The sequence below is a fragment of the Bradyrhizobium sp. ISRA442 genome, assembly GCF_038085055.1.
GTDB lineage: Bacteria > Pseudomonadota > Alphaproteobacteria > Rhizobiales > Xanthobacteraceae > Bradyrhizobium.
The window spans coordinates 1-81,970 of sequence record NZ_JALGCN010000032.1 but is presented as its reverse complement, the minus strand read 5'-3'; the positions used below and the strand labels follow the sequence as shown (position 1 = coordinate 81,970).

Below are 81,970 nucleotides of genomic sequence, written 5' to 3'. Positions count from 1 at the left end.
AGCATGGCTTGGGTTCTGCCGTGCCGGTCGGTCGGGGCGCGTGCCGCGCCTTGCATTCTTACGAATGCAATCAAAGGCGTTTTCGGCACCGTGCGTGCTTTTGATCGTTGGGAGGCGCTGCCGTGAGCGTGGGCGACAGCGACCTGCGTATTCGGCCTGGGCGCATTCGCAGCACCCGCGCGCCGAAGCAAAAGAGCTTCATCAACCAGGTGCTGCGGGCGGCGAAGAAGGCAGGACACACCTCGGGTCAGACCGCAGCAGTCAGGCGTTCTGCGGCCTATGGACGTTCGACGTTTGGCCGCGGCCGGCTCGCCTTTAGCCGCGCCAGGTTGTTCAGCCCGACGCGGCGCGTTGTGGTGAAGGCGCGCGTGGTTCGTCACAAAGGGCGAGCCTTTCGTTCCGCGCCGCTGACCGCCCACCTCTCATATCTGAAGCGCGACGGCGTGACCCGGAGCGGCGAGCGCGCCGAGATGTTCGATGCCGGCGACGACCGCGCCGATGGCGCGGCTTTTGCAAAGCGGTGCAAGGACGATCGGCATCATTTCAGGTTCATCGTCTCGCCCGAGGATGCCGGCGACATGACAGACCTGAAGGCCTTCACCCGCGATCTCGCCAGGCAGGTGGAGACTGATCTCGGCACGCGGCTCGATTGGGTGGCTGTCGATCATTGGAATACAGACAACCCACACGTCCATCTCCTCGTTCGGGGAGTAGATGAGGAGGGGGCGGATCTCGTGATCTCCCGCGACTACATCAGCCAAGGCCTTCGCTCCCGCGCCGAGGAACTGGTCGCCATCGAACTGGGTCCTAAGCCGGAGCACGCGATCCGCAATTCGCTGGAGAAGGAAGTCACCGCGGAACGATGGACGCGGCTCGATCGGGAGATCCGGCTGGCAGCCGATGAGACCGGCGCTATCGATCTTCGCCCGGAGAGTCCCGGCCAGTCCGATCCCGAGATCCGGCGCCTGATGGTCGGTCGCCTTCAACACCTGGAGAAGATGGGCCTTGCCGCATCCGCCGCACCAGGGGAATGGATGGTAGGGCTCGAGGCCGAGCGCAGCTTGCGCGACCTCGGTATGCGTGGCGATATCATCAAGACCATGCACCGCGCCTTTGCCGAGCGTGGGGAAGCGCGCGGCGTTGCCGACTTCGTCATCGAAGGTGGACAGCCGACGTCCCAGATTATCGGGCGAATGATCGACCGTGGATTGCATGACGAACTGACCGGCGAGGCCTACGCCCTGATCGACGGAACAGACGGGCGCGCCCATCATGTACGCTTCCGAGGGCTTGAGGCTTTCGACCACGCGCCGCCGATCGGTGGGATCGTCGAAGTTCGACGCTTTGGTCAAACCGACGATCCGCGCCCGACACTGGTGATTACGACCCGTTCCGATCTCGATCTCGGTGGGCAGGTCACTGCAAGAGGGGCCACCTGGCTCGACCACAGGCTGGTCGAACGCGATCCTATGCCGCTCGCGATGGGCGGATTCGCCCGCGAGACCCGCGATGCCATGGAAGCCCGTGCCGAGCATCTGATCCGGGAGGGCCTGGCGCGGCGGCAGGGCCAACGCATCATCTTGCAGCGCGACCTCCTGAACACGTTGCGCCGACGTGAACTGGACGAGGTGGCCGCAAAGGTTGCGGCCGACACCCGCCTGCCTCATGTGAACGCCGCCTCTGGGGAGCATGTGGCGGGCACGTATCGCCAGCGGCTCACGCTCACCTCCGGGCGTTTTGCAATGATCGAGAACGGTCTTGGCTTCCAGCTCGTGCCCTGGTCGCGCGACCTCGAAAAGAGGCTCGGCCAACACGTCGCCGGCGTCGTGAAGGACGGCGGTGGCATCGAATGGGGCTTTGGTCGGAAGCGCGGCCTCGGTCTCTAGCAATCTTACAAACCAGTTGCGGAAGGGCGTTCGGGATGTCCGGAACCAAAATCCTGTGGGGACAGATAATCGTTGTCGGCCTGATCGTTCTGCTCGCCATCTGGGGGGCAACCGAGTGGACCGCTTGGCGGCTCGCCTGGCAACCGGAGCTTGGGCGGCCCTGGTTCGAGCTGTTGGGCTTCAAGATCTATTACCCGCCGGTCTTCTTCTGGTGGTGGTTCGTCTACGACGCCTATGCGCCTCAGGTCTTCGTTGAGGGGGCGTTCATCGCGGCGTCGGGAACCTTCGTTTCGATCGCGGCGGCGATCGGCATGTCGGTGTGGCGGGCGCGTGAAGCCAAGAATGTCGAGACCTATGGTTCGGCGCGCTGGGCCGATGCGGGGGAGGTTCGAGCAGCCGGACTTCTCGGTCCGGATGGTGTGGTGCTCGGCAAACTCGACCGCGACTACCTCCGCCATGACGGGCCGGAGCACGTGTTGTGTTTTGCACCCACCCGTTCCGGCAAGGGTGTCGGTCTTGTCGTCCCGTCCCTGCTGGCTTGGCCCGGCTCGGCCATCGTCCACGACATCAAGGGCGAGAACTGGCAACTGACCGCGGGCTTCCGTTCGCGCCATGGCCGCGTCCTGTTGTTCGATCCCACCAACCCAAAGTCCTCAGCCTACAATCCGCTGCTCGAAGTCCGGCGCGGAGAATGGGAGGTTCGCGACGTCCAGAACGTCGCCGACGTCCTGGTCGATCCCGAAGGCTCGCTCGACAAGCGCAACCATTGGGAGAAGACCAGTCATTCGCTCCTCGTCGGCGCCATTCTCCACGTCCTCTATGCCGAGGCGGACAAGACCCTGGCCGGTGTCGCCGCCTTCCTGTCCGACCCGAAGCGGCCGATCGAGGCGACGCTGAAGGCGATGATGACCACCGCGCACCTCGGCGAGCAGGGTGCCCATCCGGTGGTCGCCTCGACCGCGCGCGAACTCCTTAACAAATCCGAGAATGAACGTTCTGGCGTCCTGTCCACTGCGATGTCGTTCCTCGGACTCTACCGCGATCCCGTGGTGGCCCAGGTGACCCGCCGCTGCGACTGGTGGATTGCCGATCTGATCGCAGATAGCCGCCCGACGACGCTTTATCTCGTGGTGCCACCGTCGGATATTTCTCGGACCAAGCCGTTGATCCGTCTGGTGCTGAACCAGATTGGTCGTCGCCTGACCGAAGATCTGCATACCCGCCACCGCCGGCATCGCGTTCTGATGATGCTCGACGAGTTTCCGGCGCTGGGTCGGTTGGATTTCTTCGAGTCCGCGCTCGCCTTCATGGCGGGGTACGGCATCAAGAGTTTCCTCATCGCGCAATCGCTCAACCAAATCGAGAAGGCCTATGGGCCTAACAACGCCATTCTCGACAATTGTCACGTCCGGGTCAGCTTTGCGACCAATGACGAGCGGACCGCGAAGCGGGTATCCGACGCGCTGGGAACGGCGACCGAGATGCGCGCGATGAAGAACTATGCCGGGCACAGGTTGAACCCATGGCTTGGACACCTGATGGTCTCGCGCCAGGAGACGGCAAGGCCGCTCTTGACCCCGGGCGAGGTCATGCAGCTTCCGCCGATAGACGAGATCGTCATGGTGGCAGGGACGGCGCCGATCCGGGCGAAGAAGGTTCGCTATTACGAGGATCGGCGGTTCATCGAGCGGGTTCTGCCGCCGCCTGATCCTGCGAGCGCCGGCCGATCATTGCGAACGGACGGATGGTCAGCGCTCGGACCACCGAAGCCGACGGCAGGTCCAACTGACAAAGCTGCGGAGGCCGAGGAGGACACGGCGAACAGCGGACTCCGTCGTGAGCCCGAACTCCCCGATCACGTCGCGATCGCCAAGGAGACGACCGAACCGACACCGGCAGAAGAATTTGCGGCCGTTCTTGACGATGATGAGGATGCGGTCCGTCAGTCCCGGCTCATACGCCAACAGATGCGCGGTGTCGCGCGTCAAGTCGCCATGGACCCGAATGACGGCATGGAGCTGTGAGGCAATATGCGCGACCGGATGAACGTGTATTTCCCGCCAGAGCTTCTGAAACAGATTTCGGAGCTCGCAGATCGCAAGAAGCTTTCCCGGTCTGCGATCGTGGAGGCGGCAGTTGCTTCGTTTCTGTCACCGGACGGCGCGGACAGGCGGGAGGCAGCGTTCGCCCGTCGCCTGGATCGGCTGTCGCGTCAGATGCAGAGGCTGGAGCGCGACATTGGTCTGACGGCTGAGACCTTGGCGCTTTTCATTCGGTTCTGGCTGACGATTACGCCGCCGTTGCCCAACGATGCGCAGGCGGCCGGGCAGGCAAAGGGCAGGGAACGCTTTGAAGGATTTGTCGAGGCGCTTGGGCGCCGTCTGCAAAAGGGGCAAAGCTTTCTGCGCGAAATTCCAGAAGATATTCGCCGGCAGGAACCGGAGGATGAAAAATCTAGCGGAGTCTAGACTTTCGTCGCGTTTCCGACGTCCAAAGGGAAATCGATCATCGCGACCGAGATCGGCGCTCGTGAGCCCAAGCGGCGTCCAAAGCTCGCCGATTCAGTCCAGCGCCGTCGGACCTCACGCTCATGTGTACCGAGGAGCTGTTCCTTTCTATTGAAGTACGATCGTAATTTAATATTATGACCGTCATGGTATCGGCTGATATCGCGGCAGCCGATTGCCGCAAACCGCTCTTGCGAGGTCTTTATGAACGACATCACCGCCATTACGCGCCCCATGGCTCAGGAAGAACTCATGGATCGCTCCTCGCTGGGGCTCGCGGCCGCTGCAGCAGCTATTCGGCGTGGCGAAATCAGTTCGGAAGCATACACTGCTACGCTTCTGTGGCGTGCCCGAACGCTTGCCGGGCTTAATGCCTTCATCACCCTGAACGAGACGGCCGTGTTGGAGGCTGCGCGGGAAGCGGATAAAGCACGTGCCGCCGGATCGGCGGCTCCGCTACTGGGCGTGCCACTCGGAGTAAAAGACAGTTATCTGACGAAAGGGTTGCCGACGAGCCTCGGCCTCGACAGCCTCGCTCACTTCGTGCCACGCGAAGATGCGGACGCTGTCGATGCCATAAAGCGTGCGGGGGCCTTCGTCTTCGGGAAGAACAATCTCGTTGAGATGTCCTACGGCTTGACTGGCCATAACGCAAGTTATGGCCAAGTGAAGAATCCGCATGCACGAGACCGCGTGTCGGGTGGCTCCTCGAGCGGTTCCGCCGCATCTGTGGCCGCTGGCCTCGTTCCCGCGTCGTTGGGCGGTGATACCGTTGGGTCGATCCGAGTCCCGGCATCGTTCTGTGGCGTGGTGGGATTCAAGCCAACCACCGGACGATGGCCGCGCAAGGGCGTTGCTCCAATCTCCCACACACTCGACACGACCGGTGCATTTGCTCGAAGCGTCGAGGATTGCGTCCTGCTGGATCAGGTCGTGACTGGCGAGCGCACTGCCGAAATTTCAGATGGCCATGACCTGAAAGGAGTCCGACTGGCCTTCGCGCCGCGGCAGTTCCTGGATCTGGTGGACTCGGAAGTCGAGGCGCGCTTCCGTGAGGTGGTTCGGCGGCTGCGGGACGCCGGCGCCGAAATCGTCGAGGTGGACTTTGGCGCCGATTTCAACGCCGTCGTCCAAACTGCGACGTGGGGCATCTTCGCCCATGAAACCATGGGCGCGATCTCGGACTTCTTTCGCCGCCACGATGTTCCAACCACATTCGATGCCATTTACGAAGGGCTTAAGCCCCAACTTCGGCAGGCGTGGGCTCACATCGTACTGCCGGACGGTGCAGGGGCAATCTCAGCGGATGCCTATCGGACGGCGCTCAACGTGAGCCGGCCGGAAATCCAGCGCCGTCTCGATAAGGCGTTCGTCACCCAAGGCGCGCAGGCCATTCTGCAGCCTACCACTCCTTGCACGGCACCTTTGATCGAGGAGCAGGCGACAGTGCATATCGCGGGACAGGATGTCAGTTATCTCGCTTTGGCAAACCACACTGTCTCGGCGAGCAGCGTGGGGATGCCGGGAATCAGTCTTCCCGTTGGCTGGTCTAGCACTGGACTGCCGATTGGCCTCGAGCTTGACGCCCCCTTAGGAAGCGACGGGACGCTTTTCGTCCTTGCCCGCAAGATCGAAGGCGTCCTGGGCGACAAGTCAACTGCGATCTGACGCGACCGGGTGCGGAAAATCTCTGGAGTTGAGAGAAGATGCGTTTCGAGAAAGGCCACAAGTCGGCGACACGTCGGCACATAATCGATGTGGCATCGAAGTGTATGCGCCGGGACGGCATCTCCGCCACCGGGATTGCCGGGATTATGGGCGAGGCCGGTCTAACCAAAGGAGCCTTTTCTCCGCACTTCGACTCCAAGGACATCCTTGTTCGCGAGGCGCTGGCGAGAGCGCTGGCTGACCAGCAGTATCGGCTTGAGGAAGATCAGCTCAAAGGCCTCGATCTCGAAGGCTCAATCCGGAGATACTTAAACTACGCTCACCTTGAAGACCCTGGGGACGGGTGTCCCTCCGCAGCGTTGCTTCCGGAAATCGCGCATCAGCCTCAGAACACCAGGGAAGATTACGAGAAAGCGCTGGAAAGCTACGTTGGGACTTTAGCGGCGCTGCTACCCGGCGCAGATTCTGCCGCGAACCACCGTCGGGCGAGGGCCATCTTCGCTCTCATGGTGGGCACTCTACAGTTTGCGCGGGCTATCCCCGACGCTGCCAAAGCGCAGCAAACTTTGGATGGAGGCATTGAAGCCGCGCTGCACTTGGCGCGAGCTCCATGATTCTAAATCAAGACAGCGGAGAGGCTCAGATCGGAGAACCTTGTGAGAGCTGAGCCCCTCGTCCTGCCCAAGCTCTTACGAGCGGACGTGAATAATCGTCTTGCCTTGGCGTCGCTGGGCCGAGTTGAAGTTGGCGACAGCATCGTCGAGAGAGGAGACCTTTCCGATGTTTGTCCGCAGTCTTCCGTCCCGCACCCTCTGGACGATCTCACTCAATTGACCACGATCGGCCTCCACAACGAAGTCGATGGCCAAACCGTCTAGCGGCCGAGCCTGCACCGGGCCGACGACACTCACCAGCGTCCCTCCGGCTCTGACAAGGGCTGCAGACTGCTTCTGGACGTCGCCGCCGATGACGTCGAATGCAAGATCGACGCCGCCGATATCTTTGAGGGCGTCGTTCTCCAGGTCGACGAATTCATTTGCGCCGAAATCGAGCGCTTTCTGCCGGTCGGCTGCACGTCCTGTTCCGATGACATAGGCGCCAGCTTCTCGTGCGAGTTGAACGACCATAGAACCGACCGCGCCGGCCGCACCATGCGCAAGTACGCTCTGGCCTGGGCGAAGACGGCCGTGCTGGAAAAGTCCCTGCCACGCGGTTAGGCCAGAGATCGGCAGGCTTGCGCCCACCTTGAAATCGACATCACCCGGCAATGGCGCCAGATTGCGCGCCTCGATGGCAATATATTCAGCGAGCGTGCCATCGCGATACCAGTCGGCAAGGCCGAATACGCGCTGCCCCGCCGACAGTCCCGTCGTGCCGTAGCCAAGAGCGGTGACTATGCCGGAAAATTCATGCCCAGGGATCGACGGAGTTCTGTCCCGTTCGCGACGATCGGTCCACGTCGAAGGCCATTCCAATTCCGTCGGAACGAATCCCGATGCGTGAACCTCTACGATGACGTCGTTGATCGCTGGTTGAGGGTCGGGCCGTTCCACCAGCTTCATCCCGCCAAATCCTGCAGCCTGGTCCGTCGCAATAATCGCTTTCATCTTCGACTCCTTGTGTGTGGTGTTTTTGTGTGTGGTGTTTTTCAGATTCCGAGCTTCCCGATCTGCGAGCTGGGAGGACCGTGCTCAGATCGAGCCGGCCGGTGCCACCGCGGGGAAGTCCTTGTCGGGGTTGAACACGTTGTTGAAGAAGTTCGTCAGCGAGTACATGGCCACGAGCGCGACGATCTCCATGATGCTTGCATCCGCGTAGCCCGCATCGCGGACGGCTTGCAGATCGGCGTCTGTGACATGGCCTCGGTTCTCGATGATCTTGCGTGCAAACTGGACGGCGGCATCCCGCTTCGGGTCGCTGGCGTGACCCTTTCGGGCGAGAATGATGTCCTCGGCCGGCAGCTTGGCCATGTGCTCCGCGGTGAAGCTGTGCACCGTCAGGCAGTAGTTGCAACCGTTCACCTCCGAGACCGCAAGGCCGATGCTGTCGCGCGTCTTGACGTCGAGCGCCTTCCTCAACGAGCCGAGCAGAGCGGCCCATGCGTTGAACGCGATCGGGCTTTGCGCGAAGGTCGCCATCATGTTTGGAGTGAACCCGATGCTCTTGGTGAACATATCGAGGGTCGGTTTCGAAGCAGCCGGCACGTGTTCCGGCTTCAGAGCGGCAGCTCTGGCCATGGTATTTCTCCTTGAATGATTGAGTTCAGGGGTGGTTAGGCGAAGTGCAGCACGTTGGCCACGGGCAGGCGCGGCTTCTGCGGCCAGTTGCCGGGCCGCTCCGGCCCGACGGTCAGCAGCATCACCGGGATTTCGTCTTCCGTCAGGCCGAACTCTCTGTGCACGGCCTCTGCATCGAAACCGATCATCGGTGTCGACCCCAGGCCTAGCGAGCGAGCCGCATAGATAATAGCTGCGGCGCCGAAGGTCGCGGAGCGTACGGCTTCGTCGCGCTGGCGCTGCGGATGATCGTCGTACAGGCCGTGCGCAGGCCCCTCCCATTCCGGCACCACATGTGCCGGCATGATTCCGGCTTCCACGACGGGCGCCAGGCGGCCAGGGACGGTGCTGGCATCAGCCAATTGGCCGATGATGACGAAGGTAACGGCTGCTTCGGTGATTGCGGGCTGATTCCAGGCGATCGGCCGCAGCCGTGCCTTTGCTTCGGGTGAGCGCACGGCGATGAAGCGCCAGTTCTGCAGATGGAAGGATGTCGGCGCTGATGTGCCGATCCGCACGAGGTCGCGGATCTGATCGTCGCTGAGGACGGCCGTCGGGTCGTAGTACTTCGCAGCACTGCGGCTCAGAATGGTTTCGATCACGGCGTTTGTCGGCAGCGGCCGCCCAAGTGAACGGGAGGTTTCCGGATCGGCAGCGGCAGCGGTTGTAGCGGTCTGGTTCATTGGGTTGCTCCGTTATCAAGTGATGACGGAGCCCAATTTACTGCTGGGAATGATCGTTTCGAGCCTCTATTGGCTCAATTTGGTGCTCAAAAGGATCATTCTGACGGCGACCGAGACTCATCGCCGTTGTGCGCCAGTCGGCGCCATTCCCCCGGCGTCATCCCCATCCTCTCCGCAAACACTCGCCGGAATGCCGAAACGGATTGATACCCGACCGTCTCAGCCACAGCTTCCGTACTGATCCTTGGGTTCTTGAGCTCGTTGGCGGCCATGCTCATGCGAAGATCGGTCAACAGGTCGAGGGCGGAGCGGCCCAACTTGTCCTGAAAGTGGCGCATGAATGTCGCGCGTGACATGCCGCATAGATCGGCCAGATCGGGAAGTTTCCAAGGTCGCGCCGGATCCGCGAACATCGCCGCAATGGCCGCTGCCAATCTCGGATTGCCGGCAAGGGCCAACAAGCCTTCAGTGGATTTGCCGGCTTCGCTCGCGGCGCGTAGAACCAGAGTGAACAAGACCGAAGAAAGCGCGTTGAGAATGGCGCGTCCTCCCGCTCTGTCACTTGCGGACTCCATTCGCATCAGCCTGACCAGTCCGGAAAGTTGACTCGATGCCGACGGGATGTCCTCTTCTCCATGGCTTTCCATGGCCCGCACCACCAGATTTGCCGGCAGGTAGTTGCGGACCAGTCGATCGTGAGGTGGCGCGACGAAAAAACGTCCGCACAGCAGATCGAGTTGCTCCCCCCATCCATCATTCTCGCTCAACATCCATCCTGCGGAGCCCTTGCTTTGGTGCGTGCTGATTGGCGTTTGGCCGCTGCCGTCGTGCAGCACATGCGCCGAACCGTGCGGGAGCAGCACGACATCCCCGCTTCCAAGCTCCTGCATCGTTCTAGAATCAGGGTCCTCGAAAATGGCCCGGCCCTTGACGATGACATGGTAGGGGATCTCGTTGGCCGCGGCCTGCGGCCAGATAAGACGCCATGGTGCGCCGTAGGCGCAGCGGACCTCGAGTTGGCCGGTCACGGTGATGATTTGCAGGAGATGACTTAACCAATCGACTTGAGACATAAGACCTCGAACGTGAATCGCCGACGCAGCATATCAATTTAGCGACGCGTTCGTCGAAAGGCTTGGCGTTCCGTCCTCATTGATTGCGTCGACGACGCCAGAACGCTCATTGCTGATTGCCGCCATACGGCGGTGAGTTCAGTCATCATCAATACCCACTTTGAACATGGGTGCTCAGGACGCCGCACGAGGTCCGCCAGCGCGAGCTGCAACTTTGAGCGGCCTCTATCTAGTCGAGTGCGGCGCCCCGTTTTTACCGGATGGGCGATGCGGGTCATGGATCTTTACTGGCGCAGCACCAGCAACGGCAACGCGGTAGCCATCATCGAAATCCTGATAGGAGCGAAGGCGAGTCGGCTTGTGCCCCCGAGCCCGCATGCATCAGTGTCCAGTTGATTATCACCTTGTGCGGGTAGAGCGGAGCTGATGAATTTATCGATTCGCGCTTGAGCAAAAATCACATCGGTCTTCCTTTTTCTACGCCAGCCTACCATGGCAACAATTTAGCCAAGCGCACAAAAGGCTGGTCGCGCTATCGGCTCGCACGAGCTGACAGCAAGAGGGTCCGCATGCAAATTTCTGGGAAATGGATTCTCACAGCGCGCGTATTTCTCCCGTTTGCTGCCGGATACTATCTTTCGTATCTGTTTCGAACGATCAACGCTTTGATCGCCAGTCATCTCAGCTCGGATGCCGGCCTTGGGACTGCCGACCTCGGGTTGCTTACGTCAGTCTATTTCCTTGTTTTCGCGGCGGCTCAGATTCCCGTCGGCATATTGTTGGACCGATTTGGTCCGCGTCGCGTCCAAAGTGTGCTGCTATTGCTCGCAGCAGCGGGCGCCGGGCTGTTCGCGGTATCGACCAGCTTCCTGTCACTTTTGATCGCGCGTGCAATGATCGGGCTTGGTGTGGCGGCGGCGCTCACGGCAGGACTGAAGGCCATTATCCTTTGGTTCCCCAGGGAGCGAGTTGCATTGCTGAACGGCTACATGATTATGCTGGGATCGCTGGGAGCCGTAACCGCTACGGATCCCCTCGAACATCTGCTCACTTGGATGAGCTGGCGTCAGCTCTTTGAGATCCTGGCGGCCGCGACCGGTGGCACGGCCATTTTGATCTATGTCGTGGTGCCCGAACGAGGCATTGTCCCATTGATCGCGTCAACTCCCGCGACCCTAAGCTCTTTTTTTAGAGATCGACGCTTTTGGCGAATGGCCCCGTTGTCGGCGACTTGCGTTGGGATCAGCCTGGTCTCTGCAGGGACTGTGGGCATCACCGTGGCTGACCGACGTGGAGGGGCTTGATCGCTCGAGTCTCGTTAGACAGCTTTTCATGATGTCGATTGTGCTCAGCGCCGGTGCCTGGTTGTTTGGTATGACGGTCCATCACATCAAGGGGAATCGGGGCAGAGACGATATTAGCCTTGGTTGCAGTGCTGTTTATCGCAGCCGAATTAGCCTTGATCCTGCGAGGACCTCCACTGTCCATCTTGCCCTGGTCCGTTGTCGCAATTGTCGGAGCGGCAACCGTAGTCAGCTTCGCGGTGATTTCGGATTACTTTCCTCCGGAACTTGCCGGTCGTGCCAATGGTGCCCTCAACGTCCTGCACTTTGGTTGGGCATTTCTGGTACAATCAGCGACAGGCCTCATCCTGGAGCAATGGCCTGCGAATGATGGCCGTAGGCCCGTCCAGGCCTATCAAGTCGCGTTCGGCCTCAGCGTAGCACTGCAGATCGCGGCGCTGGTCTGGTTCGTGCTGCCTTCGCGCCGATCCTTCTCCTCATGGATGAGTTCCATCCTCTTCTTCAAGCCGGCTGATGCTTCCTACGCTGTCGAGTCGGTCGGGGTGTATGAGGATTCGGTCATACTCGTGTCCGCGGATGACGATGCGGAGTGGTGAGCGGTAGCTCGCCGAGTACGATACTACTGAGTAGCCCTAAAACATCAGTTCTCACTCTTTCTTTTTCTACGCCAGCCTACGATCACTGAAGCCGCTTGTTGCGCCAAGTCCATCGGTGCCTTTTCTAATCATCCCCATCTGAGGCGCTCTTTGGGCGTCCTCATCCGGTGGGGGCGAACGGTGGCAATCCATTCCATTCAATCGGAAGCGAGTTCGCGCGGTGCGCGAATGCTGCGCAGCGCGCTTGGTTCTGCGATTGCCGGCTACCTCGAAGACGAAGCGATCATCGAGGTGATGCTCAACCCAGATGGGCGGCTGTGGATCGACCGGTTGTCGAATGGTCTGATCGACACAGGGGAAACTCTGTCGGCTGCGGATGGCGAGCGCATCGTTCGCCTGGTTGCGCATCACGTAGGCGCCGAGGTGCATGCCGGCGCGCCACGGGTTTCGGCAGAGCTGCCCGGGACCGGCGAGCGCTTCGAAGGTCTGTTGCCCCCAGTCGTTGCCGCCCCAGTCTTTGCTATCCGCAAGCCTGCAGTCGCGGTGTTTACGCTCGACGACTACGTCGCCAAAGAGATCATGACCTCGGAGCAGGCCAAGGTCCTGAAGAGCGCTGTTGCTGCACGGAAGAACATCCTCGTCGCCGGCGGGACGTCGACCGGCAAGACAACATTGACGAATGCGCTCCTGGCCGAGGTGGCGAAGACTGCTGATCGGGTCGTGCTGATCGAAGATACGCGTGAACTTCAGTGCAAAGCGCCCAATCTGGTAGCGCTCCGGACCAAAGACGGCGTGGCCACGCTATCGGATCTTGTTCGGTCCTCGCTGCGCCTACGACCTGATCGCATTCCGATTGGTGAAGTTCGCGGTGCCGAGGCGCTCGATCTGGTCAAGGCCTGGGCTACGGGCCATCCCGGCGGCATCGGCACTATTCACGCGGGCACCGCGCTCGGTGCGCTGCGGCGGCTTGAGCAGCTCATCCAGGAAGCCGTGATCACGGTGCCGCGCGCTCTAATCGCCGAGACCATCAACCTCGTCGCTGTGCTTGCAGGACGCGGCGCTGACCGTCGCCTCGCTGAGCTCGCCCTCGTCACCGGCCTTGGCGCCGCCGGCGACTACACCCTTTCATCAGCAGGAGACTGACATGCGTCGACAATTTCGCTTTCTTCGAGGTGCATCGTTGGCCGCCTTCGGCGCGGTGCTTGTGGCAGCCCCGTCAGCATGGGCGGCTGGATCGAACATGCCGTGGGAGCAGCCACTCAATCAAATCTTGCAATCGGTTGAAGGGCCAGTCGCCAAGATCATTGCCGTCATCATCATCGTGGTGACCGGGCTCACGCTCGCGTTCGGGGACTCGTCGGGCGGTTTCCGCAGACTGATCCAGATTGTGTTCGGTCTGTCGATCGCGTTTGCCGCCTCGAGCTTTTTCCTGTCGTTCTTCTCCTTCGGTGGCGGCGTGGTGATCTGATGGATGATCAGGTCACAAGCTTTGTCGTGCCCGTTCACCGCGCGCTCACCGAACCGATCCTGATGGGCGGCGCGCCGCGGTCGGTTGCGATCGTCAACGGCACGCTTGCGGCAGCCCTTGGACTCGGAATGCGGCTCTGGATCGCGGGTCTTGTCCTCTGGTTCATCGGCCACATGGCCGCCGTCTGGGCGGCCAAGCGCGATCCCGCCTTCGTCGATGTGGTGCGCCGACATCTGCGCATTCCCAGCCATCTCAACACCTGAGCTCTCTATCATGATGAACCTTGCCGAATACCGCCATTCCAACGCGCGTCTTGCCGACTTCCTGCCTTGGGCAGCCCTCGTCGACGAGGGAATCATCCTGAACAAGGACGGCTCGTTCCAACGGACAGCAAAGTTCCGAGGACCCGATCTCGATAGCGCAGTACCGGCTGAACTCGTCGCCGTCGCGGGTCGCTTGAATAACGCCTTGCGTCGGCTGGGATCAGGCTGGGCCATATTCGTCGAGGCGCAGCGTCATTTTGCCGGCACTTATCCGCCGAACACCTTTCCGGATGTCGCGTCTGCGCTGGTCGACGCCGAGCGCAGAGCTCAGTTCGAGGAGGCAGGTGCCCATTATGAGTCCAGCTACTTCCTGACCTTCCTCTATCTGCCACCGGAGGAGGGGGCCGCCAGGGCAGAGCAACTGCTTTACGAGGGGCGCGACCGTACCGTTGGAGCCGACGCGCGCGAGATTCTCCGCGGGTTCATCGACCAAACAAACCGCGTGCTTCAACTCGTCGAAGGGTTCATGCCGGAATGCATCTGGCTCGATGATCAGGACACGCTGACCTACCTGCACTCGACGATCTCGACCAAGCGTCACCGCGTTCGGGTGCCAGAAATTCCGATGTATGTCGATGCGCTGTTGGCCGACCAGCCGCTGACCGGCGGCCTCGAGCCGATGTTGGGCTCAGCCAACCTCCGGGTTTTGACGATTGTCGGCTTTCCGGGCGCGACGACGCCAGGAGTTCTTGATGACCTCAATCGCCTGGCGTTCTCGTATCGCTGGTCGACCCGAGCAATCATGCTCGACAAGACCGACGCCACGAAGCTGCTGACGAAGATCCGCCGGCAGTGGTTTGCCAAGCGAAAATCCATCGGTGCCATCCTCAAGGAGGTCATGACCAACGAGGCATCGACGCTGCTCGATACCGACGCCCACAACAAGGCGCTTGATGCCGACGCGGCACTGCAGGAACTGGGGTCGGATCAAATCGGACAAGCCTTTGTCACGGCGACCATAACTGTCTGGGACCGCGATCCTAACGCCGCCGATGAAAAGCTCCGTCTCGTCGAGAAGGTTATTCAGGGGCGCGATTTCACCTGCATGATCGAGACGGTGAACGCCGTCGAAGCTTGGCTCGGCAGCCTCCCGGGGCATGTCTATGCGAATGTGCGGCAGCCGCCGGTGTCGACCCTCAACCTCGCCCATATGATTCCGATGTCGGCCGTGTGGGCGGGCGAGGCGAGGGACCTCCACTTCAAAGGCCCGCCTCTGTTGTTCGGCAAGACCGAGGGATCAACGCCGTTCCGATTCTCGCTCCACGTCGGTGACGTCGGCCATACTCTTGTGGTGGGCCCGACTGGCGCCGGCAAATCCGTGTTGCTTGCTCTGATGGCGTTGCAGTTCCGCCGCTATCCAAACTCTCAGGTCTTTGCGTTCGATTTTGGTGGTTCAATTCGTGCGGCCGCGCTCGCCATGGGTGGCGACTGGCATGATCTCGGCGGTGCGTTGTCTGACGGGGACGAAAACCCCGTCGCCCTGCAACCGCTCGCATGGATCGATGATCCTTCCGAGCGAGGGTGGGCGACCGAATGGATCGGCGGGGTCCTGGCGCGGGAAAAGGTCGAGATCACTCCGGAGGTCAAGGATCATCTGTGGTCCGCGCTGACGTCTCTCGCTTCGGCGCCGATGCAGGAGCGTACCCTCACGGGCCTATCAGTCCTGCTCCAATCGAACTCTCTGAAACGTGCCCTGCAACCCTATTGCCTGGGCGGTCCCTCTGGACGCTTGCTTGATGCTGAATTCGAGCGCCTTGGCGAGGCCTCGGTCCAGGCGTTCGAGACGGAGGGTTTGATCGGAACGAGCGCTGCCCCAGCTGTGCTGGCGTACCTGTTCCATCGTATCGGAGACCGTCTCGACGGCCGACCTACACTCCTTATCGTCGATGAAGGTTGGCTTGCCCTCGACGATGAGGATTTCGCCGGCCAGCTCCGCGAATGGTTGAAAACACTTCGGAAGAAGAACGCGTCCGTCATCTTCGCCACCCAGTCGCTTTCGGACATCGATGGGTCTGCGATCGCGCCGGCGATCATCGAAAGCTGTCCAACACGCTTGTTGCTGCCGAACGAACGGGCGATTGAACCGCAAATCACCGCCATCTACCGCCGTTTCGGCCTCAACGACCGCCAAATCGAGCTTTTGAGCCGGGCAACGCCAAAGCGCGACTACTACTGCCAGTCCCGTCGCGGCAATCGGATGTTCGAACTTGGCCTAGGTGAAGTTGCGCTCGCATTCACCGCAGCTTCTTCCAAGACAGACCAGGCAGCCATCACGCAGCTCCTCGCCGAGCACGGGCCTGACGGCTTCGTGCCGGCCTGGCTCCAACGCCGCGGTGTCGCCTGGGCCACAGACCTGATCCCCAACCTCGGCAATCTGGAGCAATCGCTATGAGGCGTCTTGCCCTATTGGCGGCCGCCGGCACCGTCGCGCTCGTACTTGGCGTTACGGTGTCAGCGCGGGCGCAGTGGATCGTCTTCGATCCCAACAATTACGCTCAGAACGTTCTGACTGCTGCGCGGGAGCTGCAGCAAATCAACAATCAGATTACCTCGTTGCAGAACGAGGCGCAGATGCTGGTCAATCAGGCGAAGAATCTGGCGAACCTGCCGTATTCCTCGCTGCAGCAACTGCAATCGTCGATCCAGCGCACCCAGCAATTGCTGGCCCAGGCCCAACGCATCGCCTACGATGTGCAGCAGATCGATCGCGCGTTTTCGACCAGCTACGCGCCGGCTACGAACAGCCAGTCGAACCAGTTACTGATCTCCAACGCTCAATCGCGTTGGCAGAATTCCTATGCCGCGACGCAAGACGCGCTTCGCGTCCAGGCGGGCATCGTAAGCAACCTCGATACCAATCGCACTCAGACGTCTGCGCTCGTAACGTCTAGCCAAGGCGCAAGCGGCGCCCTGCAGGCAACACAAGCAGGAAATCAGATTCTCGCGCTGAACGCGCAGCAACTCGCCGACCTCACCGCTGTTGTGACGGCGCAGGGAAGGATGCAAAGCCTCGAAGCGGCGCAGCGCGCCGCGGCCCAGGATCAGGGGCGAGAGCAGCTCAGGCGATTCCTGACGCCAGGACCGGGCTATCAATCCTCCAATGTGCAGATGTTCCACTGATGACCGACGTAAAGGCATTCAAGGCACTGTCGCTGCTTGCGACAATCGGCCTGGTGGCCGTCGCTGCCTGCACGATTCAGCTGCGTGGCGGAGACGAGTCTCCGCCGGCACCGAAGGCGGAGCAGAGGACCGATGCAGCCAGCTCCGACCTCGCACACTGCCGCGCCGTTAATCCGGAGGACGCGGCAGGCTATCGTCATTGCCAGCAGATTTGGTCCGAAAACCGGCGTCGCTTCCTTGGCAAGAAAGATGGCGCCGCAGCTCCTGGCCACAATGACTCAGCCAGCTCGATAGCTGCCCCGAAGGATCAAAGCCGGATCCCGCAGGGATATTCGAACCTCGTGGCACCTGAGGCGAGCAAGCCATGACGGGTACCGGGATCATTGACCAGTTCCTGGAAACGTTCACACGTTATATCGACAACGGCTTCGGGCTGCTGGGTAGCGACGTCGGATATCTCGCGGCGACCCTTGCGGCGATCGATATCACGCTCGCTGCCTTGTTCTGGAGTTGGGGACCGGACGAGGACATCATCGCGCGCCTGGTCAAAAAGACGCTCTTCGTCGGCGTCTTTGCCTCCCGAAAAGTCAAAGAGACTGATCTGCCCTTATCTCTCGCCCTAGGTCTTCTAGGTATCAACGGGGTCACGGCGTATTTCGGCTTGTTGGATATTGGTCAGCCGCGCCCAGGAGACACGGTAATAGTGTCGACCGCCGCAGGGGCAGTCGGTTCGGCGGTGGGCCAGATTGCCAAGCTCATGGGGTGTAGAACTGTTGGAATAACTGGGGGGCCTGCGAAAAGTCGATTGTGTTTGGAGGAGTTCGGCTACGACGCGATCATAGATTATAAGTCTGATGAAGTATCTGAAGCTCTCATGGCCTCTTGCCCCCAGGGAGGCGACGTCTACTTTGATAACACGGCCGGTAAGATAAGTGATGCCGTGCTGCCAATGATGAATGTGGGCGCTCGAATCGTGATTTGCGGCACCGCATCGGTTGCGAGCTGGGATCCCGTGCCAATTGGCCCTCGCGTCGAGCGCCATCTTCTGGTGAAGCGGGCACGCATGTCAGGCTTCCTCGTGTTTGACTACAAGCATCGCTATGAAGAGGCAATTGATAGGATCGCGGCCTGGGTGAGAGAAGGCCGCATCCTATATCGCGAGGACATCGACGTTGGCATTGAGTGCTGCCCTGACGCGATCGCCAAGCTCTATCGTGGCGAAAATCTTGGCAAGCAACTCATCCGTCTTTCCAGATAGTCATCACAAGCGCGCCAACAGCATTTCGCCATATCCATCCGCTCAGCCTTTAATTGATCTGCTTCGGCGATCGAACGAATGCACTGCTCAAGCTATATGTTTCGAGATGGTCGCGTGTCCGAGTCGTTGTTCAATTCTGACGTTCGCGATGTACAGAATAGGAAATCACGATTTCGGCCAGAAGTGCTAAGGTGCATTGGAGCCGTAGGGTAGCTGGTTAGGTATCTACACTCCATCGGTGTCGATAAGTTCGATTGATTACCAAACGAGTAGGAATTTCCTGTGGCGGTGGCGCGTTGCAGCGAATGCAACCCGACGCAGTGTAATGCTACGAAAGAAGCAATTGGGATGACGCGTTTACTTGGCAGCTTTGTCGTTATGATCGTGTTGGCATTAACTTCGTCGGCCGATGCGCAATCCTTGTCTAAAGACGTTGCCTCACGCATAGAGGCGATTCCCATTCAGACTTTGACTTTGTCGGACGAACAATTTCTAAAAGGAGTACCTGCTGGCGAGCCGGTAACGATTGCGGGCACGCTCAGGGTGGCTCAAGGCGAAGGTCGCCTTCCGCTCGTAGTATTCGTGGCAGGCTCCGGCGGCTTTGCACCCAACACCGATGTTTGGGGCAGGGCGTTCGAGAGAATGGGTATCTCTACTTTCATCATGGATTCGTTCGCGGCGCGCGGAATCGTAAGTACGGTTTATGATCAATCGCTTTTTGGCCGGCTCAACGGGATCCTTGATTTATATCGCAGCCTGAGTGTGCTCGCGGCGCATCCCAGAGTAGATCCAAGCCGCATCGCAGTTATGGGGTTTTCGCGCGGCGGGCACGTCGCACTATATGCGAGTATGAAACGATTTCAAAGGATGTGGAATGTTGGGGGTATTGAGCCTGCAGCTTACATTGCACTCTATCCGTCGTGCTTCATCAATTACGTTTCGGACAGCGACGTAAGTGATCATCCGATCCGTATCTTTCACGGCACTTCCGACGACTACGTTGAGAGTGGTCCTTGTCGCTCGTATGTTGCACGAACGCAGCTGCAGGGAAAGGATATCAAAATCACCGAGTTTACGGATACTTGGCACGCATTTGACTTTCCCAATCTCCCGCGCGTTCCAGTCGTCGTTAAAAACGCGCAGGCAACGCATTGCGTTTTGAAGGAGGTGCCAATCGGAACTATTGTGAATGTAAACACGCAGCAGCCGTTCAAAAGTACCGATGATTGCGTACAACGCAGTCCCCACGTTGCTTATTCATCCTCCTCCACGCAAGCAACGGAGGAAGCCATTAAGACGTTGCTGGCGACCACGTTCAAGCTGAACTGAGAGTGTCGCAATGGCCATTCAAGGGAAATGTAGTACCAGAAGGCGAGGGGGCCTGAGCAGCGCATTGTTTGCGAGCATATGTTTCCTGTCAGTGGTCGTGTTTGCGATCACAGCCTCTACCGCCCAGGCTAGCCCGTGGGATGCATTCGAAAAAGATACACTGAACCCCGGAAAGCGCTCGGAAGCCACTCCGGCCGACGTCGGGCTAACGTACGAGCGGCTCTCGATACCCAGCGGTAATCGACAGTTGGACAGTTTTCTCGTTCGGGCTAAGGATTCCTGTCGGCCTACAGCGGCCTTGCTTATCTTTCACGGTCGGGGCGAAACGATAGCCGACTGGATCCGTGTCCAGCGATATCTTTACGACAGATGCATCTCGTCCATTATATTCGATTACTCCGGGCACGGCAGAAGCAGTGCACCTGGGACTATAGGACATCTGAACGCCGATGGTGCCGCCGCGCTTGCTACGTTTATGAAAGTCTTTTCTACGGCTGAGAAGCGGTGTCTTCTCAGTCACTCGATGGGAGGCGGTCCGCTACTTTATGCAGCAACGCACTCCAACGCCGCTCCGGACTGCATTATTATAGCGAGTCCGTTTTCATCCTTGCGAGCGATGGCCGTGCGAGGAGTCCCGGCGATACGGTTCGGTGTGTACCGGTGCATTCTTCCTTGAGCCGTTCGAGGTACGCTGCGATTTCTCTCCAGTTCTCGCGGGAGGCTGAAGCGGCGAGGTAGCCGTCCGGACGCACGAGCCGGATGCCGGCCCCCGGCGTGATCGGCCGGATCATTGGCTCAACCAGTTGCGGGTGGCGCGAGACGATCTCCTCCGCCTCCTGCGCCTCACCGGGCGCCGCCAGCAGGCTGAAGCGCGGCGAATTGCCTGAGCCGTAGGGCGCCTCGCCATCGACTGGTGGCACCCGGACGCCGGCTGCGAGGCCGTTGTTTGAGCTTGGTCCGTTGAGCGGGCTCTGCGGATAACCGACCGAGACTTCAGTCATGGACTCCGCCATCGCCTGGCGCACCGGTCCAATGCCCATGACGACATGGGCGACGAAGTTGCGAAGATGCCGGGCAGCGTGGTTGTGCAGCGTGGCCGTCTTCGTAAGCCGGCCCGTCGAGTGGATTACAGCGGCGCCTACCGCCTTGCGCTCGACGTTGTAGCTGTCGAGCAGTGCAGGGGCCGTCGAGATACCATGACAAACCAGCGCCAGCTTCCAGGCGAGGTTGAAAGCATCCTGCATCCCGGTGTTCATGCCCTGACCGCCGGCAGGACTGTGGACATGCGCGGAATCTCCCGCCAGGAAAATCCTGCCCGAACGGTAGTTCGCAACCTGCCTTTCATTAATGCGGAAAGCGGTCGTCCAAAGTGAATCTTTCAGTACAAGTCCGCCGGGCCCCCGCCGATCGACCAGCGCCTGGAACTGTTGGAGCGTCGGTGCGGCAGGCGTTTCGCCGGTCGAAGGTCCGAGACTGGCGATGAGCCGATAGCGGCCGGGCCCCATCGGGAAGAATACGAGGACGCCATCTTCATGCCAGTAAGTGACGAGCTCCGACAGCGCGAACGGCCATCCGGACATGTGGAAATCGCCGAGCGTCCAGTCATTGCCCATGGTGTCGCCGCCGAACTCGAAGCCGAGCCGATGTCTGATCGGGCTATGAGCGCCGTCACAGCCTATGAGCCAATCGAAACGCTCGGTCTGCTCTCGTCCATCGGCCGAGCGGATCGTCGCAGAGACTCCATCGCCATCCTGGGAAAAGTCGATCAGTTCGACACCGAGCTCCGACTTTACGCCGAATCGTTCGAGGTGGCGCTCGAAGACAGCTTCCGTATCGCACTGCGGAACCATCAGTGCGAAGGGATAAGGCGACTGAACGTCCCCGAAATCGACGCGCCCGATCAGCCGACCGCCGGCCAATATGGTTGCAGCCGATACCTTGTTGCCGATTGCCAGCAAATCGTCGGTGGTACCTGTACGGTCCAGAAGCTCCAGAGTGCGACTCCAGAGTGCGACCGCCCGGGATTTGTCGCTGCGCACGGGCATCTTGTCGATGATACGGACCGATACACCATATCGCGCAAGCTCGAGAGCCATCGTCTGGCCCACCGGGCCTGCGCCGACGACGAGAACGCTGTCTGTCATTTTCGTATTCCTTGTGAATCCGTGGTAAGGCGGCACGAGCTGCCTTGGGGCGCGGCACAGTTCGACATAGGTCTCTGCCCCTGATGGATCGTATTCCGCGCAAAACGGCACCTGTCGAATTGCGCGTGGCCGTGGCTCGATCAATCGCCGGCCATGAGCGATCCTGCGAAGATGTCTCGATTTATTTCCAGGAGCCGTTTGGCAGTCGACCGTGATACGGCGTGTTGCGACAATGACCCCACGGCCCGCGCCAGTATCCGGGAGGGCAGCCATTATTGGCTTGACGAAACTTCCATTCGCCGTCAGGCAGTCGGCCATAATAGGGAGTGTCGCGGCAGTGGCCCCAGGGCCCGCGCCATGCCCCGGGGCCGCATCCGCCCGCTGCTTCGGCAGGCTGCGTAACCAGTAGCGATGAACCCAGCGCCAGCACAGCAAGCGCGCCGAGCGTGATATGTGACCTCAGCATTGCGATCTCCTCTTCGATCTCTCTTCTGACGTATCGCCATGACATCCTGATCGGCTTCGATCGTTGCATGACGCGGTGTCATTTGGACCGGCAGAAAGCCGATCCGACGGCTCGCGGTATGCATCTCGCGGAGACACAGAACAAATACGAGTTCGCTATGCTGGTATCGGCAACCGATATGACCGCCGAATTTCCGTGAGTCAGCAGCTTGCCGAAGGCATTCATAGAATCGCTACTGCAGCTTCACTGCCGCTTCCGAACCCCTGTAGCCATAGGCTGTTGCGATAGGTGCATAGCGACACGGTATTTGCCGTCGAAGCGCGGATGAGGTTTCTGCGCGTCACACCGCCACGAGCGGATAACTCAGCCAAGGAGGGCAAGATGAAAGTATCCAGACCATCCGCCACGGCCATTGTCGGTAGCGTCTTGACGCTGGCGATGGCGCTCTCGATCGCCGGCCCGGCGCTGGCGCAGGGCACACCGCAGCAGCGATCCGCCTGCATGGGGGATGCTTTCAGGTTCTGCAGCTCGGATATTCCGAACGTTGCCAGGATCGAAGCCTGCCTGATCCATAACCGGAGCCAGCTGCATCCGGCGTGCCAGGCAGAATTCCGGGCTTCCGGCAATACCCACCTGCACCCCGAGCATTTCCGGTAACGATGGCCGAGGGTGGGTCCGTGAACGACCTTGCGAATGCCTTCCTCCTGGTCTTTGCGGGCCTGTTTCCCGTGGTCAATCCGATCGGGGCCGCACCGCTGTTCCTGCGTTTAACCGCGGGCTGCACAGAGCGAGAGCGCGGCCGGCTGGCATTCTGCGTTGCCTTCGGTTCTTTCATCCTGGAGTTCTTTGGCATCACGGCGCCCGTGGTTCGCATAGCCGGCGGGCTACTCGTCGCCGCGATGGGATGGCAGCTGCTTAACGACGACAGCGGTTCGAAGCACGGCGGGGTCACTGAGGCTGGCGACGTCAAAACCATTCGCGACGGTTTCTACCCGTTGACACTGCCGCTGACCGTTGGACCCGGGTCGATCTCGGTCGCGCTGACCATGGGCAGCCATCGACCTCACGAGTTCACCGCGAATGCGATGCTGCTTGCCGGCTCGGCGCTAGTGGGCCTGCTCGCGGTCGCGCTCGCGATCTATTGCTTGTATCGCCTCGCCGCGCCGATGGTCCGGCATCTGGGGCCGTCCGGAGTCAACGTCCTGATGCGCCTGGCTGCATTCATCCGCATCTGCATCGGGATCCAGATCGCCTGGAGCGGGGCGCGTGTGCTGATGAGCGAGCTGCAGCGTGCGCCCGGACTGTTCTGAGAGAAATGGCGGTATCGAGTGGACGTCTTCGACGCAGTCCATTCGCTCGCGCAACCCTTTGTCTGAAGGACCTGAACATGAATACCAGACCTGCCCCAATTTACCTGGACAAGCTTCTCGCGCGGCTCGAACTCGCCGGCCGGTCGACGGTCGTCCGCCATCAGGGCTCCGATCTCTCCGGCGAGGCACTCCGTGCCATGATCTTCCAGTACGCCCGAGTCCTGTATGACGTCGGGATCACGCGCGGTAAGCTGGTGGCGATGTTTGCGCCCAATCGCCCGGAGGCGATCGCCATTCGTTATGCCGCTCACATTCTTGGCGCAGGCGCCGTTTACCTGTCCGTTCCGCCCACGGAGGAGCAGCGCCAAGCGTTGCTCAAGCAGATGGCGCCGGATCTCCTCGTCGTGTTTCCCGAGACCATACATTACTGGCACGCGAATGCCGGTGTGCGGCTGGCGACGGTGGGCGTCGACTGCGCTGCGTCCTGTGGTCGGCTCGATGTATTGGCCTCATCGGCTTCGGACACTCGGCTCGATGTCATGGCTTGGCCGGAGGACCTCGCCGTCATCATTTCCTCCGGCGGCACCACCGGGGTACCAAAAGGCAGTTGCCGCAGCTTTGCGGCCTACACTGCGATGGTAAGCGTGCCAAGCCCCAGCGACCGTCGTCAGCTTGTCAACGGTCATCTCGCATATCTCTCGCAAGTCCTCGTCGATATCACGCTGCTTGGAGGCGGGTGTGTCGTCCTCGAAGGCGCCTTCGAGGCAGCCGATACCCTTGCCACGATCGAGGCGGAGCGGATTACAGATCTCTTCCTGGTCGAGCCGCAGCTCTTCGAGTTGATGGATCATCCCGACGTCTGCTGCCGAAACTTGTCATCGCTCCGAACGCTTACCCACATCGGCGCATCCGCACCGCAAACGCTGCGCTTGAGAGCACGAGAACGACTTGGTCCGGTCATAGCGCACACCTATGGCGCCAGCGAAATGGGTATCGTAAGCATGTTGACGCCCGCCGAGCACGACCTCTCGCGCCCCGATCTTTTCACCTGCGCCGGCCGCATTCTGCCGGGCGTTGAGGTTCGGTTCCGCCTCAAGGATGGCTCGCTCGGCGAGCCCGGGGACATCGGCAGTATCGAGGTCCGATCGCCGGCGATTGCCAGCGGCTACCGTAACAGGCCCGAGCTCGAGGCGGCGAATTTCAAGGCCGGCTGGTATTGCTCGGGGGATCTCGGTCGGCTTGATTCGGACGGCTATCTCCACATCTTGGGTCGTGCGGCTGATGCCTCCGAGGTCAATGGCATCTTGGTGACGCCGACATTGATTCAGGAAGTCTTGTGCGGGCTATCGTCGGTGCGCTGCGCCGTCGTGGTGATCGACAATGAAGCACGAGTCACCATTGCTGCCGTGAGCGCCTGGACGGGACTCTCCATCGGGGCTGAAACATGCCGTCAAGCGGTCGCTGAACATTTCGGTCAGGAGACCGCGGCATCTCTGGTCGTCGTTTCACTCGATCGGATTCCGCTCACCGAGCAGGGTAAGCCCAATCGTGCTGCCATTAAGGCGTTAGCTCGCTCACGATCGCTGGTCGATGCCGCCTGACTGCGGGCCAGCACTCTCGACGGTAGCAAATTCGACCTGCGGAAACAGCTTTCCTGTAGTCGAGCAATGTCGTGCGCAAGTTTCCCGCTGCTAGCGAAGTGCAACAGCCGATGACGAGACGACCCGCGCTACCATGCGATCGTACGCTAAACTGCGCTTTGGTTCGCTTCCGCCGGGCGCGATGGGCAGCGCAGGGTGAGCCGAACGGCCGTTGCTTTGGGAACCGCGCATCGGCCGCGCACCCCGCCGGCATGCCCATATAGCAGATGGTCAAAGCGACGAGGCCTTGGCGAGCGTCGTCGCGTAGATCGGAATGTTGAGGTTCTCGACGGCAGTCTGCTGCTGCGCTCCGAAAACGTCGCGCTCGTCGACTGATGCCGAGATGTTCGGCCGGTCGATCGAGATCTTGATGGCGTTGCAGGTATCGACGAAGAAGGTGCCGACAACGTGCTCGCGCGGCAGTCCTAGAAGCTTCGCAATATTGCAGCTGGAGAAGACATTGGAGTGCAGCGCTGCCTCGTAGTGCTCCGCAGAGGTAAAGATGATATCGAAGGTTAGACGGTTGATGCCTGCGTCCTTGCTGCGGATCACGACGGCCATGTCAAGCAGACGGTTCGATCTGAGCAGCACACCCGTCGGCGGCGCATCGGCGATCAGCGATAGTGTGCGATCGTCGAGATCGCCGGTGTAATTAGTTTCCCCGATGTCCTCATAATGCGGACGAGCGTCACTTTCCCGCGTCCACGACGCGCCGTTCGCTCGGAAATAAGTGATGTCGAACATCACGTTCTTGATGACGTGCTCGTTCTGGAGCAGATGATAGAGCGACCATTCGTACGCGTCGGGCGCATCGAGGTTGAGCCGCGAAGTGGCTTTCGGCTTTGCAAGCTGTGTGATGCGCTCGATTTCGAGGGCATGCCGTGCGGCCAGCCGCTGCGGATTGCGGTCGACGGTCCGCAGCAGGATCGCCGGATTGGCCGCATCTGCGTCGGTGATCTTGAAGTTCGCATTTTCTAGCGCATCCGGGAATTCGTGCTGAATCAGGTTGATGACAGCCTCCTTGATCTTCGGATAGTGCTCGAAGAACACCGGATCGCGCGTTCCGCTCGGCACGATTGCGCCGAACAGCCCGTCGTCGCGCCGGAAGCTCACGAGATTGGGGGACAGCGGATAGGCGATGTTGCCGGCCGTCGCCTTCCGACCCGGATAGCCGTAGTGAATCAGATAGTGCGTCAGCAGGCTGGCCAGCAGCACGGCGGCTTCCTCCGTCTTTGCGGCGGTTTCGATGATGATTCCAAGCTCGCGCTGGCCGTCCTGAACGGGATTTGCCTGCACGCCGTTACGACCATAGACCAGTACGTCGACTGGGACCTTCGTGAGGTCGGCGGGATCGATATAGATCACCGAGACCTTGCGGGCCCCGAGCCGTCGCGATCCTTCCAGCTTGATGCTCCACGGCCAGGGCTTGCCCGCGCGAACAAACTTGCTGTTGCGGATGCCCGCTATACCGGCGCTGCGCGAGAAGAACTCCGTCTTCTCCATCGCCAACACGCCTTCGGGATAGAACTGGAGCTGCGGATGGCTCTCCTCATACAGCGAGTGCGCCGCGATCGAGTAGGCGGTGCAGCGTCGCGCCGGATTCGGAGAAACGAGGAGGGCTGAGCCGTCGTCATAGATCTCGGCGACCAGGCAGTCCGACGGCGAGCCGGGATCACAGGCAAGTGCGCCACATTCCAGAATGTGGCCGACATGGTAGGCGAGGCCTGCATCGATGCCACGGCGGATCATGTCGGAGGCGAAAAGGGCGACATCGCAAGAGCGACCGGCCAGCACGTATTGTGCGCCGTGCTCGAGGGCAGTGATCAGGGGATGGATGCCCATCTGCCCGACGATCGTGCTCTCGCGCAGTGCTTCCTCGCTGAGCTCGGGGCCGGCGCCGGTTGGACGCAGGGCTCCCTTGCGAAACTCCTGGATGACGATTTCCGGATCGAGCTCGGAGCGGATGACGGCGACCTTCGCGTTCGTCACCGCGAGTTCACCGAAGACTTCCTTGGCGACGCCGATCATCCAGTCGAGGTTGCGGTTGCCGCCCGCCATGCCGGAGGATCCCAGGATCACGGGGCAGCCCAGCCTCTTGCCCGCTTCGACCATGTGACGGAAATCCGCCTTCACGGCTTCGTGCTCAAAATACTCCGTCCCAGTGCCGAGATAGTAGGGCCCGGCATCCATCGAGCCGCCATCGCAGATGATGGCGTCTACGCGACCGCGCAACGCGTTTTCCAGGGACTCTTTTGGATAGCCGTAACCAAGAGCGCCGCAGGCGGAAACGACACGGTAGATAAGCTTTGCCATGATGTGCATCTTTCCTGAAAGGGTGAAGCCTTTTCGGTTCACCGCTGGTGCTGGCCGCCACAGTGGTCGAGGAACTCGGCGAAAACAAATACCGCTTCAGTATGCGGGTATTGGTGCCAAGTATGGCCGACGTCTATCCAGCGATTGTCGGAAAGGGCGGCCGCCGCCGCGATCACCGGGGCGGCAAATTCCGCGTAGAGCTTATGATTTGTAGAGGGTTGCCACAGCATCGTGCAGCTTCAGCGCCAGCGGCGATGCTGCGTAGGCATCGGTCACGACCTCGATGTAGGCACCGGTTTTGGACCTGCCGGCCTCTTCCAGCGCCCGGTCGAACTCGTCGCAGGTGGTAACGCGCGCCGTTAGCCAATCATCATTCCCGAATGCTTTCGCTAGATCCGCATAATGCCACGGAGCGATGTCGTTATAGGCGATGCTCGGCTCCTTGCAGAGCAGCCGCTCGATCAAATAGCCGTTGTTGTTGAGCACGAAAATGATCGGCGTCAAGCCGAGGCGACCAAACTGGCTAATCTCCTGCACGGTAAGCTGATGCGCTCCGTCTCCTGTTACCAGAACGACGCGTTTGTCCGGTGCGGCAACTGCGGCGCCGAATGCAGCCGGTGTCGCCCAGCCGATCGAGCCCCAGAGAGTCTGGTTGTAGAAGGTAGCGTCCTGCGGCAGCAACGCAAACCCCAGGCCCATCGAGACGGTACCCGTTTCAACGACGAGGATATCATTCGGCTTCAGGAAGCGTTCCCATCGCGAATAGAGGGCGGGAGCGTCGATTGGGTCGTTATCCTTGCCACTCACTTTGCCGAGGGATTTCGCCTTGATTCTGGCCCAGCCGCGTTTCGGCAGGTGATTCGCGAGAGCAACGAGCAGATCGGTCATTTCCACATCGTTGAATCTCTTGCCGCCGACCTGAACATGGTGGTGATTGATCGCGATGGTCTTTTCCGGCGAAAGCCGTGCAGTGAAGGCGCCGGTGTTGAAATCCGTCAGCGGCGCACCGACCAGCATGACGCAATCGCGCTCTTCGACGAAGGTACGCACCTCGTCATTCATCAGCGCTCCGTTGTAGATGCCGACATAGGACGGATGCTGCTCGTCGAGCGCGGACTTGCCCATGAGCATGGTGCTGAACGGCAGTCCCGATGCATCGATCAGGCGCTGCAGCACCTCGCGCTGGCCGGTCCGGCTGACGAGAATGCCGGCGATCACGCAGGCCGTGCGCGCCTTGTCGACTGTCGCAGCGATTGCCTCGACGGCCGCGGCGAGATTGTCCGGGTTGCTGCGCGGAGGCGAGATCGGCGTCGCCTCGCCAAGCACCGGCTGATTGGCGAGATCAGCCGGAAACGCCATGTACACCGGCCGGCGGTGATAGAGCGCTTCCGCTATCAGTCGCTCGGTCTCGTAAACGGCATTCTGCGGCGTCATCACGGCATGTGCGCAAACGACCGGTTCTGTCATACGGCGGAACAGGTCGTATTCGCCGTTGCCCAGCGTATGGTGCATCGGCGCGCGGGCGGCCTGCGTCGCCATGTTCGGACTGCCCACGAGGTGAAACACAGGCAGGTGCTCGGCATACGCGCCGGCGATGCCGTTGATCGCGCTGAGTTCGCCGACGCCATAGGTCGTGCACAGCGCTGCCGCACCCTTGATGCGTGCATAGCCGTCCGCCGCATAGGCCGCGTTGAGCTCGTTGCAACATCCGACCCAGCGCATGTTCGGATCGTTGCAGATCGCATCGTTGATCGAGAAGGCGTAGTCGCCGGGCACCCCGAATACGTCGGTGACGCCTATGTCGTGAAGACGGGAGAGAACGTATTGGATGACAGTCTTGGTCATGACGAGCTCCGATTGGCTTCGATGGGGAGGAGGTGATTGGAATTGGACTGGAGGACCGACGCACCGCGGCAATGCAGCAGGAACAGGCCCGTATTCCACGAGGCCGAGAACGTCAGCCCGAACGCGAGGGCGGTCCATTTCCCGAGCGGTACCGCAAGCAGGTAGACGGTCACGAACGCCAGAGATATGCCGAGGAAACCTGCAAGGCTGTTGGCGATCACGGCGGCCGCTGCCCGCCCGCCGAGCCGGCGCTGCAGGATGATCATCAGCGAGAGATAGAGGACAGGCGCAGCAGCCAGCACGCCCGTCCACATCGGCTTGGCCACGAGGCCAAGGACCTCGATCGCACCGACCAGCACTGCAACGGCCACACCTCGCACGATCAGATCACTTGCGTGCTGCCCCGGCGCAGACGCCGTCGCGTGACGGTAAGGCCTGACAAGGACGATGCAGAGCGGGAAAACGCATGCGCCGAGTAGGAGCGCAGTGGGCAAGCCCGAGTCTCCCCAGAGCGATAGCGCGAGATAGACGAGCCAGACGCACATTGCCCCGCCGACGCTGATAGTCGTCGACAGGCGTTGTGCAAGCAGCACGTAGGACGTCGCGAAGATGGCGGTCGGAATGTTCTGCGCGAACGTCGACAGAGCTGTCTGTGAAATGAAGGCTGCGTCGTGGTCCTGCGCCAAAAAGAAGAATGCCGGCCCCGACGTGACGGGCAGCGTTGCGAGCAATGCGCCGACTACGGGGCCGGCCTTTTCGGCAAGAACGGTGACGGATACGGCGATCAGCGCCGAAAGCCCCATCTTGAGCAGCAGTGCGAGCACGAATCCTTCATGGATGTGAACAGCAGCGAATGACATGTGGTCGCCTCTGGAATGGTGTGCACTTGCCGCCGTGTGCGAGCGGCGGGACCATCTCTCAAGCGAGCCTCGGTAACAAATACGGTTTGGCTATATGGCTATTGGTGCGCCAGATGGCTGGACACCCGTGCGTCGACGCCGGAGCCAGCAAATTCATTGCAGTAGTTTTGAAGAGCTGGCTTGCCGTGATCTGGCAGACCGTATGGACGATCTTGCCACGAAGCGGATTCACGCGGTCACTTCAGCGGTCGAGCCGCCGATCGGATCTACAAGCGACTCGCGTCGCATGGGCCCGCTCAGCGAAAGAATGACGGACTCAAATCAGAGGTGGAAGATATCGTCCATCCAGCCTGTGGCCTCCTGGGCGAGGCGAAGCCGATTGTTGACCTGTACGTGGCCGTCGGCCCCTGAAGCCGCATCGAGTAGAACGAAGGCTTTTCGGGTCGATTTGATGTCGCGGTGCCAGGCGTGAGCCTGCGCCGCGAAGACGGGCGAGTCGCCCGCGCCGAGGATCGACAGGAATGGAACAGTGACCAAGGCAGGGTCGGCGATCATGTTCGACGTGCGCGCCAGGAAGTCCTGCGGGCTGCTCGCACCGGCTTTCCATAACGTGACTTGCGCGCTGCGCAGTGCAGATGCCGAAGGCGGCTGCGCTGACTTCGCCTTCTCTTTGACCGCCAGCGCGAACATCTCGGCCGGGTTCGGAAACGGCGTGCTGGCGATCACGGTGGCAAAGCGTTCATCATGGCCCGCCGCGCGCGCGGCGAAGTACCCGCCCAGACTGAGCCCGATCAAAGCAATACGGCCGGGCTTCGCGCCGAAACGGCTGACGAGCAGATCGACAATCGCAGCGATCGGCTTCTCCGCTTCAGCTTGCCAATAGAGTCCGTCCGCCTGCGTGATGCCTTGTCCGGGAAGGTCGGCCAGGGCAACGGAGTAACCACGGTCGAGAAGATTGCGGCCGACGGTCAAGAACAGATCTTCAAAGCAAGTGTCGGCACCGCCTATCACGAGCACCACGGGAGCATTCGGATTCGCATTCTGGAAATAGGCGCCCGGCAGTTGCTTGCCGCCGAAAGGTACCTCGAAATGAGACGCGGGGAGCGCAAGCTCCTTCATGGCTGCGACAAAGGCAGTCTTGTGTTTGACCACGAGGGACTTGAACAGATCGCCGGGGCCCGCGAATTGCCAGGCCGAGCGGTAGCTGGCGAACGCCTTGAGCCGGGCCTCACCGGCGGCACGCTTTCGGCCCTGCGCATTCCAGCTGTCCGCCTGGGCGTTCATGGCGTCGCCGTAATTTGAAAAGGCGCGCACCCAGCTGTCCGCATCGCCATCCGTAATCTGCGAAGCGATGTAGAAAGCCTGCCCGATATCAAGGCCGCCCGCGGGACCCCAGCCGAGCGCCGCAACGAAAAAGAAGTCCATGTCCGGATCGGCAAAGCGATAGGTCTGGCCAAGACGCTGATCGGGCCGCTTGTCGGTCGCAGTGGATTGCGCCATTGACCCCTCCGTGGCCAAAGTTGCAGCAGCGAGGCTCGCTCCAGCGACGATTATCGTTCTCCGGTCCATTGCTCAACTCTGTTCTGAGAAAGGTCTCTGAAACTGATGACCGTTGCGATAATATGAGTATTGCTCACATTCTCAACTCGCGTTTGGCGCCACGGGCGATTCCCAGTGAAACCGACATCAAAACAATCAGTTAAACGCAGGACGCCGCAGCAGGCTCGTGCCCAAAACAAGGTCGACCTCATATTGGAAGCTGCCACGCGGCTCATTCAGCGAGGCGGCATGGACGGCCTGACGACGAGTGCAATTGCTGAAGCGGCCGGAGTCAGCATCGGCACGCTGTATCAGTATTTTGACAACAGGGACGCGGTCCTCGAAGCTTTGTCGGGGCGAGAGCTGGAAGGACTGTCAAATCGTGTGATGCAGGCGATGACGACTGCCCGCGCCGGGGCGACAGGAGAACGCATTCGGATCATCGTGCATTCCATACTGACGAGCTATGGCGGGCGGCGTCGGGTCCACCGAGTTCTGCTTGAACATGCGTTGTCGCGCGGACCTGCTACCAGGCTGAACCCGCTCTTCAAGAGCCTGACCGACATGCTGACGACAGCCGGCCCGGACGGCTCGGGTGGCGTGAGAAGACCTATGCGCCCGGCGGACGCATTCGTTCTTGTCTACGCCTTCGCCGGTGTGATGCGCGCGGTGGTGGCGACGGAAAATAAACAGGTGCCGCAGCACGAGCTGGAGCAATCGCTGACCAGGCTCATCGCCGGCTTTGTCGAGGGCAGCTAGAGGAGGCTTGCTCGTGGCTCGGCGCGGGTCTCGCCGTTTCCGTGATGGACGGTCGCGACACCTGTGAGCTTGACAGCTTGGCGCCTTTGTTAGCACTTTGCAACCATCGGTTTACCGCTGCGGGAAGACGGAGGATGCAGTACCGCCATCTCTATTATTTCGTGAAAATCGTCGAAGCCGGCAGTTTCTCTCAGGCTGCCAGGACCATTCACGTGGCGCAGCCGGCCTTGAGCCAGCAGATCGGCGAACTGGAAGCGTCCCTAGGCGTCGCATTGCTGCATAGAAGCGCGCGGGGCATCAAGCCGACGGCTGCCGGGCAGCGGTTCTATGACGAAGCATCCTCGATCCTGCGCCGATACGAGAATCTGCCGGCCCTGGTGCACTCCAAGATCGGTGAAATCGAAGGGCCGGTCAGCCTCGGGATGCCGGCATCTCTTTCCACGACCCTGGTCGGGCCGTTCATTGAACTGTGCCGGGCTACTCATCCGAAAATCGCGCTTAGATTCGTCGATGGCGATAGCGAATTCCTGCGCGAGGAGGTCGAGAAGAGTCGCCTGGACCTGGCTCTCATTTTTGAAGATGAGTTCTTTCCCACGGTACAGCGGCAGCCGCTGTTCCAGCAGGACCATTATCTCGTCCGCAGCAAGCAATCGGCTCCGATCGCCGGCTCAACAATCCCGATCAAGGAACTTGCGGAGATCCCGCTGATCCTTCCGGGTCAATCGAATGCGCGGCGAATCGTTATCGACCGTGCTTTCGCTAAGGCCGACATCTCGGTGCAGCTTGCCGCGGAGGCGGACAACATCTCGAGCGAACTTTCGGCGGTGCGCTCCGGCGCTGCCAGCACCATCCTGAACTTGGGGGACATGTCAGGTTTCTCGCTCGCCGACTTTGCCGAGCCGGTGCTGATTACGCCGACATTCCATCTTACCTGCTGCCTGATTTGGTCCAACCAGTTCACGCTGACGCTGGGTGCCGAAGGCGTGAAGAAACTCCTGATTGAATTTCTGAAGGAGCAGATCGAGCACGCCAGGAAGCCGGGAGCGGTGTGGTTGGATTAAATACCGATAGGCAGGCACCGGAAGGTGCCTGCCGCTCGTCCGACTAGCGGCCGCCGCCGCCATGCTCGTCGGCAAATGCGACGCCCGCCTGGGTCTCTTCGATGGCCTGGCGGACCAGCTCCACTGCGCGTGCGCGGTGACCGCCCTTGTTTGCAGTCGCCTCCTGCAACGACTGCAGCGCTTGATGCAGCGATGCAAGCGCACGTTCCATGTTACCCTGATAGGCCTCGGCCGATTGCGCTGTGGCCGCGAGCAGCCCGATGCTCGCAATGCCAGTTGCGACAGTTGCGGCGAAGCCGCGGCGCGTGAACTGAGAATCGAATTTCATGTGGTGTTCCTTCTCTCGATGCGGAAATGCCAAGCGCCTGACCGTTCCCCTCATGACGAGGCGATCGGCGCCGTGCGGCCACTTCCGTGGTCGATCGATCGCCCCGCGACAAATACCGTTTGAATATGCGGGCATAGCCGTCGCCGATGGCGACGGATCGGCGTGCCGATGTCGTCTTTGGTGATGAACGTCGTAGACTGTAACGCCTTCGTGAAAGCGTGCATCGAAGCGACATCGACGCAACAAATGGCCGTCGTTGCCGAGGCGCGGATACGAAGCGTAACGCTTTGATAGACCGTACCAAAGGCCAGTCGCGTGGGCAGCTTCAGGACGAGCCGGTCGGCATCAAAGAACGAACCTATAGGCCACGCAGATACCTGCATATGGAAGCTGTATTTGTCCGGGATGCCAGCGTGGATCATTAGTCGCGCCCGTTAAGTGGCGGGACGGAGCGGAGCACTCGCTCGTGAATCTTTTTCGGCGAGACTGAGAAAGGGTCAACGAGCTGGGCTCTGGACCGAAAAGTGAATGCCAGCAGATGAGGGGGCTCCCTGAGGAGCCGAGCAATGATCCATGTCAAATCGACTGTCGATAAGAGCAGGAAGCCAAGCGCTCGCGTCCCACATTCTGCCGGTCTCGGCGACGATGATCGGCGTTTGCGCGACGCTGATCGGCCTGGTCAAGCTAGTCGAAGCGAAGCACGGATCGTCGCATGTCGACGAATACGCCGCTCTCGCATCGGTCATGTTCCTGGCGAGTGCGCTGACATCTTACCTCTCAATTCGATATTCGCAGCGCGCCGGCCTGAGCTATCGCATCGAGCAGATCGCAGACCTGATCTTCCTCGGCGGTCTGATCGGGATAACGCTCGTTGCGACGCTGTTTGCCTATGAAGTGATCTGACCAACAAGGCTTCGCCAAGGGACCGCCTGGCAAGCTGGCGCGGTGGTGCGTCCGACGATGCACTCAGAAAGAGAATAGATTCGTTCAATCAACCAAAGGAGAGGGCCAATGTATCGCAAATCAATCAAGCTCGCCGCCGTTGGCGGCATCGTCCTGACGCTCGCCAGCAGCGCGGCGTTCGCGGAAGGCACGGCAGCTCAACGGCAGGCCTGCACGCCGGACGTGTTTCGGCTGTGCAGCCATTTCATCCCGAATGTCGGCGAGATCGTTGCCTGCCTGCGGGGCAATGAAGCCCGGCTGAGCGAGGCGTGTCATGAGGTGATGTTCGGCGGCCAAGTTGAGCCGGAAAGATACTCGCCGGCCCGCTCGCAGGCGGCATGGACCCGATGAACGGCCCGGGCGCTGGCAACCAAGATACAAGTGAGGCTCTCATGAATATGTTGAAGCAGATGAAAGCACCGTCGGTCCTGAGGCGCTGCTTGGGCGTAATCGCTGGCGCGGCCGCGTTGGCGCTTTCTGTCGTCGGCGCAGATGCGCAAACCTCTTTCTATGACGCATCGCGCCAGGAGATTGCCGGACGTCCGGGAACGCTGATCCGCTCAGAGCCGATGAGCTTCGCGCCTGCGGGCGCGCAAGCCTACCGCGTGCTCTATCGCTCGACCGGCATGCACGGTGAGCCGATTGCGGTGTCCGGTGTCATCATCGTGCCGCCGGGCCCGGCGCCCGCAGGCGGGCGGCCCGTCGTTGCCTGGGCGCATCCGACTACGGGCGTGGTGCCACACTGCGCGCCGTCGCTGGCGATTTTTGTGTTCCAGCAAATGGCGGGCCTGCGTCAGTTGATTGAGCAGGGCGTCGTGGTCGCGGCCACAGACTATCCAGGCTTGGGGACGCCAGGCCCTCATCCTTATCTCGTCGGCGACAGTGAGGCGCGAGCGGTTATCGATTCCGTGCGTGCCGCGCGCAACCTGCCAGGCGCGGAGACCGGCAACAGTTTTGCGGTCTGGGGGCATTCGCAGGGCGGACAGGCCTCGCTCTACTCCGGTCTGATTGCCAGGACTTATGCGCCCGAGCTCAACCTGGTCGGTGTTGCCGCTGCGGCGCCCGCAACTTCGCTGGTCACCTTGATGGGTGACGATTTCAAGACGTCCGGTGGCAAGAACCTGACCGCGATGACGTTGTGGTCGTGGTCGCGCGTTTATGGCGCGCCGATCAACAAGGTCGTGTTGCCGGAAGCCATGCCGGCAGTGGACCAATTGGCCAACGAATGTATCGAATCGATCTTCGACATCCTGGCGCGACGCCGGACGGAGAAGCCGCTCGAGGAGCACTTCCTCTCGGTGCCGAACATCGCGACCGTCGAGCCCTGGCGTTCCCTGGCGGCGCGCAACACCCCGGGCGCGCTGCCGTCGAGCATTCCGCTCTTTCTCGCGCAAGGCACGACCGACGATATCGTGCGCCCCGAAGTGACCGCGAGCTACATGCAGCGGCAATGCAAGGCAGGCAGCAAGGTGCGGATGATGTGGGTGCAGGGCGTCGGACACGGCTTTGTCGCACGCGACAGCGCTGACGCCGCCGTCAGCTGGATGATGGATCGCTTCGCCGGCCGGCCGGCGCCGACCGACTGTGGCAAGCCGCTGTCCAGCACCGCTGATGCGCAATCACCGGCGCAGTAGTCGGAGAAGAGCAATGTCTCGTCTTGTGATCGATCTGCTGAGACCCTATCGCGGCCGGCTGACAATCGTATTTCTCGCCATGCTGATCGAGATTGCGATGAGTCTGGCCGCGCCCTGGCCGTTGAAGCTTGTCCTGGACGATGCGCTCGGCAGTCACCGCTTGCCCGAATGGTTGAGCTGGGCCCACGAATATGGCGGCTTCGGCAAGCATACGCTGGGCGTAGCGCTTTTTGCCGGCGCGGCGACTCTGGCGATCGCAGCCGTCGCGGCGGTCGCGAGCTATTTCGACAGCTACTTCACGACCAGCGTGGGGCAGTGGGTCGCCAACGATTTACGGCTGCGCATCTACGAGCACCTGCACCGGCTCTCGCTCCGCTACTACGATCATGCCAAGATCGGCGCGCTGGTATCGACCATTACCAGCGACGTCGCCACCATCCAGGATTTCGCGTCCTCATCCACGCTCGAAATCGTCATCGATCTTCTCACCATCGTGTTCATGGTAGGAGTGATGTTCTGGCTCGACTGGGACTTCACGTTGATCGCCGTTGCGTTCACGCCCATCCTTCTGCTCTTCGCGTTCCATCTCAAGAGAGCCGTCAAGGCCGCCACCCGCGCTCTCCGGCACCGCCAGGCAGAGGTGCTCTCGATCGTGCAGCGCGGACTTGGCTCGATCCGCCTGACAAACGCTTTCGGAGGCCAGGCTCTGGAGATCGCGCACCTGGAAAACGCAAGCCACGCTTCCGTCGCTGCAGCGCTTCGCGCGCGCGGCATCAAATCGCTGATGTCACCCATGGTCAGCATCGTGGTCGCGATCTGCACCGCCGTCGTGCTCTGGAAGGGAACGTCACTGATCATCGCGGGAACGATGACGGCGGGAGCGCTGACGGTCTACCTCGCTTATCTCAAGAAGTTCTTCAAACCGGTGAAGGATCTCGCCAGCATGACCAGCACCATCGCGCAGACGACAGTCGCGCTGGAGCGGATTCAGGCGATCCTCTCGGCTGACGAAATCGTCCGCGAGCGTCCGGGCGCGATCGATCCGGGCCGGGTCCGCGGCGCGATCCGCTTCGACCGTGTCAGCTTTGGCTATGAGGCGGACAGGCCGGTGCTGCACGAGGTATCCTTCAGCATCGAGCCAGGAGAGGTGGTCGGTATTGTCGGCCCGACCGGCTCTGGAAAATCGACCGTGCTGAGCCTGCTTCCACGCTTCTACGAGCCCATGCTGGGCCGTGTGCTGATCGACGGCATCGACATTGCAGACTACAAGATCGCCGCGTTGCGGTCGCAGATCGGGTTCGTCTTGCAGGATACTGTGCTGCTTCACGGTACGATCAGGGAGAATATCGCGTATGGGCGGCCCAATGCGACCGAAGCTGAGATCATCGAAGCCGCCAGGATCGCCAATGCTGATGAGTTCATCAGCCGGATGCCACAGGGCTATGATTCGGTTGTTGGCGAACGGGGCGAAATCCTGTCGGGCGGCCAGCGTCAGCGCATCGCCATCGCACGGGCGGTGATCCGCAACAGCCCGATCCTGATCCTGGACGAGCCGACCGCTGCTCTCGATCCGGAATCCGAGCACCTGGTGATCGAGGCGCTGCGGCGGCTGATGAGAGGTCGCACCGTCATCATGATCGCGCACCGTCTCAGCACGCTCGTCGATGCCGACAAGATCATCGTGCTGAAGGACGGCGTCGTGGTCGAGCAGGGCACCCATGAGGCGCTGATTGCCGGAGGCGGGCTCTTCTCCGAACTGCACCGGATCCAGTTTCAGGCGGCGCGGCACGTTGCCGACGCTGCCTAGAGGAGGACAAGGCAGATGTCACATCGATTGATCGTGCTTCCGGACGACACCGCGAGCGCCATCGTAGATCCGATCATGTCAGCGCAACACGCGCTGAACATCCGCATGTTCCTGTTCACCGATCCGTCCCTGCTCAATGCCGTTATCGCGGCGCGGCGCCGCGGCGTGCATGTGCGGGTGATGCTCAATCCGGCGAGGCGTGATGGAAGGAGCGACAATGACGCGACCAGGGCCATGCTGCTCCAGGCGGGTGTGGATGTTCGCGATAGCAGCGCAGAATTTGCTGTTACCCACCAGAAGTCGATGGTGATCGACAACCGGATCGGCTTCGTCGAATCCCTGAACTGGGAGACGCGCGACCTCACCGAGACGCGTGACTACGCGGTCGTATCCACGGACGCGGCGCAAGTTGCGGAGATGGTGCGATGCTTCGATGCCGATTGGGAGCAGCGGCCGTTCGAGCCGACACCGGGCTCCAGCCTGATCTGGTGCCCAAACAACGGCCGGCAGCGTATCGCGAACTTCATCGACGGCGCCACGGAAACGCTGTGGCTGCAGAACGAGCGCTACCAGGACATGGTGATCATCGAGCGCCTGGTCCGCGCGGTCAAGCGCGGGGTCCAAGTCCGGATCATGTCCCGTGCGCTTCACAAACTCAAACGCAAGAAGCTGTTTGAGGGTGTCAGCGGGCTGCGCATCGTTCACGACGTCGGCGCCAAGGTTCATGCGCTGAAGAAGCTGAAGCTGCACGGCAAGATGATGATTGCTGACAACAGGCGTGCCGTCGTCGGTTCGATCAATCTCAGTCCTGGCAGTTTTGACGACCGTCGCGAGCTTGCCATTGAGACGTCGTCGGCCCACGTGGTGAGACGGCTCGTCGAGACGGTTGAGCACGATTGGAAGCATTCGTGCAAATTGCCATTATCCGACGAAGCCGTGTTCGCTGATTTGACGGGACACGGAGTGAAGGACGTGAGCCGGCTTGCTCTGGCCCAAAAGGACCGATATGAACCGTATCCTTGAAGCGTACTTCAGTCGTTCCCGCCGTTCCGGACGTCACCGTTCCGGTAGGCGCTCCGCTCCCACTATACTGCCCTCGCTGAGCCGGCGTTCAAGGAACTTGGCGAGCGCATCGCGGACCGCTTCGCTGGCGGCAGTGAGTGGAAAATCGGCAGAATAGGCAATGGAGCAGGTAAAATAGATCGGTGGCTCGATCAACGTCGGCTTGGCGAAAGCGTGAGGCCCAAAATTGGAGAGATCACCTACCGGAAGTATGGTGCAACCCACCCCATTTCGCACCGACCACATTTCACTTACCAGCGAATCTGCTTCGAGAACGACGTTTGTCTTTAGCTTCGCTTCGGCGAATACGCGTTCGATCAAGGCACGACGGCCCTTGACGTTCCCCGGCAGCACGAGGGGCAGCTCCGCGATGCGCTCAAGAGAGATCGGGTCTCCGTTGGTTGTTATCGGCTGACGCGAGACAACGAACAGCTTCTGCCTATACAAGGGTTTGCGCATCAAAGCCGTCGTGAATTCGACCTCATGAAGGACGGCGAGATCGACCAATGACGAGGCGATCTTGTCTTCCAGGCCGAGGCTGTCTCCATCCGAGAACCGGATCACGACCTTCGGAAATGCTTCCCGGCACTCATCTAGAAAGCCTACGAGTACCGGCGCGAGGGAGGATATGAAACCAACGTTGACCACCCCTTCTGGCTGGTCACGGTCCGAACGAACGACTGCGGGCAGCTGGTCGAGTTGATGCAAGATCGCGGAAGCTTCCTTGTAGAAGATTTCCCCTGCTGCTGTCGGCCTAACGCCCCGCGCACTGCGCTGAAGCAAGGCCACTCCCAGCCTTTCCTCCAATTCGGCAACCTGCTGGCTCAGCGCAGGTTGGGCAACATGAACGATGGAGGCTGCGCGGGAGAAGCTGCCTGCCTCGACGATCTTGACGAAATATCGAAGTTGACGGAACTGCATTTTGTCCTGCCCATACCGGGGCCGCACATCATCGATGAGATCGCCGCATTGGGCAACCCGATCTGTGACCCATCAGCCTGATGCCAGCGGTCGGAGAAGGTGGCGGGTGCCGGTTGTGGTACACGATCATGTGAGGCGTCCGAGTATACTAGCTGAGGTTGCGCCGTCCAGGGCCTCCGTTTCCCTGGCTTTTTCGCCTGATTTTGGAGTTGCGCGGCCGGCCATATGACGAGGCGATACCTGCATATTGAAGCGGTATTTGTTTTTGTGTCGTCGCCGAGCCATTTCTCCTCGTGTTGAGGACGGGGCAAATCGCAGCCCTTGAGTCCAGCTTCCACCTTCGCATGGCGACCCTCTGCCGGGGCATCGAACGATGTCGCGCGCCGATTTGTCGCGAAAGGAGACTTCCCATGAACACCATCACGACGAACTCCCGCATCTCCGCGCTCGCGCGTTTCAAGCCGAAATATGCGGCCGTCGCAGTGGCGAGTGCCCTCGGCGTCCTTCTCACGGTGTCCGATGCCAGCGCAATGAGCTGCGTCAGGGGCGTGTATCGCGCTGCCTGCACGACCCGGTACGGCAGTTTCGCCGTAGGCCCCAACGGTGCCGTCGGCATTGGACGCTACGGCAACGTTTACGCCTACCGCCGCGGCTCCGGATGCTTCTGGCGCAACGGTCAGCGCATCTGCCTCTGAGCGCCCGCGCCCATCGATGCAGCCGCGCGCAGACGCGCGGCTGCAAACAAGGAGAACAGAGATGTCAAACAAGATTGCAATGACAATGCGCCGTTTCGCGCTGGGCGCCGCGCCGCTCGTGCTCGTTTCGAACCTCGCAACTGCACCCGCCAGCGCGCAGGACGCGACTGTTGCGGCTCCAATGCAGGCCGAGACCCAGGACCAGGCGGCGTTCTCGCAGGCGCAGATCGCGCAGCTCGTCGCGCCGATCGCGCTCTATCCGGATTCGCTGCTCACGCAGATCCTGATGGCTTCGACCTATCCGCTGGAGGTGGTCGAGGCGGCTCGATGGTCGCGGGAGAACCCAACGGTCAAGGGACAGGCGCTTGAGGACGCGATGCAGACCCAACCCTGGGATCCCAGCGTCAAAGCCCTGACGGCAGTGCCGCAGACGCTTCAGATGATGAACGATAAGCTGGACTGGACCCAGCAGCTCGGCGACGCGTTTCTGGCCCAGCAGCAGGACGTGCTCAATGCGGTTCAGAAGTTGCGCGCCGAGGCGCAAGCTGCCGGCAATCTGCAATCGACGCCGCAACAGATCGTCACCCTCGCTCCGCCCCCGGCCGATGGCGCCAGTTCGGGAGTGCGGCCGATCGTGATCGAGCCGGTGAACCCCGACGTCTACTACGTTCCCGTCTACAATCCAGCCCAAGTGTATGGCGGCTGGGATTACCCTGGCTATCAGCCGTTCTACTGGTCGCCGCCTGGCTTCGTCGCCAGCAACATCATTTCGTTCGGTGCGGGGATCGTCGTCGGCGCGGCGATCTGGGGCGGCTGCGACTGGTGGCACAACAACGTCATCATCAACGTCAATCGATATAACCTCTTCAATCACGCCAACATGAACATCGGAAACAATGTGTGGGTCCACAATCCCGCGCATCGCGGCAACGTTCCCTATGCCAACGCTGCGCTGACGCAGCGCTTTGGCCGCGACGGCGACGTGGCAGCCCGGAACGCCTTGCGCAACGATCTCGCACACGACGATCTCCTGCGGGATCGCTCTGCCTTCGAGCAACGTGCCATCCCTAGGGATCGGATCGATGCGCCACGTCCCGATGCGTTCCACCGCCCAGAGGGTGATGTCGCGAGGAGGATCGAACCGGCAAGGCCCGGTGCGCGTGAATCCGAGATTCGACGCGAGGCCGGCGAGACGTTCGAGCGCCATGAGGCACTCCCAGAGCGTGACGTCGATCGGCCGCGAACCGGAGAGGGCGCAGACCTTCTTCGAAGGGGTTTCGCCGGTGAGGACCGGCCGCGGGAAGGCGCGTTCGGCGAATTTCACCGGCCGATGGGACGACCCAGACTCTGACCCAGAGACCTTCAGCATCTTGAATGCAACAAACAATCCGTGAGGTAAATGTCATGAAATTCCACCTGAAGCCGTTAGGTAAACGCCACGGGGTGCGAGCAGGACTCGCCGCGCTCGGCATGTTCGGGCTCTGCTCGTCTGCAATGGCGGCGGAGAGGCCGCCTCTCGCTCCCGATACGGTGGCGCCTTTCAGCACGCAGTCGCGCATCGCCGCGACCATCGAATTCGGTCTGCCAGCCCTTGCAGAGGAGATCGAACGAGACATTCCCCGGCGCCTTGCGACCATCGACGAACGTGTGAGCTGCGTGCATCGCCGGGTGCTGTTCTTCCGGGTCAACGCCAATTGCGACATCTACGGCTACGTCGAGCGGTCGGGTCCGGTGTCGCTCTATGGTCGCGGCGGTCGTCTCTATGGTTCGGTGCCGATCTACGGCGCGTTGGAAGGGCAAGGCGCCAACCGTTTCACGGCCCGCATCCATGGAGAGACCGAGGCCAGTGCCACGATCGAGGCCGAAGCGCGGCCGGAACTCTCGCGTGACTGGTCGCTCGACCTGAACTTCAGCGACGGCTTTCGCTGGAGCGAGCCGCCCGTTCTGCATGTGATGGGCCGCGAGATTCCGCTCGCCAACTATGCGGAGCCGCGGATCAGGACGGAGCTTGCGCAGGTGAGGGGGCGTGCGCTTGCAGCTGCCCGCCGTCTCGATCTGCACGACAAGGCTGCCACGGCCTGGCGCCATGCGTTTGAGCCAGTTCAGCTCTCGGCGGACCCTGAAGTTTGGCTGCAGTTGACGCCCCAAAGTGCCGCGTTTGCCGGCGTACATGCCGAAGGCAAGGTGCTCAGCGGATCGCTCGAGCTGGCGGGCGCCGCCGAAACCGTGATCGGACAGCATCCGGCGGCGGTGACGCCGACCGCACTTCCGGCCCTCGGGCGGGAGGTCACCTCGCCCGGCCAGTTCGATGTGATCCTGCCCGTGCGCATCAGCTACGACGTGCTGAAGGGCAAGATCCAGCAGGCCCTCGGCTCAATTGCGCCGGCCGCTGGCATGTCTGTCCGGGATGTTGAAGTCTATCCTTCGTCCGGCAAGCTCGCGATCGGTCTGCGCGTCGCCAAAGCGTCCGACGCAGATCCGAACGCCGGTGAATGGACCTATCTCACCGCTGGTCTCCAGGTGGATGCCGATGGTCATGCCGTGCGGCTTTCGGATCTCAGCGCCTCGACTGACAATGAGGGCGTGGCCGCGATGATCGATCCGATCGTGAGTGGACTGCGCGACAAGATGAGCGTGGACTATGGCGTCGCCTATGAGAACTTGCTCAACGCCGCGAACGCGAAGTTGAACAGGCCGCTGAAGGACGGCTTCCGCATGGAAGGACATCTTTCCTCGGCCAAGCTCGAGAAGCTGTATCTGCCTGCGGACGGAATCGAGATCGCCCTTCGCGCCAGCGGCGAACTGAAGATCCTGTATGGCATGTGAGTGAATGGCGATCTGCAGTTGCTCGCCTTGGATGCGCCGCAAGTCTTTCCTTGCGGCGCATCGCCAAAGCGCTCGATGCGTACAGCAGATCGCAATGCGGTGATGCCCTCCGCTCGCCCTTTCAAAACCTGAAATCCTATTTCCTGGACCGCTGCCAACCAATAGAGGCCGGCAAATGCTGCGTGCAATCAGACCATTTGGCCCAATAGCAGGAATCATTCTATCCGGGGTGTTGGTGCTGGCCATGATTCCGCCCGCCAACGCCCAGCTTGGCGCGTCCAGACCACCCGCCGTTGGAGTCATGGAGGCCGTCACGCGGCCGATCACCCCGACCAATGAGTTCCTGGGGCGAATCGAAGCCACCAATCGCGTCAACGTAGTGGCTCGCGTCACCGCCTTTTTGGAGAAGCGCAATTTCGTCGAGGGCTCCGAGGTCAAGAAGGGCGACCTGCTCTATCAACTGGAGCGAGGTCCCTTCGAAGCCGACCTGAAATCGAAGCAGGCGCAAGTTGCGCAGTTGCAGGCAACTCTGGCGAATGCAAGGCTGACGACGGAGCGGGCAAAGGCGCTGCTCGGCGGGCCAGCCGGCCAGCAATCGACCTATGATGCGGCGCTCGCCAACCAGCAAAGTCTTGAGGCGCAAGTTCAAGCCGCGCAGGCTCAGGTCGAGCTGTCACAGACCAATCTCGATTACACCGAAATTCGCTCTCCGATCGACGGCAGGATCGGCAACACAACGGTGACCGAGGGTAACGTCGTAACGCCGAGCTCGGGCGTGCTGACCACCATCGTCAGCCAGGATCCCATGTACGTCATCTTTCCTGTTTCGGTCCGTGAGGCATTGAGCCTGCGCGAGCACTACGCGGCGCAAGGCGGCTTCAGCGCGGTCGTCATCAGAGTTCGTCTCCCGGACGGGCGTCTCTATGGAGAGCCCGGACAATTGAACTTCGTCAACAACACGATCGCGCAGAACACCGACACCATCACGCTGCGGGGGACCATTCCAAACCCCGTCCTGAAAAATCTCTCCCTGCGCGAACTCATCGACAACGAATTCGTGACCGTGTTGCTGGAAGGCGTCGAGCCGGTCGAGGTGGTGGCGATCCCGCGCTCGGCCGTGTTGTCGGATCAACAGGGCGAGTATGTCTATGTCGTCGCCGCGGACAATAAGGCCGAGCAGCATCGGATCAAGCTGGGTCAATCGACCTCCACGATCGCCGCCGTGACAAGTGGCCTCGCGCCCGGAGACAAGGTGATCGTCGAGGGGCTGCAGCGTGTGCGGCCAGGTGAGGTCATCGCACCCGGCCCCGCCAGCGCGCTCATCCAATCCAGCATGAATGCTCAGGAAGGGACCGCGAAAAGCGCGCTCCGAACGACCCCGTCGGGAATAACCCAATGATTTCGTCCATTTTCGTTGATCGGCCGCGGCTCGCTATAGTCATCGCGCTCGTCATCACCATTGCCGGCGCTCTCGCGTTGATGCGCATACCTGTCGCGCAATTCCCGGACATCGTGCCGCCGCAGGTGACGGTGACTGCGAACTTTCCTGGAGCCTCCGCCGAGGTCGTGGAGTCGAGCGTCGCCCAGCCGCTCGAAGCGGCGATCGTCGGTGTCGACAAGATGCTGTACATGAAGTCGACGAGCGGTAATGACGGCAGCTATACCCTGACCTTGTCGTTTGCGCTCGGAAGCGATCCCGACATCAATACCGTCAATGTCAATAACCGCGTGCAGAGCGCGCTGGCGCAATTGCCTACCGAGGTCCAGGCGCAGGGCCTCGTGGTGCAGAAGAAGTCGTCGGCTGTGCTGCAGTTCCTCGTGCTCTACAGCAAGACCGGCGCGCAGGACCCGCTGTTCATCACCAATTATGCCATCATCAATGTGCTGGACGCGATCTCCCGCACGCCGGGAGTAGGCCAGGCGACTCTGTTCGCTAAGCTGAACTACTCGATGCGCATCTGGTTTGATACCCAGCGTCTCACCAGCCTCAATCTGGCGCCATCGGACGTGGTCGCAGCGATCCGGTCGCAGAGCGTGCAGGCGCCCGTTGGACGCATCGGCGCCCGGCCGATCAGTGACAATCAGCAATTCCAATTCAACGTGCAGACGCAGGGGCGGCTCACGACGTCAGATCAATTTGGCAACATCGTGTTGCGCGCAAACCCGGACGGCTCTATGCTCCGGATCAAGGATGTCGCCCGCGTCGAGATCGGCGCGCAGAACATGGATAGCGAATCCAGGATCGACGGAAATCCGGGCGTGCCGATCGGCATCTATCTCGCCCCGGGCGCCAACGCGGTCACCACGGCCAACGCGGTGCAGACGACACTTGCCAAGCTCTCCGAGCGGTTTCCGCCGGGTTTGACCTATCTGGTGCACTACGACTCCACCACTTTTGTCGCCGACACGATCAAGGAGGTCCTGAAGACGCTGGCCGAAGCCTTCGTCCTCGTCGTCATCGTCGTGTTCCTGTTCCTTGGCAGTTTGCGCGCCACCATCATTCCCGCGATTGCCGTGCCTGTCAGCCTGATCGGCACTTTCGCGGTGCTGCTCGCGATGGGCTATTCGGCCAACACGGTCTCGCTGCTTGCGATGGTGCTCGCCATCGGAATTGTGGTCGACGATGCAATCGTCGTGGTCGAGAACGTCGAGCGCGTCATGGAGGAGGAGCCGAACCTTTCCCCCGCCGAGGCGACCAAAAAGGCGATGGCGCAGATCACCGCGCCGATCATCGCGATTTCGCTGGTGTTGCTGTCGGTCTTCGTTCCGATCGCTTTCATTCCAGGCATCTCCGGTATGCTGTTCCGCCAGTTCGCCGTTACGATCAGCGCGGCGATGGTGATCTCGGCATTGAATGCACTGACGCTGTCACCAGCCCTCTGCGCCGTGTTCCTGCGCCATCGCGGACCCAGGCGCGGCGTCGTGGGACGCGTGCTCGCCGGCATCGACTGGGTCCGTGACGGCTACGCCAGCCTTGTGCGGCGGCTTCTGCGGCTCGCCGTATTATCCCTGGTCGTAGTGCTGATTTTCGCGGGCGGAATCGTCGGCATCTCGCGGCTCACGCCGACCGGCTTCCTTCCCGAGGAGGATCAAGGCGCCTTCTTCGTTGCCGTGCAATTGCCCGACGGCGCCTCCGTCGCGCGCACCAGCGAGGTGACGAAGCAAGTCGAGGAGCTTTTGAAGAAGGAGCCCGCGGTCGATCACGTGCTCTCGATCATCGGCTTCTCCTTGCTTGATGGTGGCAACGAGCCGAACTCAGCCTTCATGGTCGCGCGCTTGAAGCCGTTCGCGGATCGTCGCGCGGCAACGGATACGGTGCAAGCGGTGATCCGGCGAACGTTCGGCGCGGGTGCCCAGATCCGCCAAGCCAACGTCCTCCCGTTCAACCTGCCGCCGATCATCGGGCTTTCGACCTCCGGCGGGTTCGAGTATCAGCTCGACGCACTGGAAGGGCAGGATCCGGCTGCGCTCGGCAGCGTGATGGGTGGACTGGTCAACGCGGCCAATCGCGATCCGCGCCTCGCGCGCGTGTTCTCGACGTTCACGGCCAGCAATCCCTCCGTCTATCTCGACATCGACCGTGCCAAGGCCCAGGCGCTGGGCCTCAATATGAGTGACGTTTTCACCGCCTTGCAGGCGACGCTTGGTGGCGTCTACGTCAATAACTTCAACCTGTTCGGCCGGACATGGCAGGTCAATGTGGAAGGCGAGGCCGCCAACCGCGGCGACATTTCTGATCTCTGGCAGATCTATGTGCGGAACGCGACCGGCGACATGGTGCCGCTGCGCTCGATCGCAAGCGCGAGGATCGTCACGGGACCGCAGGTCATCACCCGCTACAACAACTACCGCTCGGTGACGATCAATGGCGGCCCGGCGCCCGGCGTCTCCTCGGGAACGGCAATCGCGGCGATGGAGCAGCTCTCCAAGACAACGCTGCCGGCCGGCTATTCCTACGAATGGACCGGCACGGCCTATCAGGAGCAGGCAGCGTCGGGGCAGACCGGAATCATTCTCGGCCTGGCAATCCTGTTTGCCTATCTGTTCCTGGTCGCGCTGTATGAGAGCTGGACCATTCCAATTCCAGTCTTGCTTGCGGTCGCGGTCGGTGTGTGCGGCTCTTACCTTGCCATCAAGATCGCAGGGTTGAATCTCGATCTTTATGCCCAGATCGGCCTCGTGGTGCTGATCGCACTGGCCGCCAAGAACGGCATCCTGATCGTCGAATTCGCCAAGGAGCAACGCGACGCGGGCATGTCGATCACGGATGCCGCGGTGCTGGGGTCGCAGATGCGCTTCCGCGCGGTGATGATGACCTCGGTCGCATTCATCCTCGGACTCGTACCGCTGGTGACGGCAACAGGAGCGGCCGAGATCAGCCGAAGGGCTGTAGGCACGGCGGTCTTCGGAGGCATGCTCGCTGCCAGTTCGATAGGCATTTTCCTGGTGCCGATGCTCTATGTGACCTTTCAGCGCTGGCGGGAGCAAGCCAAGAAGCCTTTCGGCGGCAAGCGTGAAGCGTTGTCCCAATAGACGCGAAATTCGTTCTAGCTGACGGTCGGCACCCCCAAAGCGGACAAATGCCAATTGCCTTAAAGTCGAGGCCTCGTTGAAGTGGGCCGGCAGGCGGTTGCCCTTGCCTGAGCGTTGCCGGCGGACCCTTTCGCGCCGGCCATAGCTCTCGCCGATAGCAGCATATCGAAGCTGTATTTGTGTTTGGCCGCCAGCTGGATCATTTGTCCGGCGCGACGACGACCGCCAGTGCGATCTCCTGCATCTTGGGCGCGACGCGATCGTACCCCGGCAATATGAGAGGGCTTGGTGATGACTGACATGGCGAACTGCACTCCGGCGCAGACTGCACGGATCGACCAAACAGGCCCAACGCGCATTTTCCCGCTCCTGCCGCTCTATCTGCTGATTTTCATCGGCTTTTGCGGCTACTCGCTCATGATCACTTTGTTTGCACCCATGCTGATGGGAAACAATGGATTTCTGCCAGACGGCGCCACTGTCGGGCAGCGGAGCATCGTCCTTGGTCTGCTGCTTGCAATTTACCCGCTCGGTCAGTTCGTGGGATCTCCGATCCTGGGCACCTTGTCCGACCGCTACGGCCGCAGACCTGTCCTGGTCAATTCGCTCGTGGTGACCGTGCTTGGATATGTCGTCATAGCTCTCGGCATCCAATGGCGATCTCTCGTCCTGCTGGGAATGGGGTGCTTGATTGGCGGGCTGGCGGAATCGAACATCGCCATCGCGCAGAGCGCGATTTCCGACATGAGCAGTCCAGATGAGCGCCCGCGTCTGTTTGCCTGGACGTACTCCAGCTCCAGTCTCGGCTATATCGCCGGCCCGATAGTCGGCGGCCAGATGGCCCTGCATCTCGGCTGGAGCGTTCCGTTCTGGTTGATGGTACCGCTCCTTGTCACAACGCTCATTTGGCGCTTCGCCGAGACACACGCGGCTGACCCGCACGCCGATTTCAGCATGATCGCCGCGATCACAAATCTCAGCAGCATCTTTACCGATAAGCCAATCCGGCGGCTCTATCTGCTCAATTTCCTGATCTATCTTGCGCTATTCGGCTACTTCCGGATGGTGCTCGTCTATTTGGTCGATCGCTGGGATACGGGCGTCGATCAAACCACCTTGATCTATTCGGGGCTGGCTCTGATCTCGGCAATCACGAGCTTCTGCATCATGGCCCCATTGACCCGCCAGATTGGTTTGAATCGCCTCGCCATCACCGCCTGCATCGCCGCCGGGGCCGCCATGATTGCGATTACAGTGCCGTCTCAAATAGGCTCGATCTGGATCACCGGCGGTCTGACAACCATGATGGGGACGATCGCGCTTGCCGCATGCCCGACGATCCTGTCCAACGCTGTGTCCTCGGAGCGGCAAGGCCGCGTCATGGGCAACAACCAGGCACTCCAGGTGGGTGCAGAATCCCTGAGCGCCATGATCGGCGGCGCGCTGGCGGCTGTCACGATTCCGCTTCCACTGGTCGCGTTCGGGATATTCCTTATCATCTGCGGAGGCTTGTTGCTCCGGGATTTCGCGGCTTGAACCTGGCTGGTGAATGGGAGACTTTCGGCGAGGGGCGGGCGCTTGGGTATCGCGTTCGCCGACGCCGTCACGAGCGGGTAGTGTGATGACAGAGCGCGCAAATTTGACGTCAGGAGTGAGCAGGTCTTATCGCACGGATCGCATCACACATATCAGTCCTCTGATCAGGGCTTTCATGATCGTCAGCATCGTCGCTGGAGCGGTCCGGGGGCATCTTGCGGATGGTCTCGCTCATTCCGGAGCAGGCGCCCTCCGGGGCGCGTTAACAGGCGCAACTGTCTGCCTCGCCGTGTTGGCGATTGAGTTGTTCGTCTTCGAGAACGATCGTGTCAATCGTTTGCGCAAGCTGCCGTTCTCGGTCGCGATCATGCTTCGCGCCCTCGTCTACATTGCAATCATCCTAATCGCCTTGAGTATCGTGCCCGCACTGATCTCGGGCGCGCCCGTCGCGGTTCCTCGGCCCCGAGATGTGTGGCTGGCGATCGCGCTCAGCATGCTCTTCAACGCGCTGGTCGGCATCAACCAGCTCCTTGGACAAGGCGTTCTCTTCTCGTTCATCGCCGGTCGTTACCATCGGCCGAAGATTGAAGAGCGCATCGTCTTGTTTCTGGATATGGCATCGTCCACCAGCCATGCCGAGCATCTTGGTGAGCTACGCTTCCTCGATTTCCTGAACCGATTCATCGCCGATGTGACGACGCCGATTGTCAGGGAAGGAGGAGAAATTCACAAATACGTCGGCGACGAGGTGATCGCGACGTGGGCGCCCGGAAATGCGACGGCCAATATAAGGTGTGTGACGGCATGCTTTGACGCGCTCAGGACATTGGAGGAGGCGGCTGCCACATATAGCGCGGAATTTGGCGTTGTGCCGCAATTTCGCGCGGGCTTGCACATTGGACCCGTGGTGGTGGGAGAGCTCGGCCTTTTCAGGTTGGAGATTGCGCTGTTGGGGGACACGATGAATACGGCGGCGCGTATTCAAACTGCGTGTCGAGAAACGAAGCATTCCGTTCTTGTTTCACGAGACCTGATGGAGCGGATTGCTCCATTGTCTTCGAGTGTCTCGGCTCTCCCTTTGGGGCGCTTGCAACTGCGGGGGGAAACAGTCCGAATTGGAAGTCGTGGCCTTAACAAATGCACCGCCATAGCCCTGCCGGGGCCGAGAAGGCCTTCAAAACGCAGTGTAGGCACCAGAAGAGGCCGGATGGACCGAGAGCAGTAGCGTTGATTCTAACCTTTGCATCGGTCAATCAACGCGCTTTCATAGAAATGCGCCGGCCGATGCCGGACGGCGGAGTGAGGCGCTGATGAAGCTGGGCAACCGCTTGCAGTCGATCCTTGATTTCGGAAGGGAAAGCAACGACCTTGCGGGTATTGAGGTCAACGTGAAGCGACATGTTTTCCGACGTCGCGGCCAAGCTGCCATCCGAACGATAAAGTTGACGAAATGTATGCAGGCGCTTCTCGTCCGCGCCGATCAGGAATATTGCAGTGCGCACCTGATCCTTCAAGTGAACTTCCCGAAGATAGCGAATGTGGCACTCGGCCGCGAAAGTCGAGCAGCGCGTGGTCTCGATGTATCGTGGACCCAATCCCAGCGACACCCAGAATTCATCAGAAGCGCGGTCGAGAAGCACGTGATAGTAGGCCATGTTGAGATGACCATCATGGTCAATCCAACTGGGCTCCACGTGCATTTCCGAGGAAAGAAAGGGAGCGCCTCGACTAACGTCCATATTCGCAACCTGGAAAGAAATCGGGATCTCAATGGCGGGATCGAATGCTTGCTCCGAGCGAAAGCGCCTTTCCTAAGGCCGCGGCGGTGTCACGCAGGATCTGCAGGCGCTGCGGCATCTTTTTGTCCATCACCCTCTCTTGGGGGCCGCTTATTGCGACCGAATAGAGGACGCTGCCTTCCGGCAGCATGATGGGACATGCGATTGCGGCCGATCCTTCGTATATTTCTCCTACGCAGGTCGCATATCCCTGCTCGCGAACAGTCGCGAATTCTTTCTCGATCCAGCGGCGGCTCGTTTGAGAGAGGTTTGTGGGCTTTGGCAGGTCCTGTGAAAGGGCCTCGGAGATGAGCTCCTTTGACTGGTAAGCCATGATTGCCTTGCCCGAAGCCGCGGCGTTGACAGGCATCTCAAGGCCCTCTGCCACGTGCTGTATCCATTTCATGTCGGGCGCCTCGGAAACAGCTACGAAGACATGTGAGCCCACAAGGCGGGCCAGAAAGCACGCTTCGGATGTTGCCTCGGACAGAGCACGGAGATGTGGCCCCGCAAGCGATGAGAGCCAACCTTCCTCCGCGCTCGCATGAAGAACGCGCGTGACGCGTTCGCCCAATTGGTACGTCCGACCACCATCCCCCTCCTTTGCGAGATTGGATCGGACAAGGCCCTTCAGCAACCTATGAGCCGTCGCTTTGGGAAGCCCAAGGAGCGACGAAACGTCTCCAAGCGTTAGCGCCCCGGGAAACGAGGCGATGAGTTCGAGGACATCGAAGTACCGCGTGAGTGGCCCAGGAGAGGGGTCTTTTTCCGACATTCGTTGGATCGCATCAGGGTGATGAGACGGCTCAGTAGGTCAATTTTCCGCTGCTCGCAACCTCCCCATACGGTCGGAGAGGTCTTCCCGAATGCCCTCGCACTTGATCGGGTTGCAACTCCGGACCAGCCTCATCGCCGATGCGACTTGACTCCGATTCCGGCAGGATCTAGTGTTTCGTTATTCGAGATTTCGTCTCGAAAAACGAGACGATACCTGTCAAAGCGGGAACGGAGCTATGGGAATCACGCGCAAGAGCTTCCTCAAGTCGATGGCTGCGATTATCGCGGCTCCGCTCGCCGGCGTCCCGGCTCGCGCCGAGGAGGCAGATATCCTGGTTGGCGCGACCGTTCCGATGACGGGGCCCTTGTCCCTGACGGGTCTGCAGTATCTCAACTCGCTCAAGATGGCGGAGGAGGACATCAACAAGGCGGGTGGCATCCGGGGCCGCAGGATCAAGATCGTGTTCGAAGATACGCAGGGATCGAACAGCACGGCTGTAAACGCCTACGTTAAGCTGGCCCAGGAAACCAAGCCGTCATTCTTCTTTCTCTCGAGCTATTCGACCCAGAATCTTGCCGTGTCGCCCGAGGTGAAGAAAGTGCAGGTGCCGGCGATGTATGCCGGCGGCGTCGATGCAATTGCGGAGGGTGGCAACGAATGGATGTTCCGTCTTCGGCCTGCAGACAGCTTGGCTGCCTTAGGTATGGTCGATTGCGTGACGAGCGTGTTGAACGCAAAGCGGCCCGGGATTCTGTATATCCAGAATGACTTTGGCCAGGGTGGCGCGCAAGCCGCGGCCAAGGCTCTCGCGGCGCGCGGGGTGGGTATCGTCGGCTCAGAGGCTTATGGTCAGAATGACAAGGACTTCTCGGCGCAGATCGTGAATTTGCGCAACAGGAGCGCGGACGCAGTCTTGCTCTTCGGGTACCCGCAAGACATGGCGCTGGCAGTTCGGCAATACAAATCACTTGGCATGAAGGCTCCGCTCGTCGGTTCGTCCTCTCTGTATGTGACGGCCACGCTGCAATTGTTAACGGCATCTGATATCGAGAACACGTTCGGCGTGCTGGACGCCCTGGTAGATCCGTCGACAAGCCCGAGAATGAAGGACTTCGTCGACCGATATCAGGCCAAGTTCGGGACCGCCCCGGACCCCTACGGTCTCGCTTACTATGATGGCGCTTTCCTCATGGCGGACGCTATGCGCGGGGCTGGACTTGAACCTGTCGCGCTTCGGAACTGGCTCTCGGCGCAGAAGGCCTGGGACGGCATCGGTCACGTCTACAGCTACGATGACAAAGGTAATGGCGTCCACGATGTGGTGATCGTGAAGCCGAAAGCGAACAGCAAGACGCTTGAGCTGGTGAAGAAGGTCTCGATCAACTGAGCTCGGCTGCGACCGGCAGCATCGGAGGACTTGTGGCAGACTTTTTCCAGCTTGCGATCAATGGTTTCGCCATTGGCGGCGTCTATGCGCTGGCTGCCATGGGATTCGTGATCGTGTACGAGACGACCGGGGTTGTGAACTTTGCGGCCGGTCAGTTCGTGATGTTCGGAACGTTTGCAGGCGTCGCGGCTCTGGTGAATGCTCACCTGCCATGGCCCATCGCCTATGGCGTGGCGCTGCTTGCAATGGCGGCCTTCGGAATTGCGTTTTTCGCGCTCGTCTATCGCCCCCTCAGAGCTAGTCCGGCGGTAACGGTCATCATCGGTACGGTGGCTGTCAGCATCATCATGCAGAACGCGGCACTCCTGACGTTCGGCTCGTGGCCGGTGCGACTCGCGTCCCCGATCGAGGGCATGACGGTCGAGCTCGGCGGCGCGGTCATCTCTGTCCATGCCTTGATGACGGTCGGAATGACGGCTCTGCTGGTCGCATGCCTTTGGGTTCTCCTGCACCGCACCAGCTTCGGGATCGGCATGCGAGCCGTGGCGCAGGACGTTCAGGCCGCCAAGCTGATGGGGCTGAAGGTCAACAGGCTCCTCGCCATGTCATGGGTGTTGGGTGCGCTGCTCGCCGGCGCCGCCGGGCTTCTGCTCGGACCAATGTGGTTTGCCGACGTCAACATGGGTGATCCCGTCGCACTGAAGGCGTTCGCCGCGACCATCATCGGGGGCTTCGGCAGCCTGCCTGGTGCCGTGCTCGGCGGCATCTTCGTCGGACTGAGCGAGGTGCTCGGCGCAAGCTATATCTCGTCGGCCTACAAGGACCTGATCTCGTTCGGCATCATGATCGGATTCTTGTTCGTACGCCCGCAAGGGCTGTTCGGCGAAAAGATCCAGGATCGGGGCTGAGGGATGTCCATCTTTCGATCATCGGTCCTGGTCATCTGCATTCTCGCAATTGGTGGATCGCTCTCGCTGGTTCTTCCCGAATATCACCTTCGGCTCCTCAACCTCGCCGTGATCTCTGCGGTCTCTGTGGTCGGGCTTAATATCGCCTTTGGTTATACAGGCCTGATCTCGCTGGGACATGCTGCATTCGTGGGGCTCGGCGCCTACGTGCTGGCGATCCTGACCACGCGGAGCGGGGTATCGCCTTGGTTGGCGATGCCTGCGGCCATTGCCGTCGCCGTGGTGTTTGCAATGGTCATTGGGCTGCCGCTGCTGCGCTTGAAAGGACACTATCTCGCGCTCGCGACGTTAGGGCTCAACGTATCGTTCGTGATCATCACCTCGAACTGGCTCGACCTGACTGGTGGGACCAATGGTATTTCCCGCATTCCTCCCTTCGAGGTCCTGTCCTATCCGCTAACGAGTGAGCGCGGCTTCCTGTGGCTGGCCCTCCTCAGTCTTGCGATCGTGGTCCTGCTCGCATCTTTCTTGCATCATTCGCGCTACGGCCGTGCCTTGATTGCCGTGCGCGATGATGAGCTCGCCTCCGAGATGACCGGACTCGATACCCCGCGCCTGAAGCTGCTAGCCTTCACGCTCTCCGCCGCCTGTGCCGCCCTAGCGGGATGTCTGTTCGCCTGCCATGTCCGTTTCATTTCGCCGGAAGACTTCTCCTATACGAACTCAATAACCTATCTTGCGATGTTGATCGTCGGCGGAGAGAGCTCGATTGGCGGCGCAATTCTCGGGGCGGTGCTGCTTACGTTCCTGCCCGAGTGGCTGCGGTTCCTGGGCAACGCCTATCTCGCACTGTTCGGGATTTTGGTGTTCGTCGTCCTCGTGTTCCTGCCCAGCGGGATCATGGGACTGCGAAGCTTCTTCCGTCTGCCCTCGCGGGCTCCCGTTGCCAAGCCCGCGGAAGCGAAGTCATGATGATTCTCGAAGCACGCGGCATCAGCAAACGATATGGCGGGCTTGCCGCCCTGGACGATGTCGACATCACCGTCTCGCCGGGCGAATTCGTCGCGGTCATCGGGCCCAATGGCGCGGGCAAATCCACTTTGCTCAATGTCCTTACCGGGCTCGTCGTTCCAGACGCCGGCTCCGTGCTGCTTGCCAAGCGGGATATCACGCGTTTTGCGACCAACAAGCGGATCCGCTCAGGCCTTGGTCGTACGTTTCAGCATGGGCGTACGTTTCCGCGTCTGTCGGTTCTCGAGAACGTCATGGTCGGCGCGGCGATCAATCCAAACCTGGGAGAACGTGAACTACGCCGCCAGGCCATGCAAATCATCGAACAGATGGGACTGGCCGACATCGCCGATCGGTCGATCAAGACGCTGTCCTACGGGCGGCGACGGATGGTCGAGCTCGCCCGAGTTGTCGCTTGTGAACCGAAAGTGCTTCTCCTGGACGAGCCGGCCGCTGGCTTAAACTCGGCCGAAGTCGAACAGCTAATGCTACGCTTGTCGTTGCTGAGAAAGCAGCACCAACTGGCGATCGTCCTGATCGAACACAACATGGGCATGGTGATGCGGCTTGCGGAGCGCATTCTCGTGCTGAATTTCGGCTGCAAGATCGCGGAAGGAACGCCGGCCGAGGTTCAGTCCAATCCTGCTGTGCTTTCAGCCTACCTTGGTGAGGGATACGTCCATGCTCGCATGTAGCGACCTGACGATCACCCATGGTGACATCACTGCCGTCTCTGGCGTCAATATGGAAGTCCGGGCCGGCGAGACCGTCGCATTGATCGGCGCAAACGGGGCCGGCAAGACGACGTTGTTGCATGCGATCTCCGGGCTAAACAAGGTGCGCCGGGGCGACATCGCCTTTGACGGCACGTCGATTCTGAAGCTGCCGACTGATCGGCGTGTTGCGCTCGGAATTGCGCAAGCACCGGAGGGCCGGCGCATTTTTCCTGGACTGACGGTTGAGGAGAATCTCGTCGTTGCCACTGCCAGCTGGAAGGGCTGGGCCGGGTCTTGCTCGGAAGAGTTCGACCGTGTCTTCGAGCTCTTTCCCAGGCTCAAGGAGCGTCGGCGCCAGCTCGGTTGGTCGCTTTCCGGAGGCGAGCAGCAGATGCTCGCGATCGGGCGTGCGTTGATGGCACGCCCCCGCCTGCTGCTTCTGGACGAGCCGTCCCTCGGCCTTGCACCGCGGCTGGCTGAGGAGGTGTACGAGCGCGTCAAAATCATCGCGAGCGCCGGTCTTACCATCCTGGTCGTCGAACAGAACACTGTTCTGGCGCTTGCAGTGGCCGACCGCGCCTATGTGTTGGAAGCCGGAAAGATCGTGCTGCATGGTCATGCTGCCGATTTGAAGGACGATCCCCGGGTCCGGGAAGCCTATCTCGGTCGATGAGCCAAAGGAATTCGAATGTACCCTCAATCACATCGCCGGTCCGAGCAGCTTCACGAACGGGCACGGGCCCATATGCCCGGCGGCAACACGCGTTCGACGCTCTATATGAAGCCCTTTCCTGTCTACGCCGCGCGAGGGAAGGGTTGCCGGATCTGGGACGTCGATGGCAACGAGCTGATCGATTGCGGTAACAATTTCACGGCACTGATCCATGGCCACGCCCATCCGGCGTTGGTCGAAGTCGCCGCAGAGCAACTTCCATTCGGTACAGCCTTCGGAATGCCGACCGAATCGGAGATCGATCTGGCTGAGCTTCTCACTGAGCGTCTTCCAGCAGTCGAGCGGATCAGGTTCGCCAATTCAGGAACGGAGGCCGTTATGACGGCCCTCAAGGCGGCGCGAGCCTATACCGGCCGGTTCAAGATCGCGAAATGCGAAGGGGCCTATCACGGGGCCTATGATCATGCCGAGGTAAGTCTTGACACCTCGCCTGAGCAGTGGACCGCGAACGCGCCGATTTCCAAGCCTTACGCGAAAGGTACGCCGCCCTCAGTCCTGAATGACACTATCGTCATTCCTTTCAACGATACCGATGGCGCGGTCGAGCTCATTCGCGAGCACGGTCGTGAGCTGGCCTGCGTATTGATCGATCCGATGCCCAACCGCGCCGGCCTGGTACCGGCGGACCGGTCCTATCTGGAAGCCTTGCGTATGGTGACACATGAGGTCGGCGCTCTTCTGATTTTCGACGAGGTCATCACGTTCCGCCTTGGCTTTCACGGCGCACAGGGCCTCTGGGACATCGCTCCCGATCTGACGACGCTCGGCAAGATCATGGGGGGCGGATTTCCTGTTGGTGCCATCGGCGGCTCGGCCGACGTGATGTCCGTGTTCGATCCGTCGAACGGAAAGCCTGCGCTGCCTCACGCAGGGACCTTCGCCGCGAATCCAATGACGATGCGGGCCGGGCTGGTCGCGATGCAGCTGCTCGACCACGCTGCGTTCACCCGTTTGGATGTGCTTGGAAGCCAATTGCGAGACGGCATCGAATCGGCTCTCCGGCGACATCAAACGGCGGGCTATGTTACCGGCTGCGGTTCGCTGTGCAGGATCCATCTCGGCGATCGCAAAGTGCGGGACTATCGCTCGGCGTATATGAATCCGAACCAAGCAAGGCAGATGGCAGCCTTCACGTTGGCGCTTCTGAGCCGCGGAATTCTGGCGCCAGGCGGGCTGTTCGCTCTATCCACGCCGATGACGTCGAACGACGTCGACATCATCGTGCACGCGGTCGCGGATGCGATCGCTGCCACCGCAGCTACGCGATGAAGATCGTGTCTGGCGACCGTAGACCAGCGACCTCAAGGCTTCCGATGATGTCCAATGTGACAAGTAGTGTCGACCCCATTACCCGATCCGTAGTTCAGCACCGCCTCAGCTCGATCGTGACGGAGATGGGCGAAGCAATGCTTCGGACGTCCTATTCTCAAATCCTCAACTCGAGCCGCGACTTCTCCATTGCAATTTGCGACACCAAGGCGAGGCTGATCGCGCAAGCCGATCATATTCCGATCCATGTCGGCGCCTTGCCCTGGGCGACGATAGCGGTCGAGGAGAAGTTCGACGACGTCGTTCCGGGCGACGTCATACTGCTGAACGACCCCTATCACGGCGGCAGCCACCTCCAGGACATGACGATCTTCGTGCCGATCTTCGATCGCGGCCGGCGATTGTTTTGGGCGATCGTGCGGGCGCATTTCAGCGATGTCGGAGGTGCCACCTATGGCGGCTACAATCCACACGCCACGGAGATTTGGCAGGAGGGCCTGCGTGTGCCGCCTATCAAAATCTACGATGCTGGCAGGCGGCGCGACGACATCGTCGACATGTTGGCTCTCAACGTCCGCAATCCGCGCGACTTTCACGGCGATTTTTCGGCGATGATCGGCGCCGCCCATCTCGGTGAACGCCGTTTGACGCGCCTGTTCGACGAACTCGGCTCCGACGTTGTCGAGCAAGTGATCGAGATCCTTCTCGACTCTGCCGAGCAGAAAGCGCGGGACGTCGTCTCGACTTGGAAGGACGGGGTGTTCTATGGCGAGTCATTCCTGGACGACGATGGTCGTGGGAGGGAAGACATACGGATCGCGGCGAAGGTGACCAAGACGGGCTCCAACATCGAAATCGATCTCTCGGACTCTGATCCGCAGACGATGAGCTTCGTCAATTCCTCCTACGCCAATATGCAGGCCGGCGTTGTGATGGCTTTTGCTTATTTGATCGACGCCGACATACCGAAGAACGCAGGCGCGTTCCGGCCTCTCACCGTAATTGCCAAGAGAGGAACGGTCGTGTGGTCGGATCCGGGCCTGCCGGTCAGCTTTTGTACGTCACATCCGTCAAACGAGATCATCGAAGCAATCATCAAGGCCTTGTCCCAATGTTGTCCAGAACGGACGATGGCGGGTTGGAGCCGTCGCTTCCGCATCGCGATCCAGGGCGAAAATCCACGGACCGGCCGTCAGTTCATCTGGCACATGTTCCAGGCGCGCCCGGGAGGGGGAGCATCCTCCGGCGGCGATGGCTGGTCCTCGATCGGCGAATGGCATTCGGCTGGTGGCATCAAGTTCGGCAGCATCGAAGTCGCGGAGGCGCGATTTCCGCTCCACTTCCGCCATCATGAGTATCTCGCCGATTCCGGCGGTGACGGTCAGTTCCGCGGAGGCCTCGGCGTCGCACTTGAATTGGTTGTTCAAACCGAAAAGCCAGCGATGGCTAACACCGCTGGCGAGGGGGTGCGTCACGGCGCCTGCGGACTGCTCGGCGGATGTGATGGCGCCCCGCATCGTTATCGTTTGATTTCGCATGGCCGGCCGCCTCGCGCGCTGCGGACCAAGGAGGTCGGCATTGAAGTGTTGCCGGGCGACTGCCTCGAGATTCGTTCCTCCGGCGGCGGCGGATGGGGCCCCCCCGAAAGGCGCTCGGAACAAGCGCGGCAAGCTGATCGCGAACTCGGCTTTGTCAGCTAGCCCTCAGCAGAAAGCAGGTTCGAAACCATGTTGACCATCGGAATCGATGTCGGCGGCACGTTCACCGATCTCGTGGCCATCGACCAGAGCGGCCGAACAGTGTTTGCGAAGTCCCCGTCCACTCCGCAGGACCAGTCAATCGGGGTTATGGTCGGCCTCGAAGAGTTGGCGCGGAGATTGGGATCGCCGCGCGCTGAAATGCTCGGGAAGACCGAGCGCATCGTGCACGGCACGACTGTGGCAACGAACGCGCTGCTTGAGCGCAAGGGCGCCAAGGTGGCGTTGCTGACGACCGCAGGGCATCGCGACGTGATCGAGATGCGGGAGGGTTTGAAAGGCGATCGCTATGATTTGCGATCGCCGCCGCCGGCCCCGCTGGTCCCGCGCAATTTGCGCTTCGGTGTTCGGGAACGGATCGGGCCGATGGGTGAGGTGATCGTTCCCTTGGACGAAGCGTCATTGAATCAGGCGATCGAGGCTGTTCGCGTATCGGGCGCGACGTCAGTCGCAGTGTGTTTCTTGCATTCCTACAGCAATCCATCGCATGAGATCGCTGCCGCTGAGCGCTTGGCAAGGGCGTTGCCGGGTGTCAGCGTCTCGCGTTCGTCCGACGTCCTGCCGCAGATCAAGGAATACGAGCGGGTATCGACAACGATCGTCAACGCCTATGTGAGTCCGGCTGTTCGCCACTATCTGAAGGGCCTGGAGCAGCGGTTGGGGGAGGCCGGCTTCGCCGGCAGCCTCTTCATCATTCTCTCCCACGGCGGCGTGGCGCCGGTCGAAGAGGCGGCGCGGCTCGCGGCCGCTACCGTGCTGTCGGGTCCGGCTGGCGGCGTGTCGGGAAGTAAGCGGTGCGCTGAACTGCTGGGCCTGCCCAATCTCGTGCCGTTCGACATGGGAGGGACCAGCACGGATATTTCGCTAATCGCCGACGGTCGCGCCACTCTGTCGGCCGACGGAGGTCTCGCCGATCAGCGGATTGCCCTGCGCAGCCTCGACATTGCGAGCATTGCCGCCGGGGGCGGATCGATCGCCAGCGTCGATGCCACGGGCTCGTTCCGCGTCGGTCCGGAAAGCGCAGGGTCGGTGCCCGGACCTGCGTGTTATGGCAATGGCGGCCAGGCTCCGACGGTGACTGATGCCAACCTGATCCTCGGCTATCTCGACGCCACCACTTTCATGGGCGGCCGCCGTCCTCTCGATCAGGACGCTGCGGAGGCCGCACTTGATCGGCTGGCAGTCAAGCTCGGCCTAAGTCGGGAGAAGACCGCGGCAGGTATCTTCCGGCTGGTCAATTTGAAGATGGCTGATGGCATCCGGCTCATGACGCTTAGACGTGGCGTCGATCCGCGGCGATTTGCGCTCCTCAGCTTTGGTGGTGCCGCCGGGATCCATGCGGTGGAGGTGGCGCGAGAGCTGGAGATCAAGCGCATCATCATTCCGACCGAAGCTTCAGTTCTTTCCGCCTGGGGCATGCTCACCAGTGATCTGCGGTATGAGGTGAGCCAGACCTACTACAGGACAGGTAAAGCGTCGTCGCACACGCAAGTCCGCGATATGTTCGTGAGATTGCAGAAGCAGGCCTTGGACCGTTTGCGCGCATGGTTCAGCGGACCGATCGAGATCGAGAAATCCGCAGAGATGCGTTACGGCGAGCAGGTGTTCGAGGTTGACGTTCCGTTGTCGGACGTGGATCTGGACGCCGCAGATCTAAGCGAGCAGATCGAACACCGCTTTCACCACGCCCACAAAGATCTGTACACGTATTCGCTGCCCGATGAGGAAGTTGTTCTCGTCAACGGCAGAGTCGCGGCCGTTGGTATGGTTGCACGGACAAAGAAGTCGATACCTGCCGTATCGTCGAACTCCTTGGTGACAGCTCGCAAGCGCAAGGCCTATTTCGGCGAGTGGAGGAACGTCGACGTTTATGCCGCCGAAAAGCTCCAGCCCGGTGACTTCATAGAAGGGCCCGCGATCGTCGAGGCGGAAACGACCACGGTGATCCTCAATGGAGGTGACCAGCTCGCAGTCGACGAGCGCGGCTGGCTGGACATAAAGGTTGCGACCGCAACGCACGCTCAGCCAGAGCTCGTACTCTCTGCCTGATCAAGAAGAATCCCCTGGAGGAAGCAATCGTGAACTTCTCACGCCCGACGATCGTCACCTGCGCCGTCACCGGCAATTTGGCTCAACCGAGCCAAAGCCCCTATCTTCCCGTCACGCCGGCGCAGATTGCGCAGTCGTGCATCGAAGCTGCGGAAGCTGGCGCGGCAATTGTCCATATTCATGTCCGGGATCCTGAAACCGGTGCGCCCTCGATGGACACCAAGCTTTATCGGAAGGTCGTCGACCGTATCAAGGACAGCGGGGTGGACGTCATCATCAATCTCACGACGGGGCCCGGCCAGCGCTTCGTCCCTGGCAAGGAGGACCCGGCTGTAGCCGGCAAGGGAACGTCGCTGATGCGCGGGGAAGCCAGAGTAGTTCATGTTGAGGAGCTGCGTCCTGAGATATGCACACTCGATCTCAACACCATGTACTCTTTCGGCTCCGTCGTCATCAACACGCCTGACTCGCTTCGCGTCATGGCTGCGCGTATCCGAGCCGCGGGTACCGCACCGGAACTCGAAATCTTCGGCCCTGGCGACGTCATTCTGGCGCGTGATCTCGCAGCCGAGGGCGTTCTGCCCAAGAAGAACTTTCTGCAGTTTGTGCTCGGCGTGAAGTATGCCGCGCCTGCTAGTCCGGAAATGCTGTCGGTACTGGCGAGCATGCTGCCAGACGGTTGGGAATGGAGCGCCTTTGGGGTTGGCCGAATGGCCTTTCCGGCGGTCGCGATGTCGGTTCTGCGGGGCGGCCATGTGCGGGTCGGCATGGAGGATAATCTGCAGATTGAGAAAGGTCGGCTCGCGCGCAGCAATGCCGAGCTGGTCGCCAAGGCGGTCCGCATCTTGTCCGATCTTGGATCCCGGCCGGCTACACCCACCGAGGCTCGCGATATCCTCTCTCTCAAAGCTTACAAGAATTGATCTTGGAGAATGCCGGCATGAGCTTAACCCCAGCCGATCCTAGGAATTCAGAAAGCGACATTGATCGTGCGCTGGCGGCCGCACGTACGAACTATACGGCCCGGAATGGCAAGAGCCTCGAAGCCTTTGTCCGCGCCGCGGAGTATCTGCCGGGCGGAACGACCCGGACTGGCCTTTTCAATTCACCCTTTCCGGTATTCATCGCGCGCGGCAAGGATGCATATCTCTGGGATATCGACGGCAAGCGCTATGTCGACGCGCTTAGCGAATATACGGCAGGGCTGCTCGGTCACTCCAATCCCGTAGTGCTCCGCACCATCCGCGAGGCGCTCGACAACGGGCTCAGCTTTGGTGGCCAGATCGAAGCCGAAGCACGTTTCGCTCGCCTGATCGTCGAACGCTTCCCTTCGATCGACAAGGTGCGGTTCGCGAACTCTGGCACCGAAGCCAATCTCTCGGCTCTCGCGACGGCACTGCATCGTACGGGGAGGTCCAAGGTCCTGGTGTTCGAGGGAGCCTATCACGGCGGCAGTCTCAACTTCCCGGTATCCGGTCCATCGCCCCTCAACACCAGGCTCGACGTCGTACAGGCGCCCTACAATGATCCAGACGCGACAAGGAAGGTAATCCGGCGGGAGGGAGATAAGCTGGGGGCCGTGCTCGTCGAACCGATGCTTGGCGCCGGCGGCAGCATACCTGCCGAGAAGCCGTTTCTCGCCATGCTTCGAGAGGAGACGGAGCGCCAAGGCATCGTCCTGATCTTTGACGAAATCCAGACCTCGCGCCTCGCTCCTAATGGGTTGCAGGGCTATTGGGGCATCACGCCCGATATGTCCACGCTCGGAAAATACATGGCCGGCGGGCTCGCATTCGGAGCGTTCGGAGGTCGAGAGGAAATCATGGCCGCTTTTGATCCCAGAAAGCCGGCATCACTGATACTTTCAGGGACGTTCAACAACAACAGCCTGGGTATGCATATCGGGGCGGCCGTCCTATCCGAGGTTGTAACCGCGACCGCTTTGGCGCAACTGACAGCGCGCGGCAACGATTTGCGTGAGCGTCTGAGCGCCATGCTTGAGAAGGCCGGCATCGCGGCACAGTTCACCGGCTTCGGCTCCATCATGGGCATCCACTTCATCGCTGGACAGCTCCGGAACGCGAAGGATGCCGCGAGGTCTGATCCACGGTTACGCGAGCTCTTCTACTTTCACATGCTTGAAGAGCAAATCTGGATTGCGAGGCGGGGTATGATGGCCTTGTCGCTCGCCATGTCCGACGGCGATCTTGATCAGGTGTTTGCTGCGGTTGGAACGTTTGTCGACCGGCACGGACATCTGCTGCCAAGGCGATGATCCACTTACCCGTTCAATCGATACGGAGAATATCATGAAGCTTCGCGGTAAAATGGCATTGGTGACGGGGAGCAGCTCCGGTATCGGTCGCGCAATCGCATTGCTGTTTGCTGAACAGGGCGCGACCGTGGGCGTGGTTGCAAGCTCCGATATCAGCAGAGCGGAGGCCGTGGTCGCCGAGATCAAAGCAAGGGGCGGCAAGGCTCGAGCCTATGCCGCGGACTTGCGGCATGTGGCCGAAATTGATCGGCTGGTGAGTGCTTTTTCCTCCGACCATGGTCGCATCGATATCCTGATCAATTGTGCCGGAGTCTATTTTCCGACCGCACTTGGTGAGACCACCGAAGAAGCATTCGATCTCATGGTGTCCGCCCACCTGAAGAATACGTTCTTCATGGTTCATCGCGTGGCGCCGCTGATGCAGCAGGCGAGGTATGGCAAGATCGTCAATGTGAGTTCAGTGGCGGCGTTTAAGAGCGTTCCGCAGTACGCACTCTATGGCGCTGTGAAAGCTGCAATCGTGATGCTCACGAAGTCTTTCGCGGCTGAGCTCGCCGGCTACGGTATCGCCATCAATGCAGTCGCGCCGGGCAATACAGAGACGCCGCTCAATGCGAGCGACCGGACGGGACCAGGCTCGGAAGAAATCCTTTCCCGCAAGGCTCTTGCGACGCCTAGCGGACGTACATATTCGCCGCCCGAGGAGATTGCGCAGGCCGTCCTGTTCTTGGCGTCGGACGACGTCAAGGCGATGCATGGTTCTACCATCATCATCGATGAGGGCCAGTTGTCGGCGGCACGTTAGCACCGCCCGTCGCGCATTCAGGTTACTCTCGATGGGGCGTATCGGAAGAGATCTCGCCGAACCTCGAGGTAAGCCAACTTTCGAACAACAAAGTGAATTCGACCGATCTTGTAACTTGGAGACAGCTCGTGTTTGGACAGATACAAAAGGGCTTTGCGGCGCTCGCACTCATCTGTTGGCTCGCCCCGTGTAGTCCGGGCGCAGCACAAGCGATTGGCACCAAAACCGCGAAGGATACGGCGGTGCCCAGCGAAGCCAGCGTTGCCGCCACGGAGCAGAAGGTGGTCGACATGGTCACTGAAGCGGTCATCTACGGTTTGCCGCTGGTCATGATGGACCTGACGAGGAGGCGGATGACCAATGTTGCACGTCCGAATGCCATGGCAGCGCCCGTGAACCAGTTCGCTCATGCACCCATCTTCCCGCCGGCCACGTTCAAGAACGTGGTACGAGCCAACGTGGACACGTTGTACTCGTCCGCCTTCCTCGACCTTTCATCGGAGCCGCTGGTCCTGTCGGTGCCGGAATCCGGCGGTCGCTACTATCTCCTACCCATGCTTGACGCGTGGACCAACGTATTTGCGAGTCCGGGTTCGCGCACAACCGGAACAAGGGCTGGCAACTTCGTCATTACCGGACCCGACTGGAGCGGGAAGCTTCCGGGTGGAATGGAGCAGATAAAATCCCCGACGAATATGGTCTGGATTCTCGGGCGCACTCAGACAAATGGTCCTGCGGACTATTCAGCCGTGCACGCGATCCAAGCGGGATACACCCTTACTCCGCTATCGAAGTTTGGTCAGCCGTATTCGGCTCCCGAGGGAGCCGTCGATGCGCAAGCCGACATGAAGACGCCACCTGTTGAGCAGCTCCGGCGCATGAGCGGCGCCGATTTCCTTGCCACGCTGGCCAAGCAACTGACCGCGAATCCTCCGCCCGCAGCCGACGCGGCGATGCTGGAGAAGCTGTCGAGGATCGGTATCGTCCCTGGGCAGCCCTTTGACCCGGCGAAATTGGGTCCCGAAGCGGGCAAAAGCCTGGACGGAGCGGTAGGGCGGACGCTCGCCTATTTGCAAGGGCAAGCCAAGCACATGGGTACGTCGGTCAACGGCTGGCACATTCCCAAGAGCAACATCGGAGCGTTCGGGACGGATTACGAGTCCCGTGCTTACATCGCGCTGGTCGCGCTGGCTGCGAACCTTCCTGCAGATGCCCTCTATCCGACAACGTTCGTGGACGGAGACGGCAAACCTCTGAACGGCAGTAACCGATATGTCCTGCACTTCGGGCCAGGGCAGATGCCGCCTGTCAACGCATTTTGGTCGGTGACCATGTACGACCCGCAGTCCTTCTTCGTCGAGAATGCAATTCATCGCTACGCAATCAGCAGCTGGATGCCGCTGCAGCAGAATAGTGACGGCTCAACGGACATTTATATCCAGCACGACTCGCCAGGACCCGGCAAGGAAGCAAACTGGCTACCAGCTCCGGATGGTGGCTTCAACCTGACCATGCGGATGTACTGGCCCAAACAGCAGAACCCCTCGATCCTTGACGGAAGCTGGAGCCCGCCTGCTGTGACGAAAACGCCGTGACATAGGCAAACGCCCGAATAGTGCCAGGATGCTTCCAAGTGCTGGGCTCACGCGATCGGCGGCTGACTACGTGTCGATAGGCGAGGGCTTGGAGATTCTGAGCTTGGGATGTAGCGGGTAGGTGATCCGGCAGACCCTGTGAGTACAGTTACCATTCTGCTGGCATTCCGCTGAGTGCCAGCATCGACACGATCTTCTGAGTTCAGCTGTCTACAATTCGATTCCGGAGCGGTTCTCCTGCCAAATTCGGCGGTCGGAGTACGTGGGAACGAGGATAATACGCCCTTATGGGCGCACGCTTCACTATTGAGCGCGGGGTCCTCGTAAGCCGAAAAAGGGGACACGGCACGACGCATCCGCTTGTCGCGCCACACGAATCCTCCCGACCATATCGCTCGCCGATATCTGCATATTGAAGTTGTATTTGTATTCATACACCCCCACGCGCATATCTCGTGCCATCAGATCACGCCTGTCCAACACATAACTCGATACTTGCAATCCGGGGTCGGAGGGAGGTCAGGCAACGCATGGAGTCAAAGATGGCTGACGAACCTTTCAAGCGGCTGATGTGCCTCGGCTGCGGCTTTTCGTACGACGAAGCTCTTGGCCTGCCTGAGCACGGCTTGGCTCCCGGCACCCGCTGGGCGGACATTCCGGACGACTGGGTGTGCCCGGACTGCGGCACGCCAAAGCACATGTTTGAGATGGTCGAGATCGGCTACGCCTCCGGCGGCCCCGATCTGGCCCGCGTCGCCTGACGCGCCAACACAAGGACACACGGCCATGAGCAATTCATTTATCATTCGCGAAGCGGAACGTGGACACGACCTCATCAGATCCGATGGATCGCGATCTTCCTACATCGCCGGCCATCCCGACGGGTTCGTCACGCGGGCGTCCAGCTTCAACTTCCATGAATATCAGGCCGGACGGCCAGGCTTCGGTCCGGTCCGTGTTTTCGGCGACGAGATCTTCCACGGCGCGGGCTGCGGCTACAACATGCATCCGCACCACAACTTCGTCATCTGCGCCTTCGTGTTCGAGGGCGAGCTCACACACATCAACACGGCTGGCGAGGGCATGGTCGACCGGCTGCAAGCCGGCGACTATTACGTCTTCTCTGCAGGCTCGGGCGGCAAACATTCCGAGCTCAGCGTCACGCCGGAGGACATGCATGCCATCTATCTTTGGCTGCTTCCCGAGCAGCTCTTTCTTCCACCGACCTATCACCGTGCCCATTTCGATTATCGCCGCCGGCGCAACGAAATCGTGCAGCTCATCGGCGATGCCGACGGCGCGCTGCCGATCCCCCAGGATCTGCGTGTCTCCCGCCTGATGGCCGACAAAGGTCGCTCGTTTTCCTACAAGCTGCGCACCGCATCGCACGGCGCGTACGTGTTCGTGCGCGAGGGCTCGATCCGCTGCGGCAGCGCCGTGCTCGGCCGACGCGACAGCATCGGGCTTTGGGCGACGGGCTCGATCAATATCGAGGTCCTTCAGGACGACACCGACGTGATGATCGTCGAGACGATCATGATCGCTGATGCAAATATCAAGAAGTGGGAGAGCGAGCATGCCGGCCACTGACGACGCGCGCGACGCCGCCACCCCGAGCGCCCGCGGCGGTCGCTCAAATCGCGGAACTTACAGAACGGCCTTGCAGCCGCCGCAACATCTGCCGATCACTCCTCTGTCAATCCAACCGCACCGATATCAGCTGCCTCGGCAGCCGACGAGGAAACTGACATGCCTATCATGAATGTTTGCTATGGCGCCGGCGATCTCGACGAGACCGCGAAGGCCAATCTCGCCAAGAAACTCACCGACGTGATGATTCGGATGGAGGGCGGAGCGAATACGCGAGGCGGCCGCGCGTTTGCCTGGGTTCTGTTCAATGAACTTGCCCAGGGCGACTGGTGGGCCGGCGGGGAGACCGGAAACGGTTATGTCTCGCCGCCCGGACGGTTCCTCGTTCACGTCAATCTCCCTGAGGGCTACATGAACGCCGAGCACAAGAGCGAGGTGCATGCATGGGTGACCGAAGCGATCCTCGCCGTTACGACGGCCTCGGGCGAAGACGTCGGCCACAGCATTCAGGTCATCATCGACGAGGTGCCTGAGGGCCATTGGGCGGCCGCCGGGCACACGATCAGCCTCGCCAGCATCGCCGACAGCGTCGGCCTCTCCAAAGCAGGCAGCCGGTTTGCGTGGTCGAAAACCTACTTCGCGGCCAAGGCACGTGCGCGTGCCGCTGCCGGCTTTCCTGCCGATACCGGAGGCCTGTGGACCGATCGAGCCAGCTGATTGGGATTCCCATCAATTAACGAGCCGCAAGAGAACGATTCCCATGCCGTGCCATGACGATCTAACATGGAATTGCGAAGATGCTGGCAACACTTCCCTTCAGCAGGAAGACGAGAGGATCAGTATTGACCCGCCGATTTGTACCGCCAAGACAGTCAATCACATCGCGATCTCCGTCTCCAACCTCCAGCGCTCTAAGGATTGGTACTGCCGTACATTCGGGGTGCGGATCATCCAGGAGAGCGCGAAAAGCGTGCTGCTCGGCTTCGGGGAAAGCATGCTGGTGCTGCGCGAAGAAGGGCAGCCCGGCACGATCTCTCATTTTATGTTCGGGATCGACGGCTACAACGCCGCCTGGCTGCAAGCTCGCCTTGCCGCGATGGGGCTGGACCCGCAGCAGGATAGCAACAGTTTCCACGTGCGGGATCCCGACGGGCTAAACGTTCAGGTCGGCGACCGCGATCTCGGCCTGTCTTCCGGTATCATCGAGAACGGCTTCACAATGCGGTAGACTCTCTGGGTCGTAGGTTTGGTTGGTGTGTGTAAAAGGCGGTAGACGTTTCGGATGTGTCGATCCGACAACATGACGCGCTCTTGTGGTTGGATGTTTCGTTGTAACCCATTGATCTCAAATAGTCGGATCTTGGCTCAGTTCGAGAAAATCGGTTGAGAATCAATAGTCGCAGCGTGTCTCTTAATTAGCCGCTCGGTCGATTTCAGGGGGCTTGCTTCAAGCTGCCCCAGATCTCGAGCAGTTCTCGTTCACGTCCAGGACGCCGCAACGAAGCGGGATGAAACGACCGTGAACAGAACGCGGTCGATGCGTCCATTACCTAAAGAAAATCAATATTTTATAATAAACTCACTGCGTTTGGGACGCAAGGGACACTCAGATCGCAACTTGAACCGAATGTCGGCATCGGTGGTTGCGTCTCCCCGATTTGAACCTGCTCGTCGACCATTGTGGCGGCGACGGATCGCGCATGAACGGCGGTTTGTGGCGGGCTATCGAGATCCGACGTTCCGAGTTAGGCTGCTCTCCGGTAAGAAAACAGAGCTTCCGAAATAGTGGGTTTCGCGATGTAGCGGACCAGAGACTCGAACCCCCGACGAATCACACGATCGCAGTAGAATAGTCGACCCCTGCCACGAAGGGCATGCCGGTCCGGTCAGTCAATCCGCGGAGAGCCCTCGGCGTTGGTGCAGTGCGCGTCCTCGCTGGAAATGCCGACGAAATTCCGATGAATAGTTAAGCGACCCTGGCATCGTCCTACTGTGATCTTTCGCTTTCGTTATGGCGAGTGCTATCCCGCGTTGGCCTTCAGCCCCGCGGCCTGGATGCCGGCGATGGCGCAGGCTTCGTCGTTGTCGGAGGTGTCGCCGGACACACCGACGGCGCCGAGCAGCGTGGTGCCGTCCTGGATCAGCACGCCGCCGGGTACCGGCACCAGCGCGCCCTTGGCGATCGTGTTCACGGCGTCGATGAAATAGGCCTGCTCCTGCGCCCGCTGATACAGCGCGCGCGATCCCAGGCCCATGGCGAGCGCGCCATAGGCCTTGCCGTGCGCGATCTCGGCGCGCATCAGGCTGGTGCCGTCCTGGGCCGCGGCGAGCTTGAGGACGCCACGTGCATCGAGGATGGTGACGACAAGCGGCTTCAGCTTCAGCTCGGTTGCTTTTGCGAAGGCGGCGTCGAGAATCTTGCGGGCGACGTCGAGGGTCAGTTCAGCCATGGCTGGTTTCCTTTGTCATGGGCGAGGTCATAGATGGGGTGTCTGCGCGATCGAGGCTCATCGCCAGCACGCGGGCGACGTGAAGGGCTTCGCGCTGCGCACCGTCGTGAATCTGGTGCCGGCAGGAGGTGCCGTCGGCGACGACCAGTGTCGCTGGGTCGGCGTGCCGCACGGCCGGTAGCAGCGACAGCTCGGCCATCTCGATCGACGCATCGTAGGTATCGGCACCGTAGCCGAAGGCGCCGGCCATGCCGCAGCAGCTTGATTCGATCGTTTCGACCTTGAGGCCGGGGATCAGACGAAGCACCTGCTCGACCGGCTTAAAGGCGCCGAAGGATTTCTGGTGGCAATGGCCATGCACCATCGCCTTGTCGGCGACGGTGCCGAGCGCGAGCTGCAGCCGTCCGGCCTCCGCCTCGCGCACCAGAAACTCCTCGAAGGTGAGGGCGTGGGCGCCGACGGCCTTGGCGTCGTCGTCCTTGCGCAGCGAGGCGAGCTCATCGCGCAGCGTCAGCAGGCAGCTCGGCTCGAGGCCGATAATCGGCACGCCGCGCGCAGCGAAGGGCGCGAAGGCGGCAACGAGACGGTCGAGCTCAGCCTTGGCTTCGTCGACAAGGCCCGCCGAGAGGAAGGTGCGGCCGCAGCAGAGCGGCCGGCCGCCGCCCGAAGGTCTCGGCAGATGCACGCGATAGCCGCCCGCCGCGAGCACGCGCAGTGCGGCGTCGAGATTTTCGCGCTCGTAGATCCGGTTGAAGGTGTCGGCGAACAGCACGACCTCGCGGCCGGCCTCCGGCCCGACGCTGGTAGCCGGCGGCACGAAGACGTCGCGGCGGAAGGCGGGCAGCGCCCGGCGCGCGCTGATCCCGGCAAAGCGCTCGAATAGCTTTCGCAGCAGCGGGCTGCGGTTGCGCAGGTTCGCGAGTGGCGCAAAGCGTGCGGCGAGGCCGGCGTAACGCGGCAGATAGCCGACCAGCCGGTCGCGCAGCGTCAGGCCCTGCGAGGCGACGCGCGCGGCGAGCACCTCGATCTTCATCTTGGCCATGTCGACGCCGGTCGGGCATTCGTGGCGGCAGGCCTTGCAGGAGACGCAGAGCTTCAGCGTCTCCATCATCTCGTCCGAGGCAAGCGCGTCGGGGCCGAGCTGGCCGGAGATCGCCAGCCGCAGCGTGTTGGCGCGGCCACGGGTGACGTCCTTCTCGTTCCGCGTCGCACGGTAGGACGGGCACATCACGCCGCCCTCGAGCTTGCGGCAGGCGCCGTTGTTGTTGCACATCTCGATTGCGCCCTGGAAGCCGCCGCCGGCACCGGGCCAGGCGGACCAGTCGAGCTTCGTGTTCAGCTCAGCGACGCGATAGTCCGGCCGAAAGCGGAACAGCGAGCGGTCGTCCATCTTGGGCGCATCGACGATCTTGCCGGGATTGAGGACGTTATCGGGATCGAAGCGCCTCTTCACCTCGCGGAAGTCGGCGACGAGGCGCTCGCCGAACATGGTCTCATGAAATTCGGAGCGCACCAGGCCGTCGCCATGCTCGCCGGAATGCGAGCCCTTGTATTCGCGCACCAGCGCAAAGGCCTCTTCGGCGATGGCGCGCATCGCCTTGACGTCTTTCTCCAGCTTCAGGTTCAGTACGGGGCGCACGTGCAGGCAGCCCTCGGACGCATGCGCGTACATCGTGCCGCTGGTGCCGTGTCTGGCAAAAACCTCGTTCAGCCGTGCGGTGTAGTCGGCCAGATGCGGCAGCGGCACCGCGCAGTCCTCGACGAAGGAGACCGGCTTGCCCTCCTGCTTCATCGACATCATGACGTTGAGGCCGGCAGCGCGGAAATCGGCGATGCCGCTCTGCAGGGCGGGCTCGGTGATCTCGACCACGCCGCCCCATTTGCGCTTGTCGTTGTTCCAGCCGAAGCCGAGATCGCCCATCAGCTCGGTGAGCTGCTTCAGGCGCGCGACATTATCCGCCTGGTCCTCTTCGGCGAACTCCACCACCAGCACGGCATCGGGATCGCCCTTGATGGCGGCGCCGATGACGGGTGCGAACATCGCGATGTCGCGGCCGAGCGCGATCATGGTGCGGTCGACGAGCTCGACAGCGATCGGCTTGAGCTTGACCAGATGCTGGGCTGCGTCCATCGCCTCGTAGAAGCTGCCGAAATGGCAGACGCCCACCACCTTGTTGCGGATCACGGGCCAGAGCTTCAGCTCGACCTTGGTGGTGAAGGCGAGGGTGCCTTCGGAGCCGACCAGGAGATGCGCCAAGTTGTTCGGCGCGTTGCGGGGGACCAGCGCATCGAGATTGTAGCCGCCGACGCGGCGCTGCACCTTGGGAAAGCGCGCGGCGATCTCCCCGGCCTCGCGGGCGCCGAGGTCGAGCATGTCGCGGAACAGCGCCAGCGTCGTCCCGCTTGCGTTCACGTCGGAGAGGTCGCGCGACACCTCGCCGAACCTTGCCAACGTGCCGTCCGCAAGCGTGGCCTCCATCGACAGCGTGTTGTCGCGCATGGTGCCGTAGCGCAAGCTACGGCCGCCGCAGGAATTGTTGCCGGCCATGCCGCCGATGGTGGCGCGCGAGGCCGTGGAGACGTCGACCGGAAACCACAGGCCGTGCTTCCTAAGCTGGCGGTTGAGGTCGTCGAGCACGATGCCGGGCTCGACCACGCAGGTCCGGTTGTCGACGTCGAGCGACAGGATCCGATTCAGGTGCTTGGACAGATCGACGACGAGGCCGTCATTGACGGTCTGGCCGCATTGCGAGGTGCCGCCGCCGCGCGGGGTGACCTTCCGTCCCTCGTCGCGGGCGATCGCCAGCGCCCGCAGCGCCTCGTCCATGGTCTTGGGCACGACCACGCCGGCCGGCATGATCTGGTAGAACGAAGCGTCGGTCGCGTAGCGGCCGCGGCTGAAGGCGTCGAACAGGACGTCCCCGGTCAATTCCGACCGCAGGCGCCGTTCGAGCGAGGAGGCGTTTGTCATCCCTGATCCCGGACTGATCCAACGGGCCCGCTTGGCCTCATCGAATTATTCATTCCTGTTTCTGACCGATTATATTATGAATGCAAAATGAGCAAGCTGGACAGCTCTTAAGGCTGCGCCGGTGCGTCCTCGGCGGCTTCGGTCAGGTGCTCGATCGCGGCCGTCCGCTTGTTGCGCAAGTGCTGGAACAGGATGTCGCTCAATTCGCTGCCGGCGCGGCGGCGCAGCGCATCGAGGATGGCTTCGTGCTCGCGCATGGCCTCGCCCCAGCGCTGCCGCTTGCGGGCGAAATTTGCGGAATAGCGGACGCGGCGAATCCGTCCTGCGAAGTTGGCGTAAGCGGTCTTCAAGGTCTCGTTGCGCGCGGCATCGACGATGCGCTCGTGGATGCGCTGGTTGGTCTGGAAATAGCCGTGCATGTCGCGATGCAGATAGTGGCCGTACATCTCGTAATGCAGCCGCTCGATATCAGCGATTTCATCGTCGGTGATGGCCTCGCAGGCGAGGCGCCCGGCCAGGCTTTCCAGGCCTGCCATCACGTCGAATAGTTCCTCGAGATCGCGTTGGCTGAGCTGGCGTACCCGCGCGCCGCGGTTGGGCAACAGCTCGATCAGCCCCTCGGCGGCGAGCACCTTGAGCGCTTCGCGCAACGGCGTGCGGGAGATGCCGAGCATCGCGCAGAGCTGGCGCTCAGGAACGCGTGCGCCCTCGGGGATGTTGCCTTCGACCACGTAGTCGCGCAGCCGCAGCAGGATCTCGCCGTGAAGCGAGGCTTCCTGGCGGTCGCTGCCATTGCTGGAGGTTTGGCCGGCGGTTTGGCCGATCGGAACCCCGTCGTCGGGAATCGTGGATTTCATATGCAGCACAATAATTTGCCCGGCTAGCCGCGTCGATGTTCACAATCGCATACCAAAATTAGATTGAAAGGACAAAAAATGAATGCAAAATGGGTGAGAAGCCGGGCCAGAGCCCGCCAATAGGGAGGTTTTCATGCATCAGGGACGCCATTTCCTCCAGATTCCCGGTCCGAGCCCGGTGCCGGACCGCATCCTGCGCGCCATGGACATGCCGGTGATCGATCACCGCAGCGCCGAGTTCGGCGAGCTTGGCCGGGCCGTGCTCGAAGGCAGCCAGAAGATTTTCCAGACGTCAGGGCCGGTGGTGATCTTTCCCTCGTCGGGGACGGGTGCCTGGGAGGCCGCGATCGTCAACACGCTGTCGCCGGGCGACAGGGTATTGATGGTCGAGACCGGCCATTTCGCCACCCTGTGGCGCCAGATGGCCGGTCGCTTCGGGATCGAGGTCGACTTCATCCCCGGCGACTGGCGCCGTGGCGCCGATCCCGCCCAGATCGAGGCGAAGCTCGCCGAGGACACCGCGCGCGCCATCAAGGCGGTGATGGTCGTGCACAACGAGACCTCGACCGGCGCGACCAGCCGCATCGCCGAGATCCGCGCCGCCATCGACCGCGCCTCGCATCCGGCGCTGCTGATGGTCGACACCATCTCCTCGCTCGGCTCGGTCGACTACCGGCACGACGAATGGAAGGTCGACGTCAGCGTGAGCTGCTCTCAGAAGGGCTTCATGCTGCCGCCGGGCCTCGGCTTCAACGCGATCTCGGACAAGGCGCGCGCCGCATCCAAGACCAACAAGATGCCGCGCTCCTATTTCGACTGGGAGGAGATGCTGAAGCCGAACGCCAAGGGCTTCTTCCCCTACACGCCGGCGACGAACCTGCTCTACGGCCTGCGCGAGGCGATCGCGATGCTGCTCGAAGAGGGCCTCGACAACGTCTTCGCGCGCCATCAGCGGCTTGCGGCGGCGACGCGCGCCGCCGTCAATCATTGGGGCCTCGAGGTGCTGTGCCAGGAGCCCGCCGAATTCTCGCCGGTGCTGACGGCGGTGCTGATGCCGCCCGGGCATGATGCCGACCAGTTCCGGAAAGTCGTGCTCGACAATTACAACATGTCGCTCGGCTCGGGCCTGTCCAAGGTCGCCGGCAAGGTCTTCCGCATCGGTCATCTCGGCGAATGCAACGTGCTGACGCTGCTCGGCGCGCTCACCGGCGTCGAGATGGGCCTGTCGGTAGCCGGCGTGCCGCACCGCTCCGGCGGCGTCGAGACTGCGATGAAGCTTCTGGAGCAGCGCCCGCAAGGCAATTCGTCGCCGCATCTGAAGGTGGTCGGCACATAGCCGGCCTCTGCGCGCACCGACAATCAAAACAACAGCGACGCGGGAGGGGATTGCGATGGGAGTCCGGCTCAAGGCCACGCATGTCGTACTGGCAATGCTCTGCGCGATGTATTTCATCACCTATGTCGACCGGGTCAACATCGGCACCGCGGCCAGCGAGATCCAGAAGGAGCTCGGACTCAGCAATACCCAGCTCGGCCTGGTGTTCTCCGCCTTCGCCTATCCGTACCTGCTGTTTCAGGTGATCGGCGGCTGGGTCGGCGATCATTTCGGGCCGCGCAAGACGCTGTTCTGGTGCGGCATGATCTGGGCCGCAGCGACCATCATGACCGGCTTCGTGAGCGGTCTCGCCGCGCTGTTCGTCGCGCGCTTTGCGCTCGGCTTCGGCGAGGGCGCGACCTTTCCGACCGCGACGCGCGCGATGCACTGGACGCCGTCGACCCGCCGCGGCTTTGCGCAAGGGCTGACGCATTCCTTCGCCCGGCTCGGCAATGCCGTGACGCCGCCGGTGGTCGCGCTCCTGATCCTCTGGCTGACCTGGCGCGGGGCATTCGTCGTGCTCGGCCTCGTCAGCCTGGTCTGGGGCGTCATCTGGGTCTGGTACTTCCGCAACGAGCCGAAGGACCACGCCTCCATCACGCAGGCGGAGCTCGCGGCGTTGCCGCCGCGCCCCGTCGGCGAGCGGCCGCGCGTGCCCTGGGGCCCGCTGCTGGGGCGGATGTGGCCGGTGACGCTGACCTATTTCTGCTATGGCTGGTGCCTGTGGCTGTACCTCAACTGGTTGCCGCTGTTCTTCAAGAACACCTACGGCCTCGACATCAAGAATTCCGCCCTGTTCGCCTCGGGCGTCTTCTTCGCGGGCGTGGTCGGCGACAGCGTCGGCGGCGTGCTCTCGGACAAAATTCTTGATCGTACCGGCAATGTCCGCCTGGCACGGCTGAGCGTGACGGTTGCGGGATTTACGGGCGCGCTGTTATCGCTGCTGCCGATCCTGTTCGTCCACGACATCACGGTGGTCGCGCTGTGCCTGTCGGCGGGCTTCTTCTGCGCCGAGCTGGTGATCGGCCCGATGTGGTCGATCCCGATGGACATCGCCCCGAAATATTCCGGCACTGCGTCGGGAATCATGAACACCGGTTCGGCCTTCGCCGCCATCGTCTCGCCGCTGGTGGCGGGATTCGTGATCGACGTGACCGGCAATTGGTACCTGCCGTTCCTCATGTCGATAGGGCTCCTCCTGCTCGGCGGCGTCTCCGCCTTCCTGATGCATCCGGAACGCCCGTTCGCGGAGGCGGAGGGGCGCATCCCCACGGCAAAAGTGGTCGCTGCGGGGTAGGAGGTGGGGCTTGGGGCAAGGTCCGCCGGATATGCATGGGAGGCGCCTTGAGGAGAGGGGACAAGCCGGTCAAATGGTGCTATTCGGCGCCCCACCAACACCAAGGGCAGACCGGGAAGGACGCCGATGACCGTGCACACTGGAAGGCATTTTCTCCAGATTCCAGGACCGACCAACGTACCCGACCGGGTGCTGCGGGCGATGGACATGCCGACGCTGGACCATCGCGGTCTGGAGTTCGCCGAGCTCGGTTTCGCCGTTCTGGCCGCGATGCAGCGGGTGTTCCGGACCAAGCAACCCGTGATCATCTTCCCCTCGTCCGGGACCGGCGCCTGGGAAGCGGCGATGGTCAACGTGTTCGCCCCCGGCGACAAGGTGCTGATGTGCGAGACCGGCCAGTTCGCCGTGCTCTGGCGCGGCATCGCCGACAAGTTCAAGCTCGACGTCGACTTCATCCCGAGCGACTGGCGCCATGGTGCCGACCTCGCCGAGATCGAGAAGCGCCTCATTGCCGACAAGCAGCATGCGATCAAGGCGGTCTGCGTCGTGCACAACGAGACCTCGACCGGCTGCCTGACGCCGCCGCTCGAGGTGCGCAAGATCCTCGATAGGGTTAAGCATCCGGCGCTGCTGATGGTCGACACGATCTCCGGCCTCGGCTCGATGGAATACGAGCACGATGCCTGGGGCATCGACGTCTCGGTCGCTGGCTCGCAGAAGGGGTTGATGCTGCCGCCCGGCCTCGGCTTCAACGCCATTTCGGAGAAGGCGCTCGCTGCCGCAAAGGGCAACCCGGGCATGCGCTCCTACTGGGACTGGCAGGAAGTCATCAGCTTCAACAAGCTCGGCACCTTCCCCTACACGCCCGCCACCAACCTGCTCTACGGCCTGCGCGAGGCGGTGAAGATGCTGGAAGAGGAGGGGCTCGAGAACGTATGGGCCCGCCACAAGCGCCACAGTGCGGCGACGCGTGCCGCGGTCAAGGTCTGGGGTCTGGAGACACAGTGCGCCGATCCTAACGCGCATTCGCCGGCGCTGACCGGCGTGCGCATGCCCGAGGGCCATGACGCCGACAGCTTCCGGAAGGTGGTGCTGGAGAATTTCGACATGTCGCTCGGCACCGGCCTGAACAAGGTCAAGGGCAAGGTGTTCCGGATCGGCCATATCGGCCATTTCAACGACCTGATGCTGATGGGCACGCTGGCCGGCGTCGAGATGGGCCTGGATCTCGCCAAGGTCCCGCATCGCAGCGGCGGCGTGCTGGCGGCCATGGATGTCCTCAAGGGACGCGACGCGGTGCCGATGGCCAAGGCGCAGGTCGCCTGAACCAATTTTAGAAGAGAAGAGAGCGCGCGATGAACCTACCTGCGACTGCCAATGAAGACCTGCTCTACTCTGTCCAGGACGGCATCGCGCGGATCACCTTCAACCGTCCGCAGGCGCGCAACGCGCTGACCTTCGCCATGTACGAGCGCATGGCGGAGATCTGCCTGGAGATCAACGCGGATCGCTCGATCAAGGCGTTGATCCTGACCGGCGCCGGCGACAAGGCGTTCGCCTCCGGCACCGACATCTCGCAGTTTCGCGCCTTCAAGACCGCGCAGGACGCGCTGGACTACGAGGCGCGGATCGACCGCGTGCTCGGCACGCTCGAACAGTGCCGCGTGCCCGTGATTGCGGCGATCGCGGGGGCCTGCACCGGCGGCGGCGCCGGCATTGCGGCCTGCTGCGACATTCGCATCGGCACCGAAACAACCCGCATCGGCTTTCCGATCGCGCGGACGCTCGGCAACTGCCTGTCGATGTCGAACATCAGCCGGGTCGTCTCGCTGGTGGGGCCGGCCCGCACCAAGGACCTGATCTTCAAGGCGCGCCTGGTCGAGGCGCCGGAGGCGCTGGCGCTCGGCCTGCTCAACGAGGTCGTGCCCGACGTCGAGACGCTGCAGCGCCGCGCCGACGAGACCGCAAAACTCGTCGCCAGCCATGCACCGCTCACCCTCGAAGCGACCAAGGAAGCGGTGCGCCGCATCCGCCGCACGCTGTCGCGCGAGGAGGGCGAGGATCTGATCCTGAAGGCCTATATGAGCGAGGATTTCCGCGAGGGCATGGACGCCTTCCTCGACAAGCGCACGCCGAACTGGAAGGGCAAGTAGGGGCTCACCGGCTTTACTTGCGTCAGCCGAAAGTCATATGCGGCGGAATGTCCGCCTGCTTGAACTCGTCAGTATTAGTCCGCACAATGCACCGATAAATTTCCCGGCATCACAAAGCCAATAAGAACCAGGGGACGAAACTCGTGCGAATTCCAGTGAAAGCCGTCGGCGCTGCGACGGCGCTGTTGTTGAGCGCGCCGGCGTTTGCCGGCTGGGAGCCGACCAAGCCGGTCGAGATCGTGGTCGCCGCGGGCGCGGGCGGCGCCTCAGATCAGATGGCGCGGATGATGCAGGCCGCGATCCAGAAGAACAATCTGATGAAGCAGCCGATGGTCGTCTCGCTCAAGGGCGGCGCCTCGGGCGCGGAAGCGCTGATGTACATGAAGTCCAGCGAGGGCGATCCGAACAAGGTGCTGATTGCCTATTCGCTGATCTACATGCTGCCGCTGTCGGCGAAGATTCCGTTCAACTGGCGCGAGCTGACGCCGGTGTCCGTCATCGCGCTCGACCAGTTCGTGCTGTGGGACAACAGCTCAGGTCCCAAGACGGTGAAGGATTTCGTCGCGGCCGCGAAGGCTGCGAGCTCGCCGTTCAAGATGGGCGGCACCGGCTCCAAGCGCGAGGACCACGTCTTGACGGTCTTCCTCGAGCAGAAGACCGGCGCGAAGTTCTCCTATCTGCCCTACAAGTCCGGCGGCGAGGCGGCGACCCAGCTCGTCGGCAACCACACCGAATCCAACGTCAACAATCCATCCGAGAATCTAGAAGTCTGGCGTGCCGGCCAGGTGCGTCCGCTCTGCGTGTTCGACAAGGAGCGCATCTCCTACACCAGCAAGGTGACGGACACGCAGTCCTGGGCCGACATCCCGACCTGCAAGGAGGAGGGCGTCGACGTCCAGTATCTGATGCTGCGCGCCATGTTCCTGCCCGGCAAGGTCACGCCGGAGCAGCAGGCGTTCTATGTCGAGCTGTTCCAGAAGGTGACGCAGACGCCGGAGTACAAGGAGTACATGGAGAAGCAGGCGCTGAAGCCGATCTTCCTCACCGGCAAGGACATGGTGAAATTCCTCGAGGAGGACGACGCTCTGAACAAGTCGCTGATGACGGAAGCCGGGTTCGTCGCGAAGTGACCACACCCTCGGCGTCATGCCCCGCGAGGGCGGGGCATCCGGTATTGCACAGAGTTCGACGAAAGACGGCTTCTGCACGGAGTACTGGATCATCCGCCTGCGCGGATGATGACCGCGCAATTTGATCTTGCAGAGCCATGTCCCAAACCGATCTAGAAATCGTCGTCCACGATCCGACCGCGCCCGAGGATGACTCGCCATCCGTCGTGAGCGCTGGCACGATCGAGATCATCGTCTCGCTGCTACTGCTCGCGCTCGCCGCGACGCTCGGCTACGACAACTGGCGCACCGGCATCTCGTGGGATGCGACCGGGCCCGAGCCCGGCTACTTCCCGTTCTATCTCGCCGTCGTCCTCGGCGGGGCCAGCCTCTACGGCCTGATCTCCGCGCTGCTTGCGCGCCGCGCGACTGCGGAGACCTTCGTCACGCGCGCGCAGGCCCGCCGCGTGATGGCGGTGTTCGTCCCGACGCTCCTGTTCTGCCTGGTGACGCAGTTCCTCGGCCTTTATGTCGCGAGCTTCCTCCTGATCGGCGGCTTCATGCGCCTGATAGGCAAGATCGCGCTGTGGAAGTCGCTGCTCACCGCCTTCCTGTTCACGGCGATCATGTTCGTCACCTTCGACATCGCCTTCGACGTCATCATGCCGAAGGGGCCGCTGGAAGCGGCCTTCGGCTACTAGGCGGACCCCGATGGAAGCCTTCGGTCTCCTGGTTCACGGTTTTGCTGTCCTGCTCACGGGCAAGACGCTCGTGCTGATGCTGGTCGGGCTCGTGCTCGGCATCTTCGTCGGCGTGCTGCCGGGGCTCGGCGGGCCCAACGGCGTGGCGATCCTGCTGCCGCTCACCTTCACGATGGATCCGACCTCGGCGATCGTGATGCTGTCCTGCATCTACTGGGGTGCGCTGTTCGGCGGCGCCATCACCTCGATCCTGTTCAACATCCCGGGCGAGGCCTGGTCGGTCGCGACCACCTTCGACGGCTATCCGATGGCGCAGCAGGGCAGGGCGGCCGAGGCGCTGACGGCGGCGTTCACCTCCTCCTTCCTCGGCTCGCTGGTTGCGGTGCTCTTGATCACCTTCCTCGCGCCGATGATCTCGTCCTTTGCGCTGAAGTTCGGTCCGCCCGAGTTCTTCGCCGTTTACCTGCTGACCTTCTGCTCTTTCGTCGGTCTCGGGCGCGAGGCCAAGCACAAGACCGTCATCTCGATGTCGCTGGGGCTCCTGCTGGCCGGCGTCGGCATGGACACGGTGTCGGGGCAGTTGCGCATGACCTTCGGCTCGGCCGAGCTCCTGCGCGGCATCAACTTCCTCGTTGCAGTCATCGGCCTGTTCGGCATCAGCGAGATCCTGTTGACGATGGAGGAGCGCCTGGCG

Annotated in this window: 73 protein-coding genes and 1 pseudogene; 55 read left to right on the top strand and 19 right to left on the bottom strand. The window is 61.4% G+C overall.

Annotated features, from left to right (window positions below; all coding sequences use genetic code 11):
- Positions 1 to 122: 122 nt before the first annotated feature.
- The 5 genes from MTR72_RS37360 (at position 123) to MTR72_RS37340 (ending at position 6,675) form a co-directional block, all read left to right on the top strand.
- Positions 123 to 1,886, top strand: a complete 1,764-nt coding sequence (locus MTR72_RS37360; protein WP_280969658.1) for a relaxase/mobilization nuclease domain-containing protein — start codon at positions 123 to 125, stop codon at positions 1,884 to 1,886.
- A gap of 35 nt (positions 1,887 to 1,921) precedes the next feature.
- Positions 1,922 to 3,910, top strand: a complete 1,989-nt coding sequence (locus MTR72_RS37355) for a conjugal transfer protein TraG (protein ID WP_341512093.1) — start codon at positions 1,922 to 1,924, stop codon at positions 3,908 to 3,910.
- A gap of 6 nt (positions 3,911 to 3,916) precedes the next feature.
- Entirely contained in the window at positions 3,917 to 4,354 is a 438-nt protein-coding gene (locus MTR72_RS37350) for a ribbon-helix-helix domain-containing protein (RefSeq protein WP_280969660.1), read from the top strand.
- A 243-nt stretch (positions 4,355 to 4,597) separates the two neighbouring features.
- Positions 4,598 to 6,061 carry an amidase family protein gene (locus MTR72_RS37345; RefSeq protein ID WP_341512092.1) on the top strand — a complete coding sequence of 488 codons (1,464 nt, stop codon included), beginning with the start codon at positions 4,598 to 4,600 and terminating at the stop codon, positions 6,059 to 6,061.
- A 38-nt stretch (positions 6,062 to 6,099) separates the two neighbouring features.
- A complete protein-coding gene (locus tag MTR72_RS37340) occupies positions 6,100 to 6,675 on the top strand; it encodes a TetR/AcrR family transcriptional regulator (protein WP_280969662.1) in 576 nt (191 codons plus the stop codon).
- Positions 6,676 to 6,750: 75 nt separating this feature from the next.
- Here the strand turns inward: MTR72_RS37340 and MTR72_RS37335 are convergent, their stop codons facing one another.
- The 4 genes from MTR72_RS37335 to MTR72_RS37320 form a co-directional block, all read right to left on the bottom strand.
- Positions 6,751 to 7,668: an NADP-dependent oxidoreductase gene (locus MTR72_RS37335; protein WP_280969663.1), complete on the bottom strand. Its 918-nt coding sequence runs from the start codon at positions 7,666 to 7,668 to the stop codon at positions 6,751 to 6,753.
- 84 nt (positions 7,669 to 7,752) lie between these two features.
- A complete protein-coding gene (locus MTR72_RS37330) occupies positions 7,753 to 8,298 on the bottom strand; it encodes a carboxymuconolactone decarboxylase family protein (RefSeq protein ID WP_280969664.1) in 546 nt (181 codons plus the stop codon).
- A 35-nt stretch (positions 8,299 to 8,333) separates the two neighbouring features.
- Positions 8,334 to 9,020 (bottom strand): nitroreductase family protein, encoded by a 687-nt coding sequence (locus MTR72_RS37325; protein ID WP_280969665.1) that lies wholly within the window; start codon positions 9,018 to 9,020, stop codon positions 8,334 to 8,336.
- A 95-nt stretch (positions 9,021 to 9,115) separates the two neighbouring features.
- The gene (locus tag MTR72_RS37320; RefSeq protein ID WP_280969666.1) at positions 9,116 to 10,093 is read right to left on the bottom strand and encodes an AraC family transcriptional regulator; all 978 of its coding nucleotides are present in this window, start codon (positions 10,091 to 10,093) and stop codon (positions 9,116 to 9,118) included.
- A 569-nt stretch (positions 10,094 to 10,662) separates the two neighbouring features.
- Here MTR72_RS37320 and MTR72_RS37315 point away from each other — a divergent pair.
- From MTR72_RS37315 to MTR72_RS40635, 10 genes and pseudogenes are all read left to right on the top strand, one after another.
- Positions 10,663 to 11,993, top strand: a pseudogene (locus MTR72_RS37315) (MFS transporter).
- A gap of 228 nt (positions 11,994 to 12,221) precedes the next feature.
- Positions 12,222 to 13,136: a P-type conjugative transfer ATPase TrbB gene (trbB, locus tag MTR72_RS37310; RefSeq protein WP_280969667.1), complete on the top strand. Its 915-nt coding sequence runs from the start codon at positions 12,222 to 12,224 to the stop codon at positions 13,134 to 13,136.
- Between the two features lies 1 nt (position 13,137).
- Positions 13,138 to 13,461 (top strand): TrbC/VirB2 family protein, encoded by a 324-nt coding sequence (locus MTR72_RS37305; protein ID WP_341512091.1) that lies wholly within the window; start codon positions 13,138 to 13,140, stop codon positions 13,459 to 13,461.
- Positions 13,461 to 13,724: a VirB3 family type IV secretion system protein gene (locus MTR72_RS37300; protein WP_341512090.1), complete on the top strand. Its 264-nt coding sequence runs from the start codon at positions 13,461 to 13,463 to the stop codon at positions 13,722 to 13,724. The genes MTR72_RS37305 and MTR72_RS37300 overlap by 1 nt, the downstream gene beginning before the upstream one ends.
- Before the next feature lie 10 nt (positions 13,725 to 13,734).
- Positions 13,735 to 16,176 carry a conjugal transfer protein TrbE gene (gene trbE, locus MTR72_RS37295; protein WP_341512089.1) on the top strand — a complete coding sequence of 814 codons (2,442 nt, stop codon included), beginning with the start codon at positions 13,735 to 13,737 and terminating at the stop codon, positions 16,174 to 16,176.
- The gene (gene trbJ, locus MTR72_RS37290; protein WP_341512088.1) at positions 16,173 to 16,904 is read left to right on the top strand and encodes a P-type conjugative transfer protein TrbJ; all 732 of its coding nucleotides are present in this window, start codon (positions 16,173 to 16,175) and stop codon (positions 16,902 to 16,904) included. Before trbE ends, trbJ begins: the two co-directional genes overlap by 4 nt.
- Complete coding sequence (trbK-alt, locus tag MTR72_RS37285; RefSeq protein ID WP_341512087.1) at positions 16,904 to 17,272, top strand: putative entry exclusion protein TrbK-alt; 369 nt, start codon at positions 16,904 to 16,906, stop codon at positions 17,270 to 17,272. Before trbJ ends, trbK-alt begins: the two co-directional genes overlap by 1 nt.
- Entirely contained in the window at positions 17,269 to 18,162 is an 894-nt protein-coding gene (locus MTR72_RS37280; RefSeq protein WP_341512086.1) for a zinc-binding dehydrogenase, read from the top strand. The genes trbK-alt and MTR72_RS37280 overlap by 4 nt, the downstream gene beginning before the upstream one ends.
- Positions 18,163 to 18,510: 348 nt before the next feature.
- Positions 18,511 to 19,491 carry a dienelactone hydrolase family protein gene (locus tag MTR72_RS37275; RefSeq protein ID WP_341512085.1) on the top strand — a complete coding sequence of 327 codons (981 nt, stop codon included), beginning with the start codon at positions 18,511 to 18,513 and terminating at the stop codon, positions 19,489 to 19,491.
- A 10-nt stretch (positions 19,492 to 19,501) separates the two neighbouring features.
- Positions 19,502 to 20,167 (top strand): alpha/beta fold hydrolase, encoded by a 666-nt coding sequence (locus MTR72_RS40635; protein ID WP_445819679.1) that lies wholly within the window; start codon positions 19,502 to 19,504, stop codon positions 20,165 to 20,167.
- Here the strand turns inward: MTR72_RS40635 and MTR72_RS37270 are convergent.
- Both MTR72_RS37270 and MTR72_RS40630 read right to left on the bottom strand, forming a co-directional pair.
- Positions 20,076 to 21,635 (bottom strand): FAD-dependent monooxygenase, encoded by a 1,560-nt coding sequence (locus MTR72_RS37270; RefSeq protein ID WP_341512095.1) that lies wholly within the window; start codon positions 21,633 to 21,635, stop codon positions 20,076 to 20,078. The two genes, MTR72_RS40635 and MTR72_RS37270, sit on opposite strands and share 92 nt — an antisense overlap.
- A gap of 181 nt (positions 21,636 to 21,816) precedes the next feature.
- Positions 21,817 to 22,101 (bottom strand): GCG_CRPN prefix-to-repeats domain-containing protein, encoded by a 285-nt coding sequence (locus MTR72_RS40630; RefSeq protein WP_280969696.1) that lies wholly within the window; start codon positions 22,099 to 22,101, stop codon positions 21,817 to 21,819.
- A 324-nt stretch (positions 22,102 to 22,425) separates the two neighbouring features.
- Between MTR72_RS40630 and MTR72_RS37265 the strand changes: the two genes are divergently transcribed.
- From MTR72_RS37265 to MTR72_RS37255, 3 genes are read left to right on the top strand one after another with little or no spacing between them, the layout of a single operon-like run.
- Positions 22,426 to 22,758, top strand: a complete 333-nt coding sequence (locus MTR72_RS37265; RefSeq protein WP_280969697.1) for a hypothetical protein — start codon at positions 22,426 to 22,428, stop codon at positions 22,756 to 22,758.
- A gap of 20 nt (positions 22,759 to 22,778) precedes the next feature.
- Entirely contained in the window at positions 22,779 to 23,411 is a 633-nt protein-coding gene (locus tag MTR72_RS37260) for a MarC family protein (protein ID WP_341512084.1), read from the top strand.
- A gap of 5 nt (positions 23,412 to 23,416) precedes the next feature.
- The gene (locus tag MTR72_RS37255; protein WP_341512083.1) at positions 23,417 to 25,012 is read left to right on the top strand and encodes a class I adenylate-forming enzyme family protein; all 1,596 of its coding nucleotides are present in this window, start codon (positions 23,417 to 23,419) and stop codon (positions 25,010 to 25,012) included.
- 270 nt (positions 25,013 to 25,282) lie between these two features.
- On the opposite strand, the gene MTR72_RS37250 is transcribed toward MTR72_RS37255, so the two are convergent.
- From MTR72_RS37250 to MTR72_RS37230, 5 genes are all read right to left on the bottom strand, one after another.
- Positions 25,283 to 27,364: a DUF4387 family protein gene (locus MTR72_RS37250; RefSeq protein WP_280969700.1), complete on the bottom strand. Its 2,082-nt coding sequence runs from the start codon at positions 27,362 to 27,364 to the stop codon at positions 25,283 to 25,285.
- Between the two features lie 38 nt (positions 27,365 to 27,402).
- A complete protein-coding gene (locus MTR72_RS37245; RefSeq protein ID WP_280969701.1) occupies positions 27,403 to 27,594 on the bottom strand; it encodes a hypothetical protein in 192 nt (63 codons plus the stop codon).
- The gene (locus tag MTR72_RS37240; protein WP_280969702.1) at positions 27,566 to 29,209 is read right to left on the bottom strand and encodes an alpha-keto acid decarboxylase family protein; all 1,644 of its coding nucleotides are present in this window, start codon (positions 29,207 to 29,209) and stop codon (positions 27,566 to 27,568) included. Before MTR72_RS37240 ends, MTR72_RS37245 begins: the two co-directional genes overlap by 29 nt.
- A complete protein-coding gene (locus MTR72_RS37235) occupies positions 29,206 to 30,069 on the bottom strand; it encodes a hypothetical protein (RefSeq protein WP_341512082.1) in 864 nt (287 codons plus the stop codon). Before MTR72_RS37235 ends, MTR72_RS37240 begins: the two co-directional genes overlap by 4 nt.
- A 321-nt stretch (positions 30,070 to 30,390) precedes the next feature.
- Complete coding sequence (locus MTR72_RS37230; RefSeq protein WP_280969704.1) at positions 30,391 to 31,569, bottom strand: alpha/beta hydrolase family protein; 1,179 nt, start codon at positions 31,567 to 31,569, stop codon at positions 30,391 to 30,393.
- 174 nt (positions 31,570 to 31,743) lie between these two features.
- On the opposite strand from MTR72_RS37230, the gene MTR72_RS37225 reads away from it, so the two are divergent.
- The gene (locus MTR72_RS37225; RefSeq protein WP_341512081.1) at positions 31,744 to 32,367 is read left to right on the top strand and encodes a TetR/AcrR family transcriptional regulator; all 624 of its coding nucleotides are present in this window, start codon (positions 31,744 to 31,746) and stop codon (positions 32,365 to 32,367) included.
- A gap of 134 nt (positions 32,368 to 32,501) precedes the next feature.
- The gene (locus MTR72_RS37220; RefSeq protein ID WP_341512080.1) at positions 32,502 to 33,428 is read left to right on the top strand and encodes a LysR substrate-binding domain-containing protein; all 927 of its coding nucleotides are present in this window, start codon (positions 32,502 to 32,504) and stop codon (positions 33,426 to 33,428) included.
- Positions 33,429 to 33,471: 43 nt separating this feature from the next.
- Here MTR72_RS37220 and MTR72_RS37215 read toward each other — a convergent pair whose 3' ends face one another.
- Both MTR72_RS37215 and MTR72_RS37210 read right to left on the bottom strand, forming a co-directional pair.
- Positions 33,472 to 33,756 carry a hypothetical protein gene (locus MTR72_RS37215; protein WP_280969707.1) on the bottom strand — a complete coding sequence of 95 codons (285 nt, stop codon included), beginning with the start codon at positions 33,754 to 33,756 and terminating at the stop codon, positions 33,472 to 33,474.
- A gap of 50 nt (positions 33,757 to 33,806) precedes the next feature.
- Positions 33,807 to 34,178 carry a hypothetical protein gene (locus tag MTR72_RS37210; RefSeq protein ID WP_280969708.1) on the bottom strand — a complete coding sequence of 124 codons (372 nt, stop codon included), beginning with the start codon at positions 34,176 to 34,178 and terminating at the stop codon, positions 33,807 to 33,809.
- 151 nt (positions 34,179 to 34,329) lie between these two features.
- Here MTR72_RS37210 and MTR72_RS37205 point away from each other — a divergent pair, with 151 nt between their 5' ends.
- From MTR72_RS37205 to MTR72_RS37185, 5 genes are all read left to right on the top strand, one after another.
- The gene (locus MTR72_RS37205) at positions 34,330 to 34,659 is read left to right on the top strand and encodes a hypothetical protein (protein WP_341512079.1); all 330 of its coding nucleotides are present in this window, start codon (positions 34,330 to 34,332) and stop codon (positions 34,657 to 34,659) included.
- A 108-nt stretch (positions 34,660 to 34,767) separates the two neighbouring features.
- Positions 34,768 to 35,049, top strand: coding sequence for a hypothetical protein (locus tag MTR72_RS37200; protein WP_280969710.1), 282 nt, complete (start codon positions 34,768 to 34,770; stop codon positions 35,047 to 35,049).
- 89 nt (positions 35,050 to 35,138) lie between these two features.
- Entirely contained in the window at positions 35,139 to 36,332 is a 1,194-nt protein-coding gene (locus MTR72_RS37195) for an alpha/beta fold hydrolase (RefSeq protein WP_341512078.1), read from the top strand.
- Between the two features lie 13 nt (positions 36,333 to 36,345).
- Positions 36,346 to 38,139: an ABC transporter ATP-binding protein gene (locus tag MTR72_RS37190; protein ID WP_341512077.1), complete on the top strand. Its 1,794-nt coding sequence runs from the start codon at positions 36,346 to 36,348 to the stop codon at positions 38,137 to 38,139.
- A gap of 33 nt (positions 38,140 to 38,172) precedes the next feature.
- On the top strand, positions 38,173 to 39,162 hold the full coding sequence (locus MTR72_RS37185) for a phospholipase D-like domain-containing protein (RefSeq protein WP_280969713.1): 990 nt from the start codon (positions 38,173 to 38,175) through the stop codon (positions 39,160 to 39,162).
- Between the two features lie 33 nt (positions 39,163 to 39,195).
- Here MTR72_RS37185 and MTR72_RS37180 read toward each other — a convergent pair whose 3' ends face one another.
- Positions 39,196 to 40,122: a LysR substrate-binding domain-containing protein gene (locus tag MTR72_RS37180; RefSeq protein WP_209295339.1), complete on the bottom strand. Its 927-nt coding sequence runs from the start codon at positions 40,120 to 40,122 to the stop codon at positions 39,196 to 39,198.
- Between the two features lie 410 nt (positions 40,123 to 40,532).
- On the opposite strand from MTR72_RS37180, the gene MTR72_RS37175 reads away from it, so the two are divergent.
- The 7 genes from MTR72_RS37175 (at position 40,533) to MTR72_RS37145 (ending at position 50,937) form a co-directional block, all read left to right on the top strand.
- The gene (locus MTR72_RS37175; protein WP_280969714.1) at positions 40,533 to 40,817 is read left to right on the top strand and encodes a hypothetical protein; all 285 of its coding nucleotides are present in this window, start codon (positions 40,533 to 40,535) and stop codon (positions 40,815 to 40,817) included.
- 61 nt (positions 40,818 to 40,878) lie between these two features.
- Positions 40,879 to 42,168: a DUF3300 domain-containing protein gene (locus tag MTR72_RS37170; RefSeq protein WP_280969715.1), complete on the top strand. Its 1,290-nt coding sequence runs from the start codon at positions 40,879 to 40,881 to the stop codon at positions 42,166 to 42,168.
- 53 nt (positions 42,169 to 42,221) lie between these two features.
- Complete coding sequence (locus tag MTR72_RS37165; protein WP_280969716.1) at positions 42,222 to 43,643, top strand: DUF4403 family protein; 1,422 nt, start codon at positions 42,222 to 42,224, stop codon at positions 43,641 to 43,643.
- Positions 43,644 to 43,887: 244 nt separating this feature from the next.
- On the top strand, positions 43,888 to 45,042 hold the full coding sequence (locus MTR72_RS37160) for an efflux RND transporter periplasmic adaptor subunit (protein WP_280969717.1): 1,155 nt from the start codon (positions 43,888 to 43,890) through the stop codon (positions 45,040 to 45,042).
- Positions 45,039 to 48,176 carry an efflux RND transporter permease subunit gene (locus tag MTR72_RS37155; RefSeq protein ID WP_280969718.1) on the top strand — a complete coding sequence of 1,046 codons (3,138 nt, stop codon included), beginning with the start codon at positions 45,039 to 45,041 and terminating at the stop codon, positions 48,174 to 48,176. The genes MTR72_RS37160 and MTR72_RS37155 overlap by 4 nt, the downstream gene beginning before the upstream one ends.
- Before the next feature lie 291 nt (positions 48,177 to 48,467).
- Complete coding sequence (locus MTR72_RS37150) at positions 48,468 to 49,712, top strand: MFS transporter (RefSeq protein WP_341512076.1); 1,245 nt, start codon at positions 48,468 to 48,470, stop codon at positions 49,710 to 49,712.
- 175 nt (positions 49,713 to 49,887) lie between these two features.
- Positions 49,888 to 50,937: an adenylate/guanylate cyclase domain-containing protein gene (locus MTR72_RS37145; RefSeq protein WP_280969720.1), complete on the top strand. Its 1,050-nt coding sequence runs from the start codon at positions 49,888 to 49,890 to the stop codon at positions 50,935 to 50,937.
- 28 nt (positions 50,938 to 50,965) lie between these two features.
- On the opposite strand, the gene MTR72_RS37140 is transcribed toward MTR72_RS37145, so the two are convergent.
- The gene (locus tag MTR72_RS37140; RefSeq protein WP_341512094.1) at positions 50,966 to 51,412 is read right to left on the bottom strand and encodes a thioesterase family protein; all 447 of its coding nucleotides are present in this window, start codon (positions 51,410 to 51,412) and stop codon (positions 50,966 to 50,968) included.
- Between the two features lie 67 nt (positions 51,413 to 51,479).
- Positions 51,480 to 52,265: an IclR family transcriptional regulator gene (locus tag MTR72_RS37135; protein ID WP_341512075.1), complete on the bottom strand. Its 786-nt coding sequence runs from the start codon at positions 52,263 to 52,265 to the stop codon at positions 51,480 to 51,482.
- Positions 52,266 to 52,503: 238 nt separating this feature from the next.
- Between MTR72_RS37135 and MTR72_RS37130 the strand changes: the two genes are divergently transcribed.
- The 16 genes from MTR72_RS37130 (at position 52,504) to MTR72_RS37055 (ending at position 69,591) form a co-directional block, all read left to right on the top strand.
- Complete coding sequence (locus MTR72_RS37130) at positions 52,504 to 53,655, top strand: ABC transporter substrate-binding protein (protein WP_341512074.1); 1,152 nt, start codon at positions 52,504 to 52,506, stop codon at positions 53,653 to 53,655.
- 32 nt (positions 53,656 to 53,687) lie between these two features.
- Positions 53,688 to 54,563 (top strand): branched-chain amino acid ABC transporter permease, encoded by an 876-nt coding sequence (locus MTR72_RS37125; RefSeq protein ID WP_280969724.1) that lies wholly within the window; start codon positions 53,688 to 53,690, stop codon positions 54,561 to 54,563.
- Between the two features lie 3 nt (positions 54,564 to 54,566).
- On the top strand, positions 54,567 to 55,535 hold the full coding sequence (locus tag MTR72_RS37120; RefSeq protein ID WP_280969725.1) for a branched-chain amino acid ABC transporter permease: 969 nt from the start codon (positions 54,567 to 54,569) through the stop codon (positions 55,533 to 55,535).
- Positions 55,532 to 56,269, top strand: a complete 738-nt coding sequence (locus MTR72_RS37115) for an ABC transporter ATP-binding protein (RefSeq protein ID WP_280969726.1) — start codon at positions 55,532 to 55,534, stop codon at positions 56,267 to 56,269. Before MTR72_RS37120 ends, MTR72_RS37115 begins: the two co-directional genes overlap by 4 nt.
- Positions 56,256 to 56,963 carry an ABC transporter ATP-binding protein gene (locus tag MTR72_RS37110; protein WP_280970931.1) on the top strand — a complete coding sequence of 236 codons (708 nt, stop codon included), beginning with the start codon at positions 56,256 to 56,258 and terminating at the stop codon, positions 56,961 to 56,963. Before MTR72_RS37115 ends, MTR72_RS37110 begins: the two co-directional genes overlap by 14 nt.
- A gap of 72 nt (positions 56,964 to 57,035) precedes the next feature.
- Complete coding sequence (locus MTR72_RS37105; protein ID WP_280969727.1) at positions 57,036 to 58,292, top strand: aspartate aminotransferase family protein; 1,257 nt, start codon at positions 57,036 to 57,038, stop codon at positions 58,290 to 58,292.
- Positions 58,289 to 59,992 carry a hydantoinase B/oxoprolinase family protein gene (locus tag MTR72_RS37100; RefSeq protein ID WP_341512073.1) on the top strand — a complete coding sequence of 568 codons (1,704 nt, stop codon included), beginning with the start codon at positions 58,289 to 58,291 and terminating at the stop codon, positions 59,990 to 59,992. The genes MTR72_RS37105 and MTR72_RS37100 overlap by 4 nt, the downstream gene beginning before the upstream one ends.
- 27 nt (positions 59,993 to 60,019) lie before the next feature.
- Entirely contained in the window at positions 60,020 to 62,098 is a 2,079-nt protein-coding gene (locus tag MTR72_RS37095) for a hydantoinase/oxoprolinase family protein (protein WP_280969729.1), read from the top strand.
- A 29-nt stretch (positions 62,099 to 62,127) separates the two neighbouring features.
- Positions 62,128 to 63,021: a BKACE family enzyme gene (locus MTR72_RS37090; RefSeq protein WP_280969730.1), complete on the top strand. Its 894-nt coding sequence runs from the start codon at positions 62,128 to 62,130 to the stop codon at positions 63,019 to 63,021.
- A 2-nt stretch (positions 63,022 to 63,023) separates the two neighbouring features.
- Complete coding sequence (locus tag MTR72_RS37085) at positions 63,024 to 64,373, top strand: aspartate aminotransferase family protein (RefSeq protein WP_280969731.1); 1,350 nt, start codon at positions 63,024 to 63,026, stop codon at positions 64,371 to 64,373.
- A 34-nt stretch (positions 64,374 to 64,407) separates the two neighbouring features.
- A complete protein-coding gene (locus MTR72_RS37080) occupies positions 64,408 to 65,178 on the top strand; it encodes an SDR family NAD(P)-dependent oxidoreductase (protein WP_280969732.1) in 771 nt (256 codons plus the stop codon).
- Between the two features lie 128 nt (positions 65,179 to 65,306).
- Entirely contained in the window at positions 65,307 to 66,773 is a 1,467-nt protein-coding gene (locus MTR72_RS37075) for a DUF1254 domain-containing protein (protein WP_341512072.1), read from the top strand.
- A 542-nt stretch (positions 66,774 to 67,315) separates the two neighbouring features.
- Positions 67,316 to 67,534, top strand: a complete 219-nt coding sequence (locus MTR72_RS37070) for a rubredoxin (RefSeq protein WP_280969734.1) — start codon at positions 67,316 to 67,318, stop codon at positions 67,532 to 67,534.
- A 25-nt stretch (positions 67,535 to 67,559) separates the two neighbouring features.
- Positions 67,560 to 68,363, top strand: a complete 804-nt coding sequence (locus MTR72_RS37065; protein WP_341512071.1) for a pirin family protein — start codon at positions 67,560 to 67,562, stop codon at positions 68,361 to 68,363.
- A 159-nt stretch (positions 68,364 to 68,522) separates the two neighbouring features.
- On the top strand, positions 68,523 to 69,080 hold the full coding sequence (locus MTR72_RS37060) for a tautomerase family protein (RefSeq protein WP_280969736.1): 558 nt from the start codon (positions 68,523 to 68,525) through the stop codon (positions 69,078 to 69,080).
- The gene (locus tag MTR72_RS37055) at positions 69,016 to 69,591 is read left to right on the top strand and encodes a VOC family protein (protein ID WP_280969737.1); all 576 of its coding nucleotides are present in this window, start codon (positions 69,016 to 69,018) and stop codon (positions 69,589 to 69,591) included. Before MTR72_RS37060 ends, MTR72_RS37055 begins: the two co-directional genes overlap by 65 nt.
- A 793-nt stretch (positions 69,592 to 70,384) precedes the next feature.
- Here MTR72_RS37055 and MTR72_RS37050 read toward each other — a convergent pair.
- From MTR72_RS37050 to MTR72_RS37040, 3 genes are all read right to left on the bottom strand, one after another.
- Positions 70,385 to 70,813: a GlcG/HbpS family heme-binding protein gene (locus tag MTR72_RS37050; RefSeq protein ID WP_280969738.1), complete on the bottom strand. Its 429-nt coding sequence runs from the start codon at positions 70,811 to 70,813 to the stop codon at positions 70,385 to 70,387.
- Positions 70,806 to 73,784, bottom strand: a complete 2,979-nt coding sequence (locus MTR72_RS37045) for an FAD-binding and (Fe-S)-binding domain-containing protein (RefSeq protein ID WP_341512070.1) — start codon at positions 73,782 to 73,784, stop codon at positions 70,806 to 70,808. The genes MTR72_RS37050 and MTR72_RS37045 overlap by 8 nt, the downstream gene beginning before the upstream one ends.
- Before the next feature lie 107 nt (positions 73,785 to 73,891).
- Positions 73,892 to 74,641 carry a GntR family transcriptional regulator gene (locus MTR72_RS37040; RefSeq protein ID WP_280969740.1) on the bottom strand — a complete coding sequence of 250 codons (750 nt, stop codon included), beginning with the start codon at positions 74,639 to 74,641 and terminating at the stop codon, positions 73,892 to 73,894.
- A gap of 133 nt (positions 74,642 to 74,774) precedes the next feature.
- Here MTR72_RS37040 and MTR72_RS37035 point away from each other — a divergent pair, with 133 nt between their 5' ends.
- The 7 genes from MTR72_RS37035 to MTR72_RS37005 form a co-directional block, all read left to right on the top strand.
- Entirely contained in the window at positions 74,775 to 75,977 is a 1,203-nt protein-coding gene (locus MTR72_RS37035) for a pyridoxal-phosphate-dependent aminotransferase family protein (protein WP_280969741.1), read from the top strand.
- A gap of 55 nt (positions 75,978 to 76,032) precedes the next feature.
- Positions 76,033 to 77,313 (top strand): MFS transporter, encoded by a 1,281-nt coding sequence (locus MTR72_RS37030; protein WP_341512069.1) that lies wholly within the window; start codon positions 76,033 to 76,035, stop codon positions 77,311 to 77,313.
- Between the two features lie 126 nt (positions 77,314 to 77,439).
- Complete coding sequence (locus MTR72_RS37025) at positions 77,440 to 78,639, top strand: pyridoxal-phosphate-dependent aminotransferase family protein (protein ID WP_341512068.1); 1,200 nt, start codon at positions 77,440 to 77,442, stop codon at positions 78,637 to 78,639.
- Between the two features lie 29 nt (positions 78,640 to 78,668).
- On the top strand, positions 78,669 to 79,466 hold the full coding sequence (locus MTR72_RS37020) for an enoyl-CoA hydratase/isomerase family protein (protein WP_341512067.1): 798 nt from the start codon (positions 78,669 to 78,671) through the stop codon (positions 79,464 to 79,466).
- 143 nt (positions 79,467 to 79,609) lie between these two features.
- Positions 79,610 to 80,596 carry a Bug family tripartite tricarboxylate transporter substrate binding protein gene (locus MTR72_RS37015; protein ID WP_280969745.1) on the top strand — a complete coding sequence of 329 codons (987 nt, stop codon included), beginning with the start codon at positions 79,610 to 79,612 and terminating at the stop codon, positions 80,594 to 80,596.
- 137 nt (positions 80,597 to 80,733) lie between these two features.
- On the top strand, positions 80,734 to 81,276 hold the full coding sequence (locus MTR72_RS37010) for a tripartite tricarboxylate transporter TctB family protein (protein ID WP_341512066.1): 543 nt from the start codon (positions 80,734 to 80,736) through the stop codon (positions 81,274 to 81,276).
- Between the two features lie 10 nt (positions 81,277 to 81,286).
- Positions 81,287 to 81,970: tripartite tricarboxylate transporter permease (locus MTR72_RS37005; RefSeq protein ID WP_341512065.1), on the top strand; the 684-nt coding region annotated here is incomplete at its 3' end.

Bases quoted from the DNA above. Each gene is read 5' to 3' on its own strand.
- MTR72_RS37250 (WP_280969700.1), bottom strand. From the start codon at position 27,364: ATGGCAAAGCTTATCTACCGTGTCGTTTCCGCCTGCGGCGCTCTTGGT.
- MTR72_RS37045 (WP_341512070.1), bottom strand. From the start codon at position 73,784: ATGACAAACGCCTCCTCGCTCGAACGGCGCCTGCGGTCGGAATTGACC.
- MTR72_RS37325 (WP_280969665.1), bottom strand. From the start codon at position 9,020: ATGAACCAGACCGCTACAACCGCTGCCGCTGCCGATCCGGAAACCTCC.
- MTR72_RS37305 (WP_341512091.1), top strand. From the start codon at position 13,138: ATGCGTCGACAATTTCGCTTTCTTCGAGGTGCATCGTTGGCCGCCTTC.
- MTR72_RS37100 (WP_341512073.1), top strand. From the start codon at position 58,289: ATGAAGATCGTGTCTGGCGACCGTAGACCAGCGACCTCAAGGCTTCCG.
- MTR72_RS37215 (WP_280969707.1), bottom strand. From the start codon at position 33,756: ATGAAATTCGATTCTCAGTTCACGCGCCGCGGCTTCGCCGCAACTGTC.
- MTR72_RS37270 (WP_341512095.1), bottom strand. From the start codon at position 21,635: ATGACAGACAGCGTTCTCGTCGTCGGCGCAGGCCCGGTGGGCCAGACG.
- MTR72_RS37095 (WP_280969729.1), top strand. From the start codon at position 60,020: ATGTTGACCATCGGAATCGATGTCGGCGGCACGTTCACCGATCTCGTG.
- MTR72_RS37040 (WP_280969740.1), bottom strand. From the start codon at position 74,641: ATGAAATCCACGATTCCCGACGACGGGGTTCCGATCGGCCAAACCGCC.
- MTR72_RS37200 (WP_280969710.1), top strand. From the start codon at position 34,768: ATGTATCGCAAATCAATCAAGCTCGCCGCCGTTGGCGGCATCGTCCTG.
- MTR72_RS37130 (WP_341512074.1), top strand. From the start codon at position 52,504: ATGGGAATCACGCGCAAGAGCTTCCTCAAGTCGATGGCTGCGATTATC.
- MTR72_RS37230 (WP_280969704.1), bottom strand. From the start codon at position 31,569: ATGGCGCAATCCACTGCGACCGACAAGCGGCCCGATCAGCGTCTTGGC.
- MTR72_RS37300 (WP_341512090.1), top strand. From the start codon at position 13,461: ATGGATGATCAGGTCACAAGCTTTGTCGTGCCCGTTCACCGCGCGCTC.
- MTR72_RS37190 (WP_341512077.1), top strand. From the start codon at position 36,346: ATGTCTCGTCTTGTGATCGATCTGCTGAGACCCTATCGCGGCCGGCTG.
- MTR72_RS37025 (WP_341512068.1), top strand. From the start codon at position 77,440: ATGACCGTGCACACTGGAAGGCATTTTCTCCAGATTCCAGGACCGACC.
- MTR72_RS40630 (WP_280969696.1), bottom strand. From the start codon at position 22,101: ATGCTGAGGTCACATATCACGCTCGGCGCGCTTGCTGTGCTGGCGCTG.
- MTR72_RS37070 (WP_280969734.1), top strand. From the start codon at position 67,316: ATGGCTGACGAACCTTTCAAGCGGCTGATGTGCCTCGGCTGCGGCTTT.
- MTR72_RS37330 (WP_280969664.1), bottom strand. From the start codon at position 8,298: ATGGCCAGAGCTGCCGCTCTGAAGCCGGAACACGTGCCGGCTGCTTCG.
- MTR72_RS37265 (WP_280969697.1), top strand. From the start codon at position 22,426: ATGAGGTTTCTGCGCGTCACACCGCCACGAGCGGATAACTCAGCCAAG.
- MTR72_RS37080 (WP_280969732.1), top strand. From the start codon at position 64,408: ATGAAGCTTCGCGGTAAAATGGCATTGGTGACGGGGAGCAGCTCCGGT.
- MTR72_RS37120 (WP_280969725.1), top strand. From the start codon at position 54,567: ATGTCCATCTTTCGATCATCGGTCCTGGTCATCTGCATTCTCGCAATT.
- MTR72_RS37275 (WP_341512085.1), top strand. From the start codon at position 18,511: ATGACGCGTTTACTTGGCAGCTTTGTCGTTATGATCGTGTTGGCATTA.
- MTR72_RS37020 (WP_341512067.1), top strand. From the start codon at position 78,669: ATGAACCTACCTGCGACTGCCAATGAAGACCTGCTCTACTCTGTCCAG.
- MTR72_RS37345 (WP_341512092.1), top strand. From the start codon at position 4,598: ATGAACGACATCACCGCCATTACGCGCCCCATGGCTCAGGAAGAACTC.
- MTR72_RS37115 (WP_280969726.1), top strand. From the start codon at position 55,532: ATGATGATTCTCGAAGCACGCGGCATCAGCAAACGATATGGCGGGCTT.
- MTR72_RS37065 (WP_341512071.1), top strand. From the start codon at position 67,560: ATGAGCAATTCATTTATCATTCGCGAAGCGGAACGTGGACACGACCTC.
- trbE (WP_341512089.1), top strand. From the start codon at position 13,735: ATGATGAACCTTGCCGAATACCGCCATTCCAACGCGCGTCTTGCCGAC.
- MTR72_RS37235 (WP_341512082.1), bottom strand. From the start codon at position 30,069: ATGTCATTCGCTGCTGTTCACATCCATGAAGGATTCGTGCTCGCACTG.
- MTR72_RS37150 (WP_341512076.1), top strand. From the start codon at position 48,468: ATGACTGACATGGCGAACTGCACTCCGGCGCAGACTGCACGGATCGAC.
- MTR72_RS37060 (WP_280969736.1), top strand. From the start codon at position 68,523: ATGCCTATCATGAATGTTTGCTATGGCGCCGGCGATCTCGACGAGACC.
- MTR72_RS37050 (WP_280969738.1), bottom strand. From the start codon at position 70,813: ATGGCTGAACTGACCCTCGACGTCGCCCGCAAGATTCTCGACGCCGCC.
- MTR72_RS37220 (WP_341512080.1), top strand. From the start codon at position 32,502: ATGCAGTACCGCCATCTCTATTATTTCGTGAAAATCGTCGAAGCCGGC.
- MTR72_RS37160 (WP_280969717.1), top strand. From the start codon at position 43,888: ATGATTCCGCCCGCCAACGCCCAGCTTGGCGCGTCCAGACCACCCGCC.
- MTR72_RS37255 (WP_341512083.1), top strand. From the start codon at position 23,417: ATGGCGGTATCGAGTGGACGTCTTCGACGCAGTCCATTCGCTCGCGCA.
- MTR72_RS40635 (WP_445819679.1), top strand. From the start codon at position 19,502: ATGGCCATTCAAGGGAAATGTAGTACCAGAAGGCGAGGGGGCCTGAGC.
- trbB (WP_280969667.1), top strand. From the start codon at position 12,222: ATGCTGCGCAGCGCGCTTGGTTCTGCGATTGCCGGCTACCTCGAAGAC.
- MTR72_RS37355 (WP_341512093.1), top strand. From the start codon at position 1,922: ATGTCCGGAACCAAAATCCTGTGGGGACAGATAATCGTTGTCGGCCTG.
- MTR72_RS37335 (WP_280969663.1), bottom strand. From the start codon at position 7,668: ATGAAAGCGATTATTGCGACGGACCAGGCTGCAGGATTTGGCGGGATG.
- MTR72_RS37105 (WP_280969727.1), top strand. From the start codon at position 57,036: ATGCCCGGCGGCAACACGCGTTCGACGCTCTATATGAAGCCCTTTCCT.
- MTR72_RS37180 (WP_209295339.1), bottom strand. From the start codon at position 40,122: ATGCAGTTCCGTCAACTTCGATATTTCGTCAAGATCGTCGAGGCAGGC.
- MTR72_RS37210 (WP_280969708.1), bottom strand. From the start codon at position 34,178: ATGATCCACGCTGGCATCCCGGACAAATACAGCTTCCATATGCAGGTA.
- trbK-alt (WP_341512087.1), top strand. From the start codon at position 16,904: ATGACCGACGTAAAGGCATTCAAGGCACTGTCGCTGCTTGCGACAATC.
- MTR72_RS37170 (WP_280969715.1), top strand. From the start codon at position 40,879: ATGTCAAACAAGATTGCAATGACAATGCGCCGTTTCGCGCTGGGCGCC.
- MTR72_RS37240 (WP_280969702.1), bottom strand. From the start codon at position 29,209: ATGACCAAGACTGTCATCCAATACGTTCTCTCCCGTCTTCACGACATA.
- MTR72_RS37320 (WP_280969666.1), bottom strand. From the start codon at position 10,093: ATGTCTCAAGTCGATTGGTTAAGTCATCTCCTGCAAATCATCACCGTG.
- MTR72_RS37340 (WP_280969662.1), top strand. From the start codon at position 6,100: ATGCGTTTCGAGAAAGGCCACAAGTCGGCGACACGTCGGCACATAATC.
- MTR72_RS37030 (WP_341512069.1), top strand. From the start codon at position 76,033: ATGGGAGTCCGGCTCAAGGCCACGCATGTCGTACTGGCAATGCTCTGC.
- MTR72_RS37155 (WP_280969718.1), top strand. From the start codon at position 45,039: ATGATTTCGTCCATTTTCGTTGATCGGCCGCGGCTCGCTATAGTCATC.
- MTR72_RS37140 (WP_341512094.1), bottom strand. From the start codon at position 51,412: ATGCACGTGGAGCCCAGTTGGATTGACCATGATGGTCATCTCAACATG.
- MTR72_RS37165 (WP_280969716.1), top strand. From the start codon at position 42,222: ATGAAATTCCACCTGAAGCCGTTAGGTAAACGCCACGGGGTGCGAGCA.
- MTR72_RS37280 (WP_341512086.1), top strand. From the start codon at position 17,269: ATGACGGGTACCGGGATCATTGACCAGTTCCTGGAAACGTTCACACGT.
- MTR72_RS37175 (WP_280969714.1), top strand. From the start codon at position 40,533: ATGAACACCATCACGACGAACTCCCGCATCTCCGCGCTCGCGCGTTTC.
- MTR72_RS37350 (WP_280969660.1), top strand. From the start codon at position 3,917: ATGCGCGACCGGATGAACGTGTATTTCCCGCCAGAGCTTCTGAAACAG.
- MTR72_RS37245 (WP_280969701.1), bottom strand. From the start codon at position 27,594: ATGCTGTGGCAACCCTCTACAAATCATAAGCTCTACGCGGAATTTGCC.
- MTR72_RS37135 (WP_341512075.1), bottom strand. From the start codon at position 52,265: ATGTCGGAAAAAGACCCCTCTCCTGGGCCACTCACGCGGTACTTCGAT.
- MTR72_RS37205 (WP_341512079.1), top strand. From the start codon at position 34,330: ATGTCAAATCGACTGTCGATAAGAGCAGGAAGCCAAGCGCTCGCGTCC.
- MTR72_RS37145 (WP_280969720.1), top strand. From the start codon at position 49,888: ATGATCGTCAGCATCGTCGCTGGAGCGGTCCGGGGGCATCTTGCGGAT.
- MTR72_RS37010 (WP_341512066.1), top strand. From the start codon at position 80,734: ATGTCCCAAACCGATCTAGAAATCGTCGTCCACGATCCGACCGCGCCC.
- trbJ (WP_341512088.1), top strand. From the start codon at position 16,173: ATGAGGCGTCTTGCCCTATTGGCGGCCGCCGGCACCGTCGCGCTCGTA.
- MTR72_RS37035 (WP_280969741.1), top strand. From the start codon at position 74,775: ATGCATCAGGGACGCCATTTCCTCCAGATTCCCGGTCCGAGCCCGGTG.
- MTR72_RS37110 (WP_280970931.1), top strand. From the start codon at position 56,256: ATGCTCGCATGTAGCGACCTGACGATCACCCATGGTGACATCACTGCC.